This window comes from Blastococcus sp. SYSU DS1021 (assembly GCF_054050995.1).
Map to the genome: position 1 here is coordinate 1 of NZ_JBJHAL010000003.1, position 113,243 is coordinate 113,243.

Genomic DNA, 113,243 nt, shown 5'->3' on the forward strand with positions numbered 1-113,243 from the left:
TTTTTTTTTAGTGTTTTTTGTTTGGGGCGGGGGGGGGTGGGGGGGGGGGGGGGGGGGGGGGGGGGGGGGGGGGGGGGGGGGGGGGGGGGGGGGGGGGCGTCGTTGATTGGGCCCTGACACTGGATCCGTGGCGAGAACCGTGCGCGTCCACGAGGCGACGACACACCTGTCGGCTGCTGGAAGCGGTCGGGGCAGGGGAGGACGTCGTCATCACTCGCGCTGGCAAACCGGTTGCCCGCCTGGTCGCGGCCGGAACCCGGGCGGTTCGGCGCGTACCGGGCTCGCTGCGGGGCCGGACGAGGATCGCGGACGACTTCGACGAGATGCCCGAGGGGGGCGCTCGCGGCATTCCGAGGCGTCGGCCCGTGACCTTGCCGGCGGAGCTCGGTCGGCGTTGGTGGTCCACGGAGCCGAGTGCGGCGACAGGATGGTGATGGTGGCATTGCCGCCGGCCCATGTCCGGTGGGCGGTCCCCGTCATGCAGGGAGCGGCTCGCGCACCCTGACCTGGCCGTTGCCGGCGCTCAGGTCAGGTGAGTTGCTCGTGCCGGAACGTCTCGCCGTGGGGGTAGATGAGCTCGACCTCGAAGCAGTCTGCGGCGACATGCTCGAGGAAGCTGCGGGCGGTCCCGGTGGGTGCGGCCGGGAGGAGGACCGCGATGGACTCGACGGTGGTCCGGTCATCGAGGGCGGAGGTGTTCGCTGCGTACCGGTAGGCGGCTGCCTGAGCCCATGCGTGAGCGACGGTGACGACATCGGCGGCGGCTTTCGCCTCCACGACGCGCCGGACCGTTGGCTCGTACACGTCGGCTCGCAGTTCACCGATGGGGTGCTCTCGGAGGTAGCGGTGAGGGAGTGTCGCGACATACGCGGCGACGAGGTCCGCTTCGAGCTGCTGGCGGGCGGGTGAAGCCGGTGGTTGCACGGCGATGGCTTCAGCCCGTTGAGCGAAGCGGCCAGCCGTGTCGAAGCGTGACGGCAGGTCGGTCCGCTGCCAGTACACGCGGCTGCTCTTGAGTTCGTGACCTTTCAGCAGGGTGTGCATGGCCTCGTAGACGTCGCAGTGCCGGTAGCGGCCGTCGAGCTCCTCGAAGGTCTCCCAGATGGACCGGCTGCCGCCCGGGCGGTCGTTGCGGGTGCAGGGCCACGGCAGAGACAGGACGGCGGCGGCGACCTCATGGAGGGGTGCGGGTGCGGCGTCGCCGGGGCGGGGGTGGCGCATGCGCTCGGGGGCGTGGGCGAAGCACATCACACCGGTGCGTTCGAGGTCCAGGACGGCGCGGAGGACTGCCGGGGTGGCCTCGGCCGTGTAGCCGCGCGCCTTGAGGTGGTCGATGACCTCGCTCCACTGCAGCAGATCGTCTCCGAGGTGCTGCTCGATATAGCGGGTCGCGACGGCAGTGACGTGGTCGAGGTTCTGCGAGGCGGAGGCGGTGCTCATGACGGTGAACGCTACGACGGTCACGGGCTCGTCGGTGCTGGGACGCTGTACGGCGTCGCGCCCACCACCTGGCGGAGCTGGTCCTGCATCCGTTGCAACAGTCCCTCAGTTAGTTGACATAACGTCGATTATCGGCGCGATAGAACGGGGCGCGAGAAGGGGCTGACACCTGTCGGGAATCGCCCAGGTCGGCCGGCGTGATGACCGTCCACCGCAGGCGTCGCCGCCGCGGCTTTTGACGCCCGAGGCCGATGTCGGAGGCCGATGTCGGAGGCCGATGTCGGGACGCCGCTCGGGTGCCCGTTGCCGACGTCCCGCCTCACGACCCCGCGGCTGGGTCGGCAGCCGGCTGCCTGTGCGCACTTGCGGACACCTCCGACCTCCGGCTCGTCCGACTCCCCCGAAATTGATCTTGACTCGGGACGTGCGCCGCCCGTCGAGCGTTCGTGCGGCCCGTCCGCGACCCCCGGCATCCGGTCCTCCCCGGCCACCCTCCCCGTCCGCTGACACCAGCATCGTTACGTCACAGTGACGTATTCACTGTGGTGTCGGTCGCTCGACAGGCGGACCACCGTCGGGCTTCGTAGGGTCGGGCACATGAGAATCCGACGACCGTTCGCCGCACTGCTGACTTCGCTGGCGCTCTTCGGCGGAGCTGCGACGCTGACCGCGTGCGGGGATCCGGCCGGGCTGGATCGCAATGACGGCAGCACCGACGAGGTCGTGGAGACGGTCGACCCCGAGGACGCCGACCGGGAGAACCTGCCGGACGTCAGCAACCCGGAGACCGACCAGAACACCGACGACGACACGCAGGGCGACTGAGGTGCCGGTCAGCTGGAGCGTTCGGTGACCCAGAGCCGGTCCAGCCGGCCCGTCGAGTGGACGAGGTCGGCCAGGGAACGCTCCAGCTCGGCCTTGGTCGGCCGCTCCTGCAGCAGCGTCTGCACGTCTTCCAGGGCGCAGCGCAGCTGGAACAGCCGGTCCTGCAGCCCGTCCAGCTCCGCCCGTGACACCAGTACGACGTCGCCGGGCAATCCTGCCTTCGCGGTCGCCGAGCGCTGCTCGTAGGCGCGCTGGCGGCAGGCCTGGCCGCAGTACAGCCGCGGCCGCCCGACCGACCCCTGCTGCGGGAGAACCCGGCGGCACCAGCCGCACCGGCGTTCCTCACCGCTCCCCCGGCTGGGGAGTGGTGCGACGGGAAGGGATGCGGTGCTGCCGGACGCGTGCTGCTGTGCCACGCCTGCGCACGCTAGACGCCGCTGACGACAGTCCTGCATGACACGCCAGAACAGGCGTGGAAGGGCTGCCGACCTGTGGCCGGAGGCTGGTCGACCACCGCCTCCGACCGTGTCGACGGGGCCTCGCAGGTGCGCCGACCGGTGCCACTAGCGTGGACGACGTGCCTGCCGCGCGCTTCGCCTTCCTCGACGCGCCGACGCCGTTGGCCATGGCGCACCGCGGTGGAGCGATCGAGCACCTGGAGAACAGCATGCCGGCCTTCCAGGCCTGCGTGGACCTGGGCTACCGGTACCTCGAGACGGACGTGCAGGTGACGGCCGACGGCGTCCTCGTCGCCTTCCACGATCCCACGCTGGAGCGGGTCACCGACCGCAGCGGCCGCCTCGACGGCCTGACCTGGGCACAAGTCTCCGAGGCCCGCATCGGCGGCCGGGAGCCGATCGTGCGCCTCGAGGACCTGCTGGGCGCGTGGCCCGACGTCCGGTTCAACCTCGACATCAAGGCCGCCGGCGTGCTGGCCCCGCTCGTGCGCCTGGTGCGGCGCATGAAGGTGCTCGACCGCATCTGCCTGGGCTCGTTCTCCGACGCCCGCGTCGCCGCGGCCCGGCGGCTCTTCGGACCGATGCTCTGCACCTCGCTGGGGCCCCGGGGGGTCGCGGCGCTGCGGTTGTCCTCCTACTCCCCCCGCGCCGCCGGGCTGGTGCGCATCCCGGCCGGCTGCGCGCAGGTGCCCCTGCATCTCGGCGGCCGCGCCCTGGTGGACGAGCGCTTCCTCGCCGCCGCCCACGCGCGCGGTCTGCAGGTGCACGTGTGGATCGTCGACGACCCCGATGAGGCCGCGGCCCTGCTCGACCTCGGGGTCGACGGCATCATGACCGATCGGCCGGCGATGCTGCGCGAGGTGCTGGAGAAGCGCGGCCAGTGGGCGCCACCGTCGTGACGTGGCTCCGGGACTGGCGTCCGCGCACGCCCCCGCTGCCGGAGGACCTCGCGGCCCTCGTCCGGCCCGACGACCCCGAGTGGTTCGCCCGGGAGCTGGCCATCGCCGTCGCCCCGCCGTGGTGGTTCTGGCGGTTCGTGCTGCGTCGCTTCTCGTGGCTGGTGAGCGTCTTCGGCCGCGTGGAGGTCACCGGCGAGATCCCCGAGGAGCTGCGGCGGGGGCCCTTGCTGCTGGCCGCCAACCACATCGGCGACTTCGATCCCTTCGTCATCGCCGTCGCCCTGCACCGGCTGGGCGTCTCCCCCCGGATCATGGCCACCGGGGGCATCGTCTCCGCGCCGGTCGCCGGCCCGCTGCTGGAACGGACCGGCGCCATCCGGGTGGAGCGGGGCACCGAGCTGGCCCGCCACGCCGTCCGCGTCACCGAGGTGGCCCTGGTGCACGGAGGCCACGTCGTCGCCTATCCCGAAGGCCGGGTGGGCCTGGCGCCGGACCTCTGGCCCGAACGGGGCCGCACCGGAATGGCGCGGCTCGCACTGGGCCTGCGGGTGCCCGTGCTCCCGGTGAGCCAGTGGGGTGCGCACGAGGTGCTCCAGTACGGCAACGACCTCGGCAAGCTGCGCACCCTGCTGCGGGCCGTGCTGCGCCGTCCCGCGTTGCGGGTGCACGTCGGCCCGCCGGTCGTCTTCGACGACCTGGAGATGGGCCGCGTGGGAGACGCCAACCGGGCGCGCACCCGCATCGCCGCTGCGCTCACCCGGGGCCTGCGCCCACTGCGGTCCGACGAGCTCGACGGCCCCGCGTTCGTCGACCCGACACGGCCCACGACCGCCGTCGCCGCTTTTCCCGGCGGTGTCGTGCCGGAGGACATCCCGTGACCGGCGCGGGCCGGTGCTGGACCGGCCGCCACCTGCCTGGCACCCTGCCGCGGTGACCACCGCCGTCCCCGCCGCCGACCCGTCGGTGCCGTCGACCGATCCCGCCCTCCGGCGCGAGCGGTTCGGCTGGTACTCCTACGACTGGGCGATGTCGGTCTTCAACACCTCGGTGACGACCGTCTTCCTCGGCCCGTACCTGACCGCGATCGCGCGGGACGCCGCGGGCCCGGACGAGCGGCTCTCCTTCCTCGGGCTGTCGCTCGCGGCCGGCAGCTGGTTCTCCTACGTGCTGTCGGCGTCGGTCGTCCTGCAGGTGCTCGTGCTGCCCCTCGCCGGCGCCGTCGCCGACCGCACCGGCCGCAAGCGGGAGATGCTCACCGGGCTGGCGATCCTCGGGGCGCTCGCGACGACCGGCCTGTTCTTCGCCGGCGACGGCCGGTGGCTGCTGGGCGCGGGTCTGTTCGTCCTCGCCAACATCGCGTTCGGCGCGGCCACGGTCGTCTACTACTCGTGGCTGCCGGAGCTGGCCGGACCCGACGAGCGCGACGCCGTCTCCAGCAAGGGCTGGGCGTTCGGCTACGTCGGCGGGGCGCTGCTGCTGGCGGTCCACCTGGGCCTGGTCGTCGCGGCCGAGGACCTGGGGCTGACGACCGGTGAGGCCGTGCGTATCTGCCTGGCGACGGCGGGGCTGTGGTGGGGGGCCTTCACGCTGTTCTCGGTGTCCCGCCTGCGCAACCGCCCGGTCGCGCCCTCCGCAGGCCGGTCCAGCAGCAGCTTCCGCCAGCTGGCCACCACCTTCCGCGAGATGCGGGCCTTCCCGCTGACGCTGTGGTTCCTCGGTGCCTACCTGCTGTTCAACGACGGCGTGCAGACGGTCATCTCCCTGTCGGCCACCTACGCCACCGAGGAGCTGGACCTGGCGCAGGACGTGCTCACCGGCGCGATCCTGATGGTCCAGGTGGTGGCGATCTTCGGCGCGCTGGGCCTCGGCCGCCTGGCCGGTCGCTACGGCGCCAAGCGGGTCGTCCTGGGCGCCCTGGTGGCCTGGATCGGTGTGCTGTTCGCCGCGTTCTCCCTGCAGACCGGCGCGGTCGCCCAGTTCTACGCCCTCGCCGCCGTCATCGGGCTCGTGCAGGGCGGCACCCAGGCCCTCTCCCGCTCCTTGTTCAGCCAGCTCATCCCGGCGGGCAAGGAGGCGGAGTACTTCGGCTTCTACGAGATCAGCGACCGCGGCACCAGCTGGCTCGGGCCGCTCGCGTTCGGCCTCACCTACCAGCTGACCGGCTCCTACCGGCTGGCCATCGTCAGCCTGGTGATCTTCTTCGTGGCCGGGTTCGTCGCGCTGGCCGCGCTGCCGATGCGCCGCGCTGTCGTCGCCGCCGGCAACACGCCGCCGGAGAAGCTGTGACCGCGCCCGACGGCGAGCGGCCCGCTCCCCCGCCGCCGATGGTGCCCGCCTCCGGCGACCGGCGACGCCACCCCGCACCGGCCCATCTGCGGTTCTTCCACGGCCCCATGGACTGCGGGAAGTCCACGCTGGCGCTGCAGGTCGACCACAACCACAGCCGGCAGGGCCGGCACGGGTTGCTGGTCACCCAGGGCGACCGGTCCGCGGCTCCGCGGATCAGCTCCCGCGTCGGGCTCTGCCGGGCGGCGATGGAAGTGCACGCGGGCACCGACCTGCGGCTGCTCGTCCGCACGCGCTGGGCCGACGGCCACCGGGTCGACTACCTGATCGTCGACGAGGCGCAGTTCCTCCTCCCCGCCCAGGTGGACCAGCTGGCCGAGCTGGTCGACGAGTCGCACGTCGACGTCTACGCCTTCGGGCTCACCACCGACTTCCGCGCGCAGCTGTTCCCCGGGACCCGGCGCCTGCTGGAGCTGGCCGACGAGGTGCAGCGCATCCAGGTGGAGGTGCTCTGCTGGTGCGGTCTCCCGGGGCTGCTCAACGCCCGGGTCGTCGACGGCGTCATGGTCCGCTCCGGCGCGACCGTCGTCGTCGCCGACACCGCTCCCCCCGAGCTGCCCGGGGAGGGCGCCGGCGCCCCCGCCGTCCGGTACCAGGTGCTCTGCCGGCGGCACTACGTGCGCGGCGAGCTGGGCCCCACCGCCGCCGGGCCGGGCCAGCTCGCCCTGCCCTGAACGGCGGCTCCTCACCCCTGTGGGGGGCGCCCGCGCCCCGGATCCCACCCCATGCGATGATGAGCAGCCGATTCGGCGGAATCTCTCCGCCTTTTCGGTCGTTCATCTCTCTGACTCCCCGGTCGCCTGGGTACTGCCCTGGCCACCGGACGTCGAGTCCCGACCGACACGAGCACGAGAGGACGGTGTGCCATGGGTGAGCGTTCCCTGCGCGGCAGCCGACTGGGCAGCGTCAGCTATGAGACCGAGCGCAACACCGCGCCCATCGAGCGGCAGTACGCCGAGTACCGGTGCGCCTCGGGCCACCTGTTCACGGTGCCCTTCGCCGACGACGCGGAGCTCCCCGACACCTGGGAGTGCAAGTTCGACGGTTCCGCGGCGAAGCTGGTCGGTGGGACCGAGCCGGCGCCCAAGAAGGTGAAGCCCCCGCGGACGCACTGGGACATGCTCCTGGAGCGGCGCAGCGTGGAGGACCTCGAGGAGGTCCTCGCCGAGCGCCTCGAGGTGCTCCGGGGCCGGCGGACACGCGCCAGCTGACCCCAGCCCTACCGCAGTGACCGGACGGCCCCGGTGGAGAGATCCACCGGGGCCGTTCCGCGTCCGGGGCCGGGTGCCCCCGGGAGCGGGTCAGGCCTTCTGGTCGGGGTCCCGCAGGACCTCCCCCTCGATCACGAGCGGCTCCCCACGGCCGTAGGACTCGGTGGTGTCCACCGGGGCGGTACGGGTGCTCCCCACGCGCACCGGTCCACGCAGGTGCTCGGGCAGCCGGGCGAGCACCACCCGCCGGAGCGCGCCACGCACCAGCCCCCGGGTGCCCGGCAGCAGGCACAGCAGCCCGATCAGGTCACCGAGGAAGCCCGGCAGCACCATCAGCAGACCGCCGACGGCGACCAGCCCGGCGTCACCGAGCTCGCGGCCCGCGGCCTCGCGTGACCGCGCCCGCTGCCGCAGGTCGGCGAGGGCCCGCCGGCCCTGGCTGGCCAGCAGCACCCATCCGAGCGCACTGGTGACGAGGGTGGCGAGGATCGTCCACCCGAGGCCGATCCAGGCGGCGACCAGCACGAAGACCACCAGCTCCGCCAGCGCGGTCAGCCCCACCACCGTGCGCAGTCTCCGACGCACCACGTCAGCCACGTCGCCTCCCCTCCCCAGGTCGTGCCGTTCCCGCTCCCCCGCCGGTCACGGGTGGCCGCACGCGTCCGGGCAGCCAGTCGGCCAGCCGGTCCTGCACGCCCCACACGGTCACGCGCGCCCACGCCTCTCCAACGATCGAGCCGCTCATCTTGCTCCGGCCGAACGCACGTTCGGTGAAGGTGATCGGCACCTCGGTGACGCGGGCCCCTGATCGCAGGGCTCGCCAGGCCCAGTCGACCTGGAAGCAGTAGCCCTCGCTCGCCACCTCGTCGAACGGGAGCCGGTCGATCAGCTCGGCGCGGGCCGCCCGGAAGCCCCCGGTGGCGTCGCGCAGCGGCAGCCGCAGCGCCCACCGGGTGTACCGGTTCCCGAGGCGGGACAGCACCAGCCGGTGCAGCGGCCAGTCCTCGACCCGGCCACCGTCGACGTAGCGGGACCCCAGCACGAGGTCGGCGTCGGCCAGGGCGGCGAGCAGGGCGGGCAGCTGCTCGGGCGGGTGCGAGCCGTCGGCGTCCATCTCGACCAGGACGTCGTAACCGCGCTCCTGGGCCCAGCGGAACCCGGCGACGTAGGCACGTCCCAGGCCGGCCTTCGCGGCGCGGTGCAGGACGTGGACGCGGGGATCGGCCGCCGCCAGCGAGTCGGCGATCCGCCCGGTGCCGTCGGGCGAGCCGTCGTCGACGACCAGGGCGTGCGCCTCCGGGACGCTGGCGTGCAGCCTGCCGAGCACCCGCTCGAGGTTCTCCGCCTCGTTGTAGGTCGGGACGACCACCAGGACGCGCTCGCTCACGCCCGGCTCCCCGCACGCCGCCGGAGGGCGGCGCACAGCGCCGCGCCGAGCCCCAGGGCGGTGAGGAGCACCTCCGGCGCGGCACCGAGCCGCTGGGCGACCGTCCGGCCGTCCCGCTGGGCCACCTCGGCCACGAACACCGCGGGCTCGAACAGCTCGGAGGAGCGCACCACGGTGCCGTCCGGCGCCACGATCGCGGAGATGCCGCTGGTCGCGGCCACCGCGACGGTGCGGCCGAACTCGACCGCGCGCACCCGGCTCATCGCCAGCTGCTGGGCGCTCTCGTCGGTGTAGCCGAACGTGGCGTTGTTGGTCTGAACCACGAGCATGCCCGCACCACCGTCGACGACGTCGCGCACGAGGCCGTCGTACACCACCTCGAAGCAGATGAGGTCGCCGAGCCGCACGCCACCGATGTCGAGGACGCCCACCTCGTCCCCCGCGGCGAAGTCCCGGCGGACGAGGTCGACCTTGTCGCTGAAGAACCGGAAGAAGTCGCGGGCCGGGACGTACTCGGCGAACGGAACGGGATGCCGCTTGACGTACGTGTCGCCGGGACCGCCCTCGGGGGTCCAGACGATCGCGGTGTTGCTGATGTACTCCCCCGGGCCGTTCACGACCGCGCCGACCAGCACCGGCGCACCCACCGCATCGGCCGCGCGCTGGATCTGCGCCGCGGCGTCGGCGTTGCGGTAGGGATCGATGTCCGAGCTGTTCTCCGGCCAGAGGACGACGTCGGGAGGTGGCTGCCGGCCGGCGGCCACCTCCCCGGCCAGGCGCAGCGTCTGCTGGACGTGGTTGTCGAGCACCGCCCGCCGCTGGGCGTTGAAGTCCAGGCCGGCGCGCGGTACGTCGCCCTGGATCACCGCGACGGTGGCGGTGGGGCCGCCCGCGGTGAGGGAGCCCCCGGCCAGCGGCAGCCAGGCCAACCCGCCCACCAGCGGGATCGTCAGCGCGCCGGCCAGCGCGGCCGCCGCCCCGCGACGGTGCCGGGCCGTGATCCCTGCCGTGCTCCGTCCCTGCGCGAGGGCGAGGGCCGCCGCCGCCAGCAGGGTGCCGGTGAGCGCGACGGCGAAGCCGACCAGTGGGACACCGCCGTACGCGGCGAACGCCAGGAAGGGGCCCTCGGTCTGGGAGAGGCCCAGCCGGCCCCAGGGGAACCCCCCGAAGGGGAAGCGGCCGCGGCCCGCCTCGACGGCCACCCACAGGGCGGCGGCCCACAGCGGCCAGGCGGGGAGCCGGGACGTGAGCGCGGTCAGGCCCCCGAGCGCGGCGACGAACAGCGCCTGGCTGACCGCGAGGGCCAGCCACGGGACGGCCCCGACGTAGATGCCGGTCCAGGAGAGCAGGGGGACGAAGAAGGTGAGCCCGGTGACCAGCCCGAGCCAGAGACCGGCGCGGACGCTGCGCCCGTGGACGGCGACGGCGAGCGCGGCCGGGCCCAGCACCGCCAGGGCGGCGAGGTCGTATCCCGGGAACGCCAGGAACATCGCCAGCCCGCCGCAGGCAGCCAGGACGGTGCGCCAGGGGGCGCGCGACCAGCGGGAGGCCGGAGCTCCCGCCGGCGGCACGGGCCGCCCGGCAGCGTCGGGGCCGGCCGGGCGCGCGAGCGTCCAGGTTCCCGGCCCGCCATCGCCTGCGGGCACGCAGCGCCTCCCCGGTGCAGCCGCCCACCCGGGGCGGGACGTCCCCGCGCCCGTTCGGGCGGGGTCCGGGCCGCGGTGTCCGCGGCCCCGACCCAGCATCCCATCCCGGCGGAGTGGGCGAGCGCGTGTGCGCCGGGACCTTCCGTCCGAACCACCGGACCCCTGCTCCCGGGGGCGCCGGCGGTCGCCCTCCGCGATCGGCGCGCCTTCGGGCCGGACGGCCGGTCGCTGGCGGCGATCGGCGCGACCGTTGTCTGATGGCGCGGCTCCACGGGGGCTCCGCCGGGGTGCCCGCACACGCCGCGACCGGCGGCCCGCCGGCCCCCCGCGACCCGGGAGCGCACCCGAGATCGGGAGCGCCGGCCGGAGGGACTGACGCGCCTGCCGGGGATCGTGCGTGCGGTGCTCCCGGTCAGGAACTGCAGGGACTGTAAGAACTGCCCCGCGCCGAATCGAGACCCTGGCGAGCTGTGCGTCGCAGTGTGATCGAATCGTTACTGATCGTTGACAGCGACGGCGCTCACCCCGCGCCCGTCACCACCCGGCCGTCGACGAGCAGACCGGCGCAGCCGGGTCGGATCCGGTTGCCGAGGACGCCGGAGAGCCCCTGGTCGGTGGCCCACAGCGCGAGGTCCGCGGGCGCTCCCACGGCCAGCGGCCCGGCCGGGTGCTCGGCGCGGACGGCGAACCAGCCGCCGTGCGTGGCGGCGTCGAAGGCGTCGAAGGGACGCAACCCGGAATCCGGCGTCCGGTGGTCGACGGCCGCGTGCACCGCCCCCCAGGGGTCCAGCGGAGTCACCGGCGCATCGCTGCCGAGAGCCAGGGCGACCCCCGCGTCCGCGAGCTCGGCCAACGGATTGGTGGCCAGGGCCCGCTCGACGCCGAGCCGCTCGGCGTACATGCCCGCATCGCCTCCCCAGGTGGCGTCGAAGGCCGGCTGCACGCTGGCCACCATCTGCCAGTCCCGCATCCGGTCGATGGCCGCGGCGGAGGGCATCTCCAGGTGCTCGAGGCGGTGACGGCAGGCGCGGACGGTCGCGACGCCCAGCTCCGCGACGACGGCGCCGACGGCGTCCAGGACCTGCTCGACGGCGGCGTCCCCGATGACGTGGAAGCCGGCCTGGATCCCCGCCGCCGTGCAGGCGCGCACGTGCTCCACCAGCGCGGCGGACTCGAACCGCAGGGTGCCCGACGTCTCGGGTCGGTCACTGTAAGGAGCGCTCAGGGCGGCGGTGTGCGAGCCGAGGGCGCCGTCGCAGAACAGGTCTCCCCCGGCGCCGGCGAGACCGAGTTCCCGGACCAGCTCCAGGCCGCCGCGCTCGGACAGCTCGCCCCAGTACCCCACGACGCGCGGGCCGGGCACCTCGGCGGCCAGGGCCAGCAGCTCCCTCAGGTCGTCGGCGGAGGAGACCTCCGGCCCGGCCATCTCGTGCAGGCTGCCGATCCCCAGGGCGGCCGCCGCGGACCGGGCGGCGCGCTGTGCGGCGCGGCGCTGCGCGGTCCCCACCGCACCGTAGGCGGCCTGGCGGGCGGCGTGGTGGGCGTCCAGGCGCAGCCGTCCGTCCGGCGAGAACCCCGGGAGCCCGGTGATGCCCGGGACGAGGTCGAGCAGCGCGGTGGAGACCGTCGCCGAGTGGACGTCGACACGGGCCAGGTAGACCGGGCGCCCGGCGGCCACGGCGTCGACGTCGGCGCGCGTCGGGCCCCGTCGCTCGGGCCAGTCGGTCTCGTCCCAGCCGGTGCCCAGGACGATCCCGCCTGGCGCCGTCGCGACGTGGGCTCGGATGGACTCCATCGCATGGGCGAGGCTGGGGCTCGAGTGCAGGTCGAGACCGGTCAGCGCCAGACCGGTCGCCGTGGCGTGCACGTGCGCGTCGACGAAGGCAGGCGTCAGCAGCGCCCCCTCCCCCGCGACCGCGTGATCGGCACGCGGGGCCTCTGCGGCAGCACCGGTCCAGGCGATCCGGCCGTCGACGACGTGCACGGCGCGCCCGGGGCGGTCGCCGATCCGCACGTCGGTGAGCAGCAGGCTCATGTGGCGTCCACCTCTCGTCCCCGCGCTCGCGTCCGACCGCGAGGCGACGAGTAGGAGATCACGCCGACTCGGCCGCTCCGGCGGGAGACCCTCCGGTGGCCGGGCGCCCCGCCCGACGGTAGGCAGGACCGATGGGCGGCAAGGGGAAGGAGCTGCGCACCGAGCGGCTGCGGCTGCGCCCCTGGACCACCGGCCCGGCGGACCTGGCCCGGCTTCGCGACGTCTACCGCCGGGAGGAGGTGACCCGCTGGCTGGGCGGGACGCCGTCGGTGCCCCCGGCCGAGCTGGTCGAGCGCTGGGCCGAGGTGCACCGCCAGGACGAGACGTTCCTGTGCTGGGCGATCGAGCGACCCGACGGCGTCCCGGCGGGCACGGTGCTGCTCAAGCCGCTGCCGAACGGGGTGGGCGAGGTGGAGGTCGGGTGGCACCTGCACCCCGACTCGTGGGGTCACGGCTACGCCACCGAGGCCGCGCGGGCGGTGATCGACCGGGCGTTCGTTCGCGGCCTCCCCGAGGTCTACGCCGTCGTCCGACCCGGCAACGAGCCGTCGATGGCGGTGTGCCGGCGGCTGGGCATGACCCCGCTGGGCCGGATGCGGCGCTGGTACGACGTCGAGCTGGAGGCCTTCCGGCTCATGGCGCCGGTCGTCGTCGAGTGAGCTGTCCGCTCAGCGGCGGCGGAGCAGCCCGGTGAGCCGGCGGGCCGGGGACTTCTTCGCGCGCGTCGTCCCCCGCCCCGCCGCGCGCACCGCGTCGGCGGCCGCCGCCTCCGACGGCGTGGGGGCGGTGCCCCCGAGGTGGGCCGGGAGCCACCAGCGGTCGTCGTCGCCGGCGGGCCGGTCGGGGTAGCTGCGCTGCGCCTCGTCGAGCAGCGCCACCATGGCGGTGCGCGTGCGGTCCAGCAGCGCGGCGATCTGCTCCCCCGGCTCGGGGGTGATCGGGTCGCCCAGGAAGACCATGACCGGGACGCCCCGGCGCAGCTCCACCTTGTGGTTCTTGGTCGCCACCCGGTGCCCGCCCCACACCGCCGCCGGGATGATCGGCACACCGGCGTCGATGGCCATACGGGCGGCGCCTGCCTTGAGGTCCTTGACCGTGAAGCTCGTGCTGATGGTCGCCTCGGGGAAGACGCCGACCACCTCGCCGTCCTTGAGGGCGCGCACGGCGGCCTCGAACGCCGTCGAGCCGGCTTTCCGGTCGACGGGGATGTGCTTCATGGCCCGCATGAACGGCCCGGCGAGCCAGTGCTCGAACACGGGCGACTTCGCCATGAACCGGACGAGGCGGTGCTGCGGCAGCGCGCCCAGGCCGAGGAAGGTGAAGTCGAAGAAGCTGACGTGGTTGCTGCAGATGATCGCCCCACCCACGGGTGGGACGTGCTGCGAGCCGCGGACGTCGAACCGGAACCGGAGGAGCCGGAAGACGACGAGTGCCAGTCGGATGACCAGGCGGTAGGGCTTGTCCCTCGGGTCGGGCGACGTGCCGAACAGCCCCGGACGGACGACGTCGCGCCAGCTCGCGGTGTACATGGCGGGAATCTAGCGGCTCGCGCCGGCGGTCGCCCGGGGGGTCTCCTCCCCCGCGGTGACGGCGACGGCCGCCCGGACGACGGCGGCGAGGTCGCCGGTCTCGCGGTGCACGCGCCGCTGGAGGTCCGCTCCCGTCCCGCGGGTCAGGAGGGCGTCCAGACCGCTGCTCACCACGGCTTCGTCGCCGGCCTCGGCGAGCGCGGGCCGGACGTGGTCCAGCAGATCGGCCAGCACGTCGGCGGCCGGGGCGGGCCGGCCGGTTCGCGGGTGCACCAGGTCACCGGAGAGCCCGGAGCGGGAGGCGCGCCAGGACGCCAGGCGGAGCACCTCCGCGCGCGTCTCCGGTACCGCTCCCCCGGCGCGGGCCTCCCGGGCGGCGGTCTCGACCAGGCCGCGCACGAGCCCGGCGAGGGTGACGGCGTCCTCCACACGCATCAGCACGTCGGCCGTGCGGACCTCGACGGTGGGCCAGGTGGCCGACAGGCGGGCGTCGAAGTAGACCATCCCGTCGTCCAGCACGGTCCCGGTGGCGAGCACCGCCTCGACGAGCCGGTGGTAGTCCGCCGCGTCGTGGAAGGGCTCGTTCGGGCCGGCCGAGGGCCATCGGTGCCACACCTGCGACCGGAAGCTGGCGTAGGAGGTGTCCCGGCCCTGCCAGAACGGCGAGTTCGCGCTGAGCGCGGTCAGCACCGGCAGCCAGTTGCGGATGCGGTTGAGCACCGCCACCCCTTCCTCGTCGTCGGCCACCGACACGTGCACGTGGCAGCCGCAGGTGAGGACCTCCTCAGCGGTGCGCCCGAAGGTCTCGAGCAGGCGCCCGTAGCGCTCGCCCTCCGTGGGGACCGGCGTCACGCCGACCGGCGAGGTGGCCAGGGCGGCGACGCGGGCACCCACGGCGGCGGCCGCGTCGTCGGCCCGGCCGCGCCAGTGCCGCAGCTGGCTGCGGATCTCGGCCAGCGTCGTGCACACCGGCGTGCCGAGTTCCATCTGGTGGGCCTTCAGCTCGGGGACGAGGCGGGCGGTCTCCGGGACGGCGACGTCCTTGCCGCGCTCCTCGAGGTCGTGCTGGTGGACGTCCTCGCCCTCGCCGCGGCGCGCCGCGACCGCCAGGGCCTCCGGGGCCCGGGGAACGGGAACGCCGTGGGGGTCGACGACCAGCAGTTCTTCCTCGACGCCCACCGTTCGCACGGTCCCATGATCCAGAGGGACATCGCCGGGCGCAGATCCAACCGGTCCTGGTGGTCCGTTGGTGATGCGGTGCCCGAAGGGCGCCGGTTCTGGTTGCTCGTCAAGTCAGCACAACGAATGTTGTCTCGATTGTTGGGGATAACGGTAGACTGGACGCATGCCACGTGCCTGGCAGCAGCCGTTGCCCGACATGCCTGCCCTACCGCCGGCACGCGCCTGGGCCCGGCTGCGACCGCCTCCTGGGTACGAGGACCAGTGGCGCCGGCTGGCCGACGCGGCGCTCGAGCTCGATCTCGGGCCCGAGGAGCTGGCGGCCGGTGGCCTCGACGAGCTGTCCGCCGCGCGCGGCTGGAAGCCGGCCACCGTCGCGCTCTACAGCAAGGTCGCCCGCTACGGCGGTCTGGCGCTCGCGCAGCCGGCCACCCCCGAGCCGGATCCGCCGCAGCTCGATCTCCGGCCGCTGACCCGGATCCGCGCCGAGGACCCCGAGCACCTGCGCTCGGTGGCCTGGTGCGCGCTCGCCCTGGGCTGGCCCGCGCCGGTCGGCGCCTTCCGTTCGCTGCGGCGGGACCAGGTGCGGGCGACCGCGCGCCGCCTGCACGTCACCACCGACGACGGCGAGTGGTCCGTCCCCGGGGCGCTGACCGCCTGGCACGCCTGGGAGGCGGCTCGGGCGAGGTTCCCGGCGCTGGCCGCCAGTCCCTGGGTGCTGCCGGCGCTGCGCCGGGGGCCCGGCCTGGATTCCCGCATCGGTGGCAGGCTCTCCAACCAGGCCCTGCAGGCCACCTTCACCAAGCACGTGCGCGCCACGGTCGGGCACCTGCGCGCCACCGTCGCCCCGTCCCGCCGCGAGGCCGTCGAGGAGCTCGCCGCTGCCTACCGGACGCTGTCCTACGACTCCTACCGCCGGCTGGCGCTCGCGGCCGGCGCCCAGCCGGTGGGATCCCGCGGCATGGTCCGCGCCACCCGAGCGGTGGCCCGGGCGTCCCGGCAGGCCGGCTGAGCGCGCTCAGAGCAGCGTCAGCTGCTCAGCCGCACCACCGGGGGCGGGGGCCGACGCTGCACCCCGGTCGGGGACAGGACCGGGCCCCGGGAGCGCCGTGGAGGGCAGGCTGCCGGCGGGGAAGCCGACCTCTTCGTCGCCGGGCACGCCCATGACCTCGACCTGGCGGGCCGCCCCGCCGGACCGCCGGTCCAGGCCGTGCCGGGCCAGCAGCGGCGCCACCTGCCGGGCCAGCCACGTGCGGTACTCGGCCGGCACGTAGGCCCGGCGGGCGTACAGGCGCTCGTACCGCGGAACGAGTTCGGGGTGCACGCGACGCAGCCAGGCCATGAACCACTCCCGGGCGCCCGGGCGCAGGTGCAGCGGGATCACGGTCACGCCGGACGCCCCGGCCGCGGCGATCGCAGCGAGTGCGGCGTCCAGCTGCGCGGGAGAGTCGGTGAGGCCGGGGAGCACGGGCGCGAGGAAGACCCCGCAGGGCAGCCCGGCGTCGGCCAGCGCCCGGATCAGCTCCAGCCGGGCGCGCGGGCCGGGGACGCCGGGCTCGAGCGCGGCGTGCAGGTCGTCGTCCCAGATGGCGATCGAGACCCCCAACCCCACGGGGACGTCGCGGGCGGCGGCCGCAAGCAGGGGGATGTCGCGCCGCAGCAGGGTGCCCTTGGTGAGGATGGAGAAGGGGGTGGCGGACGCGGCGAGCGCCTCGATCACCCCGGGCATGAGCCGATAGCGACCCTCGGCCCGCTGGTAGGGGTCGGTGTTCGTGCCGAGGGCGACGTGCTCGCGCCGCCATGACGGCCGGGCCAGCTCCCGCCGCAGCACCTCGACCAGGTTGGTCTTGACCACGACCTGGGTGTCGAAGTCCCGGCCCGAGTCGAGCTCCAGCCATTCGTGCGTCCGGCGAGCGAAGCAGTACACGCACGAATGCGAGCAGCCGCGGTAGGGGTTGATGGTCCACGGGAAGGGCATCGCCGACTCCCCCGGCACGCGGTTCAGCGCGCTCCTGGACCGCACCTCGTGGAAGGTGAGCCCGGGGAACTCGGGCACCTGCACACTGCGCAGCAGCCCACGGATGGTCGGCATGCCGGGCAGCGCCCCGGGCTCGTCGACGTCGAGTCGCTGCGCGTCCCACCGCATGCCCACCATCCGAACACACGTTCGAACGACTGTCCAGCTGTCGGATGGGTGGCGGGGCCCGACGTCGACCGGTGCGGCTGCCCGGTGACCACCGGTCCTACCGACGTCGGACAGCTACCGCCTGGTCTCGTACCTGGTCAGGACCACGCCGTCGGGAAACGTCCGGGTCTCCACCAGGGTCAGGTCCACCCAGTTGTCCAGGGCCGTGAAGAACGGCGTGCCGCTCCCCACCAGGACCGGTGCGGTGGCCACCACGTACTCGTCGATCAGCCCGGCCCGCATCGCCGCTGCGGCGAGTGTGGCGCCGCCGATGTCCATGGGGCCGCCGTCCTCGGCCTTCAGCCGGGTGATCTCGGCGACCGCGTCGCCGGTGACCAGGCGGGCGTTGCCGTCGACCGCGCTGATCGTGGAGGAGAACACCACCTTCGGCATGTCCCGCCAGCGGCGGGCGAACTCGATCTCCGCCGGTGTGACGCCGGGCTGCTGGTCGGCGGTCGGCCAGTGGGAACTCATCGTCTCCCACAGTTTCCGCCCGTACAGCGCCAGGCCGGTCGCCCCCACCCGGTCGGACCACCACTGGAACAGCTCGTCGCTCGGCACGCTCCAGCCGATGTCGTCGCCGGGCGCGGCGATGTAGCCGTCCAGGCTCACGTTCATGCCGAAGCTCAGTCTCCGCACGGCGTCTGCCTCCCATGAGTCGGTCTCCGGCGTACAGACCGGCGCACCGCGGGAGAGTCATCGGTCAGGCCACACCGAGGGGCCGGTCGACCACCACGCCCAGCGAAGGCTGCGCCCGGGACCCCCTCGTGACGCATGACAGCCGGCGGTCAGATCGGTGGCCGGGCCTCGTAGGGGGTGGAGAGGACCACCGTCGTCCGGGTGCGGACGTTCGCGGCGGCGCGGATCTCCTTGAGCAGGTTCTCCAGCGCGTCCGGCGAGGCCACCCGCACCTTGAGGATGTAGCTCTCCACCCCCGCGACCGCGTGGCACTCCTCGATGGCGTCGAGGTGCGCCAGCAGGGCCGGCGCGTCGTCGGTCTGCGCGTCGGTCGGGGTGATCGACACGAAGGCCGTCAGCGGCAGGCCGATCTGCGTGGCGTCGAGCGTCGCCCGGTACCCGGTGATCAGCCCGCGCTGCTCGAGCCGCCGCACCCGCTGGTGCACGGCCGACACCGACAGCCCCACCCGCTCGGCCAGCTCGGTGAAGCTGGCCCGGCCGTCGCGGGCGAGCGCCGCCATCAGCGCCCGGTCGACGTCCAGCGGGACGCCCCCGGCCTCAGCCGGGGAGTTCGACGAGCTCACGGGGACCGTTGTTCAGGACGCGGACGCCGTCGTCGGTGCAGACGACGATGTCCTCGATGCGGGCGCCGTGGCGACCGGGCAGGTAGATGCCCGGCTCCACGGAGAACGCCATGCCCGGCTCCAGCGGGAGCTGGTTGCCGGCCACGATGTAGGGCGCCTCGTGGCTGTCCAGTCCGATGCCGTGCCCGGTGCGGTGGATGAAGTACTCGCCCCAGCCGGCGTCGGCGATCACGGTGCGGGCCGCCGCGTCGATCTGCTCGGCCGTCACGCCGGGGCGCACCGCGGCGGTCGCCGCCTGCTGCGCGGCGTGCAGCACCTCGTACCACTGCGCCACGTCGGCCGGTGCGCTCCCGCCGACGACGTAGGTCCTGGTGCAGTCGGAGCGGTAGCCGGTCGCCGTCTCGCCGCCGATGTCCACGACGACGACGTCCCCGGCCTCCACCGTGCGGCCGGAGAGCTCGTGGTGAGGGCTGGCGCCGTTGGGCCCCGAGCCGACGATGGTGAAGTCCACCCCCACGTGCCCCTCGGCCAGGATGGCCGCCGCGATGTCGGCGCCGACCTCCGCCTCGGTGCGGCCGACCCGCAGCCACTCCCCCATGCGGGCGTGCACCCGGTCGATCGCCGCGCCGGCCCGGGCCAGCTCCTCGACCTCGGCGGGCGTCTTCACCATGCGGAGCCGGTCCACGACCGGGCTCGCGAGCTCCAGCGCCGACCCGGGCAGTGCCCGCTGCACACCCAGCGCGTGCTCGGCCCACGTACGCGACCCGACGGCGACCCGGGCGGGGGCGGAGCCGAGCCGGGCGGTCGCCGCCCCGGCCAGCACCGCGAACGCGTCATCGGTCTCGTCCCAGGCGAGCACCTCCAGGCCGAGCGCTCCGGCCGGGCTGGCGTCGACCATGGGCGCCTCCAGGCGGGGCACGACGAGGAACGCCTCGCCCGAGCGGGGCACCGCGAGGGCGGTCAGCCGCTCCATCGCGTGGGCGGCGTAGCCGCACAGGTAGCGGAGGTCGGCGCCGGGGGTGAGCACGAGGAGGTCCATGCCCAGCTCACCGGCGATCGCCCGGGCGGCGTGCACCCGGTCGACGGTCACGAGCGGGCCTGTTCCGGCCGGTTCTGTCACGGTTGTCACCGGCGCAGAGTAGCCACGCCGGACCACCCTTCCCCGCAATCGTTGCCAGACCGCTACCGTCCGCGGACGTGGACGAGCACGCGCAGTCCGGGCGGACGACGGACGGCACAGGTCGGCGGGGTGGCCGCGTGACCACCATGCTCCTGGACGCCGCATCGCTGTACTTCCGCGCCTTCTACGGCGTCCCGACCAGCGTCACCACCCCGGACGGGCGGCCGATCAACGCCGTCCGGGGTTTTCTGGACATGACGGCGCGCCTGGTCACCGCGCACGCGCCGGACCGGCTGGTCGCCTGCTGGGACGACGACTGGCGGCCGGCGTTCCGGGTGGCGGCGCTGCCCTCGTACAAGGCCCACCGGGTCGCGCCAGAGGGCGGCGAGGAGACCCCCGACGAGCTCGCTCCGCAGGTGCCGGTCCTGATCGAGGTGCTCGCCGCCGCTGGGATCGCCCGCGTCGGCGCACCGGGCTACGAGGCCGACGACGTGATCGGCACGCTCGCCACCCGGGCCCGCGGCCCCGTCGACGTCGTCACCGGCGACCGCGACCTGTTCCAGCTGGTCGACGACGCCCGCGGCGTGCGGGTGCTGTACACGGCGCGGGGCATCTCCGACCTGGAGTTCGTCGACGAGGCCGCCGTCACCGCGAAGTACGGCATCCCCGGCCGGGCCTACGCCGATTTCGCCGTCCTCCGCGGCGACCCGAGCGACGGGCTGCCCGGCGTGCCCGGCGTGGGCGCGAAGACCGCCGCCGCGCTCATCGGCGAGTTCGGCGACCTGGCCGGCATCCGGGCGGCGGTGGCGCGCACGGTGGTCCCGGCGCCGCCGCTGACGGCGGCCGTGCTGAAGAAGCTGCACGCGGCCGCCGACTACCTCGACGCCGCCCCGGTGGTGGTCGCCGTGGCGCGGGACATCGATCTGCCCGCGGTCGAAGGCGCCCTCCCCCGCTCCCCCGCCGACCCCGGCGCGCTGGCCGCGCTGGCCGAGCGGCACGGCCTGCAGTCCTCCCTCGGCCGCCTGGGTGCCGCGCTGGGCTGGCCGGCGGACGCGCTCGGCTGAGCACGCCTCAGCCGCGGGTCACGGCTCGCTCCAGGTGTACCGGGCGCCCTCGGCGTCGGTGATCTCGATCCGGAGGGTGATCTCCTCGTCGTCGGCGGTCACGCCGGTGCACGCGTAGGTGGCCCCCTCCTCCACGCGCATCTCCTGGTCGCAGTTCAGGTCGACGGCGACGCCCTCGCGCTGTTCGAACTGCTCGGCGACGTCGCGCTCCACCGCCGAGCGCGAGAGCACCGTCGGCCCGGTGGTGCTCGCCAGGACGACGCCGCCGACGAGGACGGCCGCCAGCACGAGCAGCCCCACGAGCAGCCCGGTCCGCGTCGTGCGGGCCGGAGGCCGGGCGAGCGCGTACTGCGGCAGTCCGGAACCGCTCGCGCCCGGGGGCCCGTACTGCGCCGGCGGGCCGGACTGCGGCTGCCCGTACTGCGGCTGCCCGTGCGGTGGCTGCCCGTACCGGGGTGGGCCGTACCCGCCGGCGCCCGGGTGCCTGTGCTGCGGCGGCTGGCCGTAGGGAGCCTGACCGAACGGTGGGGCGCCGTAGGGCCGCGTGTCCCCGGGCCGGCCGTAGCCGGCCGGAGCCTGCCCGTGGGGCCAGGCCGGCGGACCCCACGGCTGCTGCGGGGGCGCGGGACGGTCCCCGCCCGGTGCATCACCGGAGGAGTGCTCGCCGTGCGGCGGATGGGTCATCGTCGCTCCCGACTGCCTGCGTCCGGTCGGCGACCGGGCGCCGGGGATTCTGCCGCACCCGAGCACCGGGCCGGTGGCGGCGGACCGCTGATCAGCCGCCGACGGCGACGGCGACGACCCCCCGCCGCACTCGCTCCACCGCGGCCCGGGCGGTTCGGGCCACGGGGTCGTCGGCGACCTTGCCGAGCTGGTCCAGGAGGTCGATGAGCTGCCGCGCCCAGCGGACGAAGTCACCCCCGGAGAGCTCGGTGCCGGCCTGCTCGGCGCCGGCGAGCACCCGGTCCAGGCTCTGCCCGTCGGCCCAGCGGTAGGCGGCCCAGGCGAAGCCGAGATCGAGGTCGCGGCCGGCCGGTACGCCGTGGTCGAGTTCGACGTCCTGCAGCCGGGAGCGGATGGCGCGCATCTCGCCGATCGCCACGCCGACCTTGCCGGCCGGGACGGCGGGGAGGGCAGGGTTGTCCCGCCGCGCCTCGAAGACCAGTGTCGAGACCACGGCCGCCAGCTCGGCCGGCGTCAGGCCGCGCCAGATGCCGGCCCGCAGGCACTCGGCGGCGAGCAGGTCCGACTCCGACCAGATGCGGGCCAGCCGGCGGCCGTCGGCGGTCACCCTGTCCTCCTCCGCCCCCGCGTCGTCGACCGCACCGACCACCTCGGTGTCGGCCGGGACCAGCGGCGCGACCTCCGGCACCAGGTAGCCCAGTTCCTCCAGGACGTCGCAGGTGCGGTCGAACTGGCGGGTGAGGGAGCCGGTGCGCTCGGCCATCTTCCGCTGCAGCGACTCCGCCTCGTGCACCGCGCGCAGCCAGCGCTCGGCCATCCGCACCCGCTCCTCGCGGTCGGGCAGCTGGTGCACCGGGTGGTTGCGCAGCGCCTGCCGCAGGTCGGCGAGCACCGGGTCGTCGGCCGCCGCCGAGCGCCCCTTCTTCACCCGGCGCGCCCCCAGCTCGTGCTCCACCCGTGCGTTGCGCAGGGTGGAGGCGAGGTCGCGGCGGGCGTGCGGGCTGCGGTGGTTGAAGTTCTTGGGCACCCGCACCCGGGCCAGCGCCTGCACCGGCGTCGGGAAGTCCACCGAGCCCAGCCGCCCGGCCCACTTGTCCTCGGTCAGCACCAGGGGGCGTGGATCGGCCAGGTCGGTGATGCCCGGGTCGAGGACGACGGCCAGCCCCTGCCGGCGGCCCGTCGGCACGCGGATGACGTCCCCCGGGCGCAGCGCGGCCAGTGCATCGGCGGCCTCCATCCGGCGCTTGGCCTGCGAGTCCCGGGAGAGCTCCTTCTCCCGGTCGGCGATCTCCCGGCGCAACTGCGCGTAGGCCCCGACGTCACCGCGGTCGGAGCGCATCTCCGCGGCGAACTGCGCGGCGTCCCGCTCGTGACGGGCCGCCGCCCGCGCCAGGCCGACCACCGAGCGGTCGGCCTGGAACTGGGCGAAGGAGCTCGCCAGCAGTTCGCGGGCCCGGGCCCGCCCGAAGGAACCCACCAGGTTGACCGCCATGTTGTAGCTCGGCCGGAACGACGACCGGAGCGGGTAGGTGCGGGTGCTGGCCAGCCCGGCGACCACGCTCGGGTCCATCCCCGGCGCCCAGATGACGACGGCGTGCCCCTCCACGTCGATGCCGCGGCGGCCGGCGCGACCGGTCAGCTGCGTGTACTCCCCCGGGGTGATGTCGACGTGCGCCTCACCGTTCCACTTCACCAGCCGCTCGAGGACGACGGTGCGCGCCGGCATGTTGATGCCCAGCGCCAGGGTCTCGGTGGCGAAGACGGCCTTGACCAGGCCGCGGACGAAGCACTCCTCGACGGTCTCCTTGAACGCCGGCACCAGCCCCGCGTGGTGGGCGGCGAGCCCGGCGAGGAGGCCCTCGCGCCACTCCCAGAAGCCGAGGACGTGCAGGTCCTCCTCCGGCAGCGAGCCGGTGCGCTCGTCGATGATCGCGGCGATCTCGGCCCGCTCGGCCTCGTCGGTGAGGCGCAGCCCGCTGAGCAGGCACTGGTGCACGGCGGCGTCGCACCCGTTGCGGCTGAACACGAACGTGATCGCGGGCAGCAGGCCGGCGCGGTCGAGCCGTTCGACGACGTCGGACCGGGCGGGCGGCCGGTACCGGGGTCGGTGGTGGCCCTCCCGGCGCGAGGAGCCACCCCAGCTGTCGATGCGACGCTCGTGCTCGCGCACGTAGCGGACCAGTTCGGGGTCGACCACGGAGGCGCCGCGCTCGCGCGTGGACAGCGACCGGGGTTCCACGCCCTGCTCCCCCGCGTGCGCCGCGGGGCGCAGGGCGAACAGGTCGAACACCCGGTTGCCGACGAGCATGTGCTGCCAGAGGGGGATCGGCCGGACCTCGCTGACCACGACCTCCGTGTCGCCGCGCACGGTGACCAGCCAGTCGGCGAACTCCTCCGCGTTGCTCACCGTCGCCGACAGGGAGATCAGGGTCACCGACTGCGGCAGGTGGATGATCACCTCCTCCCACACGGCACCGCGGAACCGGTCGGCCAGGTAGTGGACCTCGTCCATGACCACGTAGCCCAGCCCCGCCAGCGCCGGCGACTCGGCGTAGAGCATGTTGCGGAGCACCTCGGTGGTCATCACGATCACCGGGGCGTCGCCGTTGACGGCGTTGTCGCCGGTCAGCAACCCGACCCGGTCGGCGCCGTAGCGCTCGACCAGGTCGTTGTACTTCTGGTTCGACAGCGCCTTGATCGGCGTCGTGTAGAAGGCCTTGCGCCCCTCGGCGAGCGCCTTGTGCACGGCGAACTCACCCACCACGGTCTTCCCGGCACCGGTCGGGGCGCAGACCAGCACGCCGGAGCCGCGCTCGAGCGCCTCGCAGGCCTCCACCTGGAACGGGTCCAGGGAGAAGCCGAGCTCGGCGGTGAACTCGGCCAGGACCGGGTGGGAGGTCCGCCTCCGGGCAGCTGCGTACCGCTCAGCGGGGCTGGACATGCCCCCACGTTAGGCGCTCTGCCCGGGTCGATCAGCGGAAGGACCCCGTCCTCCCCGCCCCTCGACGGCTCGGGGCGAGCCCCGGGACGCGGCCGAGCGACCCGGTGCTCAGGCCCGGCCGGCGCCGACGACGCGGAGGGCGCCGGGGACGCACTCGCTCACGACCGGCAGCGGGGCCACCAGCTCGCCGTCGGCGTAGGTGCTGACGCCGGCGCACGCCAGCTCCACCCGGGCGGCCCGGTGCACCGTCACCGCGGGGTGGTGGACATGGGTGCCGTCGGCCAGCCGCGGCTTGGTGCGGACCAGCTCCCGCCGGGAGACGACCCCCACGACGGTGACGTCGAGGAGTCCGTCGGCGACGTCGGCTCCCGGGCACATCCGCAAGCCGCCCCCGTACCAGGCCGTGTTGCCGACGGCGACCATGGTGGCCGGCAGGGTGCGCGCCACCCCGTCCAGGGTGAGCGTCACCTCGTAGGGCCGCAGCCGGGCCAGCTCCGCCAGGACGGCGACGTCGTACCGGCGGCGGCCGCGTGGCCAGCGCAGCCGGTTGGCGCGGTCGGTCACCGCGGAGTCGAAGCCGCAGCAGAGCACGGTGGCCCACCACCGGCCGGCGGTCCGGCCGGCGTCGACCGCCCGGGCGCGGCCGGCCAGCAGGTCGCCGGCGGCGGCGCGGGCGGCGGCCACCGGATCGGTCGGCACGGCGAGGGCCAGCGCCAGGTCGTTGCCGGTGCCGGCCGGGACCACGGCGAGCGGGACGGGTGTGCCGGCGACCGCCTGCAGCCCCGCGTGGGCGGCGCCGTCGCCCCCGATCGCGACGACGGCGCGGGCGCCGCCGTCGACCGCGACCGCTGCCTGCCGCTCGGCGTCGGGTCGGGTGGTCGCGGCGAGCACCCGGGGCGCCAGGCCCTCCTCGCGCAGGGCGTCGAGGACCGCCCGGGCCACGGCGCGGGCGCGGCCCCGCCCGGCGGCCGGGCTGACCAGGACCGCGACGTCCACGCCGGTCAGCCGCGGGCCGACGGCGAGGGTTCGACCGGATCCTCCAGCGGTGACGGGCTGGCGTCCAGCGGGGAGGCCTCGTCGTCGTCCAGCCCGTGGAAGTGCTCGGCGGCCGCGCGCCGGGCCCGGCGACGGTCGACCAGGCGGGCGGTCTGGATCGCCAGCTCGAACAGCACGATCATCGGCCCGGCCATGAGCAGCATGGTGAACGGGTCCTGCGTGGGCGTCACGAACGCGGCGAAGACGACGGTGAGGAAGAAGATCCAGCGGCGGCTCCCCCGCAGCGCCTCGTAGCTCACGACGCCGACCAGGTTGAGCGCGATGGCGATCAGCGGAACCTCGAAGCTCACCCCGAACGCCACCAGCAGCGACAGGACGAAGCCGATGTAGTCCTGCGCGGTCAGCGCCACCACGACCCCGTCGCCGGCGAGGCTCAGCAGCAGCTCCAGGCCTGCGGACAGCGACACGTAGGCCAGCACGGCGCCGAGCACGAAGAGCAGCGTGGAGACGGCGACGAAGCCGACGCCGTAGCGCTTCTCGTTGCGCTTGAGGCCGGGGGTGATGAAGGCCCACAGCTGGTAGAGCCACACCGGCGCCGCGAGGACCACGCCGGCGAGGAAGGCCACCTTCAGGCGGATGAAGACACCGCCGAAGACGTTGGTCACGAGCAGCCCGCAGCCACCGGCGTCGTCCCCGGCATAGCGCAGGTCCTCCGGCAGCCCGCAGTACGGGGCACGGATGAACTCGCCCAGCCCGTGCTCGTACCACCAGAACGCGAGCACCGTGGTGAGCGCGAGCGCCAGCAAGGCCTTCGCCACCCGGCTGCGCAACTCCGCTAGATGCGCGACCAGCGTCATCGTCGTCTGGTCGTCGTGCGACCGTCGGCGACGCCGCAGGCGCGCCCCCGCTCGGCCGGGCTTGGTCATCGCCGTCCCACCCGGCGCCGGAGCATCGGCGAGGGCTGTCGCCGGCGCTGATCGGCTCCGTGCCCCCTATCACTCATCATCCGACCGCTTCCTGTCTCTTCGGCCGCCGGCCCGCCACGGTGGTGTTCTCAGTCCGCTGTGTGGGACCGGCCAGGAAGGATGCGTGTCGGACTTCACCCGGCAGTTCGGGCCTTCACCAAGACGTGCTCCCGGAGCAACGTCCGCGGGTGATAGCGGCGCAGGTCGAGGTCGCGCAGGGGAGTCAGGTCCTCGCCGACCTCCTCCCCGATCTGGCGGCGGATGTCTGTGACCGCCCGCCGGACTCGACGCAGCGCGCCGGCAGCATCCCGGCTCAGTGACGGCAGCCGATCGGGTCCGAATATGAAGAAGGCCACTAGAGCGAGGACGACCATGCCCCAACCGATCGAGTCGGACACCTCGGCCTACCGGTTCACCGGGGTACGGCTGGAGCGCCGGGGTGACGTGGGGGCAGGCGGCCTCCGCAAGGGGGGCGGGGAGCCGGTGGGCCCCTGCCCGCCGTCGTCGCGTGTCGGCATGGGTGCTGAGCACCGGGCGCTCAGCTACGCAGCTGAGGCTCAGGGGGGTCCCAGCGGTCCGCTCCGCAAGTGGTGACCTCGCGCGGGATCACCGTAGGAAGGTCGTCCGCGTGGCCGTCGTCCTTCATGACCTTCATCTCGCTCTTGAAGATCCGCAGTGAGCGGCCGAGCGACCGTGAGGCGTCCGGTAGCTTCTTGTACCCGAACAGCAGCAGGACGGCGAGGGTGATCAGTCCGATCTCGACGGGACCTAGGTTCACGTTCTCCTCCTCGATGTTCCGTCCTCGGTCGGGACGGGTGAACGGGCGGTGACGGACAGGGGCTGTCGAGCAGCGGGGGTCAGCCCTGCGTGGCCCGGGCAGGTGCACCGCCGTTGCCCGAGATCTCCACCGGCTCCCGAGCGACCACAGGTGGGCCGTAGACTTGGCGGCCCAATGCCTGGCCACCGTCCGCTGTCAACACGTCCCCGGTGATGTAGCCGGCACGGTCGGAGAGCAGGAAGCCCGCCAGATCCGCGATCTCCGCCGGTTGGGCGAAACGGCCCAGGGGTACGGAGCTCATTACCCGGGCGTTCTCCTCGGGCGTCGCCCACAGGGCAGCCCCTGCTCCCTCGGTCTCGGTAGGGCCGGGCGCAATGCAGTTCAGCCGGATGCCGTACCGCGCCCATTCCGCCGCCAAGGTTCGCGTCATCGTCACCACGCCCGCCTTGGCGGCAGCGCTGTGGACGGTGCCCGGGTGCCCGGTCCATGCGTAGGTCGCAACGACGCTCAGGACGGCTCCGGGACGCCGAGCGGCGATGAGCTCCCGTGCCACCGCGGACGTGCAGTTCCAGGTGCCGTTGAGGACGATGTCGATCACGGCGCGCCAGCCGTTCGGGGACAGCTTCTCCGCCGGGCTGACGAAGTTTCCCGCGGCGTTGTTCACCAGCCCGTCGATGCGGCCGAACCGGTCGACCGTGGCCGCAACGGTCGCATCCACTTGGGCCGGATCCCGGACGTCTGTCGGACAGGCGAGCCCAGTTCCGCCGATGCGGGCGATTTGGTTGACCACCTCGTCGAGCTTCCCCTGGCGCCGGCCGGCGACTGTCACCTGCGCTCCTAGAGTCGCCAGGCGCAGCGCCACGGCGGCACCGATGCCGCTGCCTCCACCGGTGACGAGGTAGGCACGCCCACTCACGTCCTCGGTCGACTGGATCGCTTGTTCCATCTCAGGACTCCTTCATGTCGATATGTTTCGCGTCAAGTCGGCGGATGCGTCAGAGCAAGTTGCGCGGCGGTGTAAACCTGCCGGCGGGGCCAGAGGCGCACCAATAGGACCAGCAGGCCCATCGCTCCTGCGATCGCGCCTCCGAGGAAGGCAGCCGTATAGCTGCCCGTGGATGTCACGAGTACGCCGAGGCCGGCCGCCCCCAGGCCGGTACCGAGCTCGTAGGAAATGCTGTAGGCGCCGACCACTGCTCCTTCCTCGTACGCCGGCACGCCCTCCAGAGCAATACGCATGAGGCACGTGTAGGAGAGCGCTATCGCGACGGCCATCAACGCCGCTGCGGTGAACAGCGCCGCGGGATGTGCCCAAAACCAGGCAGTCAGCAGCCCGGCCACGTTCGCGACGGCCCCGACGACGACGAGCTCCACGAGCGGAAGCCGGTCGAACAGCCGGGCCCCGCCGATCCGAATCGTCAGGACCACGACGGAGTAGAGAAGGAAGATCGGCCCAGTGCCGGACATCCCCAGTTCCGGTCCATAGAGCGGTACGAAGGCCTGGAACGACGCCCAGCCGGAGATCATGAGCGCAAGAACCCCCGCTGGCCAGATCGCGGACGGGTGCAGGAGGGTCCGCAGCACGTCGCGGGCAGTCACCGGTGGAGCCTCGGCACGGCCCCCCGTGTCCGTCACCGTTCCGTCCGCTGTCGCAGCCGTTGCCGCTGTGGTTGGGGCCACGTGATACCGCTCCGATCGCGACATCCGGGGCCACCGGAATGGCAGGCAGAACGGCAACGCAAGTGCCAGCAGGGCGCCGGCGGCGATCCAGGTGCCATCGGGGCCGAGGGAGGCGAGCATCTCGTCGCCCAGGACCGGACCCACCGCCGTGCCCAGGAAGAGAGGTACCGAAAAGTAGCTCAGCGCGCTCCCCCGGCTGGCGCGCGGCGCTCCCTGGACCACGCTGGTCGCCGCGGCCAGGTAGAAGCAGCCCAGCACGAAGCCGTCGACCACCCGCCACACCAACAGCCAGGCAAGGTGGTGAACCAGCGGGGTAAGCACCAGTGCCGCCACGCCGAGGACGACGGACGCCGCCATCATCGGCCAGGGGTCCCGGCGGCGGAGGTACACGCCCGCAAACGGTCTGGACAGGATGCCGCTCACCGCGTACAGGAGCACGGTCAGACCCACCGCACGGGCGCTGCCGCCCAGGTCCGTCACGTACTGCGGCAGCAACGGGATCAAGACGCCGACCGACAGGAAGACCCACCACATCCCGGCCAGTACGCGGGCGAAGCGCCACCTGGTCATCCACGGCTGCTCATGTCGGCTGCAGGGCGGGTCGGAATGCGGGCAGGTGGTATCCCTCGGCGACCGGGACCCAGGTGAGCTCGACACGGTCGCCGACCTGGACCCGGTCTGGCTCCGCATCGACGACGTTGGCCAGCAACCGGACACCGTCGTCGAGATCGACGAAGGCGACGACGTAGGGGCAGTCCTCCGCGCTCATCGCCTCGAAGGGCCGGTGGTGCACCGACACGGCGTGCACGACGCCGTCGCCCCGGCTCTCGACCCACGTGAGGTCCTGTCCCAGGCACCGGAAGCAGGCCTCGCGCGGGTGGTGCACGTAGGCCTCGCAGTTCGGGCACCACTGCAGCAGCAGCCGCTGCTCCCGGGTGCCCTCCCAGTACGGCCGGGTCGCCTCCGAAGGGTTCGGCAGGAAGGTCGCCTGGCTCACAGGGTCGCCTCCGTCCCGAGGACCACGGTGGACATGGCCGACAGGAACTGGCCCGAACCGTGCGCCACCGCGATCTCGGCACCCTCCACCTGGCGGGGGCCGGCATCGCCCCGCAGCTGGCGCACCGCCTCGGTGAGCAGGAAGATGCCGTACATCCCGGGGTGGGTGTAGGAAAGCCCACCGCCATTGGTGTTCATCGGCAACGAGCCGCCCGGTGCGGTCTCCCCGCCGGCGACGAAGGCACCGGCCTCCCCCTTCTTGACGAACCCGAGGTCCTCGAGGTGGAGGAGCGCGGTGATCGTGAAGGAGTCGTAGCCCATCAGCACGTCGACGTCCTCCGGACCCACCCGCGCCGCCTTGAAGGCCCGCCGGCCGGAGACGACGCCCGGCGTCACCGTGAGGTCGGGCATGGCGTGGATCATGTTGTGCGAGTGGCAGCTCCCCGCCCCGAGCACGTAGACCGGTGGACGGCGCAGCTCCTTGGCCCGTTCGGCGCTCGTCACCACGACCGCACCGGCACCGTCGGTCACCAGGCAGCAGTCGAGCAGGTGCAGCGGAGATGCGTAAACCGGCGAGGCCAGCACCTCATCGACGGTCAGGGGCACCTGGAAGCGAGCGTTCGGGTTCCGGGTGGCCCATTCGCGCGTGTTGACCGCCACCGCCGCCAGTTGTTCCGACGTGGTGCCGTAGGTGGCCATGTGCCGGCTCGCGGCCAGCGCGTACGAGCCCAGGAGGCCGAGGCCGTACGGCACCTCGAACTCGTCGCGGGGCCCCGGCTGCTCGACCCAGCCACCTGTCCCCCGCCGCCGGTCGCCTCGCGGGGTCGCCGCGTAGACGACGACGACCGTCTCCGCCAGCCCTGCTGCGATCGCCGCTGCCGCCTTCTCGACGTAGAGCTCATACCCCGAACCGCCCGTGTACGTGGCCTCGGTGAACGTCGGCGCGATGCCCAGGAACTCCGCAAGATCCAGTGACGACCAGGCGTGGGCGACGCCATCGACGTCGGCCAGCGTTAAGCCGGCGTCGTCGAGCGCCGCCTTGATGACGTGGGCCTCGAGGGCTCGGCCGTAGAGGGGCAGCTCGCCGGTGGCCGAGGCGGCTTCCGCCACCCCGACCACCGCCGCAGCTGCGCGCAATCCCCTGCGGGGCCCCGTCGTGGTTCCGCTCACGACAGGAGGAACTCCTGCCAGCGCGCATTCACGTCCGTGGCGTTCTCGCCCCACCACTCCTCGTCGATCACGAACTGCCGCTCGGCATGCTCCGGGAACGTCGGCAGAGTGCGCGCCCAGTCCTCCGGCATCGTGTCGTAGGCCTCGGAGTTGGTCGGCCCACAGGGGTAATTACCCCATAGGAGGGCCTGCACCTCTGGCTGGAGCGAATACTCGGCCAGCTGGAAGGCGGCCTCCTTGTTCGGTGCCCCCTTAGGGACGACCCACGCGGCAGGGTTGTACATCCCTTGGTTCCAGGTGAAGTCGATGGGAGCGCCCTCACCCTGCAGCGTGAACACCCGGCCGCTCCAGATGCTGGCGGCGGAGACCTGGTCGCTGACCAGCATCTGCCCCGGCTGAGCCCCCGAGGACCACCACTGCGGCACACTCGGCTTCAGCTCCTCCATCTTCGCGAGAGCGCGCTCGACGTCCAGCGGGTAGAGGTCCTCCATGGCGACGCCGTCGGCCAACAGGGCGAACTCCAGGTTCGGCCGGCTGCCGCCCTCGATCCCGGCGAGGGTGCGGCGGCCGGGGAACGTCCGCGTGTCCCAGAAGTCGGCCCAGTTCTCCATCGGCTGCGACAGTGCGTTGCTGTTCCAGCCGATGTTGGTGGAGAAGACGTAGTAGGCCACCGCGTGGCTGTCGACGTACTCCTCGCCCACGCCCGGCACGCTCCGGACGCTGTCCGGCAGTTCTTCGTAGTAGTCCCGGCCGAGGGCGATTACGTTCGACATCGACCCTGCGACCAGGTCCCATTCGACGTTGCCCGAGTCCACCATCGCCTTGATCTTGGTGTCGCTCGGTGGACCCGAGATGATCACCTCGATGCCGGTCTCCTCGGTGAAGGGGTCGTAGAGGTACTGCTTCTCGGCGTCCTGGATGGCGCCGCCCCAGTCGGCGACCACGACTCGGTTGCTTCCGCCGCCACCGCCACCGCCGCTGCTACCGGCGTTCGCCCCGCCCGTACCGGACTCACCGCCGCAGGCGCTCAGCAGTGGGCCGCTGAGGGCGACCCCGCCGGCGAGGAAGGCACTGCGACGCAACAGGTCCCGCCGCGTCAGCGGGCGGCGGAACGGGTTTGCTCCGGTGTCGAATCCCTTGTCCATGTACGGCTCCTTCATCGAGCGGGTGATATGGGGTGAGGCAAGGCGAGCCACAGCGGTCGGCGGTTCAGGCGAACATTCCGCGCTTGAGCAGGTTGCGGGCGAGGATGAGGCGGTTGATCTCCGACGTCCCCTCCCAGATCCGCTCGATCCGGGCGTTTCGGTAAGCGCGCTCGACGAAGACCTCGTTCATGTATCCGGTCCCACCGAAGATCTGGAGCACCCGGTCCGCGACCCGTCCGAGGGCCTCGCTGGCGAACACCTTGACCGCTGAGGCCTTGGCGTTGACGATCCGCGGGTCCACGCCCTGGTCGTCGTCCCAGGCGGCGTTGTACGTCATCATCCGAGCGGCGTAAAGGTCCATGGCGCAGTCGGCCAGCATGAGCTGGATGGCCTGGAACTGGCCGATCGGCTGCCCGAACTGGACCCGCTGCTTGGACCATTCGATGCCGTCGTCGATCAGCCGGCCCATCGGCCCGAGGCAGCGTGCGGCGGTCATGATCCGGCCGTTGCGCAGCCAGTCGCGGGCCAGCTCGAATCCCTTGCCCGGCTCTCCCAGCACGTTGGCGGCGGGCACGACGCAGTCGTCGAACACCAATTCCGCCTGCCGGTAGCCGCGGTGCCCCATGGTCTTGTGCACCTGGCCGACGCTGAAGCCCGGGGTGCCCTTCTCGACGAGGAAGGCGGTGATCCGGTCGTCCTCTCGGTCGGGGTGGGTGACGGCGAAGACGATGGCGAAGTCGGCGGAGTCGCCGTGGCTGATGAAACGCTTGCGGCCGTTGATCACCCACTCATCGTCGCGCGGCACGGCGCGCGTCTTGATGCCCGCGGCGTCGGAACCCGTATCGGGCTCGGTCAGCGCGAAGCAGTCCTGCTTCTCGCCCTGGATGCAGGGGTAGAGAAACCTCTCCCGCTGCTCCTCGTTGCACGCCAGGAGGATGTTCGAGGCCCCGGGGATCGATCCGGAGCTGACACCCCCGAGCGCGCGGGACAACTCCTCGGTGACCAGCACCTGGGCCAGCGTCCCCATGCCGCCGCCGCCGACCTCCTCGGGCATGTCGATCGCATTGAGCCCGATCGACACGGCTTTTTTGCGCAGCTCTCGCTCCACCTCTTCGGGGAGCCCGTCGTGCTCCTCGACGTAGTCCTCGTGCGGCATGAGTTCGGTCTCGACGAAGCGGCGGACGGTGGTCCGGAAGTCCTGCAGGTCCTCGGGGATGGTGAAGTCCATGGGTCAGTCCTCCTGGCTGTGGTGGGCGGACGAGACGCTGTCCTGTGTGGGTGCACCGGCGACGACGAGGGCGTCGAGGGCCAGACAGCTGTCGCTGCTCGGCCCGCACAGCAACGGGTTGATGTCGATCTCTGCGATCTCCGGCAGGTCCGCCAGCAGCTGGCCGGTCCGGACGACGATGTCGCACACCGTGTCCAGGTCGACCGGAGCGGAGCCGCGGTGTCCGCGCAGCAGCACACCGACGCGCAGGGACTCGAGCAGCTCGCGGACGTCGGCGGGACCGAACGGCCACAACAGGCTGCCGGCGTCGGCCAGCAGCTCGGTGAGGACGCCACCGGCACCGACGACCACGACCGTTCCGGAGGCATCGTTGTGCCCGCCGACGATGATCTCGACCCCGGATCCCGCCGCGGCCTGCTCGACGCGCACGCCCCTCACCGACTCGGGCGGCACCACCCGGCGTGCCCGGTCGAGGACGTCCCCGACCGCTCGGCGCAGCGCGTCGGGGCCGTCGATCCCGACGACGACCCCACCGATGTCGGACTTGTGGGCGAGACCGTCGGCCTCGATCTTGCAGACGACGGGGTAGCCGATGCGGTCGGCGAGCGCGACCGCCGCCTCGCCGTCCGGGACCGAGCCGCCGTCGGGCACCGGGATGCCGTAGAGCGCGACGAGCTCCTTGGACGTCGTCTCCGACAGCGCTCCGGTCTGGCCGTCCACGAGCGCGCGGGCCGCGCGGCGGGCGTCCGGGGGCACCGCCGCCGTGTCCGTGGGCGTGTCCTTCCGGCGCGCCAGTCGCTCGGACCGCTCGCCGACGAGCCACATGGCGCGCAGCGCCGGGCGCAGGCCCGCGAGCAGGACCACGCCGTGCTCCTGGCAGAGCGGGGAGAGCTCGCTAGCCACGTCCGTCGTCGTCGTGACGAGAGCCACGGGTACGTCGGTCCCGGCGGCGGCCTTGCCGGCACCGCTGACCATGGCCGGCCACCCCGACTCCTCGAGCGACCCGCTGTGCGTGGGGGCGTCGCCCACGAAGGCGACGACGTCCACGTCCGGGCACGTGGCCAGCGCCGTGGCGGTGGTCGCGTAGACGTCCTGCTGACCCCACCCGCCAGCCGTCAGGTCGAACGGGTTGCCGACCGACCCGTACTCGGGCAGGACCGTGGCCAGGGCGTCACGGGTGGGGGCGTCGAGCTCGGCCAGGCGCACGCCGTGGTCCTCGGCGAGGTCGGCCACCAGCCCGCACTCGCCTCCAGAGCTGGCGAAGATCCCGAGGGAACGCCCACGGGGCCGGGAGCGCGCGGCCAGCAGGGAGGAGACGGCGATCAGCTCGTCGAGGTCGTCGACCCGGATGACGCCCGTCTGCTGGAACAGCGCCGTGTAGGCGGCGTCCTTGCCGGCGAGCGTCCCGGTGTGCGCCACGGTGGCCGCCTCCCCCTTGGAGGAGCGCCCCACTTTGAGGGCAACGACCGCGACATCGGCCTCGGCCGCCTGCAGTGCGAGCGACCGGAACCGCGGCAGGTCGCGCAGCCCCTCGATGATCAGGGCGACCACCCGCACCTGCGGGTCGCTCAGGTAGAACTCCAGGCAGTCGGTCACGTCGACGTTGGCCTGGTTGCCCAGGGAGACGCCGTAGGCGACGCCGGGCAGGCGACCGCTGAGCATCGCGGTCAGCGCCATGTTCCCGCTCTGCGCCGCCAGCGCCAGGGTCCCCTCTCCGTGGGCGTGCACGGTGGGGAGCGTGATGCCCCACAGCGCCGCCTTGCCGCGGTAGCTCGCGACGCCGAGGCAGTTGGGTCCCACGATGGGCAGCGTGTCGCCGCAGGCGTCCACGATCGCCTTCTGCAGGTCACGGCCGGCGGGGCCCAGCTCGGCGAAGCCGCTCGCGTACACCACTCCCCCACCGACACCGAGCTCCGCGGCTTCGGCCAGCACATCGGGGACCGCCCGCGCCGGCACCGCCACCGCGATCGCGTCGGGAACCTCGTCGAGGGCGCTCAGACTGGGCACCGCCGGCACCCCGTCGACCTCGGTGAGCGTCGGGTGGACGACCTGCAACCGGCCGGCGAACCCGATCCCCCGCATGTTCTCGAGGGTGGTGAGGCCGTACCCGCCCTTCGGCGACGCTCCGACGACCGCGACGCTCCGCGGGTGGAAGAGTCGCTGGAGACGCTGCGTCGTCATCGGCCGACGAACTCCGGCTGCCGCCGGTCGATGGTCGCCCGCATGCCCTCGACGTGGTCCTCCGTCTTGCCGCAGAGGTCGCCACCGCGCAGCTCGTTGCGCAGGGCGTCCTCGAAGGTCGCCGTGTGGTTCTTCCGGATGTTCTGCTTGGCGATCCCGATGGCCACGGTCGGGCCGCTGGCGAAGATCCGGGCCTGCTCCATCGCTCGGTCCAGGAGGGCATCGGGCTCGACGATCTCGGTGACCAGGCCGATCCGCTCGGCCTCGGCCGCGTCGATGATCCGGCCCGTGTAGATCATCTCGGCCGCGCGCGACTCGCCGACGATCCTGGGCAGCAGGTAGGAGCCACCGGCGTCGGGGCAGAAGCCGAGCCGCATGTAGATCTCACCGAACCGCGCGGCCGTGGAGCCGAACCGCATGTCGGCCACCAGCGCCAGGTCGCACCCGGCGCCCACGGCGACGCCGTTCACCGCGGCGACGACCGGCTTGGGCATCCAGTAGAGGGAGGTCATGACGCGGTGCATCTTGGGCGGCCAGGGCTCCTGGTCCTCGGGGGCCGCCTCAGAGCCGGCGTCCCACTCCTGGACGTCCGCGCCGGCGCAGAACGCGCGACCGGCGCCGGTGATCACGACGGCGCGCACGTTCTCGTCGTGCGTCGCGGCGGCGACCACCGCGGCGAGGTCGTCGATGGTGGCGTTGTCGATGGCGTTGAGCCGGTCGGGCCGGTTCAACGTCAGCACCCCGACATTGCCGTCCAGGTGCCAGGCGACGTTCTTCAGGTCGTTCAGTGCCACAGCGGGTACTCCCTCTCGGTGTCTCGGCCGGTGTGCTGGATGCAGCGGATCTGGTCGAAGAAGGCCGTCACTCGACGACCGGCAGGAAGCGAGTGTCGGAGGGGTCCCAGCTGACCCACTGCCGGGCGCCGGCCGGAGGTGCGCCCACGGAGGCGGGCAGCATCGCCTCGATCTGCGCACCGGCGTCGTGGCGGACGTAGACCTGCACGTCCGAACCAAGGTAGACAGTGGCCTCCACCGTGCCCTGGAAGCGGTTCAGGGCGGGCGACGAGGGCTCGTCGGGACCGATCCGCAGCTTCTCCGGGCGGACCATGAAGATCCCCGAGTCTTCGTCGCAGACGTCGCCGCCCGCATGGACGAGCACGCGGTCGCTGAGGCCCTCGACATCGACCACCGTCTGCGATCCGCGTTCACGGCGCTTGGCCGGGAGGCAGACCGAGTTGCCCAGGAAGTTGGCGACGAAGGAGTTGCGTGGCCGCTCGTACATCTCCTCGGGACTGGCGACCTGCTGGAGCAGCCCCCGGTGCATGACCCCGATGCGGTCGGACATGGCCAGGGCCTCGTCCTGGTCGTGGGTAACGTAGAGGACGGTCGCCCCGATGCGCTGCTGGAGGGCCTTGAGCTCGAGGCGCATGTGGTCGCGCAGGTTGCGGTCGAGCGCCCCGAGCGGCTCGTCCATTAGCAGGATGCTGGGGTCGAAGACGAACGCTCTCGCCAGTGCCACGCGCTGCTGCTGCCCGCCGGAGAGCTGGCGGGGATAGCGCCCGCTGTACTCCTCGAGCTGGGTCATGGCCAGGACCCGCGCCACCTTCTCGGCGATCGCGGGCTTCTTGAAGCGGCGCATCTTCAGCGGGAAGGCGACGTTGTCGGCGACGGTCATGTGCGGGAAGAGCGCATAGTTCTGGAAGACCAGGCCGATGTTGCGCTTCTCCGCGACCTCGCGGGAGACGTCCCGTCCGTCGATCAGGATCTCCCCCGAGGTCAGCCCCTCGAGTCCGGCGAGCATGCGCAGGGTCGTGGTCTTCCCCGACCCGCTCGGGCCGAGCAGCGTGAAGAACTCTCCCCGCTTGACTGACAGGTTCATGTCGACCACGGCCGGCACGCCGCCGAACGACTTGTGGATGTCGCGGAACACGACCTGGTCGCTCATGTCGTACACGCCTATCCTCTCGGTCGCCGGAGCGCTGTCCGGCTGCACCGCCATCTGGGTTCGCGTCATCTCTGCTCCAGGTCTTTCGGCCGGCAGGGTTTCCGGGTGAGGGGCCTTGCTCATGCCTTTCCTCGCTTCTCCCGCAGAGCGTTGAGCAGCTCCGCCAGGAGGAAGAGGCCGACGCACACGACGATGAGGACGGTGCCGGCGACCGCGAGGGTCGGGTCGAGGTCGTATCGGACGCTGTCCCACAGCTTCCGCGGCAGCGTGATCGCTCCGCTGCCCGAGACGAACAGGATGATCACCGCTTCGTCGAATGCCACGACGAAGGCGAACACCGCTCCGGCGGCGATCGCCGAGGCCAGCCGTGGGAGCGTGACGTAGCGCAACGTCCTGATCGGTCCGGCGCCGAGCGTCCGGGCAGCGTTCTCGAGTTCCTTGTCGAAGTGCTGCAGCGCGCTGGACACGGCGACCAGCACGAACGGCACGCCCATCACCGCGTAGGCGACCGCGACCATCGGCCAGACCCCGATCGCCCGGAGGTCGACGAAGAAGAAGTAGTAGGCCATGGCCAGGACGATGATCGGCACGATCACCGGGGAGTACAGGAGCCCGTACACCATCGGTTTGATGCGCGACGTGCTGCGGGCCAGTGCCCAGGCCGCCATCGTCCCGACGACCGTGGCGATCAGGGCGGCGAGGAGCGCGATCCGCGCGCTGAGCAGGGTGGCCGCCACCCAGCTGCGGTCGGAGAAGAAGCGGTCGTAGGCGTGCAGCGAGACGCCCTCGAGCGGGAACGACAGGTAGTTGACGCTGTTGAACGACACGGCGACCACGACGAGGATCGGGATGACCAGGAAGCTGAGGACCAGTAGCACCAGGAGGCGCAGCCCCCAGCGGAAGGCCTTCTCGGTGGGCGTCGCGGGAAGCCGGTCGTGGGCCCGGCGCCGCCTCGGTCGCTTCGTCAGTTCCGACGACGTCGGCACCGTGACGGGAACCGCCGTGCTCATGCCGCTCATAGCGCCACCACTCCCTTGACCTTGGTCACCTTGCGGACGAGGGCGAAGAGCACGACCGAGACGATGAGGAGGATGGTCGACAGTGCCGCGGCCATGCCCCACTCGAAGGTGACGTTGACCTTCTGCTCGATGAGCATCGCGATGGTCGTCTGGGCCGGTCCGCCCACCAGCGCCGGAGTGATGTAGTAGCCGAGCGCCATGATGAACACGAGCATGCCGCTGCTCACCATCGCCGGTACGGCCAGCGGCAGGTAGACCCTGAGGAAAGCGCGCACCGGGCCTGCACCGAGCGTTCGCGCGGCGCGCAGCAGGCTGCCGTCGATCTGATCCAGCGTCCCCTTGATGATGAGAATGGTGAACGGCATCAGCACGTGCGCCATGGCGATGACGACGGCCGGTTCGGTGTAGAGCAGGCCCCCTGAGCTGCCGGTGAAGGGAGCCAGCAGGTCGGACACCGCACCTGCGTCACCCAGCAGGACGATCCAGGCGAAACTGCGCACGAGGACGCTGGTCCAGAAGGGGATGATCACGAAGAGCGCGATGATGCGTGCGCGCCGGCGTGGGATGACCGCCATGAAGTAGGCCACCGGAAAACCCAGGACGACCGTGATGAGCGAGACCTGGAGGGCGAGCCGCACGGTGATCCACAGGACCTTCAGCAGGACCGGGTCTTGCCAGGCCGCGACGAAGTTCCCGAATCCGAGCTCGGGATCGGTGACGCTGCGGGAGAGAACGCCAGCGACAGGATAGGCGTACATCACGGTCATAAAGAGCACCGGCACGCCCAGGACCAGGCCGACGAAGCTCGGACGGCGCAATCTCCATCGGGACCTCGCCCTCGGTGCCGGCCCTTCCGGAGCCTTCACCGCGGGGGGCGACGCCGTCGAGGTCGCTGTCGCGGTCATCTGCTCCACCTCCTGCTCGTCGTCGCGCACAGCCGGATCGCTCCCACCGGCCGCCGGACCGACCGGCGGCGGCAGCCGTGTCTGTGATGAGGCAGTAGAAGGGGTGGCTCCGACGACCGTCATGGGCGCGGCGGGGCAAAAAACCCCAACGCCCTCTGTGTTCGCGACACAAGACCCTCACGCGGCAGCGGCACATCGGGCGGCCGACGCAAATGATCGTCGAAACGTGATCCGCGTCACTGGCAGGCTTCCCTGCTGACCGCTTACGGTCAGCGCGCAGTGATCCACATCACGGAAGGCTGTGAGGATGAGCCCGATACCCGACTTGGACGCCGTCGGCAAGCTGCTCGGACGGGCCGCTACGGACATCGCCAATGAGTTCGTGCGCCGATACGCCTCGTCGGACGCCGACGGGGGCGGTCTGACGGCCGGCCGTGACGCCTTCGACTTCGCCCGCGAGATCGTCGACCTCGCCGTGGCGGCAGTACGTGGGGAAGACCCACCGTGTCATCGCCCCGAGCGCGACGAACGTGGCGCCCGTCTCGCGTTGGACGGCCGGCCCGTGGGCGAGGCCGTGGACTGGCTGCGATCGCTCGAGCGGGTCGTCAGCGACCACTTCCTCCGAGGTGCCGTCGACATGGAGGTGGCGCGGGTCGGCCTCGGTCGCCTCGCCCGACTGTTCGACCAGCTCTGCGACCGCCAGCTCGAGTCCTACGTGTCGACGTCTGACGAGCTGGCCGGCTGGTACTCACGCGTCGGCACCGATCTGGTCAGCTGCCTGGTCTCGGGCGCGCCCGTGGAGACCAGCGTCGTCAACAGCCAGGCCCGCGTGCTGAACATCCAGCCGCACCAGCCCTTCCGGGCCGTGGCGGTCTGCCACGAGGGGATCCCCAGCACCAAGCAGTGGGGCCGGGTCCGACGCCGGTTCGCGTCGCTGCTGGCCCGCTACGACTCCCGACGCGAGATGCTCGTGCGGGAGGGCAACGGTCTCCTTCTCGCCGTCGTCCCCGTGGAGCGGACCGGGCCCCGGTTGCTCGACCTGCTCACCGAGCTGCTGCACGACGAGGAGCTCAACCGCACCCTCTACGTGTCCACCGGGGAGCCCTCGGATTCCCTCGCCACCGTCGGTCGCAGTTGCCGCCAGGCACTCTCCGCCCTGGAGATCGCCCTGTACCGGGGACACCTGGGTCGGGTCACCCAATGCACCGAGGTCATCCTGGAAGTGTTGCTGGCACACAACCGCTGGGTGTCGCACCGCATCATCAACACGCGTCTGGCCATGCTCGCGGCCAAGCCCCACCTGCTGGAGACGCTCCGTGCGTACATCGACAGCGACATGGCCCTGCAGCGCGCCGCGGAGATTCTCCAGATCCATCCCAACACCGTGGCGTACCGCCTGCGTCAGATCGCGTCGATGACCGGGCGGGACATGCGCAGGATCGTCGATCTCGCTGAACTGATGGTCGCGCTCACGGCGCTCGACGTGGTGGAGATGAGCAAGGACCAGGACGAAGGACGCATGGACCTCCGTGCGCGACTCCTGTCGGACGCTCCCGAACAGGTGCGCTCGGTAGCTGCTGTCTGACGTGAGCTCCCCGCATTCCGGCACGTCGCTGTGTCGGCGCCACTGGTCCGCACCACATTCTTTGGTCTCGCGCCCGAAGACGACCCCGCTGCGGGGCGCCTAGCGTTCCACCATCGTCCGTAGACGTTGGAGAGCGCGACCATGGAGAACCGCGGTGACACGTTCATCGGAGGACGGTGGGTCGGGGCGACCGGCCCCGAGCTGATTACCGTCCTCGATCCGAGTACCGAGGCGTGCATCGCCACCATCCAGGAGAGCAGCGACCAGGACGTCGATGCCGCCGTCGCGGCCGCGACGGCGGCGTTGCCTGTGCTCAGCCGCATGCCGGTGGCCGAGCGCGCCGACCTGCTGCAGCGACTCGCCGCCGAACTCGAGCGTCGATCAGATCGACTGGCCATGGCTATCTCGCAGGAGATGGGCATGCCCCTGAAGCAGTGCGTCGACCACCAGGTGATCTGCGCGGTGGACACGGTGAGAGCCACGGTGCTCGCGCTGGCCGAGATGGAGTTCAGCGAGCGGATCGGGCACTCGACCGTCTACCGCGATCCGGTCGGTGTGGTCGCGGCGATCACCCCGTGGAACTACCCGCTGCTGCAGACCGTCAGCAAGCTGGCGCCCGCGTTGGCGGCCGGGTGCCCGATCGTGCTGAAGCCCAGCGAGGTGGCCCCGCTGGACGCGTTCCTCCTGGCGGAGGCCGTCGAGGCGGCTGGGTGGCCGGCGGGTGCCCTGAACGTTGTCATGGGAACGGGGTCGGACATCGGCGAGTACCTGGTCCGCCACCCGGGCGTCGCGCATGTCTCGTTGACCGGCTCCACCCGTGCCGGACGGCGCGTCTCCCAGGTGGCCTCGTCGTCCATCAAGCGGGTCTCGCTGGAGCTCGGCGGCAAGTCCCCCGCCGTCGTCCTCCCGGACGCGGACCTCGCCGCCGCTGTCAGGCACACCGTGGACAGCGTGATGATCAACAGCGGTCAGACCTGCACCGCGCTGACCCGCCTGCTCGTGCCCTTCCAGTCCATGCCCGACGTAGAGGACCTGGCCGTCGAAGCGATGGCCGGCTACCGCGTCGGGCCGGCGAGCGACCCCTCGTCCGACGTCGGCCCGCTGGCCAACGCAAATCAGCGTCACAAGGTGAACGAGCACCTTGAGCGTGCCCCCATCGACGGGGCCAGGAGCATGTGGTCCTACCCGCATGGCGACCTGCCGGACCGAGGCTTCTTCGTCCCGCCCACGCTCTACGGCGTCAGCGATCACCGGATCGCCGTCGCACGGGAAGAGATCTTCGGTCCGGTGCTCGTGGTCATCCCGTACGTCGACGAGAGCCACGCTGTCGAGATCGCCAATGATACCGACTACGGACTGGCCGCCACGGTCTGGTCGGCCGACGAGGAGCGCGCGCACGCGGTCGCTCGCCGCATCGACAGCGGCACCGTCGACCTCAACGGCGCCCCGTTCAACCCTTTCGCCCCTTTCGGCGGCAGGCGCCAGTCCGGGCGGGGGCGCGAACTCGGGGTTCACGGCATCGCGGAGTTCACCGAACTGAAGGCGGTGCAGCACCGCATCGACACGTCCGAAGGCACCTCTCAGGGAACGGAGCCACCTGCATGAGCAAGCGGACCGGCGGGGACGTGGTGCTCGAAGCACTCGTCGCGCTCGGCGTCGACCACGTCTTCGCCGTCGCCAGCGTGCACAACTTGCCCATCCTCGACGCTATCCGGCGACGCGGCGGTGTCACGGTGATCAACGCTCGCCACGAGCAGTCAGCCGTCCACTCGGCCGACGGCTACTCGCGGGCGACCGGGCGGCTGGGGGTCGCCTTCACGTCGACCGGCCCGGGCGCGGCCAACTCCATGGGCGGTCTGTTCGAGGCGGGATTCGCCTCATCCAGAGTGCTCATGATCACCGGCCAGGTAGAGAGCCGCTTCTACGGCCAGGGCCGGGCGTACCTCCATGAGGCGGAGCAGCAGCTGCCGATGCTGCGCACCCTGACACGGGAGACTTGGTCGGTCCGTCGCGTGGAGGACGTCGGGGAAGCGGTGGTCACGGCGGGACGGGCGGCCCTCACCGGTCGCCCGCAGCCGACCGCCGTCGAGATCCCGGTCGATCTGCAGTACGCCCTGACCGACGTGGAGATACCGGTCGCAGCTCCGGTACGGCCGGCAGCGCCTCGAGAGGGCCGCATCGCCGAAGCCGCGGAACTGCTTGCTTCGGCCAGGCGCCCGATGGTGTGGGCCGGCGGCGGCGTGCTGAGCGCCGGAGCGTGGGACGAGTTGCGGGACATGGTCGAGCGGTTGCAGATCCCCGTGGTGACGTCGACGCAGGGCCGCGGCGCTCTGCCGGAGGACCACCCGCTCTGCCTGGGCTCTCTGGTCACCTCCGATCCGGTCCGGCACTGCGTCGAGTCCGCCGACGTCGTGCTGGCGGTCGGGACCCGCTTCCAGATGTACCCGACCGGCTTCTGGAACGTGAAGCTGCCGCCGTCACTGATTCACATCGATGCCGACGCATCCGTGATCGGCCGGAGCTATCGCCCGTCGGTGAGCGTCGTCGCCGACGCGAAGGCAGCGCTTCGAGCGCTGGACCAGCGGGTGCCCTCGCTCCCCGCAAGGGACCCTGACTGGGTGACGAACTGCCGCAGTCGGGCCGATGAGGCCCGCGAAGCCGCGATGACGTCCCTTGGCCCCGACCACCGGGCGATCGTCGAGGTGATCCGCCGGCTGCTCCCTCGCGGCGGCGCAGTGGTGCGTGACGCGACCGTGCCCGCCTACAACTGGGGCGACCGACTCCTGCCTATCCTCGAGCCCAGGACCTCTGTGCACCCTGTGTCCGCGGCGATCGGCCCCGGCCTTCCGCTCGGACTGGGCGCGGCCCTGGGGCGTCAGGAGCGCTCGGTGGTCATCCATGGCGACGGCGGGATCATGCTCACCATCGGTGAACTCGCCACGCTCGCCCAGTTCCAGGTGCCGCTCACCGTCTGCGTGTTCAACGACCGGGGCTACGGCATTCTGCGCGGCATCCAGGCAGCGACGTTCGACGGCGCACAGAACGACGTCGACCTTGCGACGCCGGACTTCGTGGCCCTCGCGCAGGCGATGGGGGTACCAGGCGAGGCGGTGAAAGACGTTGCCGGCTTCGAGCGCGCCTTCGCCACCTCGGTGGCCTCCGACGGCCCCTACCTGATCGAGGTGGACCTCACGGCACTGGCGCCGATGCAGGTGCCAATCGGTGGCCAGGAACTGCTCAGCTGAGGATGGCCAGGAACTGCTCAGCTGAGGAATGGCGTCGGGGCCGTCCGACGAGTTCGGTCCCCAACGCGGCTTCGAGGCCGCGGACGTCCTCGGGGACGGGCCGGAGAGGACGAGGCGGCGGACGCCTCCTCCGGGGAGACCTGGCAGGCCCGGTGACCGGGGCCGTACCCGCTCCTTCGGTCACACGACCGCCGACTACCGCGCTGTGGAGGGCGATCCCCTGCTCTATGCAGGGCACTCGAGGTCCGCGACGTCCAGTGACGCCGTCGTCCCGCCACCCTCGACTGCGGTCGACGCCGGATGACCTGGAAAGCTGGCGAGCTGGACGACCGTGCCGAAGGCTCACGGGGGTGGAGGCGAGTTTCCTGCCGGTCGGGATTCGACACCCTGCTGCAGAGCACGGAGAAACCTGCAGCCTCGACGGAGTCGATGATGGCAAGGGTGTCGGGGACGCGGAAGATCAGGTCATGGACACGGGCTCCGTGTCGAGGAAGCGCCTCGGGACAGCGTTTCTCCCGACGCGGGCGAGCTTCAACGATTCGAGCTCATACCGTTGCCGGAGCGCCATTGCCGCGACCGGAGACCGGACTCAGCCGCGGGCCGACGGCGAGGGTTCGACCGGCTCCTCCAGCGGTGACGGGCTGGCGTCCAGCGGGGAGGCCTCGTCGTCGTCCAGCCCGTGGAAGTGCTCGGCGGCCGCGCGCCGGGCCCGGCGACGGTCGACCAGGCGGGCGGTCTGGATCGCCAGCTCGAACAGCACGATCATCGGCCCGGCCATGAGCAGCATGGTGAACGGGTCCTGCGTGGGCGTCACGAACGCGGCGAAGACGACGGTGAGGAAGAAGATCCAGCGGCGGCTCCCCCGCAGCGCCTCGTAGCTCACGACGCCGACCAGGTTGAGCGCGATGGCGATCAGCGGAACCTCGAAGCTCACCCCGAACGCCACCAGCAGCGACAGGACGAAGCCGATGTAGTCCTGCGCGGTCAGCGCCACCACGACCCCGTCGCCGGCGAGGCTCAGCAGCAGCTCCAGGCCTGCGGACAGCGACACGTAGGCCAGCACGGCGCCGAGCACGAAGAGCAGCGTGGAGACGGCGACGAAGCCGACGCCGTAGCGCTTCTCGTTGCGCTTGAGGCCGGGGGTGATGAAGGCCCACAGCTGGTAGAGCCACACCGGCGCCGCGAGGACCACGCCGGCGAGGAAGGCCACCTTCAGGCGGATGAAGACACCGCCGAAGACGTTGGTCACGAGCAGCCCGCAGCCACCGGCGTCGTCCCCGGCATAGCGCAGGTCCTCCGGCAGCCCGCAGTACGGGGCACGGATGAACTCGCCCAGCCCGTGCTCGTACCACCAGAACGCGAGCACCGTGGTGAGCGCGAGCGCCAGCAGGGACTTGGCGATGCGGTTGCGGAGCTCGGTGAGGTGGGCGATCAGGCTCATGGTGGCCTGGGCATCGCGTGGCCGCCGCCGACGCCGACGCGCGCCGCGGGTCGCCTCGCTCACCGCCGTACCCCCGGGTGCGAAGCGGTCAGCGGGGGCCGTCGGCCGCGGCACGGGCCTGGTCGGCCTGCGCCCGCAGCTCCGCCGCACGCGCCTCGGCCTGCCGCGCCTCCTCCTGCAGCTGCGCGTTTCGCTCGTCCGCCGCGGAGGACGCGGGGGCGACGATCTCGCCGCGGACCGGTGTGGTCTTCGCCGCGTCGCGGGTGCGGACGTCGTCGTCCTTCATGCCCTTCATCTCGCCCTTGAAGATGCGCAGCGAACGACCCAGCGAGCGCGAGGCGTCGGGCAGCTTCTTGTAGCCGAAGAGCAACAGGATGGCCAGGATGATCAGGCCGATTTCCAGCGGGCCGAGTGACCCCATGGCGCGTCCTCCGAAAGGTGTGGTGACTGGGGTGATGCTACGCCGCGGGGCACCGGTTTCCCGACCGGTACGAGCACAGGAACCGCCGCTCGGGACGGAGTTCGCCGGCCGTTCAGCCGGCGGACGACCGGGCGTCGCGTAGCCGGCCGGCGCGGTCGGCGGACTCCTGCAGCCCGGCCCGTACCGGCGCGATGTCGGCCTCGGCCGCGGTCAGCTCGCGGGCCAGCCGCCCGAAGGCGCCGAGCACGCCGTGGGCGAGCACCCCGAGCACGGCGAGCGCCAGGACGACCACGACGGCGAGCACGATCCAGAACACCACGGCCGAACCCTAGCCCGCGCCGCCGGGCGCCACCCCGTACCGGGCCAGGGCGGCCCGGGCCTCGGCGGCGACCTGCGCGCCGATCTCGGCCGGCTCCTCCACCACCGCGTTGCCGCCCAGGATCGTGACCAGCCGCCGCGCCCAGGCCAGGTCCGCCGTGCGCACGGTGACGGCCAGCCCACCGGGCGGGTCGTCGACGGGCGTCACGTCCTCGGTCGGGTAGTAGTCGGCGACCCACCGGGCGCTGCGGGCCAGCCGCAGGCGCACGGCCGGGGTGTCGGGGCCGGGCTGGTAGAGCCCGTCGTCGATGCTGCGGCTGGTCGCCTGCGGCGGCGCGGCGGCGGGCTCGTCCAGCACCGTGGCCTCGTCCACCCGGTCGAGCCGGAACAGCCGGACGCCCTCGGCCCGACGGCACCAGGCCTCGAGGTACCAGTGCCCGTCGACGTAGAGCAGCTGCATCGGGTCGACGGTGCGCTCGGTGCGCTCGTCGCGGGCCGGCACGTAGTAGTGCAGGTGCACCGCGCGCCGGTCCTGCAGCGCCTGCCGGGCGAGCGCCAGGGTCTCCTCCCGGGCGTCGACGCTCACGGCCAGCGGCGCCATCCGGGCCGCCGCGTCACCAGTGGCTGCCGAGACCTTGGCCAGCGCCCGGCTCACGGCGTCGCGCTCGGCCAGGCCGGGCAGCTCCAGCAGCGTGCGCAGCGCGACGACCAGCGCGACCGCCTCGTCGGTGGTCAGCCGCAGCGGCCGCACCATCCCCGCGCTGAACGTGACCCGGACCCGGTCCCCCTCGAAGGCGACGTCGATCAGGTCGCCGGGACCGTAGCCGGGCAGCCCGCACATCCAGAGCAGCTCCAGGTCGCGCTGCAGCTGCCGCTCGGGGACGCCGAAGTCGCGGGCAGCCTCGGCGAGCGCCACGCCCTCGGGACGGGCGGTGAGGTACGGGATCAGGGCCAGCAACCGGGTCATCCGGTCGGTCGCGCCCCCGGCGCTCACGGGCGCGTCCCCATCGCGGCCAGGCGGGTCAACCGGGCGATCACGGCGTCCCGCATGTCGGTCGGCGCCTCCACCACGACGTCGGCGCCGTAGGCGGCGATCTGGTCGGCCAGGGCCCACGGCTCGGTGGTGCGCAGCTGCAGCCGGTCCTCCACCTCACCGGTGCCGTCGTCGGCCGGGCCGAGGGAGGTGGCGTGCCGGCGCAGCCCCACGGCGGTTCCCGGCCGCGCCCGCACCACGATGAGGTACTCCTCCCCCTGCACCTGCCCGGCGACGACCGCGGTCAGGTCGAGGTCGGGCGGCGGCTCGAACGCCCCCACCGGGCCCACGGCCTTCGGCGTGCCGACGACGCGGGAGAGCCGGAACACCCGCGGCGCCCGCCGGTCCAGGTCGTGCCCGACCAGGTACCAGCGCCCGTGCCAGGCCACCACCCCCCACGGCTGGACGTCCCGGCGGGTCGCGGCGTCCTCGTCGGGGCGCCGGTAGTCGAACTGCAGCCGGCGCCGGTCGCGGGCCGCGGCGTAGCAGGGCTCGAACGCCGCCTCACCCCGGTCCAGGCGGGGCTTGATCGGCAGCGCCCGGGACGAGTCGACGTCGACCCCGGCGGCCTTGAGCTTCACCAGGGCGCTCTGCGCGGTGCCGGCCAGCTGCGCGGACTCCCACAGCCGCAGTGCCAGGCCCACGGCGGCTGCCTCCTCCCCGGTGAGGTGGATCTCGGGCAGCTCGTAGTCGGCGCGGGCGATGCGGTACCCGTCCTCGGTGTCGAAGACGCTGGTGCGCCCGGTCTCGAGGGGCACGCCCATCTCGCGCAGCTCGGCCTTGTCCCGCTCGAACATGCGCTTGAACGCCTCGTCGGCCCGGTCGCTGCCGTCGTCGGGCTCGTACCCCGGCACGGTGGCGCGGATGCGCGCCGCCGTCACGTACTGCCGGGTGCTGAGCAGCGCGATGACCAGGTTGACCAGTCGCTCCGCCCGCTTGGCCGCCATGGCCCCCAGGCTAGTCAGCCCGCCGGGGAGCCGTCGTCGCCCGGCCGCGCGGCGGCGTGCTGGTTAGCCTGCGGGTATGACCAGTGCTCCCCCGTCCGCGCCCGCATCCCGGATCCGCTGGCGGCGGGGCCGGGTCACCGCGACCGGCCGGGCCTGGCGCGACGCGCTGGAGCTGACCGTCGAGGTGGCCGATGACGGCGAGCTGCGGGCGCTGGCCTACCCCTCCCTCGTCGGCGTCCCCGAGGTGGGCGACGAGGTGCTGCTCAACACCACCGCGCTGGCGCGGGAGCTGGGCACCGGCGGCTACGCGATGGTGGTGGCCGTCCCCGACCGGCTGCCCCCGGACCCCGAGGGCCCCGGGCACCTGGTGAAGGCCCGGTACACGCCGCTGCAGGTGATGGTGCAGGGCGTCGACGAGCAGGAAACCGAGCACCACGCGACGATCGCGGACGCCGACGACCTCGGCGGGATGCCGGTCGTCGTGGCCGACCTGCACTCGGCCCTGCCGGCGGTCCTGATCGGGATGCTGGCGACCGACCCCGATCTCAAGGTCGCCTACGTGATGACCGACGGCGGGGCGCTGCCCGCCGCGTTCTCCCGCACGGTGGGCGCGCTCAAGCCCTCGCTGGCCGGCGTGGTGACCGCCGGTCAGGCCTACGGCGGTGACCTGGAGGCGGTCACGCTCCACACCGGGCTGCTGGCGGCGAGGCACGTGCTGCACGCCGACCTGGCGGTCGTCACGCAGGGGCCCGGCAACCTGGGCACGGGAACGCCGTGGGGCTTCTCCGGGGTGGCCGCGGGCGAGGCGTGCAACGCCGTCAGCGTCCTGGGCGGCCTGCCGGTCGGGGCCCTGCGCATCTCCGACGCCGATCCGCGCCCGCGCCACCGCGGCGTCTCCCACCACTCGCTGACCGCGTTCGGGCGGGTGGCGCTGGGCGGCGTGACCCTGGTGGCGCCCCGTGGGCTCTCCTCCGAGCTCGGCGGTCAGGTGGACGAGGACCTGGCGAGCCAGCCGGAGCGGAACACCGTCGTCTGGGTGGACACCGACGGGCTCGACGCCGCGCTGGGGCTCTCACCCGTCCCGCTGCGCACGATGGGCCGCGGCTACCCCGAGGAGCGGGCCTACTTCCTGGCCGCGGCGGCGGCCGGGCGCTACGCGGCGCTCCAGGTGCCGGTGCCCGAAGATGCGGAGGGCTCGGCCGAGACCGTCTCCACGCCCGACGCCTGACGCCGTCCCGGAACGGCGAGTCATGCGAACTCGGGGCCATCAGCGACCGATGACCACGAGTTCGCATGACTCGGCAGCTCACATGCTGGCGATGAGCTTCTCCACGCGCTCGTCGACGGACTTGAACGGGTCCTTGCACAGCACGGTCCGCTGCGCCTGGTCGTTGAGCTTGAGGTGCACCCAGTCGACGGTGAAGTCGCGCCGCTTCTCCTGCGCCTTGCGGATGAACTCGCCGCGCAGCTTGGCGCGGGTGGTCTGCGGGGGCACGTTCTTCGCCTCGAAGACCCGCGGCTCGTGCGCCACCCGGTCGACCTGGCCGTTGCGCTCGAGCAGGTAGTACAGCCCCCGGGTGCGGCTGATGTCGTGATAGGCCAGGTCCATCTGCGCGATGCGCGGCGAGGACAGCGGCAGGTCGCGCTTGGCGCGGTAGCGCTCCAGCAGGTTGTACTTGATGGCCCAGTCGATCTCGCGGTCGATCAGGCTGAGGTCCTCGCTGTCGACGGCCTTGAGCACCCGCCCCCACAGTTCGAGCATCTGCCGGTGCACCGGGGTGCAGCCCTCGCGGTCGGCGAACTCGGTGGCGCGGCTGTGGTACTCGGCCTGGATCTCCAGCGCCGACATCTCGCGGCCGCCGGCCAGCCGCACCTTCCGGCGGCCGGTCATGTCATGGCTGATCTCGCGGATCGCCCGGATCGGGTTCTCCAGCGTCATGTCGCGGATCGGGGTGCCCGCCTCGATCATGCGCAGTACGAGGTCGGTCATGGCGACCTTGAGCAGCGTCGTCGTCTCGCTCATGTTCGAGTCACCGACGATGACGTGCAGCCGCCGGTAGCGCTCGGCGTCGGCGTGCGGCTCGTCGCGGGTGTTGATGATCGGCCGGGACCGCGTGGTGGCGCTGGAGACGCCCTCCCAGATGTGCTCCGCCCGCTGGCTGACGCAGTACAGCGCGCCGCGCGGGGTCTGCAGGACCTTGCCGGCGCCGACGACGATCTGCCGGCTGACGAGGAACGGGATCAGGACGTCGGCCAGCCGGCCGAACTCTCCGTGCCGACCGACGAGGTAGTTCTCGTGGCAGCCGTAGCTGTTGCCGGCCGAGTCGGTGTTGTTCTTGAACAGGTAGATGTCGCCGGTGACGCCCTCCTCGGCCAGGCGCTGCTCGGCGTCGACCAGCAGGCCTTCCAGGATCCGCTCGCCGGCCTTGTCGTGGACGACGAGCTCGGAGAGGTCGTCGCACTCGGCCGTCGCGTACTCGGGGTGGCTGCCGACGTCGAGGTAGAGCCGGGAGCCGTTGCGCAGGAAGACGTTGGAGCTGCGCCCCCACGAGACCACCCGTCGGAACAGGTAGCGGGCCACCTCGTCCGGTGACAGCCGGCGCTGCCCCTTGAAGGTGCACGTGACGCCGTACTCGGTCTCGATGCCGAAGATCCGTCGGTCCACGCTCCGAGCCTAGGCGCCGGAAGCGACACCGGCCCACCGCCGGACCGGCGGGGCGCTACCGCTTCGCGTCGAGCCGCTGCAGCAGGTCGTCGAACGCCTGCTCGATCTCGTCGTGCCCGTTCTGAGACGCCCGCTGCTTGCCGTGGATCAGCGCGGCCCGGTTGACCTTCGAGAAGTCGCCGTACGGGAAGTGGTAGCGCTTCTTCGTCTCCTCGCCGGCGTCCGGATCGACGGCGAGGTGCCAGGCGGCGTAGCCGTCCCAGCCATGCGCGTCGATCTCGGCATTGCCGTCGTCGGCGGACGGTGCGGCGTCGGACCATTCGGTCTCGTCGTCGTACTTCCCGTCGTCGATGAGCTTCCTCGCCTGCGCGAGCGCGTCGTCGTTGAGTTCGTAGTCCGGCATGCCCGCTCCCCTACCCCGTACGCGCGGGTCATCCGCCCGACTGCGGATGCCCCTCGCCGCTGTCGGTGGCGCCCCCGGCGGTGTCGGGAGCGGCGGGGTCACCGAGCCCGGCCGGCGTGCCCGGGGCGGGGTGGCTGGGCACGTGGGCGGAGGTGGGCGGCTGCGTCCCCTCGGTACCGGTCTCGCCGTCACCGAGCAGGGTGTGCAGGGCGGTGCCCACGACGCGGCGGAACGCCCGCTTGGGGCGCCGCCTGTCCAGGACGGCGACCTCCAGCTGCTGGGCGGTCAGCCGCGACGGACCGCCGTCACCGCTCCCCGCGGTGGCGGGGCTGACCGCGGAGAGGGCGTCGACGCCGACCTTGAGCGCGTCGGCGAGCCCCATGCCGGCGTGGAAGTGGTCGCGCAGGTGCCCGGTGACGGCGTCGGCCTGGCCGCCCATGACCACGAAGTCGGGCTCGTCGACGACCGAGCCGTCGAAGGTGAGCCGGTAGAGCTGGTCGCGCTCGGGGGTCTCCCCCACCTCGGCGACGCACAGCTCGACCTCGTAGGGCTTCATCTGCTCGGTGAAGATGGCGCCGAGGGTCTGCGCGTAGGCGTTGGCGATCACCCGGCCGGTGACGTCGCGGCGGTTGTAGGAGTAGCCGCGGACATCGGCCAGCCGGACGCCGGCGACGCGCAGGCTCTCGAACTCGCTGTAGCGGCCGACCGCGGCGAAGCCGATGCGGTCGTAGATCTCGCCGATCTTGTGCAGCGTGGAGCTGGGGTTCTCGGCGATGAGCAGCACGCCGTCGACGTAGGTGAGGACGGCGACGCTGCGACCGCGGGAGATGCCCTTGCGGGCGTACTCCGAGCGGTCGCGCATGACCTGCTCGGCGGAGGCGTAGTAGGGCATGGTCATGGCTCAGGCCTCCCCGGCCGCATTCTGGCGCTCGGCGGCCGCGCGCTCGGTCACGATGGCGTCGGCGACGGCGGCGATCTCGGCGTCGGTGAGCCGGACGGCGCCTTCGGCGTCGACCCGGTAGACGATCGGGTACAGCCGCCGGACCGGGTCGGGACCGCCGGTGGCCGAGTCGTCGTCGGCCGCGTCGTAGAGGGCCTCGACGACGGTGCGGGTCGCGGCTGCGGCGTCCAGGCCCTGCCGCCACGTCTTCTTGAGGCTGTTCCGGGCGAACAGCGAGCCGGAGCCGACCGTGGCGTAGCCGCGCTCCTCGTAGTTCCCGCCGGTGACGTCGTAGCTGAAGATCCGGCCCGGGAGCTCGCCGGGGGCGGCGTCGAGGTCGAAGCCGGCGAACAGCGGGACGACGGCCAGGCCCTGCAGCGCCGCGCCGAGGTTCCCGCGGATCATCTGCGCCAGGCGGTTGGCCTTGCCGTCGAGGGAGAGCGTGAGGCCCTCGATCTTCTCGTAGTGCTCGAGCTCGACCTGGTAGAGCTTCACCATCTCGATGGCGATGCCCGCGGCGCCGGCGATGCCGATGACGCTGTAGGAGTCGGCCGGGTAGACCTTCTCGATGTCGCGGCTGGAGATCAGGTTCCCCATGGTGGCGCGTCGGTCGCCACCCATGAGCACGCCGCCGGCGTAGGTCGCGGCGACGATCGTGGTGCCGTGCGGGGCGATGTCACCCACGGGCAGCTGCGGGACCGGGCGCCGACCGGGCAGCAGGTCGGGCGCGGTGGACCCGAGGAAGTCGGTGAACGAGGAACCCACCCGGTCCAGGTACGCGGGCGGGAACCCGCTCCGGCCAGCTGACGACTCGTTCACCCATCCGCCTCTCCCGCCTGCATGCGCCGGCGTCCACCCGTTGCTCCGCCGGGAGCTTCGTGCTCCTCGGCGTCAGGGCGACCCTACCGGCGGTCGCTCCACCCGGATGGCTCGGACCGGGCCGAGGCCGGCAGCCGAGAACATGGCCGTGATGCGCTGGCTCAGGGTGTGGAAGCGGACGTAGTCCGCGGCCGCGCGCAACACCTCCGGATCGTCCCTGAACTGGCCGAGCCCGCCGTTGCAGTTGAAACACAACAGCGCCCGGACGGCGCCCGTCGCGTGGTCGTGGTCGACGTGCTGGGCGGGCGCGGTGCGGCAGATGGCGCAGACCCCGCCCTGTACTTCGAGCATCACATCCGCCTCGGCCGCCGTGATGCCATACCGCCGTGTGAGGTGGTACGAGCGTGCGCCGCCCGCTTTCGCACGCGAGGCGTGGCCGCGGGCGTTGTGGCACGGGAGGCAGTAGGTGGCGTGCCCGGAGCGGGTCGTGCGCGTCTTCGGGAACTGCTCGAACGCCCTCACCTCGCCGCAGTCGGGACACCACTTCGAGCCTTCCGGGACGTCGAGGCCCTTCGGTGCCAGCCGGTGCTTGCGTGGTTGGAGACGGCGGGCTTCCCGGCTCTTGGCAGCTCGTTCGGCGAGATGCGTGCGGCAGTAGAAGGCGAATCCGTCACGCGATCTCTTGTTCTTGCTGAAGTCGGAGACGGGGCGGTGCGCCCGGCAGTCACGACAGAACTTGGTGTCCACCGATCAGCTTCTTCACCAGAAGATGATCTTGGTCACTGGCCCCCTTTTTGTACGTACGCACGCACGAAGTCCTCACTGTTCTCCTCGAGGACGTCGTCGATCTCGTCCAGCAACGAATCGACGTCCTCGGTCATCTCCTTGTGGCGCTCGGCCACCTCCGAGTCGACCGACGCCTCGATCTCCTCGTTCTCCTCGCGCGACCGCGTCGCCTTCTGCTGCCCGCCGGTGTCCCTGGTGGCCATGCTGCCCTCCGGTCCTTCTCGTGGCTGGTGCTGGTCAGGAAAGTACCCGCAGGAGCCGACATCCGGCGTCCGTCGGCCGGGGGTGGTGGAGACCGCCCATCGGTGAGGACGGCCGGTCAGGGGCCGGTGATCGTGTCGACGAGCTCCTGGGCCGTCGCGGAGGCCTCGAAGAGCGCGCCGACGTGCTCCCGGGTGCCCCGCAACGGCTCGAGCGTCGGGATGCGCACCAGGTTCTCCCGGCCCAGGTCGAAGACCACCGAGTCCCAGGAGGCGGCGGCGATCTGCGTCGGGAAGCGGCGCAGGCACTCGCCGCGGAAGAACGCCCGGGTGTCTGCCGGTGGGGTCACCATCGCGCGCGTCACCTCGTCGTCGGTGAGCAGCCGCTGCATGGCCCCGCGGGCGACCAGCCGGTTGTAGAGCCCCTTGTCCGGCCGGACGTCGGAGTACTGCAGGTCGACCAGCTGCAGCCGCGAGTCGTTCCAGTCCAGGCCGTCGCGGGAGCGGTACCCCTCGAGCAGCCGCAGCTTCGCCGGCCAGTCCAGCTGGTCGGCGAGGCGCATCGGGTCGGCCGCCAGGTCGTCGAGGACCGCCGCCCATCGGTGCAGCACGTCGGTGGTCTGCTCGTCGGCCTCCCCGCGGGTCGCCACGAAGCGCTCGGCCGCCTCCAGGTAGAGCCGCTGCACCTCGATCGCGGTCAGCTGCCGTCCGTCGCGGAGCCGGACCCGGTGGGTGAGCGAAGGGTCGTGGCTGACCGCCTGCAGCTCGGCCACCGGCTCCTCGATCGCGAGGTCGGAGGGCAGGGCCCGCGCCTCGATCATGGCCAGCACCAGCGCCGTCGTCCCGACCTTGAGGTAGGTGGACAGCTCCGCCAGGTTCGCGTCGCCGATGATCACGTGCAGCCGGCGGTACTCGTCGGGGTTGGCGTGCGGCTCGTCGCGCGTGTTGATGATCGGCCGCTTCAGGGTCGTCTCCAGACCCACCTCGACCTCGAAGAAGTCGGCGCGCTGCGAGAGCTGGAACCCCGGCGTCCGGCTCTCCGTCCCGATGCCGACCTTGCCGGAGCCGGCGAACACCTGCCGGGTGACGAAGAACGGCACCAGCCCGCGGATGATGTCGATGAACGGCGTCCGCCGGTCCATCAGGTAGTTCTCGTGCGCGCCGTAGGACGCGCCCTTGCCGTCGGTGTTGTTCTTGTAGAGCTGGATCGGGTGCGTGCCGGGGATCTGCACTGCGCGGCGGGCGGCCTCAGCCATGACCCGCTCCCCTGCCTTGTCCCACAGGACGATGTCGCGCGGGGTGGTGACCTCCGGCGTCGAGTACTCCGGGTGCGCGTGGTCGACGTAGAGGCGCGCGCCGTTGGTCAGGATGACGTTGGCCATCCCGGAGTCCTCGTCGAGGTCGTTGTGGTCCAGGGCCTGGGCCGGGGTCAGGTCGAAGCCCCGGGCGTCGCGCAGCGGTGACTCCTCCTCGAAGTCCCACCGGGGACGGCGGGGCGTCGGCGCATCGGCCACCGCCCACGCGTTCACGACGAGGCTCGACAGCGTGGTCGGGTTCGCCCCCGGCTGCCGCGGCACCGAGATGCCGTACTCGACCTCGGTGCCCATGACCCGCCGCACGCTCATGGCCCAACCCTAGGCCGAGGCCGCTCCGGGGACCGGTGCCGGCATCGAGCCGCGGACCTGGCACATACCGGATCGGTTCCGTAGCCTCGGTGGTGCCCCGGCCGCACCAGCGCGGTCATCGGGACGAACGCGGGCCACGGCCGTCGAGCCGGTACCCCGCATCTTTCGGACGCGCCGCGCGCCCTCTCCGCCCAGCGGCAGTGGTCCTTCTCCGTCGATCCGGCTCCGTGGGTGGAGCGTGCTGCCCCCGTTCGGTGGGCCGGCCGCGTGGGCGACCGCCGTTCGAGAGGATCATGACGAACCCGAGCACCACCTCCGGCCCGTCCACCCGCGTCTTCCGGCGGCGCACCGCTGGCCTCGCCGCCACCGGCGCCCTGCTCCTGGCGCCGTTCCTGGGCACGGGCACCGCTGCTGCCGCCGACGACGAGACCTGGGACCGCCTCGCGCAGTGCGAGAGCAGCGGCAACTGGTCCATCAACACCGGGAACGGCTACTACGGCGGCCTGCAGTTCTACCAGCCCACCTGGGAGGGGTTCGGCGGCACCGAGTACGCCCCGCGGGCCGACCTCGCCACCCGCGAGCAGCAGATCGCGATCGCCGAGAAGACCCTTGCGGTCCAGGGCTGGGGCGCCTGGCCGGCCTGCTCGGCGAAGCTGGGCCTGACCGAGGCGGACAAGGCCGGCAGCGCCACGCCTCCGGCAGCCGCCCCGGCCCCCACGGCCGAGGCACCGGCGCCCGCGCCGGCCGACGCCGGGCAGCAGTACACGGTCCAGGCAGGTGACACGCTGTCGGGGATCGCATCGGCCAACGGGCTGCAGTGGCAGACCCTGTACGAGGCCAACCGCGACGTCATCGGCGCCGACCCGGGCCTCATCCACCCCGGCCAGGTCCTCCGCCTGGGCTGACCCCGCGGACGAGCGGCTCCGGCTCGCCGCCGTCCTGGCTCAGCACAGGGGGTCCTGGCTCACGACCGATCGTGAGCCAGGACCCCTGATGATCAGGTGACCTGATCATCAGGGAGCCACGGGCAGCCGGACGGCCCGGCCACCGCGTGGTGGCCGGGCCGTCCGTCGTCGTGCCTAGAGGTACTGGCCGGTGTTGGTCGCCGTGTCGATGGCGCGCCCGGCCTCGTTCCCCTTGCCGCTGATGAGCGTGCGGATGTAGACGATCCGCTCGCCCTTCTTGCCCGAGATCCGCGCCCAGTCGTCGGGGTTGGTCGTGTTGGGCAGGTCCTCGTTCTCCTTGAACTCGTCGAGGCACGCCTGCATCAGGTGGCCGACCCGCAGGCCCCCGGTCCCGGTCTCCAGCCGCTCCTTGATCGCCATCTTCTTCGCGCGGTCGACGATGTTCTGCAGCATGGCGCCGGAGTTGAAGTCCTTGAAGTAGAGGACCTCCTTGTCACCGTTGGCGTAGGTGACCTCGAGGAAGCGGTTCTCCTCGCTCTCGGTGTACATGCGCTCGACGGTGCGCTGGATCATCGCGGCGATCGTCGCCTCGCGGTTGCCACCGTGCTCGGCGAGGTCGTCGGGGTGCAGCGGCAGGTCGGGCACCAGGTACTTGCTGAAGATGTCGCGCGCGGCCTCGGCGTCGGGCCGCTCGATCTTGATCTTCACGTCGAGCCGGCCGGGCCGCAGGATCGCCGGGTCGATCATGTCCTCGCGGTTCGAGGCGCCGATGACAATGACGTTCTCCAGGCCCTCGACGCCGTCGATCTCGCTGAGCAGCTGCGGGACGATCGTCGACTCGACGTCGGAGGAGACCCCCGAGCCGCGGGTGCGGAAGATCGAGTCCATCTCGTCGAAGAACACGATGACCGGCGTGCCTTCGCTGGCCTTCTCCCGCGCGCGCTGGAACACCAGCCGGATGTGCCGCTCGGTCTCCCCGACGTACTTGTTGAGCAGCTCGGGGCCCTTGATGTTGAGGAAGTAGGACTTCGCCTGGTGGACGCCCTCGCCACGGACGGCGGCGACCTTCTTCGCCAGCGAGTTGGCCACGGCCTTGGCGATCAGCGTCTTGCCGCAGCCGGGCGGGCCGTACAGCAGGATGCCCTTGGGCGGGCGCAGCTGGTACTCGCGGAAGAGATCGGCGTGCAGGAACGGCAGCTCGACGGCGTCGCGGATCTGCTCGATCTGCCGGGACAGCCCGCCGATGTCGGTGTAGTCGATGTCGGGGACCTCTTCGAGGACGAGCTCCTCGACCTCGCTCTTGGGGATCCGCTCGTAGACGTAGCCCGACCGGCTCTCCAGCAGCAGCGAGTCGCCGACCCGCAGCGGCTGGCCGGTGAGCGAGTCGGCCAGGTAGACGACGCGCTCCTCGTCGGTGTGCCCGATGACCAGCGCCCGTGGGGTGACGCCGTCGACGGGCTCCAGCAGCTCCTTGAGCATGACGACGTCGCCCTGGCGCTCGAAGTCCCGCGCCTCCACGACGTTCATCGCCTCGTTGAGCATGACCTCCTGGCCGGGGCGCAGGGTGTCCACCTCGACGTTCGGCGAGACCGACACCCGCAGCTTGCGGCCGCCGGTGAACACGTCGACGGTCCCGTCGTCGAACCGGGTCAGGAAGATGCCGTAGCCCGAGGGTGGCTGCCCGAGCCGGTCGACCTCCTCCTTGAGCGTGACCAGCTGCTCCCGCGCGTCGCGCAGCGTGCCGGCCAGCTTGTCGTTGCGCTCGGAGAGGAAGGCGGCCCGGCCCTCCGCCTCCGCTATCCGCTCCTCCAGCGCGCGCACCTGGCGCGGGCTGTCTGCCACCTTGCGGCGGAGCAGGCTGATCTCCTCCTCGAGGTAGGAGATCTGGCTGAGCAGCGAGGCGACGTCACGCTCACGCCGCGCCTTCATCTCGTCAGGACCCAGGCCCATCACGCACCTCCGCACTGTCGGGGGAGCCAGGACGCAAATCTATACACGCGCGACGACACTTCGCCGTCGCCTCGCGGGGTCCGTGGCGGGGTGCTACTGAGGTGCTGGAACGGCCCTCCTGCAGGGGCCCGCCGCGAGCGTGCGAGCGGTGGGGGCAGGAGGGTCCTCCTTCAGTGCTTCTGCGCGCGGCGCTGGCGGACGGGGGCGACCGCGCCCTCGGCCAGGCGGCGTGCGGTGACGAGGAAGGCGGTGTGGGCGACCATCCGGTGCTCCGGGCGCACGGCCAGGCCGACCGCGTGCCACGGCCGCATCAGGGTCTCCCAGGCGTAGGGCTCGGTCCACACGCCCTGCGCGCGCAGCGCCTCCACGTAGGTGGACAGCTGGGTGACGGTGGCGACGTAGCCCACCAGCACGCCGCCGGGACGCAGCGCGGCGGCGACCGTCGGCAGGACCGCCCACGGCTCCAGCATGTCCAGGACGACCCGGTCGACCACCTCGTCGGCCGGGTGGTCGGCCAGATCGCCCAGCCGCAGGCTCCAGTTGCTCGGGACCTCGCCGAAGAAGGCGCCGACGTTCGTGCGCGCGACGTCGGCGAAGTCCTCGCGCCGCTCGTAACTGGTCAGCGAGCCCCCGGCGCCGACGGCCCGGAGCAGCGAGCAGCTGAGCGCGCCGGAGCCGGCGCCGGCCTCCAGCACCCGCATGCCGGGCCCGATGTCGCCGAAACCGACGATCTGCGCGGCGTCCTTCGGGTAGATCACCTGCGCGCCGCGCGGCATGGAGAGCACGTAGTCGGCGAGCAGCGGGCGCAGCGCCAGGTACCCGGTGTTGGCCGTCGAGTGCACGACCGACCCCTCGGGCGCACCGATGAGGTCGTCGTGCTCGATGGCGCCGCGGTGGGTGTGGAACTGCTTGCCGGGCGTCAGGACGACGGTGTGCAGCCGGCCCTTGGGGTCGGTCAGCTGCACCCGGTCCCCCGCGACGAACGCGCCCTCCACGGGCTCGGCCCGCTGCGCGGAGGGGCTCTCCCCCGCCTCGTCCGGCGCCTGCTGCGCCTCGTCGACGACGTCGGTCCCCGGCTCCTGCTCACTGGTCACGGGCGACCAGCGTACGGACGCCGCCGCTGTGACCCGGGACGCCGATGCGGCGCGGACACTCGGAACTGTCGGAGGCGCGACCTAGCCTCGGGTACATGACGGCGATGGTGGACACCGACCCGCGACCCGGCACGCCCGACGGCGGGACCGAGCCCCCCGCCGAGGTGACCGCACCGCGCCGCCCCTCGCTCTCGCCCAGCCGGGCGGCGGACTTCAAGACCTGCCCGTTGCTCTACCGCTTCCGCACCATCGACCGGCTGCCCGAGCGCAAGAGCCTGGCCGCCGTCCGCGGCACCCTCGTCCACTCCGTGCTGGAACGCCTCTACGACCTGCCCCCGGCGCAGCGCACCCCGGAGAGCGCCCTGGAGCTGCTCGAGCCGGCGTGGGCCGAGCTGCGCGACGAGCCGGGCATCGCCGAGCTGTTCGCAACCGGCCAGGACGAGGGCGCCGAGAGCGATGCGAACGCGCCCGAGTCGGTGGCGGCCTGGCTGGCCTCGGCCGGGAAGCTCGTCGAGAAGTACTTCTCGCTGGAGGACCCGCGCCGCATCCAGCCGGCGGGTCGGGAGGAGCTCGTCGAGGTCACGCTGCCCGACGGGCTGCTGCTGCGCGGTTACGTCGACCGGCTGGACGTCGCCCCCAACGGCGCGCTCCGGGTGGTCGACTACAAGACCGGGTCGATGCCGCGCGAGGCGTTCGAGTCCAAGGCGCTGTTCCAGATGAAGTTCTACGCGCTGGTGCTCTGGCGCACCCGCGGGGTGGTGGCCGCCCAGCTCAAGCTGCTCTACCTCGGCGACGGCGACGCGCTCACCTACGCCCCGGAGGAGGCCGAGCTCGTGCGCTTCGAGCGCACGCTGCTGGCCATCTGGTCGGCGATCGAGCGGGCCGTCGCCACGGGTGAGTTCCGGCCGAACAAGAGCCGGCTCTGCGGCTGGTGCGACCACCAGGCGCTGTGCCCGGCGTTCGGCGGCACTCCCCCGCCCTTCCCGGCGGAGGCCGCTGCGTCAGCCGGCTGGCGGACGACCCTGCCGGTGACGCCGGTGTGACCGGCGCGGTGACCGTTCGCGCCGCCGTGCCGGCGGATCTCGCCGCCGTGCTGGATCTGTACCGCCAGCTGTACCCGGAGCTCGAGCACGACGAGACGCTGCGGGTGCAGGACGCCTGGGCCAGCACCATGACGACACCCGGGCGCACGGTCCTCGTCGCCGAGGCCGCCGGAACCGTGGTCGGGACGGCGGATGTCACGGTGGTCGCCAACACGGCTCACGCCGGTGAGCCCTACCTGCTGGTCGAGAACGTCGTCGTGGACCGTGCCCATCGGCGCTCCGGCGTGGGTGCGGCCCTCCTGGGCGCCGCACGGGAGCACGGCCGCCGGGCCGGCTGCTACAAGCTGCAGCTCTCTGCCGACGACCCGGCGGCCTTCGCGTTCTACGAGGCCGTCGGACTGCGTCCGGCGGCACGGACCTACAAGGAGTACCTCGGCTGACCGACCGGAGCGTGCGGCATGCATGTCCCGCCGGGTCGGTCCTCGGCCCGCGTCCGCTGCGAGCGCCGGCACGCAGGCCGCGACACCTCTTCACCGGGACCAGTGACCAGCGAGACTGTGACCGTGCATCCCGACAAGAGGCTCGAGATCCTGACGGCGTTCGCCGCCGCCACGGCGGACCCGAGCCGCCTGGGCGCACTGCTGGGCGACGCGGCCGACGACTCCGACGCCGTGCGAAGGTTGCAAACGGCCTACGGGTTCACCCCCGGTCAGGCGCGGGCGGTCCTCGACCTCCAGCTCGCCCGGATCACCCGGGAGCACCGCGCCCGGCTGCAGGCCGAGATCGACGCCCTGCGCGACGCTGCTGCCGGGCTCTGGGACCCGCCGATCGAGGTCACGGCGACGGCGAGGTCCGGGCGGGAGATCGTCGTCGGCCTCCCGGACCATGAGCACGACGTCCACGGCGACGACTCGGCCGACTGCCTCGACCGGATGGTCGTCCTCGTACGCGACGAGCTGGCGGGCCCGCGCCGGCGCAGGGTGACCGTCACCTTCACCGCAACCGTCCCCGACGGGCCACGTACCGTCCACGTCGATCCGGTGGGCAGCGCCTCGTTCTGCTACGACGACCTCGGCACGGCATAGTCGCGGCCCCCGGAACTCAGCGCGGGGCGGCGCTCGCCACCTCGCGGGCGGTGAGCACCGCCTCGAGCTCCGGCACCCCGACCCCCACGAGCGTCTCCACCAGGGTGAGCCCCGGTGCCGGCGGGACCGGCTGCATCGCGGGCACGCCCAGCACCGCCATCCCGGCGGCCAGCCCGGCGGTCACGCCGACCAGCGAGTCCTCCACCACCACGCAGGAGTCGGGCTGGACGCCCAGCGCTGCGGCTGCCTGGAGGTAGGGGGCCGGGTCCGGCTTGCGCGCGGGAACCTCGTCGCCGCAGACGGTCAGGTCGAACGGGCTGCCGCCGAGGTCCGTCGCGATGCTCGCAAGCACGATGTCGGCGAGCCGGCGGGGCGTCGTCGTCACCAAGGCGGTGGCCAGGCCCGCGGCCCGCACCGCGGACAGCAGTTCCCGGGCGCCGGGCTGCCACACGACGCCGCCGGCCATGAGCACGCCGACCCGCTCCTCGATCCAGGCCGCGTCCACAGCGAGCTGTTCGGCGGTGGCGCTGATGCCGAGGTCCGCGTAGAGGATGCCCATCGCCGTCGGCATGCTCGTGCCCACCGTGCGGGCCCGCGCCTCGGCCGACATCCGCCCCCCGAGCCGTCCGGCGAGCTCGAACATCGCCTCGCCCCAGTACTCCTCCGTCTGCACGAGCGTGCCGTCCATGTCGAACAGCACCGCCCGCAACGCGCTGGAACGGCCTCCGTCCAGAGGCTCGCCCCGAGCCGGCGAGGGGTGAGGGGGACGGGGGTCCTTCATTCGTCCTCGGTCCGGTAGCCGAGGTTGGGTGAGAGCCACTTCTCCGCCTCCGCGAGCGTCCAGCCCTTGCGCCGGGCGTAGTCCTCGACCTGATCCCGCCCGACCCGGCCCAGCACGAAGTACTGGGCCTGCGGGTGCGCGAAGTAGAGGCCGCTCACCGCCGCACCCGGCCACATGGCGAGGCTCTCGGTGAGCTCGATACCGGTGGCCGCCTCGACGTCGAGGAGGTCCCAGATCGTCTGCTTCTCGGTGTGCTCGGGGCAGGCCGGGTAGCCCGGGGCCGGCCGGATGCCGCGGTACTTCTCGGCGATGAGGGCCTCGTTGTCCAGCGCCTCGTCGGCGGCGTAGCCCCAGAACTCCCGGCGCACCCGCTCGTGCAGCCGCTCGGCGAACGCCTCGGCCAGCCGGTCGGCCAGCGCCTCCAGCATGATCGCGCTGTAGTCGTCGTTGTCCTTCTTGAACGCCGCCACCCGCTCGGCCGCGCCCAGCCCGGCCGTCACCGCGAACGCACCGACGTAGTCGCGCAGGCCGGTGTCCTTCGGCGCCACGAAGTCCGCCAGTGACTTGCGCGGCGAGCCGTCGCGGCCCTCGGTCTGCTGCCGCAGCTGGTGCAGGGTCGCCCGCACGGCGGTGCGGGACTCGTCGGTGTAGACCTCGATGTCCTCGCCGTCGACACGGTTGGCCGGGAACAGCCCGAGGACGCCGCTGGCCCGCAGCCACTTCTCCGCGACGATCCGGTCCAGCATCTGCTGGGCGTCGTCGTACAGCCGCCGGGCGGCCTCGCCGGTCGCCGGGTTGTGCAGGATGTCGGGGAACCGGCCGCGCATCTCCCAGGCGTTGAAGAACGGCTGCCAGTCGATGTAGCCGCGCAGCTCCTCGAGCGGGTAGTCGTGGAAGTGCCGGACGAACTGGGTGGCCTCCCCGAGGGCGCAGGCCGGGCCCTCGCAGACGTCCTTCGCCTGCTGCAGCAGCATCCGCGGCCGGGGCGGGGCGTAGCCGCTCCAGTCGATCGGCGTCGGGTTCGCGCGTGCCTCGGCGAGCGGGAGCAGGGCGCGGCTGTCCTGGCGGGCGGCGTGCCGCTCCCGGAGCGCCGCGTAGTCGGCGTCGGTCTCGGCCAGCAGCCTCGGGCGCTGCTCGTCGGAGAGCAGGGCGGCGACGACCGGGACCGAGCGCGAGGCGTCCTTCACCCAGATCACCGGGCCGGAGTACCTCTGCGCCACCTTGACGGCGGTGTGCGCCCGCGAGGTGGTCGCGCCGCCGATGAGCAGCGGGATCTCGAACCCCTGGCGCTCCATCTCGGCGGCCAGGTTCACCATCTCGTCCAGCGAGGGGGTGATCAGACCGGAGAGCCCGATGATGTCGGCGCCCTCCTGCTTGGCGGCGTCCAGGATCTTCTGCCCCGGCACCATGACGCCCAGGTCGACCACGTCGTAGTTGTTGCACTGCAGGACGACGCCGACGATGTTCTTGCCGATGTCGTGGACGTCGCCCTTCACGGTGGCCATGACGACCTTGCCGTTGCTGCGCTCGGCGTCGCCGGGCTGCTTCTCCGCCTCGATGAACGGGATGAGGTAGGCGACGGCCTTCTTCATCACCCGGGCGGACTTGACCACCTGCGGCAGGAACATCTTGCCGGCGCCGAACAGGTCGCCGACGACGTTCATGCCGTCCATCAGCGGTCCCTCGATCACCTCGATCGGCCGCCCGCCGCGCTCGGCGATCTCGCGCCGCAGCTCCTCGGTGTCGTCCTCGACGTGTGCGTCGATGCCCTTCACCAGCGCGTGGGTGATCCGCTCCCCCACCGGCAGGGAGCGCCACTCCTCGGTGGCGACCTCGCGCGCCGCGCCGTCCCCGGCGTAGTCGCCGGCGATCTCCAGCAGCCGCTCGGTGGCGTCGGGGCGGCGGTTGAGGACGACGTCCTCGATCCGCTCCCGCAGCTCGACCGGCACCTCGTCGTAGACCTCGAGCGCGCCGGCGTTGACGATGCCCATGTCCATGCCGGCCCGGATGGCGTGGAAGAGGAACACCGCGTGGATGGCCTCGCGGACGCGGTTGTTGCCGCGGAAGGAGAAGGAGACGTTGGAGACCCCGCCGGAGACCAGCGCGCCGGGCAGGTTCTGCTTGATCCAGCGGGTCGCCTCGATGAAGTCGACGCCGTAGTTGGCGTGCTCCTCGATGCCGGTGGCGACGGCGAAGACGTTCGGGTCGAAGATGATGTCCTCGGCCGGGAACCCGACCTGCTCGGTGAGCACCGCGTAGGCCCGCCGGCAGATGTCGATGCGCCGCTGGAGGTCGTCGGCCTGGCCGTCCTCGTCGAACGCCATGACGACGACCGCGGCGCCGTACCGGCGGCAGAGCCGGGCCTCGCGGACGAACTCATCCTCGCCGTTCTTCAGCGAGATGGAGTTGACGATCGCCTTGCCCTGGACGTTCTTCAGGCCCGCCTCGATGACCTCCCACTTCGAGGAGTCGACCATCACCGGGACGCGGCAGATGTCGGGCTCGGCGGCGATGAGCTTGGTGAAGCGGTCCATCGCCTCGACGCCGTCGATCATCCCCTCGTCCATGTTGACGTCGATGACCTGGGCGCCGGCCTCCACCTGCTGGCGGGCGACGGCGAGGGCAGCCGGGTAGTCGCCCGCCTTGATCAGGTTCCGGAAGCGGGCGGAGCCGGTGATGTTGGTGCGCTCGCCGACGTTGACGAAGAGGCTCTCCTCGGTGACGGTCAGCGGCTCCAGGCCGGACAGGCGCAGCGCCGGGGACGTCTGCGCCGGCGTCCGTGGCGGCAGCCCCGCCACGGCGCCGGCGATCGCCGCGATGTGCGCCGGCGTGGTGCCGCAGCAGCCACCCACGAGGTTGACCAGGCCGCTCTCGGCGAACTCCGCGACGATGGCGGCCGTCTCGGCGGGCGACTCGTCGTACTCGCCGAAGGCGTTGGGCAGCCCGGCGTTCGGGTAGCAGGAGACGAAGGTGTCGGCGACCCGCGCCATCTCCGCGATGTAGGGCCGCATCTCCTTGGCGCCGAGGGCGCAGTTCAACCCGATCAGCAGCGGCTGCACGTGCCGCACGGAGTTCCAGAACGCCTCGGTGACCTGCCCGGAGAGCGTCCGTCCGGAGGCGTCGGTGATCGTGCCGGAGATCAGCACCGGCCAGCGCCGGCCGCGCTGCTCGAACAACGTCTCCAGGGCGAAGATGGCCGCCTTGGCGTTCAGCGTGTCGAAGATCGTCTCGATCAGCAGCGCGTCGACGCCGCCGTCCACCAGGCCGTTCGCCTGCTCGAGGTAGGCGGCGACCAGGTCGTCGAAGCCGACGTTGCGGGCGCCGGGATCGTTGACGTCCGGTGAGATCGATGCCGTCCGGCTGGTGGGGCCGATCGCCCCCGCGACGAAGCGCGGCCGGCCGGGCGTCCGCTCGGTCATCGCGTCGGCCTCGCGGCGGGCGAGCCGGGCGGAGGCCACGTTCAGCTCGTAGGCCAGCTCCTGCATGCCGTAGTCGGCCAGCGAGATCGTCGTGGCGTTGAAGGTGTTGGTCTCGACGAGGTCCGCCCCGGCCTCGAGGTACTCGCGGTGGATGCCGGCGATGAGCTCGGGCTGGGTCAGGCTGAGCAGGTCGTTGTTGCCCTGCACGTCGCTGGGCCAGTCGGCGAAACGCTCCCCGCGGTACCCGGCCTCGTCGGGACGGTCCCGCTGGATCGCCGTCCCCATAGCGCCGTCGAGCACCAGGATCCTTTCCTCCAGCAGCGCGCGGAGCCGCGCCGTCGCATCGGGACGGAGGGCGGGTGACTCGGACACGGTGATCCCCAGTGGTTCAAGACTCGATGGGCGTGCGGGCCTCGCGCTCCGTCACCCCGGCGGGCTGGCCCAGGCCTGGGCGTTCCCGATGTCGGCTCCCATCTTCGCACCTGGCACACCGGCGGTGCAGCAGGCGTGGCGGGCTGCCACGCCCGCCCACGAGGGCGTTCGGCGGCCGGACCCCGCGGCGCACGGCCGGGCGGCACGGCCGGAGCGACGTAGGCTCACAGGGGTGATCGATCCTCAGTCCGACGCCGATGACCTGCCGCAGCTCACCGACCCGGTGGTCGTGGTGGCGTTCGAGGGCTGGAACGACGCCGGGGACGCCGCCACGGGGGCCGTCGAGCACCTCGAGCTGATCTGGGACGCGAAGCCGTTGGCCGCCCTCGACCCCGAGGACTACTACGACTTCCAGGTCAACCGGCCCACGGTCTCCCTGATCGACGGGGTGAGCCGGCGCATCGAATGGCCCACCACCCGCATCTCCGTGGCCCGGCCGAAGGGGCTGGACCGCGACGTGGTCCTCATCCGGGGCATCGAGCCGAACATGCGCTGGCGCAGCTTCTGCGAGGAGCTGCTGGAGATCCTCGACGAGCTCGACGCCTCCATCGTGGTCGCGCTCGGCGCGCTGCTGGCCGACACCCCGCACACCCGGCCCACGCCGGTGACCGGGTCGGCCTACGACCAGGAGTCCGCACGGGCCTACGGGCTGGAGACCTCCCGCTACGAGGGCCCGACCGGGATCCTCGGTGTGTTCCAGGACGCCTGCGTGCAGGCCGGGCTGCCGGCGATCAGCTTCTGGGCCGCCGTCCCGCACTACGTGTCGCAGCCGCCGTCGCCCCGCGCCACCGTCGCCCTGCTGCAGCGCGTGGAGGAGGTCCTGGAGATCACGGTGCCGCTCGGGGCCCTGCCGCAGCAGGCCGAGGACTGGGTGAAGACCGTCGACGAGATGGCCAGCGAGGACGCCGAGGTCGTCGAGTACGTGCGCTCGCTGGAGGAGCGGGCCACCGAGGTGGACCTGTCGCAGGCCAACGGCGACCAGATCGCCCGGGAGTTCGAGCGGTACCTGCGCCGCCGGGGTGGGCCCGCCGGCGGGGCCTGAGCGGCCGGCGCCATCGAAGCAGGCCACGGCCGCCTGGGGGCGTGCGCGTCGTCAGTCGCTGCGCAGCAGTGGTCGCATCTGCGCCGAGGCGTCGGCGTCGAACAGCCGGTCGTGCGTGGCGAGGGCGAACCGGTCGGTCATCCCGGAGACGTAGTCGACGACCTGGGTGAGCGGATCGGCCTCGGTGTCGCGGTAACTGGCCGGGATGAGCTCGGGGTGGGCCAGGTGGTGGTCGACGAGCCGGCGGATGACGTCGACCGCCAGGTGCTTCTGCCCGGCGGCGACGTCGGAGGCGTACACGCGGGCGAACATGAAGTCGCGCAGCTCGTGCATCGCCTGCAGCGGCTCCGGGGCCATGACCACGCGCGTGCTGCCCGGCGCCAGCGAGCCCTCGACGACGGCGTCGATCATGGATCCGACCATCTCGCTGCCCGGCTGCCCGAAGACGGCGACGGCGCGCGCGGGCAGGTCGGAGGTCCGGATGACCCCGGCGCGGACGGCGTCCAGCGCGTCGTGGGACAGGTAACCGATCCGGTCGGCGTAGCGCACGCACTCGGCCTCACGGGTGGCCGGCGGCGGGTCGATCTTCCAGCTGTGGGCGCGGATGCCGTCGCGCACCTCCCAGGTGAGGTTGAGGTCCTCCAGCACCTCCACGATGCGCACGCCCTGGGCGGCGTGGTGCCAGCCGCCGTCGACGTAGGGGTCGAAGGCCTCCTCGCCGATGTGCCCGAACGGCGAGTGCCCCACGTCGTGGCCCAGGGCGATCGCCTCGGCCAGCGTCTCGTTGAGCCCGAGCGCCCGGGCCAGCGAGCGCGCCACCTGGGTCACCTGCAACGTGTGCGTCAGCCGGGTGACGAAGTGGTCGCCGTCGGGGTTGAGGAAGACCTGGGTCTTGTGCTTGAGCCGGCGGAACGCCTTCGCGTGCAGGATCCGGTCCCGGTCCCGCTCGAAGGCGGTGCGCAGCGCGTCCTCCGCCTCCGGCCGTGCCCGGCCCCGGCTGGCCACCGCCCGGGTCGCGGCGGGTGCGAGCTGCTCCTCGGCCCGCTCGCGCGCCGCGCGGTCGGTGAGCCGGAACGGACCGTCGAGGACGCCGGCCATCAGAAGTTCTGCAGCTCCACGCCCAGGAGCGCGTCGACGGCGTCGCAGACGACCTGCGGCGCGTGCTCCTCCAGGTCCTCGCCGCCGGCCAGGGTGCGGGCGGCCCAGGCGTCGACCAGGGCGATCGCGCCGGGGCTGTCGAGATCGTCGGACAGTCGCTCGCGCAGCCCGTGCAGCACCGGGCCGGCCGGGGCGCCGGCCTCGCGGCCGACGGCGCTCCGCCAGGTGTCCAGCCGCTCCTGCGCCTCGGCGAGCAGCCGGTCGCTCCACTCCCGGTCGGTGCGGTAGTGCCCGGACAGCAGGGCCAGCCGGATGGCCATCGGGTCCACGCCCTCGCCGCGCAGCTTGGAGACGAAGACCAGGTTCCCCCGGCTCTTGCTCATCTTCTCGCCCTCCAGGCCGATCATCGCGGCGTGCACGTAGGCCCGGGCGAAGGGCTTGGTGGCGGTGAGCGCCTCGGCGTGCACGGCGGAGAACTCGTGGTGCGGGAAGACCAGGTCGCTGCCGCCGCCCTGGACGTCGAACTCCATGCCGATCGTGTCCAACGCGATCGCGGCGCACTCGACGTGCCAGCCCGGCCGGCCGCGGGTGCCCCGCGGACCGGGCCAGGCCGGCTCCTCGGGCCGCTCACCGCGCCAGAGCAGCGGGTCCAGGCGGTTGCGCTTGCCCGCCCGGTCGGGGTCCCCGCCACGCTCGGCGAACAAGGTCAGCATCGTGGCCTCGTCGTAGCCGGACTCCGAGCCGAAGCCCGGGGCCTGCGCGACGTCGTGGTAGATGTCGCCGGTGCCGTCGGCCAGGACGTAGGCCAGCCCGGCGTCGAGCAGCTGCTCGATGTACGCCACGATCCGGGGGATCGACTCGACCGCGCCCACGTAGTCCTCCGGGGGCAGTACACGCAGCGCCGTCATGTCCTCCCGGAACAGTGCCGTCTCGCGCATGGCCAGGACGATCCAGTCCTCGCCGTCGCGCGCGGCACGCTCGAGCAGCGGGTCGTCGACGTCGGTCACGTTCTGCACGTAGTGGACGGCGTGCCCGGCGTCGCGCCACACCCGGTTGACCAGGTCGAAGGCCAGGTAGGTGGCGGCGTGCCCCAGGTGCGTGGCGTCGTACGGGGTGATGCCGCAGACGTACATCCGTGCGGTCCGGTCCGGCGTCGTCGCGACGATCTCACCGCGAGCGGTGTCGTAGACCTTGAGCACGGAGCCCGTGCCGGGCAGGGTCGGCAGCAGGGGGGCGGACCAGGAGAGCACGGTACGAGCCTAGAGCGGGTCTCCGACGGCACCGGCCCCGCAGGTCCGTGCGGGTCATCACGTCGGAGGGGAAGGCGCCGGTGGCGCCCCTCTGCAGGAGGAGGAGCGAATGCAGCTCGACGAGTACCTGCCGGCCCTGCGGCGTGTCGACGCCCGGTTCGCCGACGCCGCCGCGGAGGCAGTCCTCGCCCGCGGGTGGGCGGCTCCGGTCCCCGGGTGCCCCGGGTGGTCGCTGGCCGACCTGGTGTGGCACCTGTCCGAGGTGCAGCACTTCTGGGCGTGGGTGGTGCGCACCCGTGCCCGGGACCTCGCCACCTACGTCGAGCCGACGCGCCGCGCCGACGACGAGCTGCTGGGGTACGTGGCCGCGCAGGGCGCCGAGCTGGAGGCGGCGCTCGCCGGAGCCGACCCGGCCGAGCGGGTGTGGACCTGGGCGCCGCAGAAGGACGTGGCGTTCGTCCTGCGCCGGCAGCTGCAGGAGGCCACCGTGCACACGGTCGACGTCGAGCAGGTGCTTGGCGACGTGCGCCCGATCCCCGCCCCCGTGGGGCTGGACGGCCTGGACGAGTGGCTGCAGCTCATGGTGCCCGCCGCCCTGCCCGACGGGCCGCCGGAGTCCGCGCACCCCGTCGTCCTCCACGCCGTGGACGCCGACGCCGAGCGCACCCTCTTCCCCGGCACGAAGCCCTTCCCGATCGCCGCGCTCACCGGAACCGCCGGCGACCTGCTCCTGGCCGTGTGGCGCCGGGTACCGCTGGAGGTGCTCACCGTCGACGGTGACGGCCTGCAGGCGGCCGCGATGATCGACCTCGTGACGCTGGAGTGAGGCCGGAACCGCAGGGGCAGCGCGCACCTAGGGCCAGGTGACGGCGTACCGCTCGAACTCCTGGCCGGTCTGCACGCCGACGACGCAGAACACCAGGCCGGCCGGATCCAGCATCTGCCAGAAGCCGCCCATGTCGCGGTGCCGGGTGGCGCCCAGGGCCTCCAGCCGGGCGACCTCGGCCGGGATGTCGTCGGTCTCGACGTCGACGTGCCAGCGCGGCGGCGTCCCCTCCCCCGTCCGCTGCACCTCGACGTGCCAGCCGTCGGCGAACGACCCCAGCGAGGCCCACTTCTCGTCGTCGGGGTCGGGCGCGGCGGTGCGCCCCGTGGCGCCGGCCCAGAAGGCGGTGCCGGCCGTGTGGTGCTGCGGCGGCAGGTCCAGCAACAGGATGGACAGACGGCTGCGGTGCGGCATGCGCGGGATCCTGGCCCAGGGCACCGACAGGACGACGGCGCCCCGTGCGACTTCTGCGATGTTGCCCCCTACGGCGCACTGACGGGGGCCAGTGTGCAGATCTCGCCGCTCAGAAGGGCGGCCAGGGCAGGGCGGGCCACTCCCCGCTGGGCTCGGGGTGGCGACCGGTGCGCAGCAGCTCGGCCACCCGCCGCTGCGTGCAGCGCACCTCCGCACGGGTCAGGTGCTCGTGCAACTGCTCCCCGAGGTCGCCGCGCAGCTCGTCGGCGAGGCGCTCGAGCACCGTCAGCGCCTCGACGGTCAACGGCGAGCCGGCCCAGCGCCACAGCAGGGTGCGCAGCTTGGGGTCGACGGAGAAGCAGATGCCGTGGTCCACGCCGTGCACGTGGCCGTCGGGCATCGGGATGATGTGCCCGCCCTTGCGGTCGGCGTTGTTCACGACGGCGTCGAACACGGCCATGCGACGCAGCGCCGGGTCGTCGCGGCGGACGAAGGCGGCCAGGTCGACGTCCTCGTCGCCGTCCACCCACAGCTGCACCATGCCGGGGCCGAACGGGCCCTCGCGGAGCACGGTGGGCGGCACGATCCGCCAGCCGGTCGCCTCGGAGACCAGGTGGGCGGAGATCTCCCGGCCGGCGAGCGTGCCGTCGGGGAAGTCCCACAGGGGCCGCTCCCCCGCGACCGGCTTGTACACGCACTCGGCGGCGAGGTCGCCGGACCGGATGGCGCCGACCAGGGTCACGTTCGACGCATCGAGCATCCGGCCCTCGACGTCGATCACGCCGGTCCGCAGCAGCTGCAGGGCCTCGGCGTCGTCGGCGGGCGGGCGGAGGTCGCTCCCCTCCGCCGGCTGCTCGCTCACCGCGGGCCGCCGCTCAGCGGCGGTAGCCGTTCTGCCGCGGGCACACGTGGCCCACCGGGTCGAGCGGGAGGGAGCACAACGGGCAGGACGGGCGCCCGGCGGCGACGACCCGGCGGGCGCGGGCGATGAAGGCACGAGCGGCCATGGGGGTGATCGTCACCCGCAGCGCATCGGGCCCCTCGTCGCTGTCGGAGAGGATCACGTCCTCCTCGATCGGCTCCTCGCCGGCGGCCACCGCCTCCACGACGACGGCCTCGGCGGTGCCGTCCCAGGCCAGGCCCATCGCGGCGACGCGGAACTCCTCGTCGACCGGCGCGGTGAGCGGCTCCAGGTCGTCGACGTCGGCCTCGGGCGGGATCACCGTGCCGGCCCGGCCGCTGACCTCGTCGAGCAGGTCGTCCATCCGGTCGGCCAGGACCTGCACCTGCGTCTTCTCCAGCGCGACGCTGACGGTACGCCCGGTGTCGTCGGTGGCCTGCAGGTAGAACGTCCTGTCCCCGGGCTGGCCGACCGTTCCCGCGACGAACCGGCTGGGGCGATCGAAGAGATGGAGCTGACGGGGCACGCGCCCAGGTTACGCGGGGGCGCCCGACCCGCCTCCCACCACGGCGTCCGAGGAGGCCTTGCGCCGGCGCCCCTTGCGGGGCGGGGGCATCAGTGCGGAGACGTCGCCGCCGGTGTCGTTGATCCGGGCCACGAACGGCCGGGTGTCGGTGTAGGAGACCACCGAGATCGAGGCAGGGTCGACGACGATCCGCTGGAACTGGTCGAGGTGCAGCCCCAGGGCATCGGCGAGCACGGCCTTGATGACGTCGCCGTGGCTGCAGGCCAGCCAGACCGCGTCCGGGCCCAGCCGTGCGTTCCACTCGCGGACGGCGGCCACCGCCCGGGCCTGGGTCTGGGCCAGGCCCTCCCCCTCCGGGCCCGGGAACACCGCGGCCGAGGGGTGCTGCTGCACGACCTTCCAGAGCGGCTCCTTCACCAGCTCCTTGAGCGGCCGGCCGGTCCAGTCGCCGTAGCGCGCCTCCCCCAGCCGCTCCTCGATCGCCGGCTCCAGGTCGCGCCCGGCGACGACGGCGCCCGCCGTCTGCCGGCACCGTTCCAGGGGGCTGCTGACGACGGCGGCCAGCGGCACCTTCGCCAGTCGCTGCGCCACCGCCTGCGCCTGCGCCTGCCCGGTGTCGTCGAGCTGGACGCCAGGGGTCCAGCCGGCGAGCACCCCTCCGGTGTTCGCGGTGCTCCGGCCGTGCCGCAGGAGGATGACGGTGGTCACCGGGCGAGCGTAGGCGGTGCTCCGTCCCTCCCCCGGTCCGTGGCAGCCGCCGCCGCAGCACGGCGGCGGGGCAGGACCCGCCGGTCGCCGGTGCACATGACGATCCGGCAATGGCTTGACGATCGGGTGACGGCATCCCGAAGCGTGTTCGGGGACGGGGAGCACGGGCAGGGGACGAGAGGACCGGACATCCGAGACCAGGAAGCGAGATCGCGATGATGCGTCTGCTCCTCGCCGGACTGAGCGCCAGCACGCTGCTGGTGACCACCGGCGCTCCGACCACCTCAGCCCCGTCGATCGTCCCGGCCGGGCCCACCCCACCCGGCCCGGTGCAGCCGGCCCACGAGCCGCTGCCCCCGGTGGGGAACCCGGGCACCGAGACCGTGGAGGCCGGGGAGTTCCCGGCCGGCGGCGCCCCGGCCTACCTGACCGACGTCCGCGCCGCCGGGCACGAGGACTTCGACCGGTTCGTCCTCGAGTTCGAGGGCGACGAGGTCCCCAGCTACCGGGTCGGCTACGTCGAGCCGCCGATCACCGAGGACGGCTCCGGCCGGGAGATCGCCGTGGCCGGCTCGGCGTTCCTGGAGGTGCGGGTCAGCCCGGCCAGCGGCGTGGACCTCTCCGGTGACGAGCCCCGGGAGACGTACACCGGGCGCGAGCAGATCACCGCCCCCGGTGGCCGGGTGATCGCCGAGGCGGTCCAGACCGGCGACTTCGAGTCGTTGCTGTCCTGGACGATCGGGCTGGAGGAGCGGGTGCCCTTCGGGGTGACCACCTTCGCCGACCCGGCGCGCCTGGTCGTCGACGTCCTGCACCAGTCCGGCGGGGATGGCGGCTCCGGCAGCCTCGAGCCCGTCGGCCAGGGCGGCACCGCCGACGTCGACGCCGACGCCACCGGATCGCCGGTCACGCTGACCGACGTCCGGCTGGGCGCCCACGACGGCTTCGACCGGATCGTCTTCGAGCTCGCCGGTGACGGCGAGGCCGGGTACCAGATCGGCTACACCGAGGACCCGCGCGGCGCCGGCTCGGGCCACCCGCTGGAGGTGCCCGGCGACGCCACCCTGGGGATCACCCTGTCCAACCTGCTGTACCCGGGCGACGCGCCCGAGGGCGTCACGCCCTGGGAGGGCGAGGAGCGGCTGGAGATCGCCGGGACGAGCACGCTGGAGGCCCTGGTCGCCGACACCCTGTTCGAGGGCCGCTACTCCTTCTACGCGGGGCTCGACCAGCGCCGGCCGTTCGCGGTCGCCCGGCTGGCCGACCCGCAGCGGATCGTCGTCGACGTCCTCGACCGGCAGCCCGACGGCGTCGTGCTGGGCGAGCGCTGCACCAGCCCGGCCGGCTTCGCGGTCGACCACCCGTCGGACTGGTCGGTGAACGCCGGTGAGACCGTGCCGGCCTGCAGCCGGTTCTCCCCGCAGGACTTCGACGTGCCCGATGCCACCGACGTGCGCGTGGCCGCGATCGCCTTCTCCATCGAGCCGGTGGCCTTCGACCGGGTCACCCAGGAGCAGCCCGGGGAGCAGGCCCGCCGTGAGCTGACCGTGGACGGCCGGGACGCCGTGCGGATCGAGCGCACCGCCACCGGCGAGGGGCTCTGGCCCGAGGGCACGCCGTCGACCCGGTACGCCGTCGCCCTCGAGGAGGGTGAGCACGGACCGCGCACGCTGGTCGCGGACACCGTCGGCCTGCCGAAGTTCGAGTACGAGCGCAACGTCGAGGTGCTCGACGCGATGATCGGGACGCTGGACCTCGACGCCGGCACGGAGGGCTGAGCCACACGTCTCCCGTGGCGACCCGGAGCTCCATCTGCTCCGGGTCGCCGCTGTCCCCCTCCCGAGCGTGTCCGCGGGCGGCGGGGCTCAGCGTGGGATGGGCGTGGGGGTGACGTCGACGGGGGTGGTGGGGTCCAGGACCCCGGCGAACACCAGGCCCAGGATGAGCAGGCCCAGCAGGATGCGGTAGACGACGAAGGGCACGTAGCTGCCCCGGTCCAGGTAGCGCAGCAGCCAGGCGATGACGACCAGACCCACGACGAACGCCAGGACGGTGGCGAGGATGGTCGGGCCCCAGGCGATCGGCGGGCCCGCGACGTCCCCGCTGAGCACCTCGTAGACCTGGAAGAACCCGGCGCCCAGCACCGCCGGCACGGCCAGCAGGAACGAGTACCGGGCCGCGGCCGACCGGGTGTACCCGAGGAAGAGCCCGGCGGTGATCGTGCCGCCGGAGCGGGAGACCCCCGGGATCAGCGCCATCGCCTGCGCGAAGCCGAACGCGATGCCGTGGCCGACCGTCAGCCGGTCGAGCTCACGCCGCTTGGCCCCCACGCGATCGGCCCAGAACAGCACCAGCGAGAACAGGATCAGGGCGGTCGCCGTGATGCGCAGGTCGCGGAACGTCGTCTCGATCGAGTCCTGGAACAGCAGGCCCAGGACGACGATCGGCAGGGTGCCGACGATGATCAGCCAGCCCATGCGGGCGTCGGGGTCGCCCTTCCGCCGCCCACCGAGCGAGGCGACCCAGGCGGTGATGATCCGCCAGATGTCGTGCCGGAAGTAGAGCAGCACCGCGGCCTCGGTGCCGATCTGGGTGATCGCGGTGAAGGCCGCGCCGGGGTCCTGCCACCCGAAGGCCTCCCCCACGACCCGCAGGTGGGCGCTCGAGGAGATGGGGAGGAACTCGGTGAGCCCCTGCACCAGGCCGAGGACGACGGCTTCGAGCCAGCCCATATCAGCGCCCCCCGAGGGGACGGCTGGCGGCCGGACGGAGAGCGGATCGTTCGGGCACGACCGCTGACCTTAGGTGGCGGCCGGTCCGGCCCCGGCACGCCGCCCCGCAGCGGCCGGTGCTCCCGGGTGCGCGCCGGGTGACGGCGGTAGGTTGGCCGGTCGTGGAGCAACGGGCGTTGGGGCGCAGCGGTCTGATCGTGTCCCGGCTCGCGCTGGGCACGATGACCTGGGGCGGCGACACCGACGAGGACGAGGCCGCCATGCAGCTGACGGCCTTCGTCGACGCCGGTGGCACGCTGGTCGACACGGCCGACGTCTACTGCGACGGCGAGAGCGAGCGCACCCTCGGCCACCTGCTGGCCGACGTCGTCCCCCGTTCGCAGGTGCTCGTCGCCACCAAGGCCGTCGGGCGCACAGGACCCGGTCCCATGGGCCGGGGCGCCTCCCGGGGGCACCTCATCTCGGCGCTGGACGCGTCGCTGGAGCGGCTGGGCCTGGACTACGTCGACCTCTGGCAGCTGCACGCCTGGGACGAGACGACGCCGCTGGAGGAGACGCTGGCCGCCTGCGACCTCGCCGTCTCCTCGGGGCGCGCGCGCTACGTCGGGGTGAGCAACTTCACGGGCTGGCAGACCGCCCAGGCCGCGACCTGGCAGAAGGCGTGGCCGGGGCGCACGCCGCTGGTGAGCACCCAGGTCGAGTACTCGCTGCTGCAGCGCGGCGTGGAGCGGGAGGTCGTGCCGGCCGCCGAGGCGCTGGGGCTCGGCGTGCTCGCCTGGTCGCCGCTCGGCCGTGGGCTGCTGACCGGCAAGTACCGGCACAGCACGCCGTCGGAGAGCCGCGGGGCGTCGGCGCAGTGGCAGGGCTTCATCGACAACCTCCGCTCGGCTGCGGCCGACCGCATCGTCGAGGCGGTGATCACCGCGGCCCAGGGCCTGGGCACCACCCCGCTGGCGGTGGCGCTGGCCTGGGTGCGGGACCGGCCCGGCGTCGTCGCCCCGGTGGTCGGCGCGCGCACCGCCCAGCAGCTGCAGGCGTCCCTGGACTCCGACGGCGTGCGGCTGCCCGCCGCGATCCGCACCGCGCTGGAGGACGTCTCCGCCCCGCACTTCAGCTATCCCGATCGCCGGTCCGACCGGTGAGCGCCGACCCCACGACCCCCGGCCCGGACCTGGTCTTCGCCGCCTTCTGCGCGGCCGGGCTGTGGCCGGGGCTCGGCAAGCGCGCGGCGGCGGAGCTGCCGGCCGCCGGCATCACCACCCCGGACGACGTCACCGCCGACCGGCTGCTGAAGCTTCCGCGGGTGGGCCGGCAGCGCGCCGAGCGGCTGTTCTCCAGCTTCCTCGCCGCCGCCCCCACCTACGAGGTGGTCGAGCTGCTCGTGGGCGCCGGGCTGCCGGCCAAGCTGGCCGCCGGGGTGGCCGACGCGCTGGGCCAGGACGCCGCCCGCCGGCTGCGGGACGACCCGTGGGCCCTGCTGGGGCTCTCCGGCGTGACGCTGACCGACGCCGACCGGCTCGCGATCGCCGTGCTCAAGGGCGCCGACCGGCAGGACTCCCGGCGCGGCCGCGCCATCGTGGGGCTCACCCTGCGGACGGCGACCCGCGACGGGCACACCGTGCTGCCGGTGGACCTGGTCGTGGCCGCGCTGCAGGCCGAGGGCATCGCCGACCCGGCGGCCGCGATCGTCGCGGCCGTCGACTCCGGCGACGTGCTCGACCACGAGCCGCCCGAGCCGGAGCCCGACGAGGACGTCGACGAGCTCCCCGAACCCGATCCCGCGCTGCGGATGCTGTCGCTGGCCCGGTACGGCATGGCCGAGGAGGCGGTGGCCGAGAACGTGGCCCGGCTCGCCGCCGCCGCCGAGCGGATCGCCGACCCGGCCTCGGTGCGCTCGGTGGCCAAGGGGCTGGACGAGGCGCAGAAGCAGGCGGTGGCCCAGGTGCTCTCGGCCGGGGTCAGCCTGCTCACGGGCGGCCCGGGCACCGGGAAGAGCCGCACGGTGGCCGCGGTCGTGCAGCTGCTGCGCACCAAGGGCACCGACGTCGCGCTCGCGGCACCCACCGGCCGGGCGGCCAAGCGGCTGGAGGAGCTCACCGACCACCCCGCGGTCACGGTGCACCGGTTGCTCGGGGCACAGGGCGCCTCGGGTGGCTTCTCCCGCAACGAGGAGTGGCCGCTGGACGCCGACGTCGTGGTGGTCGACGAGGCCTCGATGCTCGACGTCGAGCTGACCGCCGCACTCCTGGAGGCCTGCCCCGACGGCACCCACCTGCTGCTGGTCGGCGACCCGGCGCAGCTGCCCTCGATCGGCCCCGGACACGTGCTGGGCGACCTGATCGATTCCGGCGTCGTCCCGGTGACCGAGCTGACCACCCTCTACCGGCAGGCCGAGGGCGGAGCGATCGCGCGGCTGGCGTCGGCCGTGCGGGAGGGGCAGCTGCCGCCGGTCGACTCCCCCGACCGCGAGGTCGTCGTCGTGCCGGCCACCGGCAGCGGCGAGGCCGCTCGCCGCGTGGTCCAGCTGGTCACCGACTCGATCCCGCGTGCTCTGGGCATCGACCCCGGCGGGGTGCAGGTCGTCACCCCGGTGCACCGCGGGCCGGCCGGGACCATCGAGCTGAACAAGGCGCTCAAGGCGCAGCTGAACCCCGGTGACGGCACGGTGTTCGGCTTCGACGTCGGCGACCGCGTGGTGGCCACCGCCAACCACCTGGACCTGGAGCCCACCGGCTTCGCCAACGGCGAGGTCGGCGTCGTCACCGGGACCGGGGACGGGTCGCTGACCGTGGACTTCAGCTCCGGCCCGGTCGCCGTCACCGGCAATGCGCTGCCCGATCTGCGGCACGGCTGGGCGATCACCGTGCACCGCGCGCAGGGGTCGGAGTGGCCCGGCGTCGTCGTGGTGCTCCCGCCCGAGGCCGGCGGGATGCTCTCCCGTCCGCTGGTCTACACCGCGCTGACCCGCGCGCAGAAGCACCTGTCGATCGTGCACGCCAGCGGGGCCGCCCTCGCCCGGGCGGTCCGTGACGTCGACGTGCGCCCGCGGCGCACCCGGCTGGCCGGGCTGCTGCGCGAGATCGCCGGCTGAACGCCGTCAGCCGCGGCAGTCCCGTGCCGCCCGGGCCGCGCAGAGCAGCTGGCCGACGGCGGCGCCGAGCTGGCCGGCGCAGGTGAGCGGGCGTGGGAACGGCACCCGCACGTCGGTGTGGCCCAGCGGCTGCTCCACGCGCAGCCGGAACCCGAAGCGGTCCAGGGCGAGCGGGCGGACGACGCCGGCCGGGCCCACCACGTCGGCCGGGACGCGGCCGGCCAGGAGCGCGAGGACGTCGGCGTGCGCGCCGGCGAGGTGGCGCAGGTGGTCGGCCTCGACGGCGGCCAGCGGGTCGGGGCGGGCCACCGCGAACTCCTGCGGGCTGACCTCGACGCCGTCGCCGCCCTCCCCCAGGACCACCTCGGCGAGGTCGAGGCGCAGCAGCCGCGCGGACCGGCCGACGTCGAGCAGGACCTCGGTGGGCCGGGTCTCGGCGAAGGCGAGGACGGCGGCCCGCTCGTCCTCGGCCCGCACCGGCGTCGCCCAGCCGGAGAGCCACAGCTGCGCTCGGATCGGCCGGCGCAGCGGCACCGGTGCGTGGTCGCTGACCATCAGCAGGGCCGAGAGGTCCTGGTCGGGCGCGCGGTGGACGGCGTCGGCGATGTCCCCGTCGGCGGGGACGACCAGCAGCACCTGCCCGGCGCTGGTGACGGAGTGGGCAAGCAGCCGGCCGCCCTCGACACCGGGCGCGCAGACGGTCGCGGCGGACCGCGTGGCGACGGTGCGGGCGCGCTCGGCCGGCGCGGGCCGGAGCCCGTCGGCCTCCGGACGGCGCTCGGGCGCGGGGTGGGTCGGGCTGCTCGGCATGGCCCCTCCTCGGTCAGTTAGGGCAGCCTAACCAAAGAAGTCGTCCGGCGAAAAGGGGCGCCCCCGCACGCGACCGGCGTGGAGATCACCTCCCGGACGCGGCCGTCCGTCGGTGGCTCCGCCGCCCCGGCCCGCCGATCCGGACGACGAGCAGCCCGAGGGCGACGACGAGCAGCACCCAGGGAGTGGTGGAGGTGCCGGCGCTGGACGCCAGGAGCAGCAGGAGGGCGCCGAACGCCGCGCCGAGCAGCGCTCCGCGGAGCAGGCGGACGGCGACCGGACGCCTCGTGGGCGCCATGCCCCGCGCCACGGACGGAGAGACCCCGGCAGCGTGGGCCCAGCGCTCGGTGGCCTCCCGCACCGCGGCGTCACGCACCGACCGTCGATCCCCGTCCGTCGCCACAGCCCGCACCTCCCGGTCCACGCCCCACCGTGCCGGACCGGCAGGGTCGGGGCAGCTCGGGTGCAGGTCGTTCACCCACCCGGCGGAACGACGCGGGGCCCGGCGGATGCACCGCCGGGCCCCGCGCCCGTCGCTCCGGGGAGCGAGCCGCGTCAGCTCTTCAGGGTCTCCGCGACGTCCGGGTTCGCCTCGAGCCACGCCTCGACGCCCTCGGCGTACTGGCCCTCGCCGTACTCGTTGACGACGGTGTTCTCCAGCGAGGCGTACTGCTCGTCGCTCAGCTGCAGCTCACCCATGAGCTCGGCGACCTCGGCGCAGTCGCTGCTGAAGCCCTCGCGGCCGAGCAGGTGCAGGGCCTCGGGGTCACCCAGGGCACCCTCCGGGTCGGCGAGGTCCTTGAGCGGGAACTCGTTGTAGGCCCAGAACGGGTGCCACAGCGTGACGACGATGTCCTCCTCGGCGTCGACGGCCGACTGGAGCTCGGCCAGCATCGCCGTGGTGGAGGACTCGACGAGCTGGTAGGAGTCGTCGAGGCCGTAGGTCGGCATCACGCTGTCCTTGGTGGTGCGGGTCAGACCGGCACCGGGCTCGATCCCGACGATGCGGCCGCCGAACATGTCGGCGTTGCCGGCCAGGTCGGCGATCGAGTCGATGTCGACGTACTCCGGCACGGCCAGGGTGAGGACGGCGCCCTCGTACCAGGCCCCGAGGTCCTCGATCTGGTCGCCGTACTCGTCCATGTAGTCGGCGTGGGTGACCTCCGACCAGGCCGAGGGGTAGACGTCGACGTCCCCGCCGGCCAGACCGGAGTACAGCACCCCGGCCTCCGAGATCTCCTCGAACTCGACCTCGAGGCCGCGGTCCTCGAGGACGTTCTGCCAGAGGTAGGCGGTGCTCAGCCCGTCGGTCCAGGACGGGATGAACCCGAGGGTGACCGAGTCGCAGCTCTCGCTCCCGCTGCCGTTGCCGGCAGCGGTGGTGTCCTCCGTGCCCTCGTCCCCACCACAGGCGGTGGCGCTCAGGGCGACGGCTGCCAGTCCGGCGGCGAGCCGGGTTGCATGCTTGCGCACAGGTAGTGCTCCTTCCGGTGTTGCTACCGATCCACGAAGGTCGCGGATCGTCGTCCGCTGGTCCTGACCGGCCCGTCCGGGCCGTCTCATCAGGACCGCGGGGACGCTGTGGCCAGCTCCTCGGTGGGCTGGCCGGGGGCCGGGACGGTGCCGCTGCCGACGCTCGTCGACGCGCTCGGCCCTCTCCGGCGGCGGAGGGTGCGGCGCACGCGGCCGAAGGGGGACGCCGTGTCCGACCTGCCGAAGGCGGCGGTGAGCCGGTCCAGGTAGATGGCCAGGATGACCACGGCGAGACCGGCCTCGAAACCCAGCCCCACGTCCAGGCGGGAGATGCTGGTGACCACGATCTGGCCCAGGCCGCCGGCACCGATGAGCCCGGCGATCACGGCCATCGACAGGCCCAGCATGATCACCTGGTTGACGCCGGCCATGATCGTCGGCCGGGCCAGGGGCAGCTGGATGCCGCGCAGGATCTGCCCCGGCGAGCTGCCGAACGCGTAGCCGGCCTCGACGGTCTCCGCATCGACCTGGCGGATGCCGAGCTCGGTGAGCCGCACGCCGGGGGGCATGGCGAACACCATGGTGGTGATGACGCCGGGGACCACCCCGATGCTGAAGAAGATGACCGCCGGGACGAGGTAGACGAAGGCGGGCATCGTCTGCATGAAGTCCAGCACCGGCCGGACGACCGAGCTGATGCGGTCGCTCTTCGCCGCCGCGATGCCGGTCGGTATCGCGATCACCAGAGCGACGACGGTGGCGAACAGCAGCAGGGACAGCGTCTCCATCGCCGCCTCCCAGAGCTCCAGGCTCTGGATGAGGAGCAGGCCGACCAGGGAACCGATCCCGAAGGCGATCGACCGTGCCGCCAGGCCGAGCAGCGCCAGCAGCACCGCGAAGAGCAACGGCGGCGGGAAGAGGAGCACCTCGGTGATCCCGTCGACGGCGGTCTCGATGCCCGTGCTCACGGCGTCGAAGACCGGGTCGAAGTTCTCCTTGAGCCAGTCGAAGCCGGTGTCGATCCAGTCGCCGAGCGGCACGCGCGGGAGCGCGCTCTCCTCGGCCGCGGTGATAAGGGGGGTCTCAGGCACGGGGCGCCTCCACGGTCTGCGGGTCGTCGTCGGCCGGGGTCGGGGGGTGCGCGCCGTCGGTGCTGACGCCGCCGAGCGCGGCGAGCACGTCGCCGCGGGTGACGACCCCGAGCGCCTCCCCGGCCTCGTCGGCGACCAGCAGCGGCGCCTCCGACAGCGCGGACGGCTCGAGGAGGTCGGCCAGCGGGGTGTCCGGCGCGACGGTGACGGCGGTGGCGACCGGCCGCCCGTCGGCCCCCTCCACCGGCGCGCTCATCACGTCGCCGGCGGTGAAGACGCGGGACCGGTCGACGTCGGCGAGGAACCGCTCCAGGTACTCGTCACCCGGGTCGGCGAGGATCGCCTCCGGCGTGTCGAGCCGGACGATGCGGCCGTCGCGCATGACGGCCACCCGGTCGCCGAGCCGCATGGCCTCGTTGAGGTCGTGGGTGATGAAGACGATCGTCTTGCCCAGCCGCGACTGCAGGTCCATCAGTTGGTCCTGCATCTCCCGCCGGATGAGCGGGTCCAGCGCGCTGAACGCCTCGTCCATGAGCAGGATGTCGGTCCCGGCGGCCAGCGCCCGGGCCAGGCCGACCCGCTGCTGCATCCCGCCCGAGAGCTCGTCCGGGCGGTGGTCGGCCCACGCCTGCAGCCCCACCATCTCCAGCGCCTCGCGGGCGGCCGCCTGCCGTTCCCGGCGGTCGACCCCTCGCACCTCGAGCGCGTAGGCGGTGTTCTCGAGCACGCTCCGGTGCGGCAGCAGGGCGAAGTGCTGGAACACCATGCTGATCCGTTGCTGCCGCACGGCGCGCAGCCCCTTGGGGTCGAGCGCCGCGACGTCCTCGTCGCCGACGTAGACGTGCCCCGCGGTCGGCCGCACCAGGCCGTTGAGCATCCGGATGAGGGTGGACTTCCCCGACCCGGACAGACCCATGACCACGAAGATCTCGCCCTGCTCCACCTCGAACGAGGCGTCGATGACCGCGGCCGTGGCACCCGATGCCTGCACCTCGGCGGCCGAGGCGCCGGCTCGCAACCGGTCGACGACGTCCTCCGGTCGTCGACCGAAGACCTTGTAGAGGCCTTCCACTCTCAGGACTGGCACGTGCTACCTCCGGTGATCGTCGTGCGGATCCCGGGCGGGCACCGGCGCAGGAGGTCTGCTGGTCGTCCGTTGCCAAGGTCGCGACCGCTCACCGGCGCAGGTCGCCAGCGGGGTCAGGACTCGTGCGAGCGCTCTGGCGCACCGCCCGGAGGAGTGCCTTCGCGTCGCACGACGCGGCTGGGACAGGCCCGTGGGCACTCCTCGATCCGTCTCCGTCGCCGATGACCTAACAGGGCTCAGGAAACGAAAAGGTCACGGACAAGGCCCGACGGAAGCTTTGTCACGCAACCGTCATGTCCCGCGACCCGGTTGAGTGGTTTCCTGTGCCGTTGCCCACACGACACCGCCCGGCCGCCCTCCGGGAGGGCGGCCGGGCGGTGCGAGCCGATCACTGCACGGGGGTCACTCCCCCGGTTCGTCGTCCTCGATCGGGACGACGGTCTCCTGCTCGAGGACGTCGGCGTCGTTCGCCTCGCGGTACCCGATGGGCTCCCGGGGGCCGCCGGCTTCGCCGGGGCGGGCAGCCAGCTGCTGCTCCAGCGCATCGGCTTCGGGCACGTCGCCGGTGGGCGACGTCGCCTCCCCCGCGCGCGACGGAGCGGGCGGGTCGAGGAGCGCCTCCTGCTCCGCGCGGTCGGCGTCGGGCACGTCGCTCGAGAAAGCGGGCTCGGTCACGTCGTCCTCCCTGACAAGCGGATGCGGTCCTCCTCCATCGTGCCGTCCGACCGGCGAACCGGCAGGACGGGGCGGTGTGAGGGAGGCGACCAACACGTGCCCTCCGGGCGAACGGCAGGCACAATCGGGCCGATGGAGAGCGCCGGGGACTACGAGTTCGCGCCGCTGCGGATCCCGCCGGGCACCTCCCGGTCCGCAGCGGCCACGATGCTCAGCCTGCAGTCCGACGTCGGCGGGTGGGAGCTGGCCCGCCTCCAGCTGCACGCGGACGGCACCCGCAAGGTCATCCTGCGCCGCCGGGCGCGGCTGTCCTACCTGCCCAAGCCGGTCATCTAGCGCCAGTGCGCCGGGCGGCGCACCGCCGCCGGGATCCGCGTGGCCGCATCGCCCCGGGCCGCCGAGACCTGCGGCTGGGTGAGGAACAGGCACCGGCCGAGGTTCGCACCCCGGACGTCGGCGGCGCGCAGATCAGCACCGAGCAGGTCCGCCGTCCCCAGGTCGGCGCCGCGGAGGTCGGCGCCGATCAGGTAGGCGCCGCGCAGGCTCGCGCCGCGCAGATCGGTGCCCCTCAGGTCGCGGCCCACCAGGTCGGCGCCCCGGCGGTCCCGCGCCCGCGTCCCCGCACGCACCAGCTCGCTGACCCTGCCCAGCAGCTCCCCCACCGGTCCGCGCTGCGCGCCGACGTCGAGCGCGGTCAGCTGCTCCGGGGTGCCGCCGGTGAGCCGCTCGATCCGGTCGCGCACCGCGTGGAGCTCCGCGCGCAGCGGCGCGGCCGCGGGCAGGGAGACCGCCTCGGTGAGGTGCCAGAGCATCTCGTGCAGCTGGCGCATCACGGGCAGGACGGCGAACTGGGCACGGGCCAGCTCCGGCGTCTCCCGCCAGGTGCGGCCGCCGAACGTCGCCTGGGTGATGTGCTGGCCGGCGCCGAAGCAGTCGAACACCGTGCAGCCGGGGAAGCCCCGGTCGCGCAGCGTGGCGTGGACGCCGCAGCGGAAGTCCTCGCCCAGGTGCCGGCAGGGGGTGCCGGCCGGTTTGTCGATCGCGAAATCGGCCGAGGCGGCGAACTCGGGTGCGACGCAGCACAGGCCGGCGCACCGGGAGCAGTCCGCCCGCAGGTGGACCCGGTCGTCGACGACGGGCAGCGGGCGGGACGGCATGGCGGGGACCAGGCTAGGCGCCGATCCCCGCCCGGCCGTATCAGGGCACCAGCACGACCTTGCCGACGGTGCTGCGGTCGGCCAGCTTGGCCAGCGCCTGCGGCGCCTGGTCCAGCGGCAGGGACTCCCCCACGAGCGGGTCGACGGCGCCGGACTCGATGAGCTTCACGAGCTCGTCGTGCACCTTGCCGATGAGCGAGGGCTCCATCTTCCGGTACAGCCCCCAGTGCAGGCCCACGACGCTGTAGTTCTTGACCAGCAGGTGGTTGGCCGGCGCCTCGGGGATGCGGCCGCTGGTGAAGCCGACGACGACGATCCGGCCCTCGAAGGCGATGCACTTGCGGGACTTGTCGAAGACGTCGCCGCCGACCGGGTCGTAGACGATGTCGGCACCGTGCCCGCCGGTGACCTCCTTGACGATCGGGACGAAGTCCTCGGTCGTGTAGTCGATGACGTGGTCGGCCCCGAGCTCGCGGCAGATCCCGGTCTTCCGTGCGCCGCCGGCCGTCGCGACGACCTTCGCCCCGGCGGCCTTGCCGATCTGGATGGCCGCGGTCCCCACACCTCCGGCGCCGGCGTGCACCAGCAACCAGTCACCGGCCTTGATGCCGGCTCGGCGGTGCAGGCCCACGTACCCGGTCTGGTAGGTGAGATACAGCGATGCGGCCTTCTCGTCGGTCATCGAGTCGGGCACGGCCCAGGCGTTGTTCGCGTCCATCAGCGCGTACTCGGCGAAGGCGCCGGGGCCGCCGGACGGCGAGCCGATGACCCGCTGGCCGGTCTCGACGATCTCGCCGCACAGCTCGACGCCCGGGGTGTAGGGCAGCGGCGGCTTCTCCTGGTACATGCCCATGGCCATCAGGACGTCGGGGAAGTTCAAGGCCGCCGCCCGCACCTTGACCAGCACCTGGCCCTCGGCCGGTGTGGGCTGGTCGACGTCGTCGAGGCTCATGACCTTCGAGGGATCACCGAGTTCGTGTACCCGCCATGCACGCATGGGCCCGACCTTGCCAGACCACCGGTGACCGCCGTCACGTGCCCCCTCCCCTCCGGCTCGCACTGGTGCGGCAGGCGTGCCAGTCTGCGGGGCGGTGGCCGCCCTCCCCCGCGGCGGCCCGGGAGGGAATTCGATGATCGAGCAGTTCACCGACCGGTTGCGCTTCCTCGGCGCGTTCCTCGCCCACCCGCGGCAGGTGGGGGCGGTGCTCCCCACCTCGCGTGCGGCGGTGCGCGACATGCTGGACATGGCCGACGTGCCGGGAGCCGAGCTGGTGGTCGAGCTGGGCGCCGGCACCGGGGCGCAGACCCAGGAGATCCTGGCCCGGCTGCGCCCCGGCGCGCGGCTGATCACCTTCGAGATCGACCCCCGCCTGGCCAAGCTGCTGGACGAGCGGTTCGACGACCCCCGCGTGCAGGTTGTCTGCGACTCCGCGGAGAACCTCGAGGCCCACCTCGGTGACGCGCGCGCCGACGTCGTCGTCTCCGCGTTGCCCTACACCTCGCTGGAGCCGGGCCTGCGGCGACGGATCCTGGACGTGGTCCCCCGGGCGATGGCGCCGGGCGGCACCACCGTGGTCATCCAGTACTCGCCGCTGCTGCTGCCCGAGCTCCGGAAGCGGTTCACCACGGTGCGGTGGCGGATCACCCCGTGGAACGTGCCGCCGGCGTTCCTGTACTCCTGCCGGCAGGACTGACTCAGCGCATCGACGGCGGGCGCAGCGCCTCGGGCACGACGGCGGTCTCGCCCGCCGTCGTCCTGGCGCTCGGCACGCCCTTGAACTTGTAGGGCACCGTGCCGACGCCGGGCTGGATCACGTAGGCCGCGCCGGGCTCGGCCGAGCCCCAGGCCATGACCATCGCGTCGGCCACCTCCTCGGCGGTGAGCACCGGGAAGCCGGCAGCGGTGAACTGGTCGCGGATCCGGTCGATGATCGCGGTGTCGGCGAACCCGGGGCAGATCGCCGAGATCGTCGTCCCCTCGGCCGCCAGCCGCGGCGCCATGGAGCGGACGAAGGCGATGGCGCCCCCCTTGGCGACGCTGTAGCCCGGGTCGGTCGCCATGGGCGAGAGGCCGGCCAGCGACGCGGTGACCACCATGGCGCCGCCCCCGGCGCGCTTGATCGCCGGGCGGGCCGCGGCCACGCCGTAGACGACGCCGAACAGGTCGACGTCGACCACCCGCATGAACTCGTCGAGGTCGAGGACGTCGTCGCTCTTGGCCGCGGAGATGCCGGCGTTGAGGTAGGCGGCGTCCAGCCGGCCGTGGTCGGCCTCGATCCGGCCCACGAGCTCCTCGTTGGCCGCGCGGTCGGTGACGTCGAGGACGGCGAACTCGCACCCGAGGTCGGCCGCGACCTGGCGGTTGCGCTCGCTGCCGAGGTCGGCGAGGACGACGGTGACCTCGCGCTCGCGCAGCTTGGTGGCGAGGGCGCGGCCGAAGCCGCCGGTCCCTCCGGTGATGAGGGCGACGGAACCGGGGCGGGGTGTGGGAGAGGTCACCCCCGCATCACATCATGCGTTGCGCAGGAAGCGGTCGAGCACCCGGACGCCGAAGCGGAGGGACTCGACCGGCACCCGCTCGTCGATGCCGTGGAACAGCGAGGCGAAGTCCAGGTCGGCCGGCAGCCGCAGCGGGGAGAACCCGAAACAGCGCATGCCCAGGCGCTGGAAGCTCTTGGCGTCGGTGCCGCCGCTCATGGTGAACGGCACCGGCCGGGCGCCGTCGTCCTCCGCCTTGAGCGCCGCGACCATCTGGTCGACCAGCGGGCCGTCGAACGTCGTCTCCACCGCCTGGTCGTGCACCAGCCACTCGCGCTGCACCCCTTCACCGATCAGCGCGGCGAGCTGGCGCTCGAACTCCTCCTCCTGCCCGTAGAGGAAGCGGCCGTCCACGGTGGCGCTCGCCGTCCCGGGGATGACGTTGGCCTTGTAGCCGGCGTCGAGCATCGTGGGGTTGGCGGTGTTGCGCAGCGCGGCGCCGATCATCCGGCTGATGCTGCCGAGCCGGGCCAGCGCGAGCTCGGGCTCGGCGAGGTCGACCTCGATGCCGTAGGCGTCCTCGACCGCGGCGATGAACTGGCGCATCGGCGGGGTGAGGGTGATCGGGAACCGGTGGGCGCCGACGCGGGCGACCGCCTCGCACAGCCGGGTGACGGCGTTGTCCTCGTGCAGCATCGAGCCGTGGCCTGGCTTCCCCGCGGCGGTCAGCCGCATCCACGCCAGGCCCTTCTCGGCGGTCTGCACCAGGTAGAGGCGCAGGTCGTCGTGGACGGTGATGCTGAAGCCGCCGACCTCGCTGATCGCCTCGGTGCACCCCTCGAACAGGTCGGGGTGCTCGTCGACCAGGAAGTGCGCGCCGAGCTTCCCGCCGGCCTCCTCGTCGGCGACGAAGGCGAGCACGATGTCGCGCGGCGGCTGGACGCCGGTGCGCGCCCAGTCACGCACCAGCGCCAGCACCATGGCGTCCATGTCCTTCATGTCGACCGCGCCGCGGCCCCAGATGTAGCCGTCCCGCTCCTCGCCGGAGAACGGGTGCACGCTCCACTCGGCGGGGTCGGCGGGCACGACGTCGAGGTGGCCGTGCACGAGCAGGGCCGGGCGGCTGCGGTCGGCGCCCGGGATGCGGGCGACCAGGCTGGCCCGGCCCCGCTCGGACTCGTGGATGACGCTGCTGATCCCGACCTCGTCGAGCTTGCCGGCGACCCACTCGGCGGCGGTCCGCTCCCCCGCGCTGGTCGACGTGCTGCCGGTGTTGGTGGTGTCGATCCGGATAAGGTCGCTGAGCAGCTCGGCCACCTCGGCCTGGGCGCCGGCCAGCGGGGCGGGGGTGTCGGCCATGGTCGCGATGGTGCCACCTCGACGGTGCTCACCCGAGCGAGTGATGCGGTACTCCACCGTCCGAATCCCCGGGTCGATGGATCGGCCGTGAGGACGATGCGCCCTTTCGGCGCCCGTGAACCCCGAGCCGCCGCCGCCAACGGCTCGGTCCTGCTGGTGGTCAGCGCGGCGGTCCTGTTCGTCCTGCCGGTGTTGTACGAATCGGACGGCGGCGCCGCGGCGCAGGTCGTGCACTGGGTGGGCCTGGCCGCATTGCTGGGCGCGGCGGCGGCGTGCCGGGCGCTGCCGCCGGAGCGCATCGACCGGGCGAACGGCTTCCTCGCGCTGGCCCTGGCCGGCGTGGCGCTCACCGGCTCGCTGAACCTGCTGACGTCGGACACGACAGCCGGCGCCCAGGCGTTCTACGCGTTCCCGGTGCTCTGGACGGCCGTCCACCTGCGGACCCCGGCGGTGGTGCTGGTGACCGCGAGCGCGCTGGCCGCCGAGCTGCTCACCCTGCTGGTGCTGCTGTCCCCCGCTGCCGCGCTGGCCGACTTCTTCTTCTTCGGCGCCCTGCTGGTCGCCATGGCCACGCTCCTCGTGCGGGCCAACCGCACCCAGGAAGTGCTGGTCGACGCCCTGCAGCGCCAGCTCACCGTCGACGCCCTGACCGGGCTGGCGACCCGGCGCGCCTTCGACGAGGCGCTCGAGCGGTCGCTCAGCCGGTCGGTGCCCCGGGGGACGGCCCTGGTGCTGATCGACGTCGACTGCTTCAAGGCGATCAACGACAACCACGGCCACCCGGTCGGCGACGACGTCCTGGTGCACCTCGCCGCTGTGCTGCGCGGTCACGTCCGCATCCACGACGCCGTGCTGTCCCGGTTGGGCGGGGACGAGCTCGCCGTCCTGCTCCCCGGCTGCGACCGCGCCGTCGCCGTGCGGCGCGCCGAGGAGCTGCTGCACGCAGTCCGATCCGAGCCGCTGGTGCTCAGCGACGGCACTCAGCTGCCGCTGTCGATCAGCCTCGGCGTGGCCCACGTGCCGCAGCACTCCCGTGACCGACGGGGGCTCTACACCGCGGCCGACGCGGCCCTCTACGACGCGAAGCGGGCCGGGCGCGGGCGGGTTGCGCTGGCCGCCGTCTGAACCGCGACCGGGCCGCCGGGGGGTGCGTGATCCGGCCTCTGCGGTCAGGTAGTCTTCTCCACGCACTCGTCCGGGTGGCGGAATGGCAGACGCGCTAGCTTGAGGTGCTAGTGCCCTTTATCGGGCGTGGGGGTTCAAGTCCCCCCTCGGACACCGAGTTGAACCCCCACAGCCTCACTGGCCGGTGGGGGTTCTTCCGTTTCTCGTACCGGTACGTCTGCCTGATGCCTGAAGAGCTGCCCCGCATCGGCCTCTCTCTCCAGCCGACCGGCCCGACGTTGTTGGCATTAGGTGGCACGTAGGCCGTGCACCGGGCGAGGTGGACGCTGTCTCAGGCGCCCTGTCCCGACGTCCGGACGCGGCTCGCGCTCGTTACCCGCGTCGCCGAGCTCGGCAGGCGGCGTCGAACACCGCTCTGCCTCGCGCTGCACGTGGCCGGGCTGCTGGCCACGTTCCCCCTGGATACGGTCCGACGGGGACGGCGTACCGGAACCGGACTTTCAGTGGGCCCGGCAAGGACCGTTCCCACCATCAGCACGACCGACTCGCGACGGGACGAACACCCTGCCCATGACACCGGGGACACAGCGCGCGGCGATCGCAGCGGTCCAGGTCCTCGGACTGGCCGTGTGGTTCTCTGTCTCCGCGGTAGTTCCCAGCCTGCAGACCGAGTGGGACATCTCCAGCGCTTCGGCGGTCTGGCTCACCGGAACCGTCCAGCTGGGTTTCGTCACCGGAGCGCTTGTCTCCACCGTGCTCAACCTCGCCGACCGGTTCCCACCGCACGTCCTCATGGCCGCCAGCGCCGCGCTCGCCGCCCTGGCCACCCTCGGCCTGGCCGTTCTCGCCGACGGGCTTCCCGTCGCGTTGGGCCTGCGGTTCCTGACCGGGGGGTTCCTCGCCGGCGTCTACCCGGTCGGCATCAAGCTGATGGCCTCCTGGGCGATCAGCAGCAGGCGGGGTCTGGCCATGGGTCTGCTCATCGGCGCGCTGACTCTCGGATCGATGCTTCCGCACCTGATCGGCGGGCTGGTGGACCTTCCCTGGCGGGAAGTGCTGCAGGTGACGGCCGGGACCGGTCTGCTCGGTGCCGTCCTGGCCCTCACCGCGGTCCGCCCGGGACCGCACCTGTCGAGCGGCCCCACCAGGCTGCACCCCCGGTACGCGCTGCAGATGTTCGCCCAGCCCGGGCCGCGGCTGGTCAATCTCGGCTACTTCGGGCACATGTGGGAGCTGTACGCGCTGTGGACCTGGCTTCCGTCGTTCGTGCTCCACGCCGCATCGTCGGCCGCGTTCGGCGCGTATTCCCACATCCTGGTCTTCGTCACCATGGGTCTCTTCGGCCTGGCCGGGTGCCTGCTCGGAGGATGGGCGGCCGACCGGTTCGGGCGCTCCGCGGCGGCCGTCACCGCCTTGACCGTCAGCGGCGCCTGCTGCCTGCTGTCGCCACTGGCGTTCCTCGCCCCGGCACCCGTGCTCGCCCTGTTCTGCGCCATCTGGGGCGCCTCGGTCATCGCCGACTCGGGCGTGTTCTCCACCGCGCTGTCCGAGGTCGCCGACCGCCGCTTCGTCGGCACCGCCCTCAGCGCCCAGACCGCCATCGGGTTCGCCCTCACCGTGCTCAGCATTCAACTGGTCCCTCTCATCGCCGAGGGCGTCGGCTGGCAGTACGCGTTCCTGCTCCTCGCCCCGGGCCCCACGCTCGGCGCGCTCGCCATGCGCCGCGTCAGCACCGTCGCTCCCGCGCGAGGGGTGTGAGCGCCTGGCGGCTCCGCTCCCTCGTGGCGCGCGTCGTCGAGGCCGTTCAGCCGCGCGTCTTCAGCCCATCGTCGTTGCGCCGACCACCACGTGCACTGGAACCGAGACCGGGGCGCGGACGTAACCACGGCGGCCGGCGTCAGCACAGCCGGCACGGATGCGACAACCCACCGGAGCCTCCTGGGCGTCGTTGCTCCAGGCCGCACCTCGGGGTGGTCCACCGCTACGTGGCACCACCGTGCGGTTGGAGCCGAGGATCGACTTCTCGGGTTCCGGTCCGCCTGATGCTGACGATCCGATGCGGGATGCACGACAGCCAACGCTCGACATCCCGTACGGCGAGGTCGCGGACTGGATCACGCGTGCAGCCGTGTGCGTATGTACCGTGTCGCCCCTCGGACACCGAGTTGAACCCCCACAGCTGTCAAGCCGTGGGGGTTCTTCGTCGATGGGGTCATCGGCGCTGTGCCCCATCCTTGAGCGGACGCCGCGTCTGATCCTGTTGCGGTGCCCCGCCTCGCGAGGACGCGGCACTGATGGCCCGGCGGCGGGGCGTACGCGTGACCGCACGACTCCAACGCACTTGTCGTCGAACCGTCGATGAAGCGCGCGACCTCCCCTGACGGGGTGTCGCGGAACGCGTGAGAACACCCACACACACACACACACCCGGTGGCCGGTATCCCTGGCGTTCTCGGGGACCGCGCGGATCGTGGCAGTCTTGCGTGCAACCCGCGGATCGGCCGGACGCATGAGGACCGCAAGAAGCGCTTTGCGCCACGCTCGATCAAGCTCGAGGCGACGTCCGTGTGGTCGCGTTGCTCAACGTGGGAGGCCTCCGGAGAACTCCAGAGTGCCTGCGACAGAGCCGTCGGCCTCATAGCCGGTCAGCACGCCGTCGGCCCCGGGGGGGAACCACCCGTGCAGCCACCCACGTGCGAGCACGGTCGGGTAGGTCGATCCGTCGGGCAGTTGCATCTCGCCGCGCACGGCGGTCCCGGCGCGCACCACGTACACGACGTACGGGTCGGCTCCGGAAATACCCGTCTCCGCCGCGAAGTCGTTCGGGAAGCTCCCGGGACCGCACGCCCCGCCGTTCTCGTAGAAGTCGGCGGGTGCTGGTCCAGCGGCGCTTTCCGCCGTCTCGAACACGGGCGCGGTGCACCAGGTGTAGCCGTTTGCGGGGTCTTCCTCCCATGTCACCACCGTGAAAACCCGCCCGTCGGGTCCAGGAGCGGTCCCAGCTCGCTGGACGGTCGCAGCAGCGGAATCCGGGTCGGTGGCCCTCGAGGCCAGCAGGTCGACGAGTCGGTCTGGCAGGAGGCCGGTCGCGGCCGCTGTCCCGATGCCGCCGGCGAGCAACGCCCCGGACAAGGCAACGGACACGATCTTCCGGCGGTGGCGCCTGGGGAGCCGCTGCTCCGTCCGGGACGCTGTGGTGAAGGCGGTGATGCGGGCGAGTTCAGCAGCCGACCAGTCCTCGTCCAGCGCGGGAGCCGGGCGAAGCGCCTGGAGGCGGGTGAGCGGATCGGTCGTCTCGTTCACGAGGCGCTCCTTGGACGTGTCGCTCGGATGCGGAGTGGGGCTGGTTCGGGGTCGGCGGTCGCCTCCCGCAATCGTCGGCGCGCACGGTGCAACCGAACGGCGAAGGTGGTAGCCGAGCAGCCGGCCACCTGCGCGGCGTGCGGGGCGCTCAACCCGTCCCAGGCGACGAGCAGCAGCGCCTCCCGCTCGATCGAGGTGAGCGTGGCCAGGGCTGCCAGCATCGCTTGGCGCTCGACAGCGGAGATCTCGGCTGCCGGGCCGTACTCGGTCAGTTCGGTCAGCCGCTGCAACTCGCCCTGCAGCAGGGCTTGTCGGTAGCCCGAGCGACGGTGGTTGGTGAGCGTGTTGCGGGCGACGACGAGCAGCCAGGGCAATGGATCCCCCGGAACATCGGCCAGTCGCCGCCAGGCCACGAGGAACGTCTCCGACACGACCTCGTGCGCGGTCTCCTGGTCGGTGTGCCGCTGCGCGTAGGCGAGCACCCGAGGGGCGTGCTCCTTCCAGAGTGCGGTGATCCGGCTGGTCTCGGGTTCCGCCGCCGAACCGCTTCCCGTCGCTGTCACACCTTGCAATGTCCGGCACCTGGCCGTTTCTTACGTCCGCGGCCCGTGTCGTCCTGCCATCCCTCCGCCCCTCCGCTGGCCGCTCCAGCGCTACGGCAGGCGGCTTCGTGACTCCTCGACGGCTGTGCCCGCTCGCGATCGCGCCGAGCGACGGCCGATCGCCGCCGGAGTTTCTCGTTGCTGATCGCGGCAGATCAGTCCCTCAGTTCGCGGACGTCCTTCCCCTGTTCGGCGAACGCCTTGAAATCCTCCATGTGCTGTTGCGACTGCTTGTGGAAGGCGCTGGGCATGAGCCGCGCCACCAGCCGCATGAGCGGACCGGCGAACCGGTACTCGCTCTCGCTCTCCCAGAGCGTCGACCCCGGACTGGCTTCGGTCAGCCGATCGCGCACGACGCTCCACATGCCCGCGCCGACGATCTCTCGCTCGAAGTGAACGACGGCCTCTGTGGGGATCGCCTCCAGGTCTGGCGGATCCCGGCGTGTGATCGTCTCGGTGCACTCGAACTTCCGCTTCCCCGACTGCATCACGACCCGGGACGTGGTCCCGAGCTGTCCGTGCATCCCCTCCACGGGCTCGTGCAGCGTCAGGTCTCGCAGCCACTTCGGTAGGTGCGCCGGGTCGGCGAGCAGCTGGGCCACTTTCTCTCGCGGCAGGGCGATCTCGATCGAGTTGGTGTACTTCATGTCGCGCCTTCCTCCCGGCGGTGGGTCAACCTGCCTGTTGTGCTGCTCGTCTGCTCTTCGACGCGGATGCCTGACATCCGTCTTGCGAGCGCCATGAACGCCGATCAGCTCACCGCAGCGGGAGTTCAGGTCGGGTCGGGCGCGTAGAACGTGATGGTGGCCTCGACCGCGGCCGCGACGTGCTCCGGTTCGCCACCGGCGGCCAGGTGAGCATCGCCCCAGGCCGCTGCGCTGCGGCGGATGAGCTCGCGCCCTTCGGGCGATCTCTGGACCACCTCGTGGTCGGCGGTCTCGCCACCGGCCAACAGCCGGGCCAGGGCGAGGAGATGCAGGTCCCAGCCGACGCCGCCGGCACCGGGGCCGTAGGTCGGGAAGAGGGGCTCCTCGACGACCGCCGCGTGGATCAGCTCGAACTCGGTGTCGCCGGTCGGCCCCGGGACCAGACGCACTTCCACCTCGCTCGTGCCGGGCCAAGCGTCGGCGTCCGGCCCGTAGAGCCAGGACACCTTCAGCAACCGCGGCGGCTCGCACCGGAGGATCTCGCCGTGCTCGCCACTGTCCAACTCGAACTTCCCGCCGAGCCGCAGATCCCCGGTGACCGGGCTCAACCAGCGATGCAGCCGCTCGGGGCTGGTAACGGCGTCCCAGACGTCGTCGATCTGCGCTTCGTATCGCCGCCGCAACTCGATGGTGTACGCCTCGCCGGCGGGCACGCTGCCCTTCCCCATCGCCCGGCGCGCGGCGGTCAGTTCGTCCAGTACGTCTTTCACGTCAGGTGCCCCTCGCTGCTGGATCCGTCTTGTCCGCATCGATGCCAGGCTCGGCCGGTCGAGTGGACTCCCCACCAGCCGGAGTCCGAGCTGCACGCCTGCCCCGGGCCAGTTCGGTCTCCAGGGCGTCGAGGCGCTGTTGCCACAACCGGCGAAACCGGTCCAACCATGCGTCGACCTCGCTCAGCGGCCGGGGCTCGACGGCATAGAAGCGGCGAGCTCCCTCAGGTCGCACCGACGTGAACCCGCTGTCACGCAGCACGCGCAGATGCTGTGAGACACCCGGCTGGGAGAGTCCGAACTCGGCCCGGATGACGTCCGTGATTCGGCCCGAGGTCTGCTCGCCGTCGGCAAGCAGCTCCAGTATTCGTCGGCGCACCGGGTCGCCGAGGATGTCGAACGCGTGCACGAACCCGACTCTACCGGCCCCTACTTATATAAGTCGATACGGGCGTTCTGAGGGCGGCCGAGCAGATCCAGCGCCGGCTGCGCAACGAGAATTCGTCGTGGCAAGTACTCCAGGCCGAGGACAGCGGCTCGACTCGGGAGCTCCTGGCGGTCACGTGGAGCCCGGGGCAGACGTCGGCATGGGCGCAGGCACCAACGGAGCCCCGTGGCGGTCCTCGGCCCGACGTCAGTACGACCCGGCCGCTTGCCTGGGTGCGGCCTTCGGTCTCCGCGCGGACGATGACGGCTCCCGCGGCCACGAGCGCCGAAGTGGCTGCCCCGGCGCCGCTTCCGGCGACCGCACGCCGAGCCGAGCACCGGGGGTGCTGGGCGCGGCCGCGATGAGCACCGATCCCACTGCGGCACTCCCCCGGCGGCCCGGATCGCGGCCCGGGCCGCCCACGGGCGATCATCGGCGGAGCGAGCAGCGCCCCGGCGCAGAGCGCGCGTCGCCGACGTCGAGCTGCCACCAGGTCAGCGCCGGCGCCGGACCAGAGCTGCGACGAGGGCGACGAAGGCGGCAGTGCTCAGCGCGGTACGCACCAGGTTCCAGGCGACCCACGGTTCTTCGTAGGCTGCCCGGACCGCGGAGGGGTCGGCGATCGCCCTGACCGGACCGGCCGAGGCCAGCTGCTCGTTGAGCGGAAGCGAGAAGCCCATGGTGACGAGGAATGCGCCGGCGTAGAGGACGGCGGCCGCGACCACCCACAACCGAGCGGGGCGACGACGCGCCAGGACGAGCGCCGCGGCCGCGACGGTGAGCACGAGAGCGCCGAAGAAGACCGGTCCGAAGGCCGCGTTGCGCACCGTGGCGTTGATCCACTGCATCGCCTCGATGAACGTCCTGTCCTCCGTCCTGGCGAGGCCCACCATGACCGAGCAGGCGTAGGCGAAGAAGAAGCCCGCCATCAGCCCGGTGGCCACCGTCGACGCAGCGAGCAGTGCTGACTCGATCCGGGAGCGTCGTGCGCCGCCGCTGCTGGCGTCGGTCGCGGGGTACGTGGATGTGCCGAGCATGAGCTGCTCCTCGGAATCGAACCGGTCGGTTCGGATAGATTCGAACTGTTCGGTACGGTTGTCAAGTGCCCATTCCCGGCGGACGACGACGCGGCCGACCACCCGAGGCGGAGCGTGCGCAACGACGCGATCAGGCGCTCGACGCTGCCCTCGAAGAGATCCTCCGGGCCGGCTACGAGCGGATGACCATGAGCGCCGTAGCCGCCCGCGCGGGCTCGTCGAAGGAGAGCCTCTACTCGTGGTTCGCCAGCAAGGAGGGCATGGTCACCGCACTCATCCGGCGCCAGTCGGCTGCCACGAACGCACTGGTGGAGCAGGCGGTCAACCGCGGTGGAGCCCCGTCAGACGTCCTGCTCGGCATCGCCCGCGGGCTGCTGGACCTGCTGACCAGCGAGACGTCACTGGCCCTGAACCGTGCGGCCATGACCTCGTCGCCGCTGGCTGTCGTGCTCCTGCGCCACGGCCGGCACACCACGGGTCCGCTTGTCGAGGGCTACCTGTCCAGGCTCGCCGACGACGGTGTGCTCGTGATCGAGGAACCAGGCAGCGCCTTCGCTCTCTTCTACGGGCTGGTCATCCAGGACGTGCAGATCCGCGCCCTGCTGGGTGAGGCGCCGCCGAGCGGCCCGGACCGACAGCGGCGGGCCCAGTTGGCAGTCGATGCGTTCCTGCGCCTCACCCAGCCCTCCCGGCGCCCCCGGTCGGACTGAGGATGGACACGCTCCGGGGGGCGCCTGACCGGGGCGCAGGGTCGGGGGCTGACCGACGTGCTGGGGCAGTCCGTGGCGACCACGGCGGATCCGTCAGCGGGCGCCTCGCAGACGTGTGCGTATGTACCGTGTCGCCCCTCGGTCACCGAACGGGGGCCCCACGATTCACCTCGTGGGGCTTTGTCGTTCCAGGGAGCAGCAACCGCGGCGTATCCGGCGGCGCGCAGTCCTCGGGGCATCAGAACCTGTTTCGCGGGAAGAGTCCGAGCGGCCGACTACCCCGCTATGCCACCCTCGAGGCTTCGTCCTACCGGGACCAGGTCGTTGCTGCGCTTCTCGCTGCGCTCCCGGTGGGCCCCCGCCGCCGCACGGACCAGCTGAGAGGGACACCTGATGCAGACCGCTGAGCCAACGGAGCTGTTCGACCTGCGCATGAGCGAGGAGGCCCGGCCGCTCTTCGACCGAGTCGTCCGATTTCTCGAGGACGTGGTCGCGCCGATGCAGGAGGAGTATTTCCGGCTCGGCGAAGGGCGCGCCGACCGTTGGTCGTACGCGCCGGGTCAGCTCGAGGCGCTCGAGGGGGCCAAGGCCAAGGCCAAGGAGGCCGGCCTGTGGAACTTCTTCCTCCCCGACTCCGAGGTCGGCGGCCTCACCAACCTCGACTACGCCTACATCGCCGTCGAGCTCGGCAAGTACCCGCTCGGCTCCGAGTCGCTCAACTGCTCGGCCCCCGACACCGGCAACATGGAGGTGCTCGAGCGCGTCGGGACGCCCGAGCAGAAGGCCCAGTGGCTCGAGCCGCTCCTCAACGGCGAGATCCGCTCCGCCTACGCCATGACCGAGCCCGACGTCGGCAGCTCCGACGCCAAGAACATCCGGCTCCGGGCGGTGCGCGACGGCGACGAGTACGTCCTCAACGGCGAGAAGTACTACATCTCCGGCGCCGGCGATCCCCGCTGCAAGATCATGATCGTCATGTGCCAGACGAACCCCGACGCGCCGGCGCACGCGCAGCAGTCGCAGATCCTCGTGCCGATGGACACCCCCGGCGTCGAAGTGCTCGGCCCGATGCAGGTGTTCGGCCGCGACGACGCCCCCCACGGCCACATGCACATCCGGTTCACCGACGTGCGCGTGCCCGCCTCCAACATGCTGCTCGGCGAGGGCCGTGGCTTCGAGATCAGCCAGGTGCGCCTGGGGCCCGGGCGCATCCACCACTGCATGCGTGCGATCGGCCAGGGCGAGAAGGCGCTGGAGTTGATGATCCGCCGGGGCAAGTTCCGGGAGGCGTTCGGCAAGCCGATCCTGAACCTCGGCAAGAACATGGAGACGGTGTCGCGGGCGCGCATCGAGCTCGATGCCTGCCGGCTCATGGTGCTGAAGGCCGCCAAGGCGATGGACGTGCTCGGCAACTCCCAGGCCCGCGTCTACGTCTCGGCGGTGAAGGCGATGGTGCCGGAGAAGGTGTGCCAGATCATCGACCAGGCCATCCAGATCCACGGCGCCACCGGGGTGTCGCAGTGGACGCCGCTGGCCGACATGTACACCAGCCAGCGCACCCTCCGCCTGGCCGACGGGCCCGACGAGGTGCACCACTTCGTCGTCGCCCGCCACGAGGCCGGTCGCTACACCGAACCGGCCCCCGGTCGCACCGAGGCCCTCGGCGACGGCGTCTTCGCCGGGCCCTGAGCCAGCGGCTGCCCAAGACCGGATGCTCCCGGGCGATCCACCCGGCATCGTGGTGGCCAACCGCCAGCACAGCAGGCCCCGGGGTCACGTATCGCGCACGGCATCGTGGATGCTCCACGATGCCTGCGCGAGATCCACTCGCACGTCGTGGCCACGGTGCAGCAAAGGGGTGGATTCGTCGAGGAACTGAGCGAGCGCCTCGTGGGCCGCGCCTTGGACCGGCCGCCCCTTGGCATCGACCACCCGCCACCACGGCACGTCGTGACCGCCGTTGCGCAGGATCCGGCCCACGGCACGCGCGCCCGTGCCGGCCACCTCGGCGACCTCGCCATAGGTCATCACCTGCCCCCTGGGGATCGACGACACGGTGCTCAGGACCCGCTCGGCCACTTCGCTCATGATCTCGCCCTCACTGCCTTCGTCGATCGGTGTGCCGTGGAGTTTTCGCCGACCGTTCCGACCGACGCAGGTTGACGTCCGCAGGCTCGGCGGCCGCTCCCAGCTTCTGGACCTCAGGCGCCTCGCTGCCCTTGACGCGCGTCATCACGACCGTTCTCGTCCTCGTCCGCCCTTCCCAGGACGAACTCCTCGGGTGGAGAGAGGACCCCGTTCGCCTGCACGGTGACGTGGTGCGGCCCCGGGTAGTACGTCCGGGTGGTGATGGGCCGGAAGGAGTGGGTCTTCGTGACGACGGTGCTTCCGCCGGCGGCGATGCGTCGTGACCCGAGCTTGAAGGTCTTCCCGCTGACGGACCCGTTGGCACGTCGGAATCCGATGGAGTAGTCGATCGCCACGGTGGCGTCCGTCTCCCCCTCGTTGGTGACGACGGTCGTGAACGTGAGTTCCCCTCCCCAGGGAACGACCTCACCGGAGATGCGCGGCCGGGCCACGCGGAGGCTCTTCCCGGTGAAGCCCAGGAGCGCCAGCGCGGTGGGATCGGCCCGCTTGATCAGCGTCCTCAGGCCGTGCCGGAGCACCCAGGGAGTGCTGGCGTCCGGGTCGCCGGCCCACGCGGCGGCGGTGTCCGTGACGACGGAGGGATCGACGCGACTGAGGTCGTTGAGATGGTTGGCGACCGAGCGCCGCACGTACTCGGCCGGGTCCCGGTAGGTGGCGTCCAGGATGCCTCGTGTCGCACGAGGATGGGCAAGCAGCCACGGCACCCGCTTCGCCCAGGGCAGGTAGGCGCGAGAGCCCTCCGTGGCGAGTCGCCGCACGTGCTCGCTGTCATGCCCCGTCCAGGTCTGCATGATGCAAAGGGCGCGCTCGGGTCGCGCGTTCAGGAGCTCGCGAACGGCGAACTCGCCCGTCAGCCCGACGGTGAGCCGGGCGAGGAGTGCCATGGCGGCGTCGAAGTCCCGCGTCGAGCCGGATTCGAGTGCTCTCGACGCGACGAACTCGGTGGTGGGCCAGATCATCCACCCGTCGAGACGCGGCTCCTCCAGCACGTCGAGCACCACGCGCTCGGCGGCGGGGAAGCCCGCCGGGACGTCGCTGAGGAGAGCATCGCGGACGATGTCCACCCGCTCCCTGAGGCGGACGCCCCGTACGGCCCCTTCCGCCTGGACCAGAGCGGAGAAGTCACTGGTGGGCGCAACCGCTTCGAGCGCAGCCCGTAGCCGTGCAACGACGGCTGGGCTGATCAGTTCGTCCATGGCGCCCACGGCGACTCCTTTCCGACAGGGCACGTCTTCTGCGTGCGGGCGCGCCCTGGACGGGTTGGCGCCCCCGTCCTCGTCACAGCCCGGACCACGCCTCGCGGCTGCTGAAGCTCTGTCCGGGTGGTGGAAGAGCGGCGGCAGCCACCCAGGCGGGGATCGCTCGTGTCGCCACACGGCTGCTCGCGCCGGCTCCGATGCCCATCGGTCTAGACCGTCGGGACGGTACCGCCGTCGATGACGTACTCCGCACCGACGATCGCCGACGCCTGGTCGGACACCAGGAAGCCCACGAGATCGGCGACCTCCTCCGTTCTCGCGAAACGGCCGAGAGGGACTCCGCCGAGGGAGTCGAGGATCCTCTGCTTCGCTCCCTCCCGGCTCAGGCCATTCCCTTCCGCGATCCGATCCACGAACCTCTCATAGGCCTCGGTCTCGATCCCCCCGGGACTGATCGCATTGACCCGCACACCGTGCGGCGCGAGCTCGTTCGCCAGGCCTTTGCTGTACGTGCGCAACGCGGCTTTTGCGGCCGCGTACGCGAGAGTTGCGTCGTACTGCGGCATCTGCCGCTGGATGGACGTGAAGTGGAGCACCACGCCGTGCCCGGACCGGACCATCGACGGCAGAAGCGCTCGATCGAGCCGCACGGCGCCGAGGAGATTGAGGTTCAACTCGATCATCCACTGCTCATCCGTGATCGCCGCGAACCCGCCGGATGGCGTGGACGCACCTCCTACGACGTGCACGAGGATGTCGACACCACCGGTCTCCTCGATACGCGCCCCGACGAGCGCCGTGCCCTCGACGGTCGAGGTGTCGGCCGCGATGAAGCGGTCCGGGAACTCGTACCCGTCGGGCATCGTCCGGGCCGTTGCATACACGTCGGCGCCGAGCGCGCGAAGCCGTTCGGCCACGGCTGCACCCGATCCCTTCGACCCGCCGGTGACGAGCGCTCGACGCCCATCCAGGCGCCCGCGATCCGCACTTCCCATCTCTGCTCCTCCGTTGTCGTCCAGGACGGTGCGCTCGGCCGAGATCTCGTCGTGCGAGCGACGATCGTCGGCGTGTTCACCGCGCCGAACCTCGGGGCGTTGCCGCAGCAACCGCCGACCGCCCGGCCCTCGACTCGACCCCGATCGCCCGGTTCCGCACGAGATGCCGATCAGGTCGAACGCGTGCATCTCCGGCACCCGATCCTGCGGGGGCCCGCCCCGCCCTCTCCCGTCTCGACGACGGGGCGGGCCCGGTGTCACAGGCGCCGTCCGGTCAGCCGGCCGTGGCGCGGGCGGCCTCGTCGATCAGCCGGGCAACAGCGCCGGGCTGGGAGACCGTCACGGCGTGGGAGGCGTCGATCTCGACGTTCGTCGCCTGGGCACGCTCGCCCATGAACTGCTGCGACTCGGCCGGGACGGCGAGGTCCTGGCGCGTGATCAGGTTCCAGGAGGGGATGGTCTTCCACGCGGCCTTCGTCGCCTTCCCCTCGAGCGCGTCGGCGACGATGGGACGCTGGGTGACCGCCATCAGCGCGGCGACGTCCTCCGGCACGTCCGCGGCGAAGACCGCCCGGAACTTCTCCTGCTCGATGTAGAGGTCGTCCACAGGCTGCCCGTCGGGACCGGTGACGGACACCGGGCGCAGGGCCGGCCCGAGCTCGTTGCCGGGGAACTTCCCGGCCAGCTCACCGGTGCTCTCGCCCTCCTCCAGGAGGAAGCTGGCGACGAACACCAGCGCCTTCACCTTCGGATTGCCGTCGGCCGCCTCGCTCATCACGCTGCCGCCGTAGGAGTGGCCCGCGAGGACGATCGGCCCGTCCACGTCGTCGAGGACACTGCGCACGAAGTCGGCGTCGCGGTGCAGGTCTCGGAGCGGGTTGGCCACCCCGACCACGGGATAGCCGTCGGCCTTGAGCTGGGTGATCACGCCGTTCCAGCTGGACGAGTCGGCGAAGGCCCCGTGGACGAGCACCACGGTGGGCTTGCTCGGGTCCGTGCGGGCCTCGAGGGTGCTGGTGGTCATCGTTCTCTTCCTCTCGGTGGACAGCGGCCCCGGTGCATCGGATCCGACGTCGCGGCGCTGGTGGAGCGAACGTAGGAAGCGCGGCGGCTGCTTCGCGTACGTCGATCGACTGTTCGTTCACTTGCCGAAGGCCGCCCGGAGCATCGCGATCGACTGCGCGATGGCGGCGCGTGCGCCGAGGGTCTGGCTGACCGGGTCGAGCATCATGAAGTCGTGGTGCACCCCGTCGTAGCGGACCGTGGTCACCGGGACGCCGGCCGAGCGCAGCGCGGCGGCATAGGCCTCGCCCTCGTCGCGCAGGACGTCGGCCTCGGCCACCAGGAGGAACGCCGGCGGAAGACCCGCGAGCTGCTCCGGGGTGGCCCGCAGTGGCGACGCGGTGACCTGGGCCCGCTGGGCGGGGTCGGTGGTGTAGGCGTCCCAGAACCACTCCATGGCCTTCGCCCTCAGGAACGGCCCCTCGGCGAACCGGACGTAGGAGGGGGTGTCCATCGCGGCGTCGGTGACCGGGTAGTACAGCGACTGGTGCACGAAGGAGACGTCACCGCGGTCCTTGGCCATCAGGGTGAGGGCCGCGGTCATGTTGCCGCCCACCGAATCGCCGGCGACGGCCAGCCGGGTGGCGTCCAGACCGTGCTCGGCGCCCTGCTCGGTGATCCACCGAGCCGTGGCGTAGCCCTGCTCGATGGCCACCGGGTACCTCGCCTCCGGTGACCGGCTGTACTCGACGAACACCACGGCGGCGTCGGCGCCGACGGCCAGCTCTCGGACCAGCCTGTCGTGCGTTCCCGCATTGCCGAGAACCCATCCGCCGCCGTGCATGTAGAGGAGCACGGGGAGCTGCCCGGACGCTCCGGCGGGCCGCACGATCCGGACCGGCACGTCGCCGACGTCGGCCGGGACGGTGATCCAGTGCTCGTCCACCGGGAGCTTCTCGACGGCGCCGGACTGGATGTCGTCGAGGACCTTCCGAGCCGACTCGGGGCCGAGGTCGTACAGGTAGGGCGGGTTGGCGGTGGCGTCGGCGAGCTGCTGGAACTCCGGCTCGAGGACGACGGGCGGGGTCTGCTGAGTGGTCATGGATCGGTCCTTCCGGTCGGGACGGCGCGTGCTGCGCCGTCGGACGGCCAGACGCTGGCACCTCTCCCCCGCCCCCCGGCATCCGTCGATCGACTGCGCTTCCGGACTGCCCCGCCACGTCCCCGGAGCGGTCCGGTAGCCCGGCCGGCCCCACCGGGCCCGAACCTGGACTACCGTGCACCCGCCGGGGCCGACGGCGTGGCCGTGCTCGGAGCAGGAGGGACCGGCGGTGCTGATCGGGCGGGAGTCGGAGCTCGCCGTGCTGCGCGAGGCGGTCCGCACGGCGACCACCACGGGTCTCGCGCTGGTCGTCGAGGGCGACGCCGGCCTGGGCAAGACGGCGCTGGCCGCGGCCGCGACCGAGATGGCCCGGTCGGCCGGCTTCCGGGAGCTCCGGTGCTCGGGTGTCCTGGGCGAGGCGTCCCTGGGGTTCGCCGCCCTGCACGAGCTGCTCCACCCGGCGCTGCACCGGGTCGGCGCCCTGCCCGCGCGCCAGCGGGCCGCGCTGCTGACGGCGTTCGGGCTGGAGGAAGGACCGGCGCCCGACCCCCTCCTCCTCTCCCTCGCCGTGCTCCGCCTGATGGAGGAGGTGGTCGCCACCGGGCCCGCCCTCGTCGTGGTCGAGGACCTGCACCACGTCGACCAGTCCAGCATCGACGTGCTCGTCTTCCTCGCCCGCAGGCTGGCCGACCTGCCGCTGCTGCTCCTCGCAACGGTGCGGAGCCGCCCCGATGCGCCGGTCCCCCCGGCGGACTTCCCGGGCCGTCGGCTCACCCTGGCTCCGCTCACCGAGGCGGAGTCCCAACGGCTGCTCGAGGCCGTCGCCCCGCAGTTGGCCCCGGGCATGCGCGAGGCGGTCGTCGCAGTGGCCGGCGGGAACCCGCTCGCGCTCACCGAGCTGGCGACCGCGCCCGGCGCCGTCCGGCCGGCCGCGGCGCCCGCGCTGCCCGATCAGCTGCCGACCACGGCACGGATGAAGCAGGCGTTCCTCGAGTCCTTCGACCAGCTGCCGGCCGCCAGCCGGCAGTTCCTGCTCGTGGCAGCGGCGGACGGCGGGAACGTGCCGCTGTTCCGCGTCGTGGCCGCCGCGGGCGGCTTCGACGAGGCGGTCGCGCTGCTCCGGCCGGTCGAGAGCGCGGGCCTGGGGGCGGTGACCGGCGGTCACTTCTCCTTCCGGCACCCCCTCATCGGCTCGGCCGTCTACGGTGCCGCGACGTCGGCGGAGCGCGCCGCGGCGCACCACCTGCTGGCCGGGCTGGCGGACGACCCCGAGCGCGTCGCGTGGCACCGCGCGGAGGCCAGCTACGGCCCGGACGAGTCGGTCGCGGCAGGACTGGAGGCCGCGGCGGCACGCGCACTCCAGCGCGGTGCCCGGTGGGAGGCGTTCGCCGCCCAGCGCCGGGCCGCCGCCCTCTCCCCCGCTCTCGGGAACCGGGTCCGCCGGCTCGTCTCCGCCGCGGAGTCGGCCCGGCGTGCGGGCCTGACCCGGGAGTCGGTCGATGCCCTGCGGGAAGCCATGCCGCTCGCCGACGAGGGGAACGCCGTCCGGGAGCTCGCCTTGGCCGAGTGGGCACTCAGCAGCGGGACCGACCTGGTGGTCGGCCGGTCCCCGGAGGAGCTGGTGGCGGTGGCCGGACGCCTGGGCGGGCCGTCGGGCCGTGACCATCCCGAGGCCCGTGTCCAGCTCCTCGCCGCGGCAGCCACGCGAACCTGGGAGCTGGCGGCGCCCGAGACCACCCGCGCGGCGGTCCGCGGAGGGCTGGAGACCCTGGACGACACTCCGCACCCCCTGAAGACGGTCGGCCTTGCGCTGCTCGATCCGTCCACCCGCGCCGCGGAGTCCCGATCCGCCCCGCTGGAGCTGCTGGACGTCGTCCGGTCCCGGTACCCGTGGGCCCTCGCGAGCCTCGCAGCGATGGCGGAGGCGCTGCACGACGTGCCGGCGGCCCAGGCGGTCTGGGACGACGGCTGCCGACTGCACACCCCGGCGGAGGCGCCGGGGGACGCGGCATCGTTCCTGTGCGGCCGGGCAGCGATCCGGGTGCTGAGCGGGCAGCTGGTCGACGCGCTGGCCGACGCCGGAGCGGCAGCCCGGACGGCGCTGGACGCCGAGCTGCCGTTGCTGGCCGCTGCCGCCGAGGTCGTGGCCGCCCGGGCCCACGCCTGGCGCGGTGCGGACGCCGCAGCGCAGGTGGCCCTGCGCCGGCACCGGGAGCTGGCCGGATCGCACCGCACCGCCGTGGTGAGCGCCCGGGCGCACTGGGCCGCCGGGCTGGTGGCCATGAACCAGCGCCGTTACCGGGCCGCGCAGCAGGAGTTCGCGCTCGTCGGGCAGCACCCCACGACCGCCGCGTGGGCGGTGGCCGACCTGGCAGAGGCAGCCGTGCGTGCCGGCCGCGGTGACTCGGCGGCCGCCGTGGTCGCCGACGCCGAGCGCCGGGCCCGCTCCGTCGACTCCCCGTCGCTGTGGTCCCTCGTGCACCGGGCGAGGGCACTGCTCTCCGTCGGCGAGGAGGCCGGGGAGGCCTACGCGGTCGCGGTCGCGGCCGGCCTCGGCAGTGACGCGCCGCTGGAGCTGGCCCGCACCCGGCTGGTCTACGGCGAGTGGTTGCGCCGTCAGCGGCGGATCGCGGCCGCGCGGGAGCAGCTCGCCGCCGCACTGGAGACGCTGACCGCCGCCGGCGCCAGCCCCTGGGCCGACGCCGCCGCGGCCGAGCTGCGGGCTGCCGGCGGCACCCCCGACGCGGCGCCGCGCCGAGGGGCACCCCTGACCGGGCTCACCACGCAGGAGCGGCGGATCGCCGAGCTGGCTGCCGAAGGCCTGACCAACCGCGAGATCGCCGCGCGCACAGCCCTCTCCCCCCGCACCGTGGCGACCCACCTGGCCCGCGTGTTCCCGAAGCTGGGCATCGCCTACCGGGCCCAGCTCCGCGACGCCCTGCGGGCACAGGCGGGCGGTCGAGGACCGGCGGCGCCGCCGGTCAGGTGACGGTGACCTCGGCCAGGTCCACCGAGACGAGGACCGGACCGGGCACCGCGCGGTCCGCGGCGTCCCTGCCGTGCACGACCCGCCGGGTCGGGACGACCAGCCCGGAGTACTCGCGGTGCTCGCTCACCACGTCGGCGCCGGGCAGGCCGCCGGCCACGTCGATGCTGTAGTCCCGGCGGCGGATCAGCCCGTCGCCGTCGACGTACAGCACCTGCTCGCGGCTGTGCGTGGCCATGGTGACCGGATAGGTGACCAGCAACCGGCGCAGCCGCCGGCCGCCCTCGGTCCACGGATCGATCTCCACCGTGCGCACCCCGGGGAAGGTCAGGTGCCACGGCTCGGTGAGCCAGGTCCACATCGCGTACCCGCCGACGTAGGCCTGCTGCAACGCCGTCCACGGCGTCGTGAACCCGTGGCCGGTGAACGACGCCCGCGGGTCCGGCAGGGACTCGAGGGTCCGGCCGCCCTCGCTCTCGACGTGGACCCGGCCCGGGGTGACGACCGTGCGCTGCCCCGGCCCGGGGAACTGGGCGTACGAGGCGCGCTCCCGGTGCAGGTCCACGGACACCTCGACGTCGGCCAGCGCGTCGGGCTGCCCCTTGACGGCGCCGAGCCGTCCGCCGGTGCGCTGCCGCCCGGTGATGCGCTGCGCCGCCCGCCAGCGGTCCAGTCCGCCGTGCGCTGCGAGGAGCAGCTCGAGGAGGTCACTCATGGTCGTCGTCGTCCGGGGACGGGGCCGGCCGGCTCGCGGCGGGGCGGCTCCTCGCGGCGTCGAGGCCGACCCGGGCTCGGACGCCGTCCTCGCGGCGCTGCCTGGCCTCGGTGGCCAGCTGGCGCATCGCGACCACCCAGGCGGGCTCACGATCGTCCACGGCGCCCTCCCCCCGCGGTCTCGACGGATGCGGCACCGACGCTAGGGAGCACCGGCCGGGTGCCACATCCGTACGATGACCGCTCCCGCCGGCCGGTGGCGGGATCAGTCCCCGACCGGACCCAGGACGTCGCGGAGCTGGGCCCGGCTGGTGATCCCCACCTTCGGGTAGATGCGGTAGAGGTGCGCCCCGATCGTCCGGTGCGAGAGGTAGACCCGGTCGGCGATCCCCTTGTTGGTCAGACCGCTGGCGGCCAGGCGGGCGATCTGGAGTTCCTGCGGCGTGAGCACCTGGGCCGGGTCGATCCTGGCCGAGGGCGTGCTGCGGCTGGGGACCACCCCCGCCGCGCGCAGCTCCGCGGCCGCCAGCTCCGCCCAGGGCGCCGCGCCCTCGGTGTCGAACACGTGCAGCGCCTCCGCGAGGTGGCCACGAGCCGCCACCACCTGACCGTGCCGGCGGAGCCACTCGCCCCACGCCAGCCGGCTGCGGGCGAGTTCCAGCGGCGAGCCCGCCCGCTGGCCGGTCTCGACCGCGGCCTCGAAGCGCTCCGCGGCCTCCGCGCCGGGAGCCAGCAGCGCGCGGCTGCGGTGCACCAGGGCCTGGAGGTGCGTCGAGCGCAACGCCGCGGCGACGCGCTCGGCCTCGGCGACGACCGGTTCGATCGTGGGGGCGGCACCGGAACGGACGGCGGCCTCGGTCAGGTCCCCCAAGGCCAGCAGCGCGGTACTGGGGTGGACCAACACGTCGCGCAGCGCCGGCAGCGCCTCCTCGTACCGGCGGCGGCCGAGGGCTCCCAGCCCGGCCGCCCACGCGACCAGCGCGCGGACCAGCGCCGAGGGCTGCTCGCCCGAGAGCTTTAGGGCGCGGGCGCGGGCGCGGGCCGCTGCCTCGTCCGCGCCCGACCAGGCATGCCCCCGCGCGGCGGCGGCCGCCGCGAGGCCGGCCAGGACCGGCAGGTCGAGTTCCCCGGCCAGCTGTTCTCCGTGCGCCGAGTCGGCGAGCCCTTCGGCGAGTCGGCCGCTCGCCAGCCGCAGAGCACCGCGCCCGGTGAAGACCTGCGCCTCGTCGCTGAGCACACCCGTGCCGCCGCGGAAGAACATGGCGCCGAGGTCCCACAGGCTGGAGGCCGCCGCGAAGTCCTGGATCGCCTCGGCCATGCGCGCGGCCGCGAGCACCAGTTCGCTGCTGCCGGGGTGGTTCTCGGTGCGGTCGGTGTAGGCGTAGTCGGAGACGAAGCCGGTGAGTCCGGGCAGCGCCGCACGGGCGCGGGCCGCGTGGGCGGCGGGGTCCACGAGGGCCAGCCCGATGGCGACCATGGGGTCCCGACCTCCCGGGTCGACCGCGCTCAGGGCGTCGGCGAGCCGGTTCCTCGCCGGCTCGTCCACCCCCTGGATCCAAGCCAACGCCGCGGCCCCGACCAGCACCTGCGCTCGCTGCCTCGGGTGCTCGTCGCCCCTGCTGCCCGCCAGCCCCTCCGCCAGCGCGACAGCTTCCCCGGCGGTGCGGACGGGCGTGCCCGCCGTGACGCCGAGCATGACCTCGGTGGAGGCGACCGTGGCGACGACGTCCGCGCCGGTCGCGAGGGGCAGCGCCTCCTCCAGCAGCTGGACGGCGTCGCACGCCCGGCCGCCCTGGCGGGCGGCGACGGCCGCCGCGATCAGCCGACGCGCCCGGGCCTCGGTCTCCGCCGAGAGCGCCGCGGCGCGGCGCAGCGTGACGACGGCGTCGGGCCGTGCCCCCCGCTGCAGGGACCGCCGAGCCGCCGCCTCCAGCTCGGCGGCGATCGTCTCGTCCGGCGCGAAGGCGAGCGCCGCGCGGTGCCAGGCCGCGGCGCCCGGGTCCGGCGTCGCCGCCGCCAGCGCTGCGTGGGCCGCCGCGCGGTCGGACCAGGTTGCCGCTCCACGGACGGCCGAGCGGAGCAGCGGATGGCGGAAGCGCACGCGCTCCCCCACCAGGGTGACAGCGCCGGCCTCCTCGGCCGGTGCCAGGTCCTCGGGCGTCAGGTCGAGCAGGCGCCCGGCGGCGATGAGCTCGGGCAGCGTCTCGACGTCCGCGACCGCGGCGAGGAGCACGAACCGACGGCTGGCCTCGGGCAGGGCGTCGACCCCGGCGAGGAGGGCCCGCTCGAGGCGTGCGGTGGTCGGCAGCGGGCCCGCCGGGGCCGGACCGCCGTCCCGGGCGCTCACGGCGGCGGCGAACTCGCGCACGGCCAGAGGGTTCCCGGCGGCCTCCGCGAGGATCTGCCGCCGGTCGTGCTCGCCGAGCCGGTGCGGGAGACCGTCCAGCAACAGGGCGGCCTCCTCCTCGTCGAGGGGGCCCAGGTGCAGCCGCGCGATCTGGGTGGAGGGCAGCGGGGTGGGGTCGCCGGACCCGGCGCGAACCGTCGCCACCATCAGGATCGGGGCGTTGCTGAGCCGGCGGGCGACGAACTCCAGGGCCTCGGCGCTGGACCTGTCCAGCCACTGCAGGTCCTCCATCACCACGAGCAGCCGCTGCCGGTGCGCGACCTCCTCCAGCAGCCCCAGGACGGCGAGGTGGATGAGCAGTCGGTCCGCGGGTCCGTCGGACTCCCCGAAGGCGGAGCGCAGGGCGGCCCGCTGGCGCCCCGGCAGTGCCGCGGCGTCGTCGAGCACCGGGCGGAGCAGTTCGTGCAGGCCGGCGAACCCGGCCGTCGCCTCGCTCTGCACCCCGGTGCAGCGCAGCTCGCGGAAGCCGGCGTGGCGGGCCTGCGCCGACAACGCCGCCACGAGGGTGGTCTTGCCGATACCGGCCTCGCCCGAGACGACGGCGGCCCGGCCTCCGGCGGCCACCGAGTCCAGCATCGCCGTCAGCACGGCCAGCTGCTCGGTCCGTCCGATCACGATCCGCTCACCCCCGTGCACTCCCGGGCCTGCACATGCGATCTACGCACGCCGTGCCGTGGGCCGGCAATGCCGGTCTCCGCCCTCCTCCGCTCACGCGGTGTGGACCGCCCAGGCCGCAGAGGGCTCCGCCCGTGCCATTCCCGCCGCGGCCCCGTCGCGGCCGCGGCCCCCTCCGCGACGGTAGGGCAGGCCGGAGCCGGTCGTCAGGGTGCTATCACCAGCTCCGTTATGAGGTCGCCGTCCAGGACGAAGCGGTAGCGGAGGTCGACGACGCCACCGGGGAAGTCGCCCTCCAGGTGCTTGGTGGCGACCCAGTGCCCGTCGTCGGCGCGCTCCGCCCCGACGAGGGTGGTCGTGTACGTGAACTCGGCCCCGGCCCTGGACAGGAAGCCGCGGATCTCCTCGGTCCCACGGTAGGTCGTGCCGTCGTCGACGACCACGGCGGTGGGCGTGAAGGCGCGCAGCGCGCTGTCCACGTCGCGGGCGTCGTGCGCGGCGAGGTAACCGCGGATCGCGGCCGGGAGCTGATCGGGTCGGGTGCTGTTCGGATTGGCCATGCACCGACGGTGCGGTCTCCCGGCGCGGGATGGTCAAGGCTCGAAGTCTCCCCCGGGGAGAGGGTGCACGCGCGCCAGCTGTACCGCCCGGGCAGGTTGGTCGGCAGGTCACGGTGGGTGGCTTCCGATCGCGGTGTGGGGTCGCGGCGTTCTCGTGCCACGCCCGCTCCAGCAGCGACTCGGCGCTGACCCCCCGCCCCGCGGATGAGGGTCTTGTTCCGGTGGCCGTCGGCGACGATCCGCCGGGCGATGTCGTCCCCGGAGATGACGTGCGGCGGCGGATCAGGCGCCTCGGCGAGGCTGCCGGGCCGCGACCACGCGGGCCGGTTCGCGGGCGGGCGGCACCTGATCAGCCGCCGCTGGCGTCGGGAGCTGGCGCGGGGCACTCGCCGCCGCGCTCGACGGTGAGCTCGAAGTGCCACATCTCGTTGGCGTACGTCTGGCAGAGGCCGTAGTCCGCCCCGTGCTGAGCCAGCCAGCTCATCGCGTCCGTCGGGCCGATGTCGACCGCCCGGCCCGAAACGTGCTCGGACTCATCCGGGCCCAGGACGTACGCCCGGGCCGCCTCCGGGCTGCCGTACCGGGCGACCGCCGCATCGAAGAGCGACTGCTGGTGGGCAGCGCTGCGCCATCCACTGGAGACGTGGAGGTCCACCCCGTCGGCGGCCGCGTCCCGGGCGGCGTCCTGGAGGGCCGTGCGCAGCTCGCTGTCCAGGCCGGTGATGGCCGGGACGTCGGCGAACGGGGAGAGCTCCTCGCCCTCGGGGACCAGCCCGTCGGCGACGGTCGGGGCTCCCCCGCCCGGTGCCGGCGCGTCGGCGGACCCGTCCGGTGCCGCTGCCGAGCACCCGGTGGTCCATGCCACGAGCATGGCAACGCAGACCAGCGCGGCGCGCGGCCCGCACCGTCGCCGTCGCCGCGCACGTCGCGACCGGGCCGCCAGGTGCACCCGGACGAGCGCGACGCCGAGCACCGTGCCGACTGCGTTGGCGGCGACGTCGACCACGTCGGGGATGCGTCCGGGCAGTGCGACCTGCGCCAGCTCGATGAGCGCCGACGCCGCAGCCCCGAGGGCCAGCGGCAGCAGCGGCCCCCGGCGCCGGAGGACCCACGCGGCGAGCGCACCCACCGGGACGAACAGCAGCACGTTCGCCAGCACCTCGACCGGGCGCCGGGGAACGGAGTCCAGCCAGGGCGCGAACAGTGCCTCGACGCCGGCCAGCACGGTCCGGCGGGCACCAGCGACGGCCTCGGCCGGACCGAGCGTGATGCCCGCGACGGCGAGCACCACGGCGGCGGCCACGAGCACCAGCAAGCCTGGATGGCGCCCCCTCGGTCGGCCCGGAACCGGGGCCCGGGGCGTCGCGCCCGCTTCGCCGGCAGGTGGACGGTGGTGGCTGGTCGTCATGGTCGAACTCCTCTCCGCCGGGCTGGCCGGCGCGGGCTCGGTGCGGGTGGACGGACCCCAGTGCAGTCGGCCGGTTGTTGCCACGACGTCTTCGATTCGGCATACGCCCGCGATATGCGCGCGGCAGCTGTCGCCGACGTGCCGATGCCTGCGAACGCGCGCGCAACCGGTCCCGGTCATCGAGCGCCGGCGGGAGACAGGTCCGCGCCCTGCCCTGGGCGCCACCCGGCACGTCACGGCCCGGTTCCTCGGCGGGGCGCTGCTGCCGGCGCCGGGCGGGGACCTCCGCGCCCGGGACCGGCAGCGCGGTGACCGCCCGGTGGGGGCTTGGCCAACGGGCGGGTCCCCGTCGTACCGCTCGGCATCGCGGTAGTCCGCTCGTTGCGTCACGGAAGTGGCGGTCCGCCCACCGG

Annotated in this window: 109 protein-coding genes and 1 tRNA gene (1 of these 110 running past the window's edge); 31 read left to right on the forward strand and 79 right to left on the reverse strand. The window is 72.9% G+C overall.

The window, feature by feature from the left end; translation table 11 throughout:
* The first annotated feature begins 17 nt into the window (after nt 1-17).
* On the forward strand, nt 18-434 hold the full coding sequence (locus tag ACI8AP_RS02840; protein WP_456587814.1) for a type II toxin-antitoxin system Phd/YefM family antitoxin: 417 nt from the start codon (nt 18-20) through the stop codon (nt 432-434).
* Between the two features lie 94 nt (nt 435-528).
* Here the strand turns inward: ACI8AP_RS02840 and ACI8AP_RS02845 are convergent, their stop codons facing one another.
* A complete protein-coding gene (locus ACI8AP_RS02845) occupies nt 529-1,440 on the reverse strand; it encodes a hypothetical protein (protein ID WP_456587815.1) in 912 nt (303 codons plus the stop codon).
* Nucleotides 1,441-2,037: 597 nt separating this feature from the next.
* On the opposite strand from ACI8AP_RS02845, the gene ACI8AP_RS02850 reads away from it, so the two are divergent.
* Nucleotides 2,038-2,265: a hypothetical protein gene (locus ACI8AP_RS02850; RefSeq protein ID WP_456587816.1), complete on the forward strand. Its 228-nt coding sequence runs from the start codon at nt 2,038-2,040 to the stop codon at nt 2,263-2,265.
* Between the two features lie 8 nt (nt 2,266-2,273).
* Here ACI8AP_RS02850 and ACI8AP_RS02855 read toward each other — a convergent pair whose 3' ends face one another.
* A complete protein-coding gene (locus ACI8AP_RS02855) occupies nt 2,274-2,681 on the reverse strand; it encodes a hypothetical protein (RefSeq protein ID WP_456587817.1) in 408 nt (135 codons plus the stop codon).
* A 161-nt stretch (nt 2,682-2,842) separates the two neighbouring features.
* On the opposite strand from ACI8AP_RS02855, the gene ACI8AP_RS02860 reads away from it, so the two are divergent.
* The 5 genes from ACI8AP_RS02860 (at nt 2,843) to ACI8AP_RS02880 (ending at nt 7,179) form a co-directional block, all read left to right on the forward strand.
* Entirely contained in the window at nt 2,843-3,622 is a 780-nt protein-coding gene (locus tag ACI8AP_RS02860; protein ID WP_456587818.1) for a glycerophosphodiester phosphodiesterase, read from the forward strand.
* Complete coding sequence (locus ACI8AP_RS02865) at nt 3,604-4,500, forward strand: lysophospholipid acyltransferase family protein (protein WP_456587819.1); 897 nt, start codon at nt 3,604-3,606, stop codon at nt 4,498-4,500. Before ACI8AP_RS02860 ends, ACI8AP_RS02865 begins: the two co-directional genes overlap by 19 nt.
* Before the next feature lie 52 nt (nt 4,501-4,552).
* Nucleotides 4,553-5,908 carry an MFS transporter gene (locus ACI8AP_RS02870; RefSeq protein ID WP_456587820.1) on the forward strand — a complete coding sequence of 452 codons (1,356 nt, stop codon included), beginning with the start codon at nt 4,553-4,555 and terminating at the stop codon, nt 5,906-5,908.
* Complete coding sequence (locus tag ACI8AP_RS02875) at nt 5,905-6,642, forward strand: thymidine kinase (protein ID WP_456587821.1); 738 nt, start codon at nt 5,905-5,907, stop codon at nt 6,640-6,642. Before ACI8AP_RS02870 ends, ACI8AP_RS02875 begins: the two co-directional genes overlap by 4 nt.
* A 192-nt stretch (nt 6,643-6,834) precedes the next feature.
* Complete coding sequence (locus tag ACI8AP_RS02880; protein WP_456587822.1) at nt 6,835-7,179, forward strand: RNA polymerase-binding protein RbpA; 345 nt, start codon at nt 6,835-6,837, stop codon at nt 7,177-7,179.
* A 90-nt stretch (nt 7,180-7,269) separates the two neighbouring features.
* On the opposite strand, the gene ACI8AP_RS02885 is transcribed toward ACI8AP_RS02880, so the two are convergent.
* The 4 genes from ACI8AP_RS02885 to ACI8AP_RS02900 all read right to left on the reverse strand — a co-directional run bounded on the left by ACI8AP_RS02885 (nt 7,270) and on the right by ACI8AP_RS02900 (nt 12,247).
* A complete protein-coding gene (locus tag ACI8AP_RS02885) occupies nt 7,270-7,776 on the reverse strand; it encodes an FxsA family protein (protein ID WP_456587823.1) in 507 nt (168 codons plus the stop codon).
* Nucleotides 7,769-8,566, reverse strand: a complete 798-nt coding sequence (locus ACI8AP_RS02890; protein ID WP_456587824.1) for a polyprenol monophosphomannose synthase — start codon at nt 8,564-8,566, stop codon at nt 7,769-7,771. The genes ACI8AP_RS02885 and ACI8AP_RS02890 overlap by 8 nt, the downstream gene beginning before the upstream one ends.
* Nucleotides 8,563-10,212, reverse strand: a complete 1,650-nt coding sequence (gene lnt / locus ACI8AP_RS02895) for an apolipoprotein N-acyltransferase (protein ID WP_456587825.1) — start codon at nt 10,210-10,212, stop codon at nt 8,563-8,565. The genes ACI8AP_RS02890 and lnt overlap by 4 nt, the downstream gene beginning before the upstream one ends.
* A gap of 520 nt (nt 10,213-10,732) precedes the next feature.
* Nucleotides 10,733-12,247: an amidohydrolase gene (locus tag ACI8AP_RS02900; protein ID WP_456587826.1), complete on the reverse strand. Its 1,515-nt coding sequence runs from the start codon at nt 12,245-12,247 to the stop codon at nt 10,733-10,735.
* A gap of 131 nt (nt 12,248-12,378) precedes the next feature.
* Between ACI8AP_RS02900 and ACI8AP_RS02905 the strand changes: the two genes are divergently transcribed.
* Nucleotides 12,379-12,906 (forward strand): GNAT family N-acetyltransferase, encoded by a 528-nt coding sequence (locus ACI8AP_RS02905; RefSeq protein ID WP_456587827.1) that lies wholly within the window; start codon nt 12,379-12,381, stop codon nt 12,904-12,906.
* A 9-nt stretch (nt 12,907-12,915) separates the two neighbouring features.
* Here ACI8AP_RS02905 and ACI8AP_RS02910 read toward each other — a convergent pair whose 3' ends face one another.
* Together ACI8AP_RS02910 and ACI8AP_RS02915 are read right to left on the reverse strand one after the other, a co-directional pair.
* On the reverse strand, nt 12,916-13,776 hold the full coding sequence (locus ACI8AP_RS02910; protein ID WP_456587828.1) for a lysophospholipid acyltransferase family protein: 861 nt from the start codon (nt 13,774-13,776) through the stop codon (nt 12,916-12,918).
* A 9-nt stretch (nt 13,777-13,785) separates the two neighbouring features.
* Nucleotides 13,786-14,964 (reverse strand): carboxylate-amine ligase, encoded by a 1,179-nt coding sequence (locus tag ACI8AP_RS02915; protein WP_456587829.1) that lies wholly within the window; start codon nt 14,962-14,964, stop codon nt 13,786-13,788.
* A gap of 157 nt (nt 14,965-15,121) precedes the next feature.
* On the opposite strand from ACI8AP_RS02915, the gene ACI8AP_RS02920 reads away from it, so the two are divergent.
* On the forward strand, nt 15,122-15,967 hold the full coding sequence (locus ACI8AP_RS02920) for a hypothetical protein (protein ID WP_456587830.1): 846 nt from the start codon (nt 15,122-15,124) through the stop codon (nt 15,965-15,967).
* A gap of 6 nt (nt 15,968-15,973) precedes the next feature.
* On the opposite strand, the gene ACI8AP_RS02925 is transcribed toward ACI8AP_RS02920, so the two are convergent.
* The 4 genes from ACI8AP_RS02925 to ACI8AP_RS02940 form a co-directional block, all read right to left on the reverse strand.
* A complete protein-coding gene (locus ACI8AP_RS02925; protein ID WP_456587831.1) occupies nt 15,974-17,110 on the reverse strand; it encodes an Rv2578c family radical SAM protein in 1,137 nt (378 codons plus the stop codon).
* 105 nt (nt 17,111-17,215) lie between these two features.
* Nucleotides 17,216-17,779 (reverse strand): dihydrofolate reductase family protein, encoded by a 564-nt coding sequence (locus ACI8AP_RS02930; RefSeq protein ID WP_456587832.1) that lies wholly within the window; start codon nt 17,777-17,779, stop codon nt 17,216-17,218.
* Nucleotides 17,780-17,928: 149 nt separating this feature from the next.
* On the reverse strand, nt 17,929-18,402 hold the full coding sequence (locus ACI8AP_RS02935; RefSeq protein ID WP_456587833.1) for an Lrp/AsnC family transcriptional regulator: 474 nt from the start codon (nt 18,400-18,402) through the stop codon (nt 17,929-17,931).
* On the reverse strand, nt 18,377-19,531 hold the full coding sequence (locus ACI8AP_RS02940) for a M24 family metallopeptidase (RefSeq protein ID WP_456587834.1): 1,155 nt from the start codon (nt 19,529-19,531) through the stop codon (nt 18,377-18,379). The genes ACI8AP_RS02935 and ACI8AP_RS02940 overlap by 26 nt, the downstream gene beginning before the upstream one ends.
* Nucleotides 19,532-19,668: 137 nt before the next feature.
* On the opposite strand from ACI8AP_RS02940, the gene ACI8AP_RS02945 reads away from it, so the two are divergent.
* Nucleotides 19,669-20,586, forward strand: a complete 918-nt coding sequence (locus tag ACI8AP_RS02945; protein WP_456588019.1) for a 5'-3' exonuclease — start codon at nt 19,669-19,671, stop codon at nt 20,584-20,586.
* An 18-nt stretch (nt 20,587-20,604) separates the two neighbouring features.
* On the opposite strand, the gene ACI8AP_RS02950 is transcribed toward ACI8AP_RS02945, so the two are convergent.
* From ACI8AP_RS02950 to ACI8AP_RS03030, 17 genes are all read right to left on the reverse strand, one after another.
* Nucleotides 20,605-21,270: a DUF4333 domain-containing protein gene (locus tag ACI8AP_RS02950; RefSeq protein ID WP_456587835.1), complete on the reverse strand. Its 666-nt coding sequence runs from the start codon at nt 21,268-21,270 to the stop codon at nt 20,605-20,607.
* Nucleotides 21,271-21,361: 91 nt separating this feature from the next.
* On the reverse strand, nt 21,362-24,211 hold the full coding sequence (locus ACI8AP_RS02955) for a DEAD/DEAH box helicase (RefSeq protein ID WP_456587836.1): 2,850 nt from the start codon (nt 24,209-24,211) through the stop codon (nt 21,362-21,364).
* A 108-nt stretch (nt 24,212-24,319) separates the two neighbouring features.
* The gene (locus ACI8AP_RS02960) at nt 24,320-25,207 is read right to left on the reverse strand and encodes a diacylglycerol/lipid kinase family protein (protein ID WP_456587837.1); all 888 of its coding nucleotides are present in this window, start codon (nt 25,205-25,207) and stop codon (nt 24,320-24,322) included.
* A 5-nt stretch (nt 25,208-25,212) separates the two neighbouring features.
* Nucleotides 25,213-26,133, reverse strand: coding sequence for a twin-arginine translocase subunit TatC (tatC, locus tag ACI8AP_RS02965; RefSeq protein ID WP_456587838.1), 921 nt, complete (start codon nt 26,131-26,133; stop codon nt 25,213-25,215).
* A gap of 173 nt (nt 26,134-26,306) precedes the next feature.
* Nucleotides 26,307-26,546: a twin-arginine translocase TatA/TatE family subunit gene (locus ACI8AP_RS02970; RefSeq protein WP_456587839.1), complete on the reverse strand. Its 240-nt coding sequence runs from the start codon at nt 26,544-26,546 to the stop codon at nt 26,307-26,309.
* Nucleotides 26,547-26,710: 164 nt separating this feature from the next.
* On the reverse strand, nt 26,711-26,950 hold the full coding sequence (gene tatA / locus ACI8AP_RS02975) for a Sec-independent protein translocase subunit TatA (RefSeq protein ID WP_456587840.1): 240 nt from the start codon (nt 26,948-26,950) through the stop codon (nt 26,711-26,713).
* 79 nt (nt 26,951-27,029) lie between these two features.
* On the reverse strand, nt 27,030-27,896 hold the full coding sequence (locus ACI8AP_RS02980; RefSeq protein ID WP_456587841.1) for an SDR family oxidoreductase: 867 nt from the start codon (nt 27,894-27,896) through the stop codon (nt 27,030-27,032).
* A 32-nt stretch (nt 27,897-27,928) separates the two neighbouring features.
* Nucleotides 27,929-29,200 (reverse strand): MFS transporter, encoded by a 1,272-nt coding sequence (locus ACI8AP_RS02985; protein ID WP_456587842.1) that lies wholly within the window; start codon nt 29,198-29,200, stop codon nt 27,929-27,931.
* Nucleotides 29,201-29,210: 10 nt separating this feature from the next.
* Nucleotides 29,211-29,627 carry a Zn-ribbon domain-containing OB-fold protein gene (locus ACI8AP_RS02990; RefSeq protein ID WP_456587843.1) on the reverse strand — a complete coding sequence of 139 codons (417 nt, stop codon included), beginning with the start codon at nt 29,625-29,627 and terminating at the stop codon, nt 29,211-29,213.
* Entirely contained in the window at nt 29,624-30,736 is a 1,113-nt protein-coding gene (locus ACI8AP_RS02995; protein WP_456587844.1) for an acetyl-CoA acetyltransferase, read from the reverse strand. Before ACI8AP_RS02995 ends, ACI8AP_RS02990 begins: the two co-directional genes overlap by 4 nt.
* Before the next feature lie 56 nt (nt 30,737-30,792).
* Nucleotides 30,793-31,941 (reverse strand): ABC transporter substrate-binding protein, encoded by a 1,149-nt coding sequence (locus ACI8AP_RS03000; protein WP_456587845.1) that lies wholly within the window; start codon nt 31,939-31,941, stop codon nt 30,793-30,795.
* Nucleotides 31,942-32,005: 64 nt separating this feature from the next.
* Nucleotides 32,006-33,169 (reverse strand): acyl-CoA dehydrogenase family protein, encoded by a 1,164-nt coding sequence (locus tag ACI8AP_RS03005; protein WP_456587846.1) that lies wholly within the window; start codon nt 33,167-33,169, stop codon nt 32,006-32,008.
* Nucleotides 33,170-33,172: 3 nt separating this feature from the next.
* Nucleotides 33,173-35,350 carry an acetate--CoA ligase family protein gene (locus ACI8AP_RS03010; RefSeq protein WP_456587847.1) on the reverse strand — a complete coding sequence of 726 codons (2,178 nt, stop codon included), beginning with the start codon at nt 35,348-35,350 and terminating at the stop codon, nt 33,173-33,175.
* Nucleotides 35,347-36,144: an enoyl-CoA hydratase/isomerase family protein gene (locus tag ACI8AP_RS03015; RefSeq protein WP_456587848.1), complete on the reverse strand. Its 798-nt coding sequence runs from the start codon at nt 36,142-36,144 to the stop codon at nt 35,347-35,349. The genes ACI8AP_RS03010 and ACI8AP_RS03015 overlap by 4 nt, the downstream gene beginning before the upstream one ends.
* 67 nt (nt 36,145-36,211) lie before the next feature.
* Entirely contained in the window at nt 36,212-37,363 is a 1,152-nt protein-coding gene (locus tag ACI8AP_RS03020) for an ABC transporter ATP-binding protein (RefSeq protein ID WP_456587849.1), read from the reverse strand.
* A 50-nt stretch (nt 37,364-37,413) separates the two neighbouring features.
* Nucleotides 37,414-38,313: an ABC transporter permease gene (locus ACI8AP_RS03025; RefSeq protein WP_456587850.1), complete on the reverse strand. Its 900-nt coding sequence runs from the start codon at nt 38,311-38,313 to the stop codon at nt 37,414-37,416.
* Complete coding sequence (locus ACI8AP_RS03030; RefSeq protein WP_456587851.1) at nt 38,310-39,248, reverse strand: ABC transporter permease; 939 nt, start codon at nt 39,246-39,248, stop codon at nt 38,310-38,312. The genes ACI8AP_RS03025 and ACI8AP_RS03030 overlap by 4 nt, the downstream gene beginning before the upstream one ends.
* Before the next feature lie 295 nt (nt 39,249-39,543).
* On the opposite strand from ACI8AP_RS03030, the gene ACI8AP_RS03035 reads away from it, so the two are divergent.
* The 3 genes from ACI8AP_RS03035 to ACI8AP_RS03045 all read left to right on the forward strand — a co-directional run bounded on the left by ACI8AP_RS03035 (nt 39,544) and on the right by ACI8AP_RS03045 (nt 44,048).
* Nucleotides 39,544-40,803: a PucR family transcriptional regulator gene (locus ACI8AP_RS03035; RefSeq protein ID WP_456587852.1), complete on the forward strand. Its 1,260-nt coding sequence runs from the start codon at nt 39,544-39,546 to the stop codon at nt 40,801-40,803.
* 141 nt (nt 40,804-40,944) lie between these two features.
* Complete coding sequence (locus tag ACI8AP_RS03040) at nt 40,945-42,408, forward strand: aldehyde dehydrogenase family protein (protein ID WP_456587853.1); 1,464 nt, start codon at nt 40,945-40,947, stop codon at nt 42,406-42,408.
* Nucleotides 42,405-44,048, forward strand: coding sequence for a thiamine pyrophosphate-binding protein (locus tag ACI8AP_RS03045; RefSeq protein ID WP_456587854.1), 1,644 nt, complete (start codon nt 42,405-42,407; stop codon nt 44,046-44,048). Before ACI8AP_RS03040 ends, ACI8AP_RS03045 begins: the two co-directional genes overlap by 4 nt.
* Nucleotides 44,049-44,637: 589 nt before the next feature.
* On the opposite strand, the gene tatC (ACI8AP_RS03050) is transcribed toward ACI8AP_RS03045, so the two are convergent.
* The 5 genes from tatC (ACI8AP_RS03050) to ACI8AP_RS03070 form a co-directional block, all read right to left on the reverse strand.
* Nucleotides 44,638-45,489, reverse strand: coding sequence for a twin-arginine translocase subunit TatC (gene tatC / locus ACI8AP_RS03050; protein ID WP_456587855.1), 852 nt, complete (start codon nt 45,487-45,489; stop codon nt 44,638-44,640).
* 88 nt (nt 45,490-45,577) lie between these two features.
* Entirely contained in the window at nt 45,578-45,910 is a 333-nt protein-coding gene (tatA, locus tag ACI8AP_RS03055) for a Sec-independent protein translocase subunit TatA (RefSeq protein ID WP_456587856.1), read from the reverse strand.
* 112 nt (nt 45,911-46,022) lie between these two features.
* Nucleotides 46,023-46,229 (reverse strand): hypothetical protein, encoded by a 207-nt coding sequence (locus ACI8AP_RS03060; protein WP_456587857.1) that lies wholly within the window; start codon nt 46,227-46,229, stop codon nt 46,023-46,025.
* A 9-nt stretch (nt 46,230-46,238) separates the two neighbouring features.
* Nucleotides 46,239-47,222 (reverse strand): helix-turn-helix transcriptional regulator, encoded by a 984-nt coding sequence (locus ACI8AP_RS03065; protein WP_456587858.1) that lies wholly within the window; start codon nt 47,220-47,222, stop codon nt 46,239-46,241.
* Nucleotides 47,219-48,208: a helix-turn-helix transcriptional regulator gene (locus tag ACI8AP_RS03070; protein ID WP_456587859.1), complete on the reverse strand. Its 990-nt coding sequence runs from the start codon at nt 48,206-48,208 to the stop codon at nt 47,219-47,221. Before ACI8AP_RS03070 ends, ACI8AP_RS03065 begins: the two co-directional genes overlap by 4 nt.
* A gap of 76 nt (nt 48,209-48,284) precedes the next feature.
* Here ACI8AP_RS03070 and ACI8AP_RS03075 point away from each other — a divergent pair, with 76 nt between their 5' ends.
* On the forward strand, nt 48,285-49,436 hold the full coding sequence (locus ACI8AP_RS03075; RefSeq protein ID WP_456587860.1) for a DUF3866 family protein: 1,152 nt from the start codon (nt 48,285-48,287) through the stop codon (nt 49,434-49,436).
* 78 nt (nt 49,437-49,514) lie between these two features.
* Here ACI8AP_RS03075 and pafA read toward each other — a convergent pair whose 3' ends face one another.
* From pafA to dop, 7 genes are all read right to left on the reverse strand, one after another.
* Nucleotides 49,515-50,873, reverse strand: coding sequence for a Pup--protein ligase (pafA, locus tag ACI8AP_RS03080; protein ID WP_456587861.1), 1,359 nt, complete (start codon nt 50,871-50,873; stop codon nt 49,515-49,517).
* 55 nt (nt 50,874-50,928) lie between these two features.
* The gene (locus tag ACI8AP_RS03085; RefSeq protein ID WP_456587862.1) at nt 50,929-51,276 is read right to left on the reverse strand and encodes a hypothetical protein; all 348 of its coding nucleotides are present in this window, start codon (nt 51,274-51,276) and stop codon (nt 50,929-50,931) included.
* A gap of 28 nt (nt 51,277-51,304) precedes the next feature.
* Nucleotides 51,305-52,174 carry a proteasome subunit alpha gene (prcA, locus tag ACI8AP_RS03090; protein ID WP_456587863.1) on the reverse strand — a complete coding sequence of 290 codons (870 nt, stop codon included), beginning with the start codon at nt 52,172-52,174 and terminating at the stop codon, nt 51,305-51,307.
* 3 nt (nt 52,175-52,177) lie between these two features.
* Entirely contained in the window at nt 52,178-53,035 is an 858-nt protein-coding gene (prcB, locus tag ACI8AP_RS03095) for a proteasome subunit beta (protein WP_456587864.1), read from the reverse strand.
* A gap of 72 nt (nt 53,036-53,107) precedes the next feature.
* Complete coding sequence (locus ACI8AP_RS03100; protein WP_456587865.1) at nt 53,108-53,782, reverse strand: endonuclease VII domain-containing protein; 675 nt, start codon at nt 53,780-53,782, stop codon at nt 53,108-53,110.
* Nucleotides 53,783-53,814: 32 nt separating this feature from the next.
* Nucleotides 53,815-54,024, reverse strand: coding sequence for a ubiquitin-like protein Pup (locus ACI8AP_RS03105; protein WP_456587866.1), 210 nt, complete (start codon nt 54,022-54,024; stop codon nt 53,815-53,817).
* Nucleotides 54,025-54,140: 116 nt separating this feature from the next.
* On the reverse strand, nt 54,141-55,646 hold the full coding sequence (dop, locus tag ACI8AP_RS03110; RefSeq protein WP_456587867.1) for a depupylase/deamidase Dop: 1,506 nt from the start codon (nt 55,644-55,646) through the stop codon (nt 54,141-54,143).
* Nucleotides 55,647-55,939: 293 nt separating this feature from the next.
* Between dop and ACI8AP_RS03115 the strand changes: the two genes are divergently transcribed.
* A complete protein-coding gene (locus tag ACI8AP_RS03115) occupies nt 55,940-56,551 on the forward strand; it encodes a transglycosylase family protein (protein WP_456587868.1) in 612 nt (203 codons plus the stop codon).
* A gap of 174 nt (nt 56,552-56,725) precedes the next feature.
* Here the strand turns inward: ACI8AP_RS03115 and arc are convergent, their stop codons facing one another.
* A complete protein-coding gene (gene arc / locus ACI8AP_RS03120) occupies nt 56,726-58,501 on the reverse strand; it encodes a proteasome ATPase (protein WP_456587869.1) in 1,776 nt (591 codons plus the stop codon).
* 170 nt (nt 58,502-58,671) lie between these two features.
* Nucleotides 58,672-59,595, reverse strand: a complete 924-nt coding sequence (locus ACI8AP_RS03125; RefSeq protein WP_456587870.1) for a tRNA (adenine-N1)-methyltransferase — start codon at nt 59,593-59,595, stop codon at nt 58,672-58,674.
* A 95-nt stretch (nt 59,596-59,690) separates the two neighbouring features.
* Here ACI8AP_RS03125 and ACI8AP_RS03130 point away from each other — a divergent pair, with 95 nt between their 5' ends.
* The 3 genes from ACI8AP_RS03130 to ACI8AP_RS03140 all read left to right on the forward strand — a co-directional run bounded on the left by ACI8AP_RS03130 (nt 59,691) and on the right by ACI8AP_RS03140 (nt 61,723).
* Nucleotides 59,691-60,638 carry a RecB family exonuclease gene (locus ACI8AP_RS03130; protein ID WP_456587871.1) on the forward strand — a complete coding sequence of 316 codons (948 nt, stop codon included), beginning with the start codon at nt 59,691-59,693 and terminating at the stop codon, nt 60,636-60,638.
* A gap of 8 nt (nt 60,639-60,646) precedes the next feature.
* Nucleotides 60,647-61,078 (forward strand): N-acetyltransferase family protein, encoded by a 432-nt coding sequence (locus tag ACI8AP_RS03135; protein WP_456587872.1) that lies wholly within the window; start codon nt 60,647-60,649, stop codon nt 61,076-61,078.
* Nucleotides 61,079-61,201: 123 nt separating this feature from the next.
* The gene (locus tag ACI8AP_RS03140; RefSeq protein WP_456587873.1) at nt 61,202-61,723 is read left to right on the forward strand and encodes a hypothetical protein; all 522 of its coding nucleotides are present in this window, start codon (nt 61,202-61,204) and stop codon (nt 61,721-61,723) included.
* 16 nt (nt 61,724-61,739) lie between these two features.
* On the opposite strand, the gene ACI8AP_RS03145 is transcribed toward ACI8AP_RS03140, so the two are convergent.
* The gene (locus ACI8AP_RS03145) at nt 61,740-62,423 is read right to left on the reverse strand and encodes an HAD family hydrolase (protein ID WP_456587874.1); all 684 of its coding nucleotides are present in this window, start codon (nt 62,421-62,423) and stop codon (nt 61,740-61,742) included.
* Between the two features lie 77 nt (nt 62,424-62,500).
* The gene (gene metH / locus ACI8AP_RS03150; RefSeq protein WP_456587875.1) at nt 62,501-66,295 is read right to left on the reverse strand and encodes a methionine synthase; all 3,795 of its coding nucleotides are present in this window, start codon (nt 66,293-66,295) and stop codon (nt 62,501-62,503) included.
* 232 nt (nt 66,296-66,527) lie between these two features.
* On the opposite strand from metH, the gene ACI8AP_RS03155 reads away from it, so the two are divergent.
* Nucleotides 66,528-67,397 carry a PAC2 family protein gene (locus ACI8AP_RS03155; RefSeq protein WP_456587876.1) on the forward strand — a complete coding sequence of 290 codons (870 nt, stop codon included), beginning with the start codon at nt 66,528-66,530 and terminating at the stop codon, nt 67,395-67,397.
* A 51-nt stretch (nt 67,398-67,448) separates the two neighbouring features.
* Here ACI8AP_RS03155 and ACI8AP_RS03160 read toward each other — a convergent pair whose 3' ends face one another.
* A complete protein-coding gene (locus ACI8AP_RS03160; protein ID WP_456587877.1) occupies nt 67,449-68,495 on the reverse strand; it encodes an HD domain-containing protein in 1,047 nt (348 codons plus the stop codon).
* Nucleotides 68,495-69,745 (reverse strand): cysteine--1-D-myo-inosityl 2-amino-2-deoxy-alpha-D-glucopyranoside ligase, encoded by a 1,251-nt coding sequence (gene mshC, locus ACI8AP_RS03165; RefSeq protein WP_456587878.1) that lies wholly within the window; start codon nt 69,743-69,745, stop codon nt 68,495-68,497. The genes ACI8AP_RS03160 and mshC overlap by 1 nt, the downstream gene beginning before the upstream one ends.
* 109 nt (nt 69,746-69,854) lie before the next feature.
* Between mshC and ACI8AP_RS03170 the strand changes: the two genes are divergently transcribed.
* Complete coding sequence (locus ACI8AP_RS03170) at nt 69,855-70,571, forward strand: maleylpyruvate isomerase family mycothiol-dependent enzyme (protein ID WP_456587879.1); 717 nt, start codon at nt 69,855-69,857, stop codon at nt 70,569-70,571.
* Nucleotides 70,572-70,598: 27 nt separating this feature from the next.
* Here the strand turns inward: ACI8AP_RS03170 and ACI8AP_RS03175 are convergent, their stop codons facing one another.
* From ACI8AP_RS03175 to ACI8AP_RS03190, 4 genes are all read right to left on the reverse strand, one after another.
* The gene (locus ACI8AP_RS03175; protein WP_456587880.1) at nt 70,599-70,985 is read right to left on the reverse strand and encodes a VOC family protein; all 387 of its coding nucleotides are present in this window, start codon (nt 70,983-70,985) and stop codon (nt 70,599-70,601) included.
* A 109-nt stretch (nt 70,986-71,094) separates the two neighbouring features.
* A complete protein-coding gene (locus ACI8AP_RS03180; RefSeq protein WP_456587881.1) occupies nt 71,095-71,847 on the reverse strand; it encodes an SCO1664 family protein in 753 nt (250 codons plus the stop codon).
* Nucleotides 71,848-71,860: 13 nt separating this feature from the next.
* Complete coding sequence (locus tag ACI8AP_RS03185; protein ID WP_456587882.1) at nt 71,861-72,412, reverse strand: DUF3090 family protein; 552 nt, start codon at nt 72,410-72,412, stop codon at nt 71,861-71,863.
* Nucleotides 72,413-72,421: 9 nt separating this feature from the next.
* Nucleotides 72,422-73,120, reverse strand: coding sequence for a histidine phosphatase family protein (locus ACI8AP_RS03190; protein WP_456587883.1), 699 nt, complete (start codon nt 73,118-73,120; stop codon nt 72,422-72,424).
* Between the two features lie 215 nt (nt 73,121-73,335).
* Here ACI8AP_RS03190 and ACI8AP_RS03195 point away from each other — a divergent pair, with 215 nt between their 5' ends.
* Nucleotides 73,336-74,898, forward strand: coding sequence for an AMIN-like domain-containing (lipo)protein (locus ACI8AP_RS03195; RefSeq protein WP_456587884.1), 1,563 nt, complete (start codon nt 73,336-73,338; stop codon nt 74,896-74,898).
* Nucleotides 74,899-74,985: 87 nt separating this feature from the next.
* Here ACI8AP_RS03195 and ACI8AP_RS03200 read toward each other — a convergent pair whose 3' ends face one another.
* Nucleotides 74,986-75,852 carry an undecaprenyl-diphosphate phosphatase gene (locus tag ACI8AP_RS03200; protein WP_456587885.1) on the reverse strand — a complete coding sequence of 289 codons (867 nt, stop codon included), beginning with the start codon at nt 75,850-75,852 and terminating at the stop codon, nt 74,986-74,988.
* A gap of 161 nt (nt 75,853-76,013) precedes the next feature.
* Between ACI8AP_RS03200 and ACI8AP_RS03205 the strand changes: the two genes are divergently transcribed.
* On the forward strand, nt 76,014-76,994 hold the full coding sequence (locus tag ACI8AP_RS03205; protein ID WP_456587886.1) for an aldo/keto reductase: 981 nt from the start codon (nt 76,014-76,016) through the stop codon (nt 76,992-76,994).
* Nucleotides 76,991-78,943, forward strand: coding sequence for an AAA family ATPase (locus tag ACI8AP_RS03210; RefSeq protein WP_456587887.1), 1,953 nt, complete (start codon nt 76,991-76,993; stop codon nt 78,941-78,943). Before ACI8AP_RS03205 ends, ACI8AP_RS03210 begins: the two co-directional genes overlap by 4 nt.
* A gap of 6 nt (nt 78,944-78,949) precedes the next feature.
* Here the strand turns inward: ACI8AP_RS03210 and ACI8AP_RS03215 are convergent, their stop codons facing one another.
* The 6 genes from ACI8AP_RS03215 to ACI8AP_RS03240 all read right to left on the reverse strand — a co-directional run bounded on the left by ACI8AP_RS03215 (nt 78,950) and on the right by ACI8AP_RS03240 (nt 84,079).
* Entirely contained in the window at nt 78,950-79,753 is an 804-nt protein-coding gene (locus ACI8AP_RS03215) for a DUF2470 domain-containing protein (protein ID WP_456587888.1), read from the reverse strand.
* 85 nt (nt 79,754-79,838) lie between these two features.
* Nucleotides 79,839-80,129, reverse strand: a complete 291-nt coding sequence (locus tag ACI8AP_RS03220; RefSeq protein WP_456587889.1) for a hypothetical protein — start codon at nt 80,127-80,129, stop codon at nt 79,839-79,841.
* 179 nt (nt 80,130-80,308) lie between these two features.
* Complete coding sequence (locus tag ACI8AP_RS03225; protein WP_456587890.1) at nt 80,309-81,226, reverse strand: glycine betaine ABC transporter substrate-binding protein; 918 nt, start codon at nt 81,224-81,226, stop codon at nt 80,309-80,311.
* Nucleotides 81,227-81,315: 89 nt separating this feature from the next.
* Nucleotides 81,316-82,317 carry an ABC transporter permease gene (locus ACI8AP_RS03230; RefSeq protein ID WP_456587891.1) on the reverse strand — a complete coding sequence of 334 codons (1,002 nt, stop codon included), beginning with the start codon at nt 82,315-82,317 and terminating at the stop codon, nt 81,316-81,318.
* Nucleotides 82,310-83,404, reverse strand: a complete 1,095-nt coding sequence (locus tag ACI8AP_RS03235; protein WP_456587892.1) for a quaternary amine ABC transporter ATP-binding protein — start codon at nt 83,402-83,404, stop codon at nt 82,310-82,312. Before ACI8AP_RS03235 ends, ACI8AP_RS03230 begins: the two co-directional genes overlap by 8 nt.
* Nucleotides 83,405-83,806: 402 nt before the next feature.
* Complete coding sequence (locus ACI8AP_RS03240; protein ID WP_456587893.1) at nt 83,807-84,079, reverse strand: hypothetical protein; 273 nt, start codon at nt 84,077-84,079, stop codon at nt 83,807-83,809.
* Nucleotides 84,080-84,211: 132 nt separating this feature from the next.
* Here ACI8AP_RS03240 and ACI8AP_RS03245 point away from each other — a divergent pair, with 132 nt between their 5' ends.
* The gene (locus tag ACI8AP_RS03245) at nt 84,212-84,415 is read left to right on the forward strand and encodes a DUF5703 family protein (protein WP_456587894.1); all 204 of its coding nucleotides are present in this window, start codon (nt 84,212-84,214) and stop codon (nt 84,413-84,415) included.
* On the opposite strand, the gene ACI8AP_RS03250 is transcribed toward ACI8AP_RS03245, so the two are convergent.
* Complete coding sequence (locus tag ACI8AP_RS03250) at nt 84,412-85,236, reverse strand: pentapeptide repeat-containing protein (protein WP_456587895.1); 825 nt, start codon at nt 85,234-85,236, stop codon at nt 84,412-84,414. The genes ACI8AP_RS03245 and ACI8AP_RS03250 overlap by 4 nt on opposite strands.
* 40 nt (nt 85,237-85,276) lie before the next feature.
* The gene (locus ACI8AP_RS03255) at nt 85,277-86,233 is read right to left on the reverse strand and encodes an NADPH:quinone oxidoreductase family protein (protein WP_456587896.1); all 957 of its coding nucleotides are present in this window, start codon (nt 86,231-86,233) and stop codon (nt 85,277-85,279) included.
* 133 nt (nt 86,234-86,366) lie between these two features.
* Here ACI8AP_RS03255 and ACI8AP_RS03260 point away from each other — a divergent pair, with 133 nt between their 5' ends.
* Complete coding sequence (locus ACI8AP_RS03260) at nt 86,367-86,930, forward strand: class I SAM-dependent methyltransferase (RefSeq protein WP_456587897.1); 564 nt, start codon at nt 86,367-86,369, stop codon at nt 86,928-86,930.
* Nucleotide 86,931: 1 nt separating this feature from the next.
* Here ACI8AP_RS03260 and ACI8AP_RS03265 read toward each other — a convergent pair whose 3' ends face one another.
* Nucleotides 86,932-87,735 (reverse strand): SDR family oxidoreductase, encoded by an 804-nt coding sequence (locus ACI8AP_RS03265; RefSeq protein ID WP_456587898.1) that lies wholly within the window; start codon nt 87,733-87,735, stop codon nt 86,932-86,934.
* Nucleotides 87,736-87,747: 12 nt separating this feature from the next.
* Nucleotides 87,748-89,073, reverse strand: a complete 1,326-nt coding sequence (locus ACI8AP_RS03270; RefSeq protein ID WP_456587899.1) for a M20/M25/M40 family metallo-hydrolase — start codon at nt 89,071-89,073, stop codon at nt 87,748-87,750.
* A gap of 96 nt (nt 89,074-89,169) precedes the next feature.
* Between ACI8AP_RS03270 and ACI8AP_RS03275 the strand changes: the two genes are divergently transcribed.
* From ACI8AP_RS03275 to ACI8AP_RS03285, 3 genes are all read left to right on the forward strand, one after another.
* On the forward strand, nt 89,170-90,198 hold the full coding sequence (locus ACI8AP_RS03275; protein WP_456588020.1) for a diguanylate cyclase: 1,029 nt from the start codon (nt 89,170-89,172) through the stop codon (nt 90,196-90,198).
* Between the two features lie 68 nt (nt 90,199-90,266).
* Nucleotides 90,267-90,351: transfer RNA gene (locus ACI8AP_RS03280), tRNA-Leu, on the forward strand.
* 417 nt (nt 90,352-90,768) lie between these two features.
* The gene (locus tag ACI8AP_RS03285; RefSeq protein ID WP_456587900.1) at nt 90,769-91,956 is read left to right on the forward strand and encodes an MFS transporter; all 1,188 of its coding nucleotides are present in this window, start codon (nt 90,769-90,771) and stop codon (nt 91,954-91,956) included.
* A gap of 822 nt (nt 91,957-92,778) precedes the next feature.
* On the opposite strand, the gene ACI8AP_RS03290 is transcribed toward ACI8AP_RS03285, so the two are convergent.
* The 6 genes from ACI8AP_RS03290 to ACI8AP_RS03315 all read right to left on the reverse strand — a co-directional run bounded on the left by ACI8AP_RS03290 (nt 92,779) and on the right by ACI8AP_RS03315 (nt 96,984).
* Complete coding sequence (locus tag ACI8AP_RS03290) at nt 92,779-93,501, reverse strand: hypothetical protein (protein ID WP_456587901.1); 723 nt, start codon at nt 93,499-93,501, stop codon at nt 92,779-92,781.
* Nucleotides 93,498-94,064 (reverse strand): RNA polymerase sigma factor, encoded by a 567-nt coding sequence (locus ACI8AP_RS03295; RefSeq protein ID WP_456587902.1) that lies wholly within the window; start codon nt 94,062-94,064, stop codon nt 93,498-93,500. Before ACI8AP_RS03295 ends, ACI8AP_RS03290 begins: the two co-directional genes overlap by 4 nt.
* Nucleotides 94,065-94,258: 194 nt before the next feature.
* Nucleotides 94,259-94,750 (reverse strand): SRPBCC family protein, encoded by a 492-nt coding sequence (locus tag ACI8AP_RS03300; RefSeq protein WP_456587903.1) that lies wholly within the window; start codon nt 94,748-94,750, stop codon nt 94,259-94,261.
* Nucleotides 94,751-94,875: 125 nt separating this feature from the next.
* Nucleotides 94,876-95,463 (reverse strand): SRPBCC domain-containing protein, encoded by a 588-nt coding sequence (locus tag ACI8AP_RS03305; RefSeq protein WP_456587904.1) that lies wholly within the window; start codon nt 95,461-95,463, stop codon nt 94,876-94,878.
* 58 nt (nt 95,464-95,521) lie between these two features.
* On the reverse strand, nt 95,522-95,929 hold the full coding sequence (locus ACI8AP_RS03310; protein WP_456587905.1) for an ArsR/SmtB family transcription factor: 408 nt from the start codon (nt 95,927-95,929) through the stop codon (nt 95,522-95,524).
* A 512-nt stretch (nt 95,930-96,441) separates the two neighbouring features.
* Nucleotides 96,442-96,984, reverse strand: coding sequence for an anthrone oxygenase family protein (locus tag ACI8AP_RS03315; RefSeq protein ID WP_456587906.1), 543 nt, complete (start codon nt 96,982-96,984; stop codon nt 96,442-96,444).
* A 65-nt stretch (nt 96,985-97,049) separates the two neighbouring features.
* On the opposite strand from ACI8AP_RS03315, the gene ACI8AP_RS03320 reads away from it, so the two are divergent.
* Together ACI8AP_RS03320 and ACI8AP_RS03325 are read left to right on the forward strand one after the other, a co-directional pair.
* Entirely contained in the window at nt 97,050-97,694 is a 645-nt protein-coding gene (locus tag ACI8AP_RS03320; RefSeq protein WP_456587907.1) for a TetR/AcrR family transcriptional regulator, read from the forward strand.
* Nucleotides 97,695-98,087: 393 nt separating this feature from the next.
* Nucleotides 98,088-99,383, forward strand: coding sequence for an acyl-CoA dehydrogenase family protein (locus ACI8AP_RS03325; protein WP_456587908.1), 1,296 nt, complete (start codon nt 98,088-98,090; stop codon nt 99,381-99,383).
* Between the two features lie 84 nt (nt 99,384-99,467).
* On the opposite strand, the gene ACI8AP_RS03330 is transcribed toward ACI8AP_RS03325, so the two are convergent.
* From ACI8AP_RS03330 to ACI8AP_RS03350, 5 genes are all read right to left on the reverse strand, one after another.
* The gene (locus ACI8AP_RS03330) at nt 99,468-99,782 is read right to left on the reverse strand and encodes an MGMT family protein (protein ID WP_456587909.1); all 315 of its coding nucleotides are present in this window, start codon (nt 99,780-99,782) and stop codon (nt 99,468-99,470) included.
* A 113-nt stretch (nt 99,783-99,895) separates the two neighbouring features.
* A complete protein-coding gene (locus tag ACI8AP_RS03335) occupies nt 99,896-101,047 on the reverse strand; it encodes a hypothetical protein (RefSeq protein ID WP_456587910.1) in 1,152 nt (383 codons plus the stop codon).
* Nucleotides 101,048-101,250: 203 nt separating this feature from the next.
* Nucleotides 101,251-102,225, reverse strand: coding sequence for an oxidoreductase (locus ACI8AP_RS03340; protein WP_456587911.1), 975 nt, complete (start codon nt 102,223-102,225; stop codon nt 101,251-101,253).
* 85 nt (nt 102,226-102,310) lie between these two features.
* Nucleotides 102,311-103,060: an alpha/beta fold hydrolase gene (locus tag ACI8AP_RS03345; RefSeq protein WP_456587912.1), complete on the reverse strand. Its 750-nt coding sequence runs from the start codon at nt 103,058-103,060 to the stop codon at nt 102,311-102,313.
* A 117-nt stretch (nt 103,061-103,177) separates the two neighbouring features.
* On the reverse strand, nt 103,178-104,140 hold the full coding sequence (locus ACI8AP_RS03350; RefSeq protein WP_456587913.1) for an alpha/beta hydrolase: 963 nt from the start codon (nt 104,138-104,140) through the stop codon (nt 103,178-103,180).
* Between the two features lie 229 nt (nt 104,141-104,369).
* On the opposite strand from ACI8AP_RS03350, the gene ACI8AP_RS03355 reads away from it, so the two are divergent.
* On the forward strand, nt 104,370-107,129 hold the full coding sequence (locus tag ACI8AP_RS03355) for an AAA family ATPase (protein WP_456587914.1): 2,760 nt from the start codon (nt 104,370-104,372) through the stop codon (nt 107,127-107,129).
* Here the strand turns inward: ACI8AP_RS03355 and ACI8AP_RS03360 are convergent.
* From ACI8AP_RS03360 to ACI8AP_RS03385, 6 genes are all read right to left on the reverse strand, one after another.
* A complete protein-coding gene (locus ACI8AP_RS03360; protein WP_456587915.1) occupies nt 107,122-107,841 on the reverse strand; it encodes a hypothetical protein in 720 nt (239 codons plus the stop codon). The genes ACI8AP_RS03355 and ACI8AP_RS03360 overlap by 8 nt on opposite strands.
* Nucleotides 107,834-108,001, reverse strand: a complete 168-nt coding sequence (locus tag ACI8AP_RS03365) for a hypothetical protein (protein ID WP_456587916.1) — start codon at nt 107,999-108,001, stop codon at nt 107,834-107,836. Before ACI8AP_RS03365 ends, ACI8AP_RS03360 begins: the two co-directional genes overlap by 8 nt.
* 104 nt (nt 108,002-108,105) lie before the next feature.
* Nucleotides 108,106-110,862, reverse strand: coding sequence for a helix-turn-helix transcriptional regulator (locus tag ACI8AP_RS03370; protein ID WP_456587917.1), 2,757 nt, complete (start codon nt 110,860-110,862; stop codon nt 108,106-108,108).
* 206 nt (nt 110,863-111,068) lie between these two features.
* A complete protein-coding gene (locus ACI8AP_RS03375) occupies nt 111,069-111,422 on the reverse strand; it encodes a nuclear transport factor 2 family protein (RefSeq protein ID WP_456587918.1) in 354 nt (117 codons plus the stop codon).
* 349 nt (nt 111,423-111,771) lie between these two features.
* A complete protein-coding gene (locus ACI8AP_RS03380) occupies nt 111,772-112,731 on the reverse strand; it encodes a VanZ family protein (RefSeq protein WP_456588021.1) in 960 nt (319 codons plus the stop codon).
* A gap of 485 nt (nt 112,732-113,216) precedes the next feature.
* Nucleotides 113,217-113,243, reverse strand: partial view of a trimeric intracellular cation channel family protein gene (locus tag ACI8AP_RS03385; RefSeq protein ID WP_456587919.1) — the 3' end only. It continues 624 nt past the right edge of the window; 27 of the gene's 651 nt are visible here — the last part of the coding sequence; the start codon falls outside the window, past its right edge; its stop codon occupies nt 113,217-113,219.

Coding starts and splice junctions, on each gene's coding strand:
- ACI8AP_RS03375 (WP_456587918.1), bottom strand. CDS start 111,422: ATGGCCAATCCGAACAGCACCCGACCCGATCAGCTCCCGGCCGCGATC.
- ACI8AP_RS03195 (WP_456587884.1), top strand. CDS start 73,336: ATGATGCGTCTGCTCCTCGCCGGACTGAGCGCCAGCACGCTGCTGGTG.
- ACI8AP_RS02945 (WP_456588019.1), top strand. CDS start 19,669: ATGCTCCTGGACGCCGCATCGCTGTACTTCCGCGCCTTCTACGGCGTC.
- ACI8AP_RS03025 (WP_456587850.1), bottom strand. CDS start 38,313: ATGAGCGGCATGAGCACGGCGGTTCCCGTCACGGTGCCGACGTCGTCG.
- ACI8AP_RS03170 (WP_456587879.1), top strand. CDS start 69,855: ATGCAGCTCGACGAGTACCTGCCGGCCCTGCGGCGTGTCGACGCCCGG.
- tatC (WP_456587838.1), bottom strand. CDS start 26,133: ATGACCAAGCCCGGCCGAGCGGGGGCGCGCCTGCGGCGTCGCCGACGG.
- tatA (WP_456587856.1), bottom strand. CDS start 45,910: ATGGGGTCACTCGGCCCGCTGGAAATCGGCCTGATCATCCTGGCCATC.
- ACI8AP_RS02980 (WP_456587841.1), bottom strand. CDS start 27,896: ATGGAACAAGCGATCCAGTCGACCGAGGACGTGAGTGGGCGTGCCTAC.
- ACI8AP_RS02845 (WP_456587815.1), bottom strand. CDS start 1,440: ATGAGCACCGCCTCCGCCTCGCAGAACCTCGACCACGTCACTGCCGTC.
- ACI8AP_RS03260 (WP_456587897.1), top strand. CDS start 86,367: ATGATCGAGCAGTTCACCGACCGGTTGCGCTTCCTCGGCGCGTTCCTC.
- ACI8AP_RS03275 (WP_456588020.1), top strand. CDS start 89,170: ATGCGCCCTTTCGGCGCCCGTGAACCCCGAGCCGCCGCCGCCAACGGC.
- prcA (WP_456587863.1), bottom strand. CDS start 52,174: ATGACCATGCCCTACTACGCCTCCGCCGAGCAGGTCATGCGCGACCGC.
- ACI8AP_RS02970 (WP_456587839.1), bottom strand. CDS start 26,546: ATGGTCGTCCTCGCTCTAGTGGCCTTCTTCATATTCGGACCCGATCGG.
- ACI8AP_RS03215 (WP_456587888.1), bottom strand. CDS start 79,753: ATGCCGAGCAGCCCGACCCACCCCGCGCCCGAGCGCCGTCCGGAGGCC.
- ACI8AP_RS03350 (WP_456587913.1), bottom strand. CDS start 104,140: ATGACCACTCAGCAGACCCCGCCCGTCGTCCTCGAGCCGGAGTTCCAG.
- ACI8AP_RS03340 (WP_456587911.1), bottom strand. CDS start 102,225: ATGCACGCGTTCGACCTGATCGGCATCTCGTGCGGAACCGGGCGATCG.
- tatC (WP_456587855.1), bottom strand. CDS start 45,489: ATGAGCCTGATCGCCCACCTCACCGAGCTCCGCAACCGCATCGCCAAG.
- ACI8AP_RS03255 (WP_456587896.1), bottom strand. CDS start 86,233: ATGCGTGCATGGCGGGTACACGAACTCGGTGATCCCTCGAAGGTCATG.
- ACI8AP_RS03010 (WP_456587847.1), bottom strand. CDS start 35,350: ATGACGACGCAGCGTCTCCAGCGACTCTTCCACCCGCGGAGCGTCGCG.
- ACI8AP_RS03075 (WP_456587860.1), top strand. CDS start 48,285: ATGACCAGTGCTCCCCCGTCCGCGCCCGCATCCCGGATCCGCTGGCGG.
- ACI8AP_RS03045 (WP_456587854.1), top strand. CDS start 42,405: ATGAGCAAGCGGACCGGCGGGGACGTGGTGCTCGAAGCACTCGTCGCG.
- ACI8AP_RS03285 (WP_456587900.1), top strand. CDS start 90,769: ATGACACCGGGGACACAGCGCGCGGCGATCGCAGCGGTCCAGGTCCTC.
- ACI8AP_RS03040 (WP_456587853.1), top strand. CDS start 40,945: ATGGAGAACCGCGGTGACACGTTCATCGGAGGACGGTGGGTCGGGGCG.
- ACI8AP_RS03245 (WP_456587894.1), top strand. CDS start 84,212: ATGGAGAGCGCCGGGGACTACGAGTTCGCGCCGCTGCGGATCCCGCCG.
- ACI8AP_RS03000 (WP_456587845.1), bottom strand. CDS start 31,941: ATGGACAAGGGATTCGACACCGGAGCAAACCCGTTCCGCCGCCCGCTG.
- ACI8AP_RS02850 (WP_456587816.1), top strand. CDS start 2,038: ATGAGAATCCGACGACCGTTCGCCGCACTGCTGACTTCGCTGGCGCTC.
- ACI8AP_RS02985 (WP_456587842.1), bottom strand. CDS start 29,200: ATGACCAGGTGGCGCTTCGCCCGCGTACTGGCCGGGATGTGGTGGGTC.
- ACI8AP_RS03115 (WP_456587868.1), top strand. CDS start 55,940: ATGACGAACCCGAGCACCACCTCCGGCCCGTCCACCCGCGTCTTCCGG.
- ACI8AP_RS03300 (WP_456587903.1), bottom strand. CDS start 94,750: ATGAAGTACACCAACTCGATCGAGATCGCCCTGCCGCGAGAGAAAGTG.
- ACI8AP_RS03270 (WP_456587899.1), bottom strand. CDS start 89,073: ATGGCCGACACCCCCGCCCCGCTGGCCGGCGCCCAGGCCGAGGTGGCC.
- ACI8AP_RS03005 (WP_456587846.1), bottom strand. CDS start 33,169: ATGGACTTCACCATCCCCGAGGACCTGCAGGACTTCCGGACCACCGTC.
- ACI8AP_RS03250 (WP_456587895.1), bottom strand. CDS start 85,236: ATGCCGTCCCGCCCGCTGCCCGTCGTCGACGACCGGGTCCACCTGCGG.
- ACI8AP_RS03160 (WP_456587877.1), bottom strand. CDS start 68,495: ATGGCCGGCGTCCTCGACGGTCCGTTCCGGCTCACCGACCGCGCGGCG.
- ACI8AP_RS03315 (WP_456587906.1), bottom strand. CDS start 96,984: ATGCTCGGCACATCCACGTACCCCGCGACCGACGCCAGCAGCGGCGGC.
- ACI8AP_RS02905 (WP_456587827.1), top strand. CDS start 12,379: ATGGGCGGCAAGGGGAAGGAGCTGCGCACCGAGCGGCTGCGGCTGCGC.
- ACI8AP_RS02920 (WP_456587830.1), top strand. CDS start 15,122: ATGCCACGTGCCTGGCAGCAGCCGTTGCCCGACATGCCTGCCCTACCG.
- ACI8AP_RS03200 (WP_456587885.1), bottom strand. CDS start 75,852: ATGGGCTGGCTCGAAGCCGTCGTCCTCGGCCTGGTGCAGGGGCTCACC.
- ACI8AP_RS02925 (WP_456587831.1), bottom strand. CDS start 17,110: ATGGTGGGCATGCGGTGGGACGCGCAGCGACTCGACGTCGACGAGCCC.
- ACI8AP_RS03105 (WP_456587866.1), bottom strand. CDS start 54,024: ATGGCCACCAGGGACACCGGCGGGCAGCAGAAGGCGACGCGGTCGCGC.
- ACI8AP_RS03345 (WP_456587912.1), bottom strand. CDS start 103,060: ATGACCACCAGCACCCTCGAGGCCCGCACGGACCCGAGCAAGCCCACC.
- ACI8AP_RS03020 (WP_456587849.1), bottom strand. CDS start 37,363: ATGACGCGAACCCAGATGGCGGTGCAGCCGGACAGCGCTCCGGCGACC.
- ACI8AP_RS03330 (WP_456587909.1), bottom strand. CDS start 99,782: ATGAGCGAAGTGGCCGAGCGGGTCCTGAGCACCGTGTCGTCGATCCCC.
- ACI8AP_RS03325 (WP_456587908.1), top strand. CDS start 98,088: ATGCAGACCGCTGAGCCAACGGAGCTGTTCGACCTGCGCATGAGCGAG.
- ACI8AP_RS03085 (WP_456587862.1), bottom strand. CDS start 51,276: ATGCCGGACTACGAACTCAACGACGACGCGCTCGCGCAGGCGAGGAAG.
- ACI8AP_RS02950 (WP_456587835.1), bottom strand. CDS start 21,270: ATGACCCATCCGCCGCACGGCGAGCACTCCTCCGGTGATGCACCGGGC.
- ACI8AP_RS03070 (WP_456587859.1), bottom strand. CDS start 48,208: ATGGCGGCCAAGCGGGCGGAGCGACTGGTCAACCTGGTCATCGCGCTG.
- ACI8AP_RS02910 (WP_456587828.1), bottom strand. CDS start 13,776: ATGTACACCGCGAGCTGGCGCGACGTCGTCCGTCCGGGGCTGTTCGGC.
- ACI8AP_RS02900 (WP_456587826.1), bottom strand. CDS start 12,247: ATGAGCCTGCTGCTCACCGACGTGCGGATCGGCGACCGCCCCGGGCGC.
- ACI8AP_RS02955 (WP_456587836.1), bottom strand. CDS start 24,211: ATGTCCAGCCCCGCTGAGCGGTACGCAGCTGCCCGGAGGCGGACCTCC.
- ACI8AP_RS03175 (WP_456587880.1), bottom strand. CDS start 70,985: ATGCCGCACCGCAGCCGTCTGTCCATCCTGTTGCTGGACCTGCCGCCG.
- dop (WP_456587867.1), bottom strand. CDS start 55,646: ATGAGCGTGCGGCGGGTCATGGGCACCGAGGTCGAGTACGGCATCTCG.
- arc (WP_456587869.1), bottom strand. CDS start 58,501: ATGGGCCTGGGTCCTGACGAGATGAAGGCGCGGCGTGAGCGTGACGTC.
- ACI8AP_RS03130 (WP_456587871.1), top strand. CDS start 59,691: ATGACGGCGATGGTGGACACCGACCCGCGACCCGGCACGCCCGACGGC.
- ACI8AP_RS03360 (WP_456587915.1), bottom strand. CDS start 107,841: ATGAGTGACCTCCTCGAGCTGCTCCTCGCAGCGCACGGCGGACTGGAC.
- ACI8AP_RS02880 (WP_456587822.1), top strand. CDS start 6,835: ATGGGTGAGCGTTCCCTGCGCGGCAGCCGACTGGGCAGCGTCAGCTAT.